General features: G+C 40.3%; 100 protein-coding genes. All 100 read left to right on the top strand.

Annotated features, from left to right (window positions below):
• Positions 1–124: 124 nt before the first annotated feature.
• The 100 genes from FB379_RS08215 to FB379_RS08710 all read left to right on the top strand — a co-directional run bounded on the left by FB379_RS08215 (position 125) and on the right by FB379_RS08710 (position 97,541).
• Positions 125–487, top strand: a complete 363-nt coding sequence (locus tag FB379_RS08215; protein ID WP_063388443.1) for an Asp23/Gls24 family envelope stress response protein — start codon at positions 125–127, stop codon at positions 485–487.
• Positions 488–504: 17 nt separating this feature from the next.
• On the top strand, positions 505–2,172 hold the full coding sequence (locus tag FB379_RS08220; RefSeq protein ID WP_066246543.1) for a DAK2 domain-containing protein: 1,668 nt from the start codon (positions 505–507) through the stop codon (positions 2,170–2,172).
• 127 nt (positions 2,173–2,299) lie between these two features.
• Positions 2,300–4,345 (top strand): ATP-dependent DNA helicase RecG, encoded by a 2,046-nt coding sequence (recG, locus tag FB379_RS08225; protein ID WP_144597736.1) that lies wholly within the window; start codon positions 2,300–2,302, stop codon positions 4,343–4,345.
• A 91-nt stretch (positions 4,346–4,436) separates the two neighbouring features.
• Positions 4,437–5,039 (top strand): transcription factor FapR, encoded by a 603-nt coding sequence (gene fapR / locus FB379_RS08230; protein WP_063388440.1) that lies wholly within the window; start codon positions 4,437–4,439, stop codon positions 5,037–5,039.
• Positions 5,023–6,024 (top strand): phosphate acyltransferase PlsX, encoded by a 1,002-nt coding sequence (plsX, locus tag FB379_RS08235; protein WP_144597737.1) that lies wholly within the window; start codon positions 5,023–5,025, stop codon positions 6,022–6,024. The genes fapR and plsX overlap by 17 nt, the downstream gene beginning before the upstream one ends.
• Before the next feature lie 2 nt (positions 6,025–6,026).
• Positions 6,027–6,968: an ACP S-malonyltransferase gene (gene fabD, locus FB379_RS08240; RefSeq protein ID WP_063388438.1), complete on the top strand. Its 942-nt coding sequence runs from the start codon at positions 6,027–6,029 to the stop codon at positions 6,966–6,968.
• A 2-nt stretch (positions 6,969–6,970) separates the two neighbouring features.
• Positions 6,971–7,714 carry a 3-oxoacyl-[acyl-carrier-protein] reductase gene (fabG, locus tag FB379_RS08245; RefSeq protein WP_063388437.1) on the top strand — a complete coding sequence of 248 codons (744 nt, stop codon included), beginning with the start codon at positions 6,971–6,973 and terminating at the stop codon, positions 7,712–7,714.
• A 63-nt stretch (positions 7,715–7,777) separates the two neighbouring features.
• The gene (locus FB379_RS08250; RefSeq protein WP_063388436.1) at positions 7,778–8,011 is read left to right on the top strand and encodes an acyl carrier protein; all 234 of its coding nucleotides are present in this window, start codon (positions 7,778–7,780) and stop codon (positions 8,009–8,011) included.
• Positions 8,012–8,124: 113 nt separating this feature from the next.
• Positions 8,125–8,865: a ribonuclease III gene (gene rnc, locus FB379_RS08255; protein WP_063388435.1), complete on the top strand. Its 741-nt coding sequence runs from the start codon at positions 8,125–8,127 to the stop codon at positions 8,863–8,865.
• Between the two features lie 86 nt (positions 8,866–8,951).
• Positions 8,952–12,518, top strand: coding sequence for a chromosome segregation protein SMC (gene smc, locus FB379_RS08260; protein WP_144597738.1), 3,567 nt, complete (start codon positions 8,952–8,954; stop codon positions 12,516–12,518).
• Between the two features lie 16 nt (positions 12,519–12,534).
• Entirely contained in the window at positions 12,535–13,518 is a 984-nt protein-coding gene (gene ftsY, locus FB379_RS08265) for a signal recognition particle-docking protein FtsY (protein ID WP_144597739.1), read from the top strand.
• Between the two features lie 94 nt (positions 13,519–13,612).
• Entirely contained in the window at positions 13,613–13,945 is a 333-nt protein-coding gene (locus FB379_RS08270; protein WP_063388432.1) for a putative DNA-binding protein, read from the top strand.
• Between the two features lie 11 nt (positions 13,946–13,956).
• Positions 13,957–15,297 (top strand): signal recognition particle protein, encoded by a 1,341-nt coding sequence (gene ffh / locus FB379_RS08275; RefSeq protein WP_066246533.1) that lies wholly within the window; start codon positions 13,957–13,959, stop codon positions 15,295–15,297.
• A 96-nt stretch (positions 15,298–15,393) separates the two neighbouring features.
• The gene (gene rpsP, locus FB379_RS08280) at positions 15,394–15,666 is read left to right on the top strand and encodes a 30S ribosomal protein S16 (RefSeq protein WP_063388430.1); all 273 of its coding nucleotides are present in this window, start codon (positions 15,394–15,396) and stop codon (positions 15,664–15,666) included.
• A 12-nt stretch (positions 15,667–15,678) separates the two neighbouring features.
• Positions 15,679–15,909, top strand: a complete 231-nt coding sequence (locus FB379_RS08285) for a KH domain-containing protein (RefSeq protein ID WP_063388429.1) — start codon at positions 15,679–15,681, stop codon at positions 15,907–15,909.
• Positions 15,910–16,093: 184 nt separating this feature from the next.
• A complete protein-coding gene (locus tag FB379_RS08290; protein WP_063388427.1) occupies positions 16,094–16,474 on the top strand; it encodes a YlqD family protein in 381 nt (126 codons plus the stop codon).
• A gap of 10 nt (positions 16,475–16,484) precedes the next feature.
• Positions 16,485–17,006, top strand: coding sequence for a ribosome maturation factor RimM (gene rimM, locus FB379_RS08295; protein ID WP_066246531.1), 522 nt, complete (start codon positions 16,485–16,487; stop codon positions 17,004–17,006).
• A complete protein-coding gene (gene trmD, locus FB379_RS08300; RefSeq protein WP_063388425.1) occupies positions 17,003–17,737 on the top strand; it encodes a tRNA (guanosine(37)-N1)-methyltransferase TrmD in 735 nt (244 codons plus the stop codon). Before rimM ends, trmD begins: the two co-directional genes overlap by 4 nt.
• A 129-nt stretch (positions 17,738–17,866) precedes the next feature.
• Complete coding sequence (rplS, locus tag FB379_RS08305) at positions 17,867–18,208, top strand: 50S ribosomal protein L19 (protein WP_063388424.1); 342 nt, start codon at positions 17,867–17,869, stop codon at positions 18,206–18,208.
• 211 nt (positions 18,209–18,419) lie between these two features.
• Positions 18,420–18,971 carry a signal peptidase I gene (gene lepB / locus FB379_RS08310; protein ID WP_063388423.1) on the top strand — a complete coding sequence of 184 codons (552 nt, stop codon included), beginning with the start codon at positions 18,420–18,422 and terminating at the stop codon, positions 18,969–18,971.
• 9 nt (positions 18,972–18,980) lie between these two features.
• Complete coding sequence (gene ylqF, locus FB379_RS08315) at positions 18,981–19,835, top strand: ribosome biogenesis GTPase YlqF (RefSeq protein ID WP_063388422.1); 855 nt, start codon at positions 18,981–18,983, stop codon at positions 19,833–19,835.
• A 265-nt stretch (positions 19,836–20,100) separates the two neighbouring features.
• Positions 20,101–20,883, top strand: coding sequence for a ribonuclease HII (locus FB379_RS08320; protein ID WP_094246058.1), 783 nt, complete (start codon positions 20,101–20,103; stop codon positions 20,881–20,883).
• Positions 20,884–20,888: 5 nt separating this feature from the next.
• Positions 20,889–22,376 (top strand): hypothetical protein, encoded by a 1,488-nt coding sequence (locus FB379_RS08325; RefSeq protein WP_144597740.1) that lies wholly within the window; start codon positions 20,889–20,891, stop codon positions 22,374–22,376.
• Positions 22,373–22,642 (top strand): EscU/YscU/HrcU family type III secretion system export apparatus switch protein, encoded by a 270-nt coding sequence (locus FB379_RS08330; protein ID WP_063388419.1) that lies wholly within the window; start codon positions 22,373–22,375, stop codon positions 22,640–22,642. The genes FB379_RS08325 and FB379_RS08330 overlap by 4 nt, the downstream gene beginning before the upstream one ends.
• A 118-nt stretch (positions 22,643–22,760) precedes the next feature.
• Positions 22,761–23,921: an ADP-forming succinate--CoA ligase subunit beta gene (gene sucC / locus FB379_RS08335; protein WP_063388418.1), complete on the top strand. Its 1,161-nt coding sequence runs from the start codon at positions 22,761–22,763 to the stop codon at positions 23,919–23,921.
• Between the two features lie 17 nt (positions 23,922–23,938).
• A complete protein-coding gene (gene sucD, locus FB379_RS08340; RefSeq protein ID WP_066246522.1) occupies positions 23,939–24,841 on the top strand; it encodes a succinate--CoA ligase subunit alpha in 903 nt (300 codons plus the stop codon).
• On the top strand, positions 24,819–25,784 hold the full coding sequence (gene dprA, locus FB379_RS08345) for a DNA-processing protein DprA (RefSeq protein WP_082830336.1): 966 nt from the start codon (positions 24,819–24,821) through the stop codon (positions 25,782–25,784). The genes sucD and dprA overlap by 23 nt, the downstream gene beginning before the upstream one ends.
• A gap of 160 nt (positions 25,785–25,944) precedes the next feature.
• Positions 25,945–28,023 (top strand): type I DNA topoisomerase, encoded by a 2,079-nt coding sequence (gene topA, locus FB379_RS08350; protein WP_063388416.1) that lies wholly within the window; start codon positions 25,945–25,947, stop codon positions 28,021–28,023.
• Positions 28,024–28,141: 118 nt separating this feature from the next.
• Positions 28,142–29,449, top strand: a complete 1,308-nt coding sequence (trmFO, locus tag FB379_RS08355; protein WP_066246520.1) for an FADH(2)-oxidizing methylenetetrahydrofolate--tRNA-(uracil(54)-C(5))-methyltransferase TrmFO — start codon at positions 28,142–28,144, stop codon at positions 29,447–29,449.
• Positions 29,450–29,512: 63 nt separating this feature from the next.
• Entirely contained in the window at positions 29,513–30,424 is a 912-nt protein-coding gene (xerC, locus tag FB379_RS08360) for a tyrosine recombinase XerC (RefSeq protein ID WP_144597741.1), read from the top strand.
• 14 nt (positions 30,425–30,438) lie between these two features.
• Positions 30,439–30,981, top strand: coding sequence for an ATP-dependent protease subunit HslV (hslV, locus tag FB379_RS08365; RefSeq protein WP_082829323.1), 543 nt, complete (start codon positions 30,439–30,441; stop codon positions 30,979–30,981).
• Positions 30,982–30,996: 15 nt separating this feature from the next.
• The gene (gene hslU, locus FB379_RS08370; protein ID WP_063388413.1) at positions 30,997–32,400 is read left to right on the top strand and encodes an HslU--HslV peptidase ATPase subunit; all 1,404 of its coding nucleotides are present in this window, start codon (positions 30,997–30,999) and stop codon (positions 32,398–32,400) included.
• A gap of 32 nt (positions 32,401–32,432) precedes the next feature.
• Positions 32,433–33,212, top strand: a complete 780-nt coding sequence (gene codY / locus FB379_RS08375) for a GTP-sensing pleiotropic transcriptional regulator CodY (RefSeq protein ID WP_066246516.1) — start codon at positions 32,433–32,435, stop codon at positions 33,210–33,212.
• A gap of 348 nt (positions 33,213–33,560) precedes the next feature.
• The gene (gene flgB / locus FB379_RS08380; RefSeq protein ID WP_063386658.1) at positions 33,561–33,950 is read left to right on the top strand and encodes a flagellar basal body rod protein FlgB; all 390 of its coding nucleotides are present in this window, start codon (positions 33,561–33,563) and stop codon (positions 33,948–33,950) included.
• Complete coding sequence (gene flgC / locus FB379_RS08385) at positions 33,950–34,393, top strand: flagellar basal body rod protein FlgC (protein ID WP_066246514.1); 444 nt, start codon at positions 33,950–33,952, stop codon at positions 34,391–34,393. Before flgB ends, flgC begins: the two co-directional genes overlap by 1 nt.
• Before the next feature lie 16 nt (positions 34,394–34,409).
• Positions 34,410–34,706 (top strand): flagellar hook-basal body complex protein FliE, encoded by a 297-nt coding sequence (gene fliE, locus FB379_RS08390; protein WP_066246512.1) that lies wholly within the window; start codon positions 34,410–34,412, stop codon positions 34,704–34,706.
• A 46-nt stretch (positions 34,707–34,752) separates the two neighbouring features.
• A complete protein-coding gene (gene fliF, locus FB379_RS08395; protein WP_144597742.1) occupies positions 34,753–36,357 on the top strand; it encodes a flagellar basal-body MS-ring/collar protein FliF in 1,605 nt (534 codons plus the stop codon).
• 13 nt (positions 36,358–36,370) lie between these two features.
• Complete coding sequence (gene fliG, locus FB379_RS08400) at positions 36,371–37,372, top strand: flagellar motor switch protein FliG (RefSeq protein ID WP_063386662.1); 1,002 nt, start codon at positions 36,371–36,373, stop codon at positions 37,370–37,372.
• Entirely contained in the window at positions 37,365–38,117 is a 753-nt protein-coding gene (gene fliH, locus FB379_RS08405; protein WP_158640176.1) for a flagellar assembly protein FliH, read from the top strand. The genes fliG and fliH overlap by 8 nt, the downstream gene beginning before the upstream one ends.
• A gap of 5 nt (positions 38,118–38,122) precedes the next feature.
• A complete protein-coding gene (fliI, locus tag FB379_RS08410) occupies positions 38,123–39,439 on the top strand; it encodes a flagellar protein export ATPase FliI (RefSeq protein ID WP_063386664.1) in 1,317 nt (438 codons plus the stop codon).
• Positions 39,436–39,879, top strand: coding sequence for a flagellar export protein FliJ (gene fliJ / locus FB379_RS08415; RefSeq protein ID WP_063386665.1), 444 nt, complete (start codon positions 39,436–39,438; stop codon positions 39,877–39,879). Before fliI ends, fliJ begins: the two co-directional genes overlap by 4 nt.
• Before the next feature lie 9 nt (positions 39,880–39,888).
• Positions 39,889–40,509: a MotE family protein gene (locus FB379_RS08420; RefSeq protein ID WP_158640177.1), complete on the top strand. Its 621-nt coding sequence runs from the start codon at positions 39,889–39,891 to the stop codon at positions 40,507–40,509.
• Between the two features lie 44 nt (positions 40,510–40,553).
• Positions 40,554–41,825 (top strand): flagellar hook-length control protein FliK, encoded by a 1,272-nt coding sequence (locus tag FB379_RS08425; RefSeq protein ID WP_144597743.1) that lies wholly within the window; start codon positions 40,554–40,556, stop codon positions 41,823–41,825.
• Positions 41,826–41,834: 9 nt separating this feature from the next.
• Positions 41,835–42,278 carry a flagellar hook assembly protein FlgD gene (flgD, locus tag FB379_RS08430; protein WP_063386668.1) on the top strand — a complete coding sequence of 148 codons (444 nt, stop codon included), beginning with the start codon at positions 41,835–41,837 and terminating at the stop codon, positions 42,276–42,278.
• 35 nt (positions 42,279–42,313) lie between these two features.
• Complete coding sequence (locus FB379_RS08435; RefSeq protein WP_144597744.1) at positions 42,314–43,843, top strand: flagellar hook protein FlgE; 1,530 nt, start codon at positions 42,314–42,316, stop codon at positions 43,841–43,843.
• 25 nt (positions 43,844–43,868) lie between these two features.
• Positions 43,869–44,087: a flagellar FlbD family protein gene (locus FB379_RS08440; RefSeq protein ID WP_063386670.1), complete on the top strand. Its 219-nt coding sequence runs from the start codon at positions 43,869–43,871 to the stop codon at positions 44,085–44,087.
• On the top strand, positions 44,080–44,508 hold the full coding sequence (gene fliL, locus FB379_RS08445; RefSeq protein ID WP_066246495.1) for a flagellar basal body-associated protein FliL: 429 nt from the start codon (positions 44,080–44,082) through the stop codon (positions 44,506–44,508). Before FB379_RS08440 ends, fliL begins: the two co-directional genes overlap by 8 nt.
• A gap of 33 nt (positions 44,509–44,541) precedes the next feature.
• The gene (fliM, locus tag FB379_RS08450) at positions 44,542–45,540 is read left to right on the top strand and encodes a flagellar motor switch protein FliM (protein ID WP_063386672.1); all 999 of its coding nucleotides are present in this window, start codon (positions 44,542–44,544) and stop codon (positions 45,538–45,540) included.
• On the top strand, positions 45,533–46,612 hold the full coding sequence (gene fliY, locus FB379_RS08455) for a flagellar motor switch phosphatase FliY (RefSeq protein WP_063386673.1): 1,080 nt from the start codon (positions 45,533–45,535) through the stop codon (positions 46,610–46,612). The genes fliM and fliY overlap by 8 nt, the downstream gene beginning before the upstream one ends.
• 21 nt (positions 46,613–46,633) lie before the next feature.
• Complete coding sequence (locus tag FB379_RS08460; protein ID WP_144597745.1) at positions 46,634–46,996, top strand: response regulator; 363 nt, start codon at positions 46,634–46,636, stop codon at positions 46,994–46,996.
• Between the two features lie 12 nt (positions 46,997–47,008).
• On the top strand, positions 47,009–47,650 hold the full coding sequence (locus FB379_RS08465; RefSeq protein ID WP_144597746.1) for a flagellar biosynthetic protein FliO: 642 nt from the start codon (positions 47,009–47,011) through the stop codon (positions 47,648–47,650).
• The gene (gene fliP, locus FB379_RS08470) at positions 47,647–48,312 is read left to right on the top strand and encodes a flagellar type III secretion system pore protein FliP (RefSeq protein ID WP_063386676.1); all 666 of its coding nucleotides are present in this window, start codon (positions 47,647–47,649) and stop codon (positions 48,310–48,312) included. Before FB379_RS08465 ends, fliP begins: the two co-directional genes overlap by 4 nt.
• A 17-nt stretch (positions 48,313–48,329) precedes the next feature.
• A complete protein-coding gene (fliQ, locus tag FB379_RS08475) occupies positions 48,330–48,599 on the top strand; it encodes a flagellar biosynthesis protein FliQ (protein ID WP_063386677.1) in 270 nt (89 codons plus the stop codon).
• A 5-nt stretch (positions 48,600–48,604) separates the two neighbouring features.
• Positions 48,605–49,381, top strand: coding sequence for a flagellar biosynthetic protein FliR (gene fliR, locus FB379_RS08480; protein ID WP_066246491.1), 777 nt, complete (start codon positions 48,605–48,607; stop codon positions 49,379–49,381).
• Positions 49,378–50,460, top strand: coding sequence for a flagellar biosynthesis protein FlhB (gene flhB / locus FB379_RS08485; RefSeq protein ID WP_063386679.1), 1,083 nt, complete (start codon positions 49,378–49,380; stop codon positions 50,458–50,460). Before fliR ends, flhB begins: the two co-directional genes overlap by 4 nt.
• Positions 50,461–50,483: 23 nt before the next feature.
• Positions 50,484–52,517: a flagellar biosynthesis protein FlhA gene (gene flhA / locus FB379_RS08490; RefSeq protein WP_066246489.1), complete on the top strand. Its 2,034-nt coding sequence runs from the start codon at positions 50,484–50,486 to the stop codon at positions 52,515–52,517.
• Complete coding sequence (flhF, locus tag FB379_RS08495) at positions 52,517–53,605, top strand: flagellar biosynthesis GTPase FlhF (RefSeq protein WP_144597747.1); 1,089 nt, start codon at positions 52,517–52,519, stop codon at positions 53,603–53,605. Before flhA ends, flhF begins: the two co-directional genes overlap by 1 nt.
• Positions 53,606–53,611: 6 nt before the next feature.
• Complete coding sequence (locus FB379_RS08500; RefSeq protein WP_066246485.1) at positions 53,612–54,487, top strand: MinD/ParA family protein; 876 nt, start codon at positions 53,612–53,614, stop codon at positions 54,485–54,487.
• 5 nt (positions 54,488–54,492) lie between these two features.
• Positions 54,493–55,545, top strand: coding sequence for a protein-glutamate methylesterase/protein-glutamine glutaminase (locus tag FB379_RS08505; RefSeq protein ID WP_063386683.1), 1,053 nt, complete (start codon positions 54,493–54,495; stop codon positions 55,543–55,545).
• 19 nt (positions 55,546–55,564) lie between these two features.
• Complete coding sequence (locus FB379_RS08510; RefSeq protein ID WP_144597748.1) at positions 55,565–57,625, top strand: chemotaxis protein CheA; 2,061 nt, start codon at positions 55,565–55,567, stop codon at positions 57,623–57,625.
• Positions 57,626–57,650: 25 nt separating this feature from the next.
• Positions 57,651–58,124, top strand: a complete 474-nt coding sequence (locus tag FB379_RS08515) for a chemotaxis protein CheW (RefSeq protein ID WP_063386685.1) — start codon at positions 57,651–57,653, stop codon at positions 58,122–58,124.
• Positions 58,108–58,734, top strand: coding sequence for a chemotaxis protein CheC (locus tag FB379_RS08520; protein WP_066246481.1), 627 nt, complete (start codon positions 58,108–58,110; stop codon positions 58,732–58,734). The genes FB379_RS08515 and FB379_RS08520 overlap by 17 nt, the downstream gene beginning before the upstream one ends.
• A gap of 4 nt (positions 58,735–58,738) precedes the next feature.
• Positions 58,739–59,236: a chemotaxis protein CheD gene (locus FB379_RS08525; protein WP_063386687.1), complete on the top strand. Its 498-nt coding sequence runs from the start codon at positions 58,739–58,741 to the stop codon at positions 59,234–59,236.
• A 35-nt stretch (positions 59,237–59,271) separates the two neighbouring features.
• Complete coding sequence (locus tag FB379_RS08530) at positions 59,272–60,042, top strand: FliA/WhiG family RNA polymerase sigma factor (protein WP_063386688.1); 771 nt, start codon at positions 59,272–59,274, stop codon at positions 60,040–60,042.
• A gap of 28 nt (positions 60,043–60,070) precedes the next feature.
• Positions 60,071–60,550 (top strand): DUF6115 domain-containing protein, encoded by a 480-nt coding sequence (locus tag FB379_RS08535; protein WP_144597749.1) that lies wholly within the window; start codon positions 60,071–60,073, stop codon positions 60,548–60,550.
• A gap of 149 nt (positions 60,551–60,699) precedes the next feature.
• On the top strand, positions 60,700–61,401 hold the full coding sequence (gene rpsB / locus FB379_RS08540; RefSeq protein ID WP_063386690.1) for a 30S ribosomal protein S2: 702 nt from the start codon (positions 60,700–60,702) through the stop codon (positions 61,399–61,401).
• Between the two features lie 76 nt (positions 61,402–61,477).
• Positions 61,478–62,359 carry a translation elongation factor Ts gene (gene tsf, locus FB379_RS08545; RefSeq protein ID WP_063386691.1) on the top strand — a complete coding sequence of 294 codons (882 nt, stop codon included), beginning with the start codon at positions 61,478–61,480 and terminating at the stop codon, positions 62,357–62,359.
• 109 nt (positions 62,360–62,468) lie between these two features.
• Entirely contained in the window at positions 62,469–63,191 is a 723-nt protein-coding gene (gene pyrH, locus FB379_RS08550; protein ID WP_063386692.1) for a UMP kinase, read from the top strand.
• A gap of 2 nt (positions 63,192–63,193) precedes the next feature.
• Positions 63,194–63,751, top strand: coding sequence for a ribosome recycling factor (gene frr, locus FB379_RS08555; RefSeq protein WP_063386693.1), 558 nt, complete (start codon positions 63,194–63,196; stop codon positions 63,749–63,751).
• 118 nt (positions 63,752–63,869) lie between these two features.
• Complete coding sequence (locus tag FB379_RS08560; protein WP_063386694.1) at positions 63,870–64,643, top strand: isoprenyl transferase; 774 nt, start codon at positions 63,870–63,872, stop codon at positions 64,641–64,643.
• Between the two features lie 15 nt (positions 64,644–64,658).
• Positions 64,659–65,471 (top strand): phosphatidate cytidylyltransferase, encoded by an 813-nt coding sequence (locus tag FB379_RS08565; protein WP_063386695.1) that lies wholly within the window; start codon positions 64,659–64,661, stop codon positions 65,469–65,471.
• Positions 65,468–66,616, top strand: coding sequence for a 1-deoxy-D-xylulose-5-phosphate reductoisomerase (gene dxr, locus FB379_RS08570; protein ID WP_144597750.1), 1,149 nt, complete (start codon positions 65,468–65,470; stop codon positions 66,614–66,616). Before FB379_RS08565 ends, dxr begins: the two co-directional genes overlap by 4 nt.
• Before the next feature lie 14 nt (positions 66,617–66,630).
• Complete coding sequence (gene rseP / locus FB379_RS08575) at positions 66,631–67,890, top strand: RIP metalloprotease RseP (RefSeq protein WP_063386697.1); 1,260 nt, start codon at positions 66,631–66,633, stop codon at positions 67,888–67,890.
• A 35-nt stretch (positions 67,891–67,925) separates the two neighbouring features.
• The gene (locus tag FB379_RS08580; protein ID WP_066246473.1) at positions 67,926–69,626 is read left to right on the top strand and encodes a proline--tRNA ligase; all 1,701 of its coding nucleotides are present in this window, start codon (positions 67,926–67,928) and stop codon (positions 69,624–69,626) included.
• Between the two features lie 118 nt (positions 69,627–69,744).
• Positions 69,745–74,070, top strand: coding sequence for a PolC-type DNA polymerase III (locus tag FB379_RS08585; RefSeq protein ID WP_066246472.1), 4,326 nt, complete (start codon positions 69,745–69,747; stop codon positions 74,068–74,070).
• 173 nt (positions 74,071–74,243) lie between these two features.
• Positions 74,244–74,720 carry a ribosome maturation factor RimP gene (gene rimP / locus FB379_RS08590; RefSeq protein WP_144597751.1) on the top strand — a complete coding sequence of 159 codons (477 nt, stop codon included), beginning with the start codon at positions 74,244–74,246 and terminating at the stop codon, positions 74,718–74,720.
• A 23-nt stretch (positions 74,721–74,743) separates the two neighbouring features.
• Entirely contained in the window at positions 74,744–75,865 is a 1,122-nt protein-coding gene (gene nusA, locus FB379_RS08595; RefSeq protein WP_063386701.1) for a transcription termination factor NusA, read from the top strand.
• Between the two features lie 12 nt (positions 75,866–75,877).
• The gene (gene rnpM / locus FB379_RS08600) at positions 75,878–76,162 is read left to right on the top strand and encodes an RNase P modulator RnpM (protein ID WP_063386702.1); all 285 of its coding nucleotides are present in this window, start codon (positions 75,878–75,880) and stop codon (positions 76,160–76,162) included.
• Positions 76,159–76,458 (top strand): YlxQ family RNA-binding protein, encoded by a 300-nt coding sequence (locus FB379_RS08605; protein ID WP_063386703.1) that lies wholly within the window; start codon positions 76,159–76,161, stop codon positions 76,456–76,458. The genes rnpM and FB379_RS08605 overlap by 4 nt, the downstream gene beginning before the upstream one ends.
• A gap of 19 nt (positions 76,459–76,477) precedes the next feature.
• Positions 76,478–78,640 (top strand): translation initiation factor IF-2, encoded by a 2,163-nt coding sequence (gene infB, locus FB379_RS08610; RefSeq protein WP_144597752.1) that lies wholly within the window; start codon positions 76,478–76,480, stop codon positions 78,638–78,640.
• Positions 78,640–78,918, top strand: a complete 279-nt coding sequence (locus tag FB379_RS08615) for a DUF503 domain-containing protein (protein ID WP_063386705.1) — start codon at positions 78,640–78,642, stop codon at positions 78,916–78,918. The genes infB and FB379_RS08615 overlap by 1 nt, the downstream gene beginning before the upstream one ends.
• A 16-nt stretch (positions 78,919–78,934) precedes the next feature.
• Entirely contained in the window at positions 78,935–79,294 is a 360-nt protein-coding gene (gene rbfA / locus FB379_RS08620) for a 30S ribosome-binding factor RbfA (RefSeq protein ID WP_063386706.1), read from the top strand.
• 71 nt (positions 79,295–79,365) lie between these two features.
• Positions 79,366–80,283 carry a tRNA pseudouridine(55) synthase TruB gene (truB, locus tag FB379_RS08625; RefSeq protein WP_094246022.1) on the top strand — a complete coding sequence of 306 codons (918 nt, stop codon included), beginning with the start codon at positions 79,366–79,368 and terminating at the stop codon, positions 80,281–80,283.
• A gap of 21 nt (positions 80,284–80,304) precedes the next feature.
• Positions 80,305–81,285 carry a bifunctional riboflavin kinase/FAD synthetase gene (gene ribF, locus FB379_RS08630; RefSeq protein WP_144597753.1) on the top strand — a complete coding sequence of 327 codons (981 nt, stop codon included), beginning with the start codon at positions 80,305–80,307 and terminating at the stop codon, positions 81,283–81,285.
• 128 nt (positions 81,286–81,413) lie between these two features.
• Positions 81,414–81,683 carry a 30S ribosomal protein S15 gene (rpsO, locus tag FB379_RS08635; RefSeq protein WP_063386709.1) on the top strand — a complete coding sequence of 90 codons (270 nt, stop codon included), beginning with the start codon at positions 81,414–81,416 and terminating at the stop codon, positions 81,681–81,683.
• A 163-nt stretch (positions 81,684–81,846) separates the two neighbouring features.
• On the top strand, positions 81,847–83,958 hold the full coding sequence (gene pnp, locus FB379_RS08640; protein WP_144597754.1) for a polyribonucleotide nucleotidyltransferase: 2,112 nt from the start codon (positions 81,847–81,849) through the stop codon (positions 83,956–83,958).
• 102 nt (positions 83,959–84,060) lie between these two features.
• Positions 84,061–85,017: a polysaccharide deacetylase family protein gene (locus tag FB379_RS08645; RefSeq protein ID WP_144597755.1), complete on the top strand. Its 957-nt coding sequence runs from the start codon at positions 84,061–84,063 to the stop codon at positions 85,015–85,017.
• Between the two features lie 23 nt (positions 85,018–85,040).
• Positions 85,041–86,297 carry a M16 family metallopeptidase gene (locus FB379_RS08650; protein WP_066246458.1) on the top strand — a complete coding sequence of 419 codons (1,257 nt, stop codon included), beginning with the start codon at positions 85,041–85,043 and terminating at the stop codon, positions 86,295–86,297.
• A gap of 129 nt (positions 86,298–86,426) precedes the next feature.
• Positions 86,427–86,687 carry a YlmC/YmxH family sporulation protein gene (locus FB379_RS08655; protein WP_063386713.1) on the top strand — a complete coding sequence of 87 codons (261 nt, stop codon included), beginning with the start codon at positions 86,427–86,429 and terminating at the stop codon, positions 86,685–86,687.
• 157 nt (positions 86,688–86,844) lie between these two features.
• Complete coding sequence (gene dpaA, locus FB379_RS08660; protein WP_066246456.1) at positions 86,845–87,759, top strand: dipicolinic acid synthetase subunit A; 915 nt, start codon at positions 86,845–86,847, stop codon at positions 87,757–87,759.
• Positions 87,743–88,333 carry a dipicolinate synthase subunit B gene (locus FB379_RS08665; protein WP_063386715.1) on the top strand — a complete coding sequence of 197 codons (591 nt, stop codon included), beginning with the start codon at positions 87,743–87,745 and terminating at the stop codon, positions 88,331–88,333. The genes dpaA and FB379_RS08665 overlap by 17 nt, the downstream gene beginning before the upstream one ends.
• A gap of 127 nt (positions 88,334–88,460) precedes the next feature.
• A complete protein-coding gene (asd, locus tag FB379_RS08670; protein ID WP_144597756.1) occupies positions 88,461–89,504 on the top strand; it encodes an aspartate-semialdehyde dehydrogenase in 1,044 nt (347 codons plus the stop codon).
• Positions 89,505–89,570: 66 nt separating this feature from the next.
• Positions 89,571–90,785 carry an aspartate kinase gene (gene dapG / locus FB379_RS08675; protein WP_063386717.1) on the top strand — a complete coding sequence of 405 codons (1,215 nt, stop codon included), beginning with the start codon at positions 89,571–89,573 and terminating at the stop codon, positions 90,783–90,785.
• A gap of 22 nt (positions 90,786–90,807) precedes the next feature.
• Positions 90,808–91,683: a 4-hydroxy-tetrahydrodipicolinate synthase gene (gene dapA, locus FB379_RS08680; protein WP_117016776.1), complete on the top strand. Its 876-nt coding sequence runs from the start codon at positions 90,808–90,810 to the stop codon at positions 91,681–91,683.
• A 187-nt stretch (positions 91,684–91,870) separates the two neighbouring features.
• Entirely contained in the window at positions 91,871–93,526 is a 1,656-nt protein-coding gene (locus tag FB379_RS08685) for a ribonuclease J (RefSeq protein WP_063386718.1), read from the top strand.
• A 120-nt stretch (positions 93,527–93,646) separates the two neighbouring features.
• Positions 93,647–94,381, top strand: a complete 735-nt coding sequence (locus tag FB379_RS08690; RefSeq protein WP_066246454.1) for a ClpP family protease — start codon at positions 93,647–93,649, stop codon at positions 94,379–94,381.
• Positions 94,378–94,596, top strand: a complete 219-nt coding sequence (locus FB379_RS08695) for a YlzJ-like family protein (RefSeq protein ID WP_066246452.1) — start codon at positions 94,378–94,380, stop codon at positions 94,594–94,596. Before FB379_RS08690 ends, FB379_RS08695 begins: the two co-directional genes overlap by 4 nt.
• A 135-nt stretch (positions 94,597–94,731) precedes the next feature.
• On the top strand, positions 94,732–97,044 hold the full coding sequence (locus FB379_RS08700) for a DNA translocase FtsK (RefSeq protein ID WP_144597757.1): 2,313 nt from the start codon (positions 94,732–94,734) through the stop codon (positions 97,042–97,044).
• A gap of 82 nt (positions 97,045–97,126) precedes the next feature.
• Positions 97,127–97,255: a YfhE family protein gene (locus FB379_RS08705; RefSeq protein ID WP_082829320.1), complete on the top strand. Its 129-nt coding sequence runs from the start codon at positions 97,127–97,129 to the stop codon at positions 97,253–97,255.
• Between the two features lie 103 nt (positions 97,256–97,358).
• The gene (locus FB379_RS08710) at positions 97,359–97,541 is read left to right on the top strand and encodes a YfhD family protein (protein ID WP_063386722.1); all 183 of its coding nucleotides are present in this window, start codon (positions 97,359–97,361) and stop codon (positions 97,539–97,541) included.
• Positions 97,542–97,673: the final 132 nt, after the last annotated feature.

Here is a 97,673-nt window from a genome sequence, read left to right on the forward strand (position 1 = left end):
TTTGGTGACACATCTATTCTAATCAAGGAATCGGGTTCATGTCTCCTTTTTTGTTCGGATGTAAATTTATGTTAGTGAATTTGCTCATCTACAGTAATGAACGTATGCTAAAGGAGGAACTCGAATGTCCATCGAATTAAAAACGAAATATGGCCAGATCGAAATTTCGAATGATGTAGTCGCACAAGTTGCCGGCGGTGCAGCTGTTGATTGTTACGGAATTGTCGGAATGGCTTCCAAAAATCAAATTAAAGACGGACTCTCAGAAATTTTACGGCGAGAAAATTTCAGCCGTGGAGTGATCGTCCGCCAAGAACAAGAGAGCGTTCATATTGATATGTATATTATTGTCAGCTATGGAACAAAAATATCAGAAGTTGCTCATAATGTTCAAACAAAAGTGAAATATACATTAAATCAAATTCTTGGATTATCTGTCGATTCCATTAACATATATGTGCAAGGGGTTCGTGTAACGAATCCGTAGAGAAGGAGGAAACATTTGTGGCCAATACTTTGCTTGATGGGAAGCGCTTTGCGGAAATGGTGATTCAAGGAGCGAATCATCTATCTAATAATGCGAAAGTGGTGGATGCGTTAAACGTTTTTCCTGTTCCGGATGGGGATACGGGAACAAACATGAATTTATCCATCACAGCTGGAGCAAAAGAAGTACAAAAACATGTTTCATCAAATATCGGTTCTGTAGCTGGAGCATTTGCAAAAGGTCTGTTAATGGGCGCGCGTGGAAATTCTGGGGTTATTTTATCCCAGCTTTTTCGTGGGTTTGCAAAAGCGGTTGAAGGAAAAGAATCGATCAATGCGGATGAATTTGCTAAAGCTTTTCAAGCAGGTGTTGATACTGCCTATAAAGCTGTTATGAAGCCTGTTGAAGGGACCATTTTAACGGTTGCAAAAGATGCTGCGAAAAAAGCTGTTAAAACAGCTAAATCAACCGATGATCTGACAATTGTTATGGAAGAAGTGGTAAAAGAAGCAAAGGAGTCATTAAAGAGAACGCCTGAGCTTCTGCCTGTCCTAAAAGAAGTGGGCGTTGTGGACAGCGGTGGACAAGGACTTGTATTTATTTACGAGGGATTTTTGGCAGAATTAAAGGGAGAGAAAATTTCCGAATCCCCTAAGCTTCCTTCGATGGACAAACTGGTAAGTGCAGAGCATCATAAAAATGCACAAAGTCATATTAATACAGAAGATATTAAATATGGATATTGTACAGAATTTATGGTTCGGTTTGAAAAAGAAAAAGAGCCGTTTTCTGAAAAGAAATTTCGCGAAGATTTATCCCGGTTCGGAGATTCGCTTTTAGTAATTGCCGATGATGAACTTGTCAAAGTACATATCCATTCTGAACAGCCTGGCGAGGTATTGACATACGGGCAGCGCTACGGCAGCTTATTGAATATGAAAATTGAAAACATGCGCGAGCAGCATAGTACAATTGTCAATAATCAAACGGAAAATGTATTATCTACTGAACCGGCGGCACCCAAAAATGAAAAGTACGGAATTATCGCGGTTGCCATGGGCTCGGGAATTTCCGATCTTTTTACATCAATTGGTGCAACAAAAATTATTGAAGGCGGCCAGACGATGAATCCAAGTACGGAAGATTTTGTAAAGGCTGTCGAACAGTTGAACGCAGAGAATATTATTATTTTGCCGAACAATTCCAATATCATTATGGCAGCCAATCAAGCAGCACAAATAACTGATAAAAATATAAGAGTCATTGAAACGAAAAGCGTTCCTCAAGGATTATCCGCCCTGCTGGCTTTCAATCCTGAACTCGGTTTAGAGGAAAACGTAAAGGCGATGGAGGAAGCAAGCAGGAATGTGAAAACAGGACAAGTCACATATGCTGTAAGGGATACAAGTATTGACGGACTTGCGATAGAAAAAGGAGACTTCATGGGGATTTACGAGAAAACCATCGTCGCAAAAGATAAAAGCAAGCTTGAAGCTGCCAAAAAGTTGTTGGATCAAATGATCGATGAAGAGGATGAAATATTGACGATTCTCCAAGGAGAAGATGCATCCGAAAACGAAGTAGACCAATTAGTCCAACATGTTGAAAATCATTATGAACATATCGAAATTGAGGTTCATAATGGAAATCAGCCATTATATTCTTATATTTTTTCAGTTGAGTAGAGCAGGAGGGCTTCGGCCTTCCTCTTTTTATTTCACGGTTTAAGTATTTTTGGTAAACTAAATATCGATATTTCAAACGGTTTTAAAGGAGGTTTCCCGCGGCTAAGTTCAAAGCTGCAAACAGAACATGAACCAATTGCTACAACCGGTCACAGCGGTTAAAGGGGTAGGAGAACAAACAGAACGTTTGCTGCATGATATGGGAATACATACTGTTTCTGATTTGCTTTATTATTTTCCTAATCGCTATGAAGACAACCGTTTAAAGGATCTTGCTGAAGTGAAGCATAAAGAAAGGGTGACAGTCGAAGGAAAGGTTTACAGCGAGCCATTGCTGACCTATTACGGAAAGAAGCGGTCGCGTCTTTCCTTTCGCATGCTTGTCGGCCGTTATGTTGTCACTGCAGTTTGTTTTAATAGACCATATTACAAACAGAAGCTTGCTATCAATCAAGTTGTTACCGTCTCTGGCATTTGGGACCGCAATCGGCAAACTGTCAATGTTCAACAGATTCATTTTGGGCCTCATAAGCAAAATCAAGAAGTAGAACCCGTTTATTCAGTCCGCGGAAAGCTGACTGTTTCAGAGCTAAAACGGATTATCAGGACCGCCATCCAGTCGTATTCCAGTTTTATTCCAGAAAATTTGCCGGAAATGCTCAGGAAGCGATATAAATTGCTGATGAAAGAAGAAGCGGTAAGAGCCATGCACCTTCCCAAAAATGCCGATGAACTGAAACAAGCAAGAAGAAGATTTGTTTATGAAGAATTTTTATTATTTCAATTGAAAATGCAGGCGATTAAACATTTTCGCAGGTCTTCCTCAAGAGGAATTTCTCATCATTTTGATCGAAAAGAATTGCAATCCTTTATCGACACGCTTCCTTTTTCATTAACAAACGCACAAAAGCGTGTCGTTTCGGAAATTTTATCCGATATGTCTTCACCCTACAGGATGAACCGCCTTCTTCAAGGAGATGTTGGATCAGGGAAAACCGCAGTTGCTGCCATTGTGATGTATGCCGCTGTGTTAAGCGGCTATCAAGCGGCATTGATGGTTCCGACGGAAATTTTAGCTGAGCAGCATGCGAAATCATTGTCAAATCTTTTTTCGCATACGTCTGTCCGCATCGCTTTATTAACAAGCTCAATCAAAGGGAAAAAACGAAAAGAACTGCTTCTTCAGTTGAAATCCGGGGACATTAACATGATCATAGGGACGCATTCCCTTATTCAGGAGGAAGTGAATTTTTGCCGTTTAGGGCTTGTGATTACGGATGAACAGCATCGGTTCGGCGTCAATCAGCGAAGAATATTGCGGGAAAAAGGAGAATTCCCAGATGTGTTATTTATGACGGCAACTCCTATTCCAAGAACTCTTGCTATAACTGCATTTGGCGAAATGGATGTTTCCATCATTGATGAAATGCCTTCCGGAAGAAAGAAGGTAAAAACATATTGGGTTCGGCCGGAAATGTTAACCCGAATTCTAATATTTATTGAAAAAGAAGTGAAAAAGGGCCATCAAGCGTATGTGATTTGTCCGTTAATTGAAGAATCGGAAAATTTGGATGTTGAAAATGCTGTGACAGTGCACAGTCAATTAACTCAATTTTATCAGGGCAGAATTCAAATCGGCCTTTTGCATGGACGCATGTCACAAGAAGAGAAAAATCAGGTGATGATGGATTTTAGCGAAAATAAAGTGCAAGTTCTTGTCTCCACGACAGTAGTGGAAGTGGGCGTAAACGTACCGAATGCCACGGTCATGTTAGTTTACGATGCGGAGCGGTTTGGTCTTGCCCAGCTCCATCAGCTGAGAGGAAGAGTTGGCCGGGGAAATTTGCAATCCTATTGCATACTGCTTTCAGATCCGAAATCAGAAATAGGAAAAGAAAGAATGAGAATTATGACGGAAACAGATGACGGCTTCCGTTTAGCTGAAAAAGATTTGGAGCTTAGAGGTCCAGGAGATTTTTTCGGCAAAAAACAAAGCGGCATACCAGAGTTTAAAATCGCCGACATGGTCCATGATTACAGAGCGCTTGAAACTGCGAGATCTGACGCTGCCAAACTGATTCAGTCTGATGCTTTTTGGAAAGATGAACAATTTGCGCCGCTCCGCGATGATTTAGAGGCTTCCGGAGTGTTGAGCGGAGAGAAGCTGGATTAGCCAAAAAAGAATTCATGGTTGCAAACTTATTTCTTTGATTATATACTTGTTATTAGTACCTAGTCTTAATACTAGTCGGACGGTGTAAAAAATGAGACGCAGTAAAAAGGAAAGACAGCGTTTATTGTTGGAAACAATTCAAGAAACGCCTTTTATTACAGATGAAGAATTAGCTGAAAAATTTGGCGTCAGCGTCCAAACCATCCGTTTGGACAGACTAGAACTGTCGATCCCGGAATTAAGAGAACGAATCAAGCATGTCGCTGAACGAAAACTTGAAGATGAAGTCAAATCCCTTCCGATTGATGAAGTGATCGGTGAAATTATTGATCTTGAGCTCGATAAATCGGCTATTTCGATTTTTGATGTTAAAAAAGAGCATGTTTTTAGCCGAAATCAAATTGCACGCGGCCATCATCTATTTGCACAAGCGAACTCTCTTGCCGTTGCTTGCATTGATGATGAATTGGCATTAACGGCTAAAGCGACAATCCGTTTCACACGGCAAGTAAAAGAAAATGAGCGCGTTGTCGCAAAAGCAAAAGTCACTCGCATTGACCGAGATAAAGGCCGCACGTTTGTTGAAGTAAACAGCTATGTCGGCAACGAACTCGTTTTTTCAGGTGAATTTGAAATGTTCAGATCTGCGAATCAATCTAAAAAGGAAGGGGCAAAACATGAAGATAGCCATTGATGCAATGGGGGGAGACAACGCGCCTCAAGCGGTTGTAAAAGGAGCATTAAGAGCGCTTGATGAATTTTCTGATTTGGAAATTGAATTAATCGGAAATGAGTCGCTGATCACTCCATTGTTAGAAGGTAGACATACAAACGTTTCTATTTTTCATACAGAAGAAAAAATTGAAAATGACGACGAACCTGTTCGGGCTGTGCGCAGAAAAAAAAATGCGTCGATGGTCATTATGGCTGAAAGAGTTCGCGACAAAAAGGCGGATGCCTGCATTTCAGCTGGGAATACAGGCGCGCTTATGACTGCCGGTCTGTTTATTATCGGCCGTATAAACGGCATCGACCGGCCGGCGCTGGCACCAACGCTGCCGACCCTTGATGGAAAAGGCTTTGTGATGCTCGATGTCGGCGCTAATGCAGATGCGAAAATGGAACATCTGCAGCAGTATGCAATCATGGGCTCCGTTTATGCAGAAAAGGTGAGAGGGATCAAATCTCCGAGAGTTGGCTTGCTCAACATTGGAACGGAGGAGAAAAAGGGGAACGAATTAGCTAAACAGGCTTTTCTACTTCTATCTCAATCGCCGATCAACTTTGTCGGCAATGTAGAAGCGCGCGACCTGCTGTCAGGAGCGGCTGATGTTGTAGTAACGGACGGTTTTTCAGGAAACATTGCTTTGAAAGCCATTGAAGGCACAGCACTTTCGGTATTTGCCATGATGAAAGATGCGTTGACAAGCTCTTTTACAGCGAAAATTGCTGCAGCTGTTTTGAAGCCGAAATTAAAAGGACTAAAGAAAAAAATGGATTATTCAGAGCATGGCGGGGCTTGCTTATTCGGGCTGAAAGCACCGGTGATCAAAGCCCACGGTTCATCCGATGAGCTGGCTATTTTTCATGCTATTCGCCAGGCTCGGGAAATAGTGGCGAACTCCGTATCTTCAACGATAGAAGAAACGATTCAGAACATGCAATTGAAAGGGGATTGACAATGGGGAAAACTGCTCTTCTGTTTCCGGGACAAGGCTCTCAGCAAGTCGGTATGGGAAAAGATTTTTTTGATCAAGTTCCCATTTCCAAGGAAATTTTTCAAAAAGCAAATGAACGTTTAGACTTTGATTTAACTTCTATTATTTTCAACGGTCCGCAAGAAGAATTGACGTTAACATACAATGCACAGCCTGCACTGCTGACGACAAGCGCTGCGATTTTTGAAGCATTGAAACAGTATGAAGTCGTTTTTGATTATGTTGCCGGACACAGCCTGGGTGAATATACAGCATTAGTGGCGGCAAACGTCATGACAGTTGAAGATGCAGTCTATGTTGTAAGAAAGCGCGGTGAACTGATGGAAAAAGCGGTTCCTGCAGGAGAAGGATCCATGGCTGCCGTTTTAGGTATGGTGCAGGAAGAACTTGAAAACATAACAAAACAAATCTCGAATGAAGGCACACTAGTACAACTGGCAAATTTAAATTGTCCCGGGCAAATCGTTATTTCTGGAACAAAAGAAGGAGTACAAAGAGCTGGGGAGCTTGCTAAAGAAAAGGGCGCCAAGCGGGTAATCCCGCTGGAAGTAAGCGGTCCATTTCATTCTGAATTGATGAAGCCGGCTGCCAGCGAGCTGTCAAAAGTGCTTGATGAAGTGACCATTCAAGATGCATCCGTTCCTGTCATCGCAAACGTGACTGCTGCTCCTGTTCAAAATAAAGATGAAATCAAGAGCCTTTTGATTGAGCAGCTTTATTCTCCTGTTCGATGGGAAGAAAGTGTACGGTCGATGATTCAAGCAGGGGTGACAACGTTTATTGAAATCGGTGCTGGAAAAGTTCTGACAGGTCTTGTCAAAAAGGTGGATCGCAGCGTTAAAACATACAATATTTTTGATTTGTCATCATTAGAAGCAGTTGTTCATGACATAAAGGAGGTATGATTATGCTTTCAGGGAAAACGGCCCTTGTAACGGGAGGAAGCCGCGGAATCGGCCGAGCGATTGCTATTGATCTTGCCAAAAATGGCGCGGATGTTGCTGTAAATTACTCTGGTAATGAGGAAAAAGCCAATGAAGTGGTAAAAGAAATTGAATCCTTAGGACGGAAAGCTTTTGCCATTCGCGCTAATGTTGCAAATGCTGATGAAGTAAACAGCATGGTCAATGAAGTAATCGAACGATTCGGCCGTCTCGACATTCTTGTAAATAATGCCGGAATCACGAAAGATAATTTGCTTATGCGAATGAAAGAATCAGAATGGGACGACGTGATCAACATAAATTTAAAAGGTGTTTTCAATTGTACAAAAGCGGTCACAAGACAAATGATGAAGCAGCGTTCCGGCAGGATCATCAACATCGCATCGATCGTCGGTATAGCTGGTAATGCTGGACAGGCAAACTATGTAGCGGCTAAAGCCGGGATTATCGGACTGACGAAGACGACTGCGAAGGAGCTGGCGGGCCGAAATATTACAGTAAATGCTGTAGCGCCAGGTTTTATTTCAACCGATATGACGGATCAGCTCCCTGAACAAATAAGAAATGAAATGCTCAAACAAATTCCGCTCGGACGTTTCGGCGAGCCGAATGATATTGCCAATATGGTAACATTCATAGCTTCTGATAAAAGCTCCTATATGACAGGGCAAACACTTTGTCTCGACGGCGGAATGGTCATGTATTAATTTTGAATTCGTTGTAGTAATATGAAGACAAATCTTCTATAATACTGGAGGGAGGTGAAAGTTATGGCAGATGTATTGGAGCGTGTTACGAAGATCATCGTCGACCGTCTCGGAGTTGATGAATCTGAAGTAAAGCTTGAATCCTCTTTTAAAGACGATCTCGGCGCTGATTCCCTAGACGTTGTTGAACTTGTTATGGAATTAGAAGATGAGTTCGGCATGGAAATTTCCGACGAAGAAGCGGAACAAATTGTGACTGTAGGGGATGCAGTTAATTACATACAGAGTAAACTATAATTGCATGTTTTTAAAAAGTCCCGTATCTTTGCGGGGCTTTCTCCCTTTTCATCCCTTTTTTTGTTAACATAAAGTAGAGGTTGTTTCATTTGTTTAGAAAATGGAGGTAACGTATGCCTAACAAAACAAATTTAAAAAAAAATTTTTTTAAAAAAATAGAAAAGTTTCGTGATTTCCAAGCAAAAATCGGCATTACGTTCACGAATGAAAAGCTCTTATTTCAGGCTTTTACACATTCATCCTATGTGAATGAGCATCGCAAAAAACCGTATGAAGACAATGAACGGCTGGAATATTTAGGTGATGCAGTATTGGAGCTGACGGTTTCGGAGTACTTGTATAAAAAATATCCGACAATGTCTGAAGGCAATTTAACAAAGCTGAGAGCTGCCATTGTTTGCGAGCCATCGCTTGTTACTTTTGCCAACGAGCTTTCTTTTGGCGAACTCGTTTTGCTCGGAAAAGGAGAGGAAATGACTGGGGGGCGCGGTCGTCCAGCTCTTTTAGCTGATGTCTTTGAGGCATTTATCGGCGCTTTGTATTTGGATCAAGGTCTTGAGTCAGTCACTTCTTTTTTAAATAAGGTCGTTTTCCCGAAAATCGACGAAGGTGCTTTTTCTCATGTGATGGATTTTAAAAGCAGATTGCAAGAGCTTATTCAGCGTGACGGAAAAGGTGTTTTGGATTATAAAATTTTGGAAGAAAAAGGCCCCGCTCATAATAAAGAATTTGTTGCAACCGTATCTTTAAACGGAGAGGTGATCGGTTCAGGAGTGGGCCGTTCCAAAAAAGAAGCAGAACAGCATGCAGCTGAACAAGGATTGCAAAAATTAGGCGAATTCCCCCAAAAATAAACGGGGGATTTTTTATTGATATTGCTCCGATCATTTTTTGTTATGGTAAAATAGGAAAGACTTATTTGGAATGAAAGGGGATCACCATGTTCCTCAAACGTTTAGATATCGTAGGATTTAAATCTTTTGCAGATCGGATCAGCGTTGATTTTGCTGGCGGTGTTACCGCTGTTGTCGGCCCAAATGGGAGCGGAAAATCGAATATAACAGAAGCTATTCGATGGGTTCTTGGGGAGCAATCAGCAAAATCATTAAGAGGATCCAAAATGGAGGATATTATTTTTGCTGGAAGCGATACTCGCAAACGTTTAAATATGGCGGAAGTCACTTTAACTCTTGATAACGGCGATCAGTTTTTGCCGATCGATTATCATGAGGTAAGTGTGACAAGAAGAGTTTACCGCTCTGGAGAAAGTGAATTTTTTATAAACAAGCAATCTTGCCGCTTAAAAGATATTATCGACCTGTTCATGGATTCCGGTCTCGGAAAAGAAGCGTTTTCAATTATCAGCCAAGGAAAGGTTGAAGAAATTTTAAGCGCGAAACCGGAAGATCGGCGGACAATTTTTGAAGAAGCGGCTGGTGTGCTAAAATATAAAACCCGAAAAAAGAAAGCTGAAATAAAACTTGCTGAAACTGAAGAAAATTTAAATAGAGTTCAAGACATTTTATATGAACTGAATGCGCAAATTGAGCCCCTTAAAATGCAGGCATCTATTGCAAAGGATTATTTGGATAAAAAGGAAGAACTGAAGCAGCATGAGGTCGCTCTTCTCGCGCATGAAATTGAAGAGCTTCATGATAGATGGGAAGCATTGAAGCGTTCGGTCGAAGAAAATCGCGATCGCGAACTAGAGCTGACATCGCAAATACAAAAAAAAGAAGCGAATCTGGAAGAAATGCGGGATCAAATCAGTGCATTGGATGAATCAATCAATGATTTGCAGCAAGTTCTTCTTTTGGCAAGCGAAGAACTGGAGAAGCTTGAAGGGAAAAAAGAAGTTTTAAAAGAAAGAAAAAAACATGCGGCGCAAAACGAACAGCAGTTGAAAGAGCAAATCGCTGAGCTGACTGAACAAATAAATCAATTATTAAAAGAAAAAGAAGAGCAAAAAAGTGTCTATGAAACATGCGAAAAAGAAGTAAAAGAACTAAAATCCTTCCTGCAAAAAAAAGAAAACGAGCTGCTAAGCCTGGATGGAAACATCGAGGAAAAGCTTGAGCAGCTAAAAAGTGACTATTTTGAAAAATTAAATGAACTGGCAAGCGCTCGAAATGAAATCAATTATATTGAGGAGCAGCTAAGCTTGCGAAAAGTCAAAGCAGACCGCTTAGACGAGGCAAACGAAAAATATATTTCCGAAAGAAAAGAGCTGAAAAAAGAGAAAGGGAAAATAGAAGCACAGCTTTCTAAAATCGGAAAAACATTGCAAAATCAGCTTTCCTCTTATCATACAGGCTTAAAAACGTTGGAAAGCCTAAAACAACAATATGAAAAGAAGGAATCGCTGCTTTATCAAGCATATCAATATTTACAAAAAGCAAAATCAAAAAAAGAAATGCTAGAGGCGATGCAGGAGGATTATACCGGTTTCTTCCAGGGTGTCCGCGAAGTTTTAAAAGCAAAACACAAGCTAAAAGGCATACATGGTGCTGCTATCGAGCTGTTGACAACGAAACATGAATATGAAACAGCCATTGAAATTGCTCTTGGCGCGGCAAGCCAGCATATAGTCGTTGACGATGAAGAATCGGCAAGACAGGCGATTGCGTTTTTGAAGAAAAATGCATTCGGCAGAGCGACGTTCCTTCCTTTATCTGTCATCAAAGGCCGCTCAATCCCGAAATATCAGCTTTCGATTGCAGAAAGCCATCCTGATTTTATCGGGATAGCGTCTCAACTCGTGGAATATGAATCAGCATATAAGCCGATCATAGAAAATCTGTTAGGAAACGTTATTATTGCAAAAACGTTGGAAGGGGCAAATGCGATTGCCAAACAAATTCAGTACTCGCACCGAATTGTTACGCTTGAAGGCGATGTAGTCAATCCAGGCGGATCGATGACAGGAGGAGCGGTGAAGCAGAAATCACCTTCTTTCCTTACCAAAAACCGAGAGCTTGAGTCGATTCGCGACAAAATTGCGGAAATGGAAGAAAAGACAGCTTTGCTCGAAAAAGAAGTAAAAAATCTGAAGCAATCGATTGCCAAAAAAGAGAAAGAGCTTGATGATCTGCGGGAAGAAGGATCTTCTTTGCGAATGGAAGAGCAAGCTTTGAAGGGCAGCTTGAGGGAAATTGAATTAAAAGAGCGAAATATTAATGATCATTTGAAGCTTTACGATGCTGAAAAAATCGCCTATGTAGAAGAACAGGAGAAGTTAGATGAAAGAAAAACAAAATTGCTGTCCTCCATCGAACAAATGGAAGGACAAATACAACAGCTAGATTCAGAGATTCGTCAGCTGGCCGAGAAGAAGGAGAAACAGCAAAAATCAAAGGAAGAATGGATGCAGGAAATAACAGAGCTCAAAATTATTCTTGCAGGAAAAGAGGAATCCTTTAAAAATAGTAAGGAACAATTAGCACGCCTTGAAAAAGAATATCATCTGGCGATTCAAAAAAAGAAAGAGGCGGAAAAAGATTTACAACTATTATTGGATGAAATCGACCGCGATCACTCCGGTGAAATCCAATTGGAAGAAATAAAAAAGGAGAAGCTTGAGGACAAAAATAAAACAATTGAATTGATCGCATCCCGCAGACGCCAGCGAATGAGCATGCAAGAAGAGCTGGAACGAGAAGAAAAAGAATGGAAAGAGCTGAAGCGCGCTCATAAACAACTGACGGACGTTCTAAAAGATGAGGAAGTAAAATTAAACAGGCTGGATGTGGAGCTTGATCAGCTCTTGAATTATTTGCAAAATGAGTATAAGCTAACTTTTGAAGCAGCAAAGGCCCGCTTTCCTTTACAGATGGAGAAAGAAGAGGCGAAGAAAAAAGTAAAGCTGATTAAACTGGCATTAGAAGAGCTTGGAACCGTAAACTTAGGGGCAATTGATGAGTACGAGCGGGTGCGTGAACGGCATGAGTTTTTAACTGAACAGAGGGACGATTTATTGAATGCAAAAGAAACTCTTTTTAAAGTCATCGCCGAAATGGATGAAGAAATGAAAAAGCAGTTTTCCCAAATGTTTGCCAAAATACGTTCTCAATTCGATATCGTTTTTAAAGAACTGTTCGGAGGCGGAAAAGCGGATTTAATTTTGACAAATCCCGACGATCTGTTAAACACCGGAGTGGACATTATTGCTCAGCCTCCAGGGAAAAAACTGCAATATTTAAGCCTGCTGTCCGGAGGCGAACGCGCTTTGACTGCAATTGCCCTTCTATTTTCCATATTAAAGGTACGTCCTGTTCCGTTTTGTGTTCTCGATGAAGTAGAGGCGGCATTGGATGAAGCAAACGTTCAAAGATTTTCTAAATTTTTGAAGCGTTTCAGTGAGAATACTCAATTTATTGTCATCACCCACCGGAAAGGGACGATGGAAGAAGCGGATGCTTTATATGGTGTGACAATGCAAGAATCGGGAGTGTCAAAAGTTGTATCCGTCCGCTTGGAAGATACAGTTAGATATGTGAAATCGTCGTGAAAGGAAGAAAAAATAAATGAGTTTTTTTAAGAAATTAAAAGAAAAAATTTCAAAGCAGAAGGATTCAGTAACGGCAAAATTTAAAGAAGGGCTTGAAAAAACGAGAAGCTCTTTTACAGAAAGCTTAAATGAACTTGTTTCGCGCTATCGAAAGGTTGATGAAGAATTTTTCGAGGAATTAGAGGAAATTTTGATTACTGCCGATGTCGGCGTTCAAACGGTCATGGACTTGATCGATGAATTGAAAAAGGAAGTGAAAAGGCGAAACATTCAAGAACCGAAGGAAGTGCGCGCTGCCATTTCCGAAAAGCTTGTTGAAATTTACCAAGGAGAAGACGGCGCTCCTACCGATTTAAACATTGAAGACGGCCGGTTAAACATCGTATTGTTTGTTGGCGTCAATGGTGTTGGAAAAACGACGACGATCGGAAAGCTTGCACATCGATTAAAAGAAGAAGGAAAATCTGTCCTTCTTGCTGCCGGCGACACGTTCCGAGCAGGCGCCATCGAACAGCTGGAAGTTTGGGGGGATCGGGTTGGCGTAGATGTGATTAAACAATCGGCAGGCTCTGATCCTGCTGCCGTCGTGTATGACGCCATTCAGGCCGCTCGCTCTCGCAAAGTAGACGTCTTATTATGTGATACTGCTGGACGGCTTCAAAATAAGATGAATTTAATGAAAGAGCTTGAGAAAGTAAAGCGGGTTATCGAACGGGAAATTCCAGGTGCTCCGCATGAAGTGCTGCTTGTCCTTGATGCAACAACAGGACAAAATGCAATGAGCCAGGCAAGACAGTTTTCGGAGGCGACAAATGTCACTGGAATTGCCTTGACAAAATTGGATGGCACTGCGAAGGGAGGAATTGTTCTAGCCATTCGAAATGAGCTGAACATTCCTGTAAAACTGGTGGGGCTTGGCGAAAAAATGGACGATCTTGAGAAATTTGATGCAGAGAAATATGTTTATGGGCTGTTTGCCGATTTAGTAGATGAAGCGTAACGTAATTGTGTTAAGAAAAAAACTTGACATCTACAGTTAGAATCGATACACTAAAAACATGTAAAGGCAATTCACTTAACAACAGGGGGTGTTGATGTTGCTTGAAAAAACAACGAGGATGAATTATTTATTTGATTTTTATCAGTCGTTGTTGACGCCAAAGCAAAAAAGCTACATGTCTCTGTACTACTTGGATGATTACTCCCTAGGTGAAATTGCTGAAGAATACAACGTCAGCCGCCAGGCAGTGTACGACAACATAAAACGGACGGAAATGATGCTGGAGGAATACGAGCAGAAGCTTCAGCTGTTCAAGAAATTTCAAGAGCGTAAAAAAATAATTGAAAAGCTGAAAGGTCTGCCTTTCCAATCAGAAATGAAGGAAGAATTTGACCGACTACTTCATCTTTTGGAAAAACTGGATTAGGAGGAGCCGCCATGGCTTTTGAGGGATTAGCCAACCGACTGCAAAACACGATGGCTAAAATCCGCGGCAAAGGAAAGGTTTCTGAAGCGGATGTCAAAGAAATGATGAGGGAAGTTCGTCTTGCTCTTTTGGAAGCGGACGTCAACTATAAAGTCGTCAAAGACTTTATTAAGAAAGTCAGCGAAAGGGCTGTTGGCCAGGAAGTCATGAAAAGCTTGACACCAGGCCAGCAAGTTATCAAAGTAGTGAAAGAAGAGCTGACCGAGCTGATGGGCGGCGAGCAGAGCAAAATTGCCGTAAGCAAACGGCCGCCGACGGTGATTTTGATGGCGGGCCTTCAAGGTGCAGGGAAAACGACTACGACTGGAAAGCTTGCCAACTACTTGCGAAAAAAACATAACCGAAACCCGCTTCTTGTTGCAGCTGATATTTATCGTCCTGCAGCCATTAAACAATTAGAAACATTAGGAAAGCAGCTTGGCATGCCTGTATTTTCACTCGGCGACAAGGTAAGCCCTGTTGAAATAGCCAAACAGGCGCTGGAATACGCCAAAAATGAGCATCATGATTATGTTCTCATTGATACAGCCGGACGCTTGCATATCGATGAAAATCTGATGGATGAATTAAAGCAGGTGAAGGAAGCTGCAAATCCTGATGAGATTTTTCTCGTTGTCGATGCCATGACTGGACAAGATGCCGTCAATGTGGCAAAAAGCTTTCATGATGAGCTTGGCATTACCGGTGTTATTTTGACAAAGCTTGATGGGGATACACGTGGCGGTGCTGCGCTTTCCATTCGTGCGGCAACAGGTGCTCCGATTAAATTTGCCGGGATGGGCGAAAAGCTGGATGCGCTCGAACCGTTTCACCCCGAACGAATGGCATCGCGTATATTAGGAATGGGAGATGTCTTGACCCTGATCGAAAAGGCTCAAGAGAACGTCGATCAGGAGAAAGCGAAGCAGCTGGAAGAAAAAATGAGGACGATGTCTTTTACTTTCGATGATTTTTTAGAGCAGCTTGAACAAGTAAGAAACATGGGTCCTCTTGATGAGTTGATTTCCATGCTGCCTGGTGCAGGGAAAATGAAAGGCTTGAAAAACATTCAAGTTGATGAAAAGCAGCTAAGCCACGTTGAAGCGATCATCCGCTCCATGACAAAAGAAGAAAAAGAGAAGCCGGAAATTATTAATGCAAGCAGAAGAAAACGGATTGCTAAAGGGAGCGGTACTTCTGTCCAGGAAGTAAACAGGCTTTTAAAGCAGTTTGAAGAAATGAAAAAAATGATGAAGCAAATGACTTCAATGACAAAAGGCAAGCGAAAAGGATTTAAATTTCCTTTTATGTAATAAAAATTTATTCTGTTAAGAAAAAACACTTTACAAACTTTTTGATCATTGATAATATTCTATTTTGTTGAAAATATTTCGGAGGTGTAAAAAAATATGGCAGTTAAAATTCGTTTAAAACGCATGGGTGCAAAAAAATCTCCATTTTATCGCATTGTTGTAGCTGATTCCCGTTCTCCTAGAGATGGACGTTTCATTGAAACGATCGGTACGTACAATCCAGTAAAGGATCCTGCTGAAGTGAAAATTGACGAAGAATTGGCTCTTAAGTGGCTTCAAAACGGTGCAAAACCGTCTGACACTGTTCGTAACCTGTTTTCGAAACAAGGGATTATGGAAAAATTCCACAATGCGAAATATAGTAAATAATGTGTGATTATTATGGAACAGTTAATAACAACAATTGCCAAAGCTATTGTTGATCATCCGGATGAAGTCAAGGTGAACAGAGAGGAGAAAAAAGGTGAAATTGTATATACTCTTTCTGTTCACCAAGACGATATTGGCAAAGTGATTGGAAAACAAGGCCGTATTGCAAAAGCGATCAGGACGGTCGTTTATGCAGCGGCTAGCGGCAAATCAATGAGAGTAACGCTTAAAATTAATGATTAAAAGGTGAGGGGATTGCTCCTCGCCTTTTTTACAAAAGAAGAAAAGCTGATTTCGCAGGATCAAAAAATCACATTTGAAATTGCGACGATTCCAGACCTCCCTCTTCTGGCCAGAAGGGAAAAGCCGGGAGGGATCTTCCATGAATATACTCCTCGGAGCAATTTTATGACTGGAGGAGAGAGGAATGAAAATCATTTATCCGATCACAGTAAAGCAAATATTGACGGAAAACAGCAAGGAAAAACTGATTCATAAATGGCAGGCAAAAAAAGAAGAAATGAAACGGGAATGCGATCAATTATATTTTCAGCTGAAAAAAGCTGAAAAAACAACAAAAAACCAGTCCATCATTTCCCAGTACCATCAGGAAATCAACAAAAGAAAGGAAAAAATGAAGTTGATGGAATTTAAGCTTCAGCAAATCGATATGCTCCCTCTAGGCAGCGAATTAAAAGAACGGGAAGTGAACGCAGTAATCGAAGTAAAAGAAGGCGACAACTGGGATCAATTGCTGAATGAAAAAACGATTGTGATCGAAGATGGAGTAGTAAAAGAGATTCGCTAGAGGTGATCATATGGCCGAAAAATGGTTTCAAGTCGGAAAAATTGTCAATACGCACGGAATTCGCGGCGAAGTGCGCGTCGTTTCCGTAACTGATTTTCCTGATGAGCGATATAAACGCGGAAACCGTTTATACATTTTTCAAAAAGACAAAGAGCCTGTTGAAGTCATTGTCAAATCTCATCGAATTCATAAAAATTTTGATTTATTGTCTTTTGAAGGGTATGATTCGATCAATGAGGTTGAGCCGTTTAAAGGCTCAGACATAAAGGTTCCAGAAAGCCAGCTTGGCAGCCTGGATGAAGGAGAATATTATTTTCATGAAATTATCGGATGCTCCGTGTATACCGAAGACGGCGATGAGCTGGGGATCATAAATGAAATTTTAACGCCCGGTGCTAACGATGTGTGGGTTGTCAAACGAAAAGGCAAAAAAGATTTGTTGATTCCATATATCGAGGATGTTGTGAAACATATTGATGTGAAAGAGAAGCGAGTCATCATTTTTCCTATGGAAGGGTTATTGGACAAATGATTATCGATGTACTGACTTTATTTCCTGATATGTTCGCTGGAGTTTTTAACCAATCGATTTTAAAAAAAGCTCAGGAGAAGGATGCTGTTTCGATTAACGTTATTAATTTTCGAGACTATTCAACAGACAAGCATCAGTCGGTCGATGATTATCCGTACGGTGGCGGTGCCGGCATGGTATTAAAGCCGGAGCCGATCTTTCATTCTGTTGAGGCTGTAAAAGAAAAGCGAAACGCACAGCATTCGAAAGTCATACTTGTTTGTCCGCAAGGAGAACGCTTTACCCAAAAAAAAGCAGAGCAGCTGGCTCAAGCAGATCATCTAATATTTATTTGCGGGCATTATGAAGGCTACGACGAAAGAATCCGTTTTCTTGCGACAGACGAAATTTCAATTGGAGACTTTGTCCTGACAGGTGGCGAGCTTGCCGCGATGGTCATCATTGACTGTGTTGTGCGTCTTCTACCAGGTGTTCTCGGAAATGAAGAATCGCACCAAAATGATTCTTTTTCAACGGGACTGCTTGAACATCCGCATTACACCCGCCCTGCTGAATTCAGGGGGATGAAGGTGCCTGATGTGTTATTGTCAGGCCATCACGAAAAAATAGCCGAATGGCGGGAAAAAGAATCGCTCCGAAGAACATGGGAGCGCAGACCTGACTTATTGGACGGCTATTCTTTAACGGAAAAGCAAAAAAAATGGCTGGAAGAAATAAAAAAGGCGAAATGAATGCTTGCAAATGGTTTGTTTCCTATGATAAGATACGTTTTGTGACATAGACAGCCGGTCTTGTCTTTTTAAAACGATGTTCCGCTGCAAGCATCTTGTATGAGCATCTGTTGGAAGGAGATGATTGCGATGCAAAAATTAATTGAAGAAATTACGAAAGAACAACTTCGCACAGATTTGCCTGAATTTAGACCTGGGGATACCGTCCGTGTTCACGTGAAGGTTGTTGAAGGCTCCCGTGAACGGATTCAGGTTTTTGAAGGAGTTGTGATTAAACGCCGCGGCGGCGGTATTAGCGAAACATTTACCGTTCGTAAAGTTTCTTACGGCGTAGGTGTTGAACGTACATTCCCGCTGCACACTCCAAGAATTGCGAAAATCGAAGTTGTTCGCCGAGGCAAAGTGCGTCGTGCAAAACTTTACTATTTGCGCAATCTACATGGTAAAGCAGCTCGCATTAAAGAAAGATAAACATTCGAACATAAAAAGGGCTTGTATTCAATACAGGCCCTTTTGTCATGTGAGCAGTCATTCACTTATGAATTCATTTAATATTTTTGGAAAAAATTATTTAGCGAAAGCATAATCTGTTTAAAAATAGGTGGACATGTTCTTTTGTTAAGCCAATAATTGTATTAAAATAAATAAAAAACCATTTTAAAAACATAAAGGTGTGAAAGAAATGTCACGTAAAAAAAATGAATTTTTTGAGTGGATGAAAGCTCTAGGTGTCGCCGTCTTGTTGGCGGTCGTCATTCGGACATTTTTCTTTGCTCCGATTGTCGTTGATGGAGTTTCCATGATGCCGACATTACAAGACCAGGACCGAATGATCGTGAATAAAATCGGAACGAAGCTTGGTGAAATAAAACGCTTTGACATTGTCGTCTTTCATGCAACGGAAGAGAAAGACTACATTAAGCGTGTCATCGGTTTGCCTGGCGATCATATAGAATATAAAGATGACACCCTCTACATTAACGGCAAGAAGTATGAAGAGCCATACTTGGAAAAATATAAACAAAACGGCGTGGATGGCCCTTTAACAGAACCATTTAAACTTGAAGACATTATTGGAAGATCAACTGTGCCTGAAGGCGAATTGTTTGTTATGGGTGATAATAGAAGATACAGCAAAGACTCGCGGCATATAGGGACCATTCCGATTGAATCAGTTATGGGGAAAACTAATTTTGTTTATTGGCCGCTTTCTGAATTTGGAGTTGTAAAGTAGGTGAAGTAGATGACGATTCAATGGTTTCCAGGGCATATGGCAAAAGCGAGACGGCAAGTTGTTGAAAAATTGAAACTGATAGATATTGTCTATGAGCTTGTCGATGCCCGAATCCCTCAGTCATCGAGAAATCCGATGATTGATGACATTATTGCCAATAAAAAAAGAATTTTAATTTTAAATAAAAAGGATATGGCAGACGAAAGCATTACGAAAGAATGGATTCAGTACTACAAAGAACAGGGCATTGCATCAATAGCCATCGACTCGCAAACAGGATCAGGACTAAAACAAATCGTGCAGCTTTCAAAAGAACTGCTCGAAAAAGAACGTGAAAAAATGAAAGCAAAAGGGGTAAAACCAAGGGCGATCCGCGCATTAATTGTTGGAATTCCGAATGTCGGCAAATCAACGCTGATCAATCGCCTTGCAGGAAGAAACATTGCCAAAACCGGCGATCGTCCAGGCATAACGAAACAGCAAAGCTGGATCAAGACAGGAAAAGAATTGGAGCTGCTCGATACCCCAGGCATTCTTTGGCCGAAATTTGAAGATGAAGAAGTCGGGCTGAAGCTGGCTGCGACAGGCGCCATTAAGGATGAGATTTTAAATTTGCAGGATGTAGCAGCTTATGCGATGCGATACTTGATCAAGCATTATCCAGATCGTTTAATGGATCGCTATCAAATCGACAATCTATCAAATGAAAATGAAATCGTCGACTTATTTGATCATATTGGAAAAAAAAGAGGCTGTTTATCAGCTGGCGGCCTGATAGACTATGACAAGACGGCGGAAGTGTTCATAAGGGATGTTCGGACATTGAAGCTGGGGAAAATAAGTTTTGACCGGCCAAATGAATAAAGGCACGCATTCCGCGTGTCTATATTTTATTTTTAACAAAACTCGTTCACTTGAGAGAAGCGGTGCAATCGGCGCTTAACCGGTTAATCGGTTTTCCTTTCTTGACGGGTAAAGAGCTTTCGGGAAATAGTAAAAAAGTCTTGAAAGTCATTTGAGCATGTGAAAAATAGACGCTTAATCAAATTGCAGCCGAGGAAGCCGTTCATGTACAAACTATTCGAACGAAATTTACAAATGCAAATATTAAGGGAGAGGTTGAAGAAAGTTGAATTTAACGGCGAAGGAAATTGAAGAAAAGCTCAGTGCCATCCATGATATAAACGACCCTTTTTTTCTTGCCTGCCAAAAAGATGAGCGGAAAACCGTCCAAAAATTAGTAAAAAAATGGCTGAAGCAATATGAAAAAGAGCAGCAATTGAGACAGCAGTTTCAAAACATGTGCAAATACGAAAGAGAATTGAAAGAAAAGGGATTTCGAATGCTGGCAGGCATTGATGAAGTGGGAAGAGGGTGTCTTGCAGGTCCGGTCGTTGCTGCTTGCGTGATTTTGCCTGATGAATTTTATTTGCCGGGGCTGACGGACTCGAAAAAAATTTCGAAGCAAAAACGGGAAGAGTTTTTTCAATACATAATGGATCTGGCAGTAGATGTCGGGATTGGGTTTGTGTCGGCAAAAGAAATTGATGAACTAAACATTTACAATGCGACAAAAAAAGCAATGCTTTTAGCCATTGATCAATTAAAGCAGGGAAAGCCGGATCATTTATTGATTGATGCTCTTGAATTACCAATTAATATTCCGCAGCTTTCCATCATTAAGGGTGATGAAAAAAGCATTACGATTGCAGCAAGCTCCTGCGTCGCAAAAGTTGTGAGAGACAGGTACATGGAAGAGCTGGGAAAGCAATTTCCGGAATACGGCTTTGAACGTCATGTGGGCTACGGTACAAAGCAGCATTTGGAAGCGATCGAGAAGCACGGTGTGACGGAGCATCATCGGAAAAGCTTTGCTCCGGTACAAGATGCGTTAAACTTTTTTAACGGGTGATAAGAATGAATGAAATATCTGCTCTTCTTAGGAAGATAAGTCTTCAATCTCTTTTTGATCCCGCGGCCAAAACATTTCAAGATCAAGAGATTGTGAAAGGAAAAGTGTTGAAAATTTATCCTAATTCTCATGCATTGCTTGCAATTGGAAAAATGAAATTAACCGCTGCTGTTGAGGCGGATATTCAAGCAATGAAAACTTATTGGTTTCAGACTGAAGTAACGGAAAGCGGAATCAGACTGAAGCTTTTGTTTCCGGAAAAAGATGAAGGTCATACAGGCCGGGCTATTCTTGAACATTTCCGCCTGCCTGCTGACAATGCGGCCTCGCAGCTTATTGATTTGCTGCTGGAAAATGAAATTCCTTTTTCCAAAAAAGACTTGGCTCTTGCCATCAACATTTTGCAGTCCTTTAAGGGAAAAGCTCCTCGTGAAAGTTTATTTCAGGCGCTTCTCATCGCTTTTGAAAAAAAACTGCCAATTGCGGAGCATGTCATCCGTCCTTTGCTGGCTGTTCTAGACGAGAAGAAGCTGTCTCAGCTCCTTTTTCAATTAGACGAAATGTTAAACAATAGCGGAAGAGCCGAGGACATGAAAGATCTAAACCGAAACCTGTTTCAGCTTACAAACCTTCGTTTTCTTTATAAAGCCGAAGAAGTGAACCAAATATTGCGAGAAAGAAATGACACCTTTTCCAAGCAATTGTTGAATAAGCTTGAATTTTGGATGAAAGAAAATCCGCTAGCCATTAAGCAGCTTATACTGAATGAAAACAGTGAGCAAGCATTGCTTCAACCATTCACAAAAGACAAGGCGAACGGAAGTAGAATTGGACAAATGCTGAACGCGGAAGAAAAAAATACGCTGAAAGCGATGTTTCAGCAAAGCATCCACAACGTTTCCGCTCAAGAAGTGAAACAATTGTTAAAAACAGCGATAGCCAAAATCGGCTTATTTGAACATGCTGAAAGCAGTAGCGGTCAGAGTGAATGGCCATTAAAGACACTGCTTATAAAATATTTGCAAAATATGGAACATTCAAGTTTAAGAGGGGCGATGGAGCGCGCTTTAGATTACATAAACGGACAGCATTTTATGCGGGAACAAAAAGGACCTGTTGAACAATTTTTTATTCATGTCCCGATTCAGTTAGGAGAGCAATGGACGGATATTACAATCCAAATCAACGGAAAAAAAGACGAAACAGAAAAAATAAATCCTAATTTTTGCCGAATCATTTTTTCATTGTATTTAAAAGAAATAAAAGAAACAGTAGTGGACGTATTCATTCAAAATCGCGCTGTAAAAGTTACGATTTACAACGACATTCTTGAAGAAAGCGATATTGTTCAGCATTTGGGAAGCCTTCAGGAAAATTTAAAACAAATCAATTATGTTTTAACAGGAGTTTCTATCCAAAAAGGAAAAACGGATGAACAAACTCAAAAGGTCATTTCCGGACAACCTTACCAGAAGGTGGACATCAAAATATGAAAAAAGAAACAAAAGATTTAAAAGCTGTTGCCCTCAGCTATAACGATGAAAAGGACGCCGCGCCAAAAGTATCGGCAAAAGGTAAAGGGTATGTCGCTGAAAAAATCATTGAAAAAGCGAGAGAAAACAATGTTCCGATTCAAGAAGATCCCTCGCTTATTGAACTTTTGTCAGAAGTGGAAATAAATGAGCAAATTCCCGAGGAGCTTTATGAAGTGGTAGCTGAGCTTTTAAGCTTTATATACCGCTTAGACCAGCAAAGATGAAATAAACGACGTCTTTTTATAAAGAATGGTAGACAATGATGAAACATTTTTATACAATGAAAGCGCAGTCTAAAATTGCCTCGAAAAGGCTAAGATACATAAGTTAGGAGGATGGGATATGAATATCCATGAGTACCAGGGGAAAGAAATCCTCAGAAAATACGGCGTCACGGTACCGAACGGCAAAGTTGCGTTTTCCGTTGAGGAAGCGGTTGAAGCGGCAAAAGAGCTGGGTACTGACGTAGTGGTAGTCAAAGCGCAAATTCATGCTGGCGGCCGCGGGAAAGCTGGCGGAGTAAAAGTAGCGAAAAGTTTAGAAGAGGTTCGCGAGTATGCTAGTGAATTGTTAGGAAAAACGCTCGTTACACATCAAACAGGACCAGAAGGAAAAGAAGTCAAACGTCTTTTAATTGAAGAAGGCTGTGACATTAAAAAAGAATATTATGTTGGTTTTGTTGTTGATCGCGCAACCTCCCGCGTTGTTTTGATGGCGTCTGAGGAAGGCGGCACCGAAATTGAAGAAGTGGCAGCGAAAACACCGGAAAAAATCTTCAAAGAATATATTGATCCGGCAGTAGGACTTCAACCTTTCCAAGCTCGCCGAATCGCATTTAACATTAACATTCCGAAAGAATTAGTCGGACAAGCTGTTAAATTTATGTTGGGACTTTATCAAGTATTTGTCGAAAAGGATTGCTCTATTGCGGAAATTAACCCGCTTGTCGTTACAGGCGACGGAAAGGTTATGGCTTTGGATGCTAAACTAAACTTTGACTCCAATGCATTATACCGTCAAAAAGATGTGTTGGAATATCGTGATTTAGATGAGGAAAATCCGAAAGAAATTGAAGCTTCAAAATATGATTTAAGCTACATAGCTCTTGATGGCAATATCGGGTGTATGGTAAACGGAGCAGGTCTTGCCATGGCAACGATGGATATTATTAAATATTACGGCGGTGAGCCAGCAAACTTCCTAGATGTCGGCGGCGGCGCAACGGCAGAAAAGGTTACGGAAGCGTTTAAAATTATTTTGTCGGATGAAAACGTAAAAGGGATTTTCGTCAATATCTTTGGAGGCATTATGAAATGCGATGTCATCGCACAAGGTGTCGTTGAAGCGACAAAACAAGTTGGCTTGACGATCCCGCTAGTCGTTCGTCTTGAGGGAACGAATGTTGAGCTTGGTAAAAAAATACTAGAAGAGTCAGGCCTAAATATTACATCTGCAGAGTCTATGGCAGACGGGGCGCAAAAAATCGTTTCATTAGTGAAATAGGAAAGCGAGGGAGAAGAATGAGCGTATTTATTAATAAAGATACAAAAGTAATCGTTCAGGGGATTACTGGATCTACTGCGTTATTCCATACGAAACAAATGCTTGAATACGGAACGAAGATTGTCGGCGGGACATCCCCAGGCAAAGGCGGTCAGGAAGTCGAAGGAGTTCCGGTTTTCAACACGGTTGAAGAAGCGGTGAAACAAACCGGTGCCAATGCTTCCGTTATTTATGTCCCAGCTCCTTTTGCAGCGGATGCCATTATGGAAGCGGTTGATGCGGAGCTTGACCTAGTCATCTGTATTACAGAACATATCCCGGTTTTAGACATGGTCAAAGTAAAAAGATACATGGAAGGAAAGAAAACTCGATTAATCGGACCGAACTGCCCGGGAGTCATCACACCTGGCGAATGTAAAATCGGCATTATGCCTGGATATATCCACACTAAGGGACATGTCGGAGTCGTTTCCCGTTCAGGTACTTTGACATATGAAGCGGTTCATCAGCTATCGCAAGCAGGCATTGGTCAGTCAACGGCTGTTGGAATTGGCGGGGACCCTGTAAACGGCACAAACTTCATTGACGTGCTAAAAGCATTTAACGAAGATCCGGAAACATATGCCGTCATTATGATTGGTGAAATCGGGGGTACAGCGGAAGAAGAAGCAGCTGAGTGGATTAAAGCAAACATGACAAAACCAGTCGTAGGATTTATCGGCGGACAAACAGCACCTCCAGGAAAACGCATGGGACATGCGGGCGCAATTATTTCCGGAGGTAAAGGAACAGCAGCGGAAAAAATTAAGAAAATGAATGAATGTGGTATTAAAGTCGCAGATACTCCTTCCGTTATTGGCGAGACGTTAATCTCAGTTTTAAAAGAAAAAGGTTTATATGAAAAATGCAAAACTCATTAAAACAAAAGGAGTAGCCACAAGGCTATTCCTTCTTTATAGAATTGAGGTGAGGGCTATTAATCCTAGAAATTTATTAATAAAACTCGCTCATTGCAAAGGTGCGGCAAAGAGAAGAATCGTTCAGCTTTTTGAACAGGAAGGCATGTATGAAGAAGCTCTGCATCTAACGCCTCAAACATTAGCCACCCGTCTGTTTATTCCTCCTAAAAACTATTCAACGTTTATAGAAGATTACCAATCCATTTCAACGGAGAGCCTGCTAAACTATTATAAAAACAGGAATATCCACCTGATTACGATCATTGATTCCCATTATCCAACGTATTTAAAGCATATTTTTGATCCGCCTCCCGTTTTATTTTGCCAAGGGGATATTAGTCTATTAAAAAATATCCGAAATTTAAGCGTTGTCGGAACTCGTCATGCATCGAAATATGGCTGCGACCTTGTTCAATATTTTGTTACGCATTTGGCGAAGCAAAAATTTACGATAATCAGCGGGCTTGCCCTCGGTATTGATGCGAAAGCCCATTGGACGGCCATTGAGGAGAATTCGAAAACAATTGCCGTAATCGCTGGCGGATTTGATCATATTTATCCGAAGGAAAACATGGAGCTGGCTAAAATCATCCAAAAGGAGCATCTTCTCCTCTCTGAGCATCCTCCATATAAAAGACCGGAAAAATGGATGTTTCCAATGCGAAATAGAATTATTAGCGGATTAAGCTTAGGAACCTTTGTTGCTCAAGCTTCCAAACGAAGCGGTTCTCTTATCACTGCCCAGCATGCTTTGGAACAAGGGAGAATCGTTTTTTCACCCCCGGTGCCATTATTTGATCCATTATTTCAAGGGAATATACAATTGTTAAAGGAAGGGGCAGCGCTTGCCCTGTCACCTGATGAGATTATAGAAGAATTAAAGCCGATGTATGAAGAAAAATAATTTTTTTGCGTCTAAAGGCGGAAGCTGATGAATACTGTTTGACAAAATGCATTGGAATATTTAATAATAGTGAAGATTATTTTAACAGTTGAATGATCAACAATCATTTTCATAAACTGATGCATAAAAAGAGAGAAAACCTCTTAAGGAGGAAAAATGAATGTCGGACTACTTAGTCATTGTGGAGTCGCCAGCAAAGGCGAAAACAATTGAAAAGTATTTAGGAAAAAAATATACCGTGAAGGCTTCAATGGGCCATGTTCGGGACTTGCCTAAAAGTCAAATGGGAGTTGACATAGAGCACAATTTTCAACCAAAATACATCACGATAAGAGGGAAAGGGCCGGTTCTGAAAGAGCTCAAGAACGCTGCCAAAAAGGCGAAAAAAGTTTTTCTTGCAGCCGACCCGGACAGAGAGGGAGAGGCGATTGCGTGGCATTTAGCGCAAAGCTTAGATATTGATATCCAATCCGATTGCCGCGTTGTGTTCAATGAAATTACAAAAGATGCGATCAAAGATTCTTTTAAATCGCCAAGAGCTATTAACATGGATTTAGTTGATGCCCAGCAGGCAAGAAGGGTATTAGACAGGCTGGTCGGCTACAATATCAGCCCGATCCTTTGGAAAAAGGTAAAGAAGGGTTTAAGTGCCGGGAGAGTTCAATCTGTTGCTGTCCGTCTAATTATCGATCGTGAAAATGAAATTAAACATTTCAAGCCTGAGGAATATTGGACGATTAACGGAGACTTTCTTAAAGGAACGGAGTCGTTTGAAGCTGCTTTTTGGGGTGTTGAAGGCAAAAAAAAGGATTTGAAAACCGAAGAAGATGTAAAACAGGTGCTCCAAAAAGTTATTGGAAATGAGTTTACTGTAACGAAAGTAACAAAAAAAGAACGGAGAAGAAATCCTGCACCTCCATTTACAACTTCCTCTTTACAGCAGGAAGCTGCAAGGAAACTCAATTTCCGTGCGAAGAAAACGATGATGGTAGCACAACAGCTGTATGAAGGAATAGACCTCGGCAAGGAAGGCACTGTCGGATTGATTACTTATATGCGTACCGATTCCACGCGAATTTCAGACACAGCGAAATCGGAGGCAATCAGTTATATTGAAAAGATGTTTGGCAGTGAATATGCGCAAGCCAAAACGAGAGGAAGTCAGAAATCAGGCAATGTTCAGGATGCTCACGAAGCGATACGGCCGACCAGCGCTTTTCGAAATCCGGATGGAATAAAAGACTTTTTAACAAAAGACCAATATAAATTATACAAACTGATTTGGGAACGATTTATCGCGAGCCAAATGTCGCCGGCTGTCATGGATACGATGAGCGTTGATTTGGAGAACAATGGTGTTATGTTCCGTGCAAACGGTTCAAAAATCAAATTCCATGGTTTTATGAAAGTATATGTAGAAGGGACGGACGATCAAGAAGAAGATAAAAGCAATCGTCTTTTGCCTGATCTTCAGGAAGGGGATAAAATCTTTTCAAAAGATTTAAAACCGGAGCAGCACTTTACACAGCCGCCTCCAAGGTATACGGAAGCGAGGCTTGTCAAAACGCTGGAGGAATTAGGCATAGGACGTCCTTCTACATATGCACCGACGCTCGATACCATTCAAAGAAGAGGGTATGTTGCGCTTGAAAACAAACGATTTGTCCCAACAGAACTTGGCCAAATTGTCCACGAGCTGATGATGGAATTTTTCCCTGAAATTTTGGATGTGGAATTTACTGCGAAAATGGAGCATGATTTAGATGATATTGAAGAAGGAAAAGTAAATTGGGTAAAAATTATTGATGAATTTTATCATGATTTTTCAAAGAATGTTAAAAAAGCCGAAAATGAAATGGAAAAGGTAGAAATAAAAGATGAATATGCCGGTGTAAAGTGTGAAAAATGCGGAAGCGAAATGGTTTACAAAATGGGAAGGTACGGAAAATTTTTGGCTTGCTCCAATTTTCCAGACTGCCGCAATACAAAACCAATTTTAAAAGAAATCGGTTTGAAATGTCCGAAATGCCATGAGGGAAATATTGTGGAGAGAAAGTCGAAGAGACGCCGCGTATTTTATGGATGTGACCGTTACCCAGAGTGCGATTTTATTTCTTGGGAAAAGCCGGTTGAAAGAAAATGTCCGAAATGTGGAGAAATTTTGGTAGAAAAACGTTTGAAAAAAGGTGTTCAAGTGCAATGTTCTTCTTGCGACTATAAAGAAGAACCGCAGCGTTAACAAATATCTTCTCTTTGGTGAGCAATGTAAAGCTCACCTTCTTCATGGAGATATTTCGGCAGTTTTTTACGAAAACACAACAAGAAGAGAGCTTTTATAAAGACGGAGGAGTGCTAAAATGAACAATCAAGTTGTCAACGTTATCGGTGCTGGGCTAGCTGGAAGCGAAGCGGCATGGCAAATTGCCAAAAGAGGAATTCAAGTTCGCTTGTACGAAATGCGTCCAAAAAAGCAAACTCCGGCCCATCATACGGATAAATTTGCTGAACTGGTCTGCTCTAATTCGTTGAGAGCCAATTCTTTGACAAATGCAGTCGGAGTATTGAAAGAAGAAATGAGAATGTGTGACTCCGTAATTATTTCGGCTGCTGATCAATGTTCCGTTCCGGCTGGGGGTGCACTTGCCGTTGATCGCCACGAATTTGCGGATATCGTCACTAAACGGGTGAAAGAACATCCCAATATTACCGTCTTTCACGAAGAAGTGACGGACATTCCAGAAGGGCCGACGGTAATAGCAACAGGACCTTTAACTTCAGAAGCATTATCGGAAGCATTAAAAAAGCTTACTGGCGAGGAATATTTATATTTTTACGACGCAGCCGCACCGATAATTGAAAAAGACAGCATTGATATGGAAAAAGTATATTTGAAATCAAGATACGACAAAGGGGAGGCTGCATATTTAAACTGTCCGATGACAGAGGAAGAGTTCGATCGCTTTTATGAGGCATTAATCAGCGCGGAAACTGTTCCTCTAAAAGAATTTGAGAAAGAAATCTTTTTTGAAGGATGCATGCCGATTGAAGTCATGGCAAAGAGAGGAAAGAAAACGCTTCTTTTCGGACCGATGAAGCCTGTCGGCTTGGAGCATCCCGAAACAGGAAAGCGTCCTTTTGCCGTCGTCCAGCTGCGGCAGGATAATGCGGCAGGGACTTTGTATAATATCGTCGGCTTCCAAACTCATCTAAAATGGGGTCCGCAAAAGGAAATCATTCAGATGATTCCGGGGCTTGAAAAGGCGGAAATTGTCAGATATGGAGTGATGCATCGAAATACGTTTATCAATTCCCCGAAACTGCTTAGACCAACTTATCAATATAAAGGGCGCGAGGATTTGTTTTTCGCCGGACAAATGACTGGCGTAGAAGGCTATGTTGAGTCAGCTGCTTCCGGATTAATAGCAGGCATTAATGCGGCATGCCTCGTTTTGGGAAAGGAATTGATTGAATTTCCTGATGAAACAGCAATGGGAAGCATGGCAAAGTATATTACAACGGCAGATCCGAATAATTTTCAGCCGATGAATGCGAATTTTGGTCTTTTTAAACCGCTTGACACCCACATTAAAGTGAAAAAAGAAAGAAATGAACAATTGGCAAAAAGAGCACTTCAAACTATTCAAAAAATTTCGAAAAAATTATAAAATGGATTGAAAGGGCTACTGCAAATGTGATACGATTTAGTAGCCCTTTGTGAGGTGCTAAGAGTGGAAAATGTTAAGAATTATTTAAATTTATTCATTGAATATTTACAAATTGAAAAAAATTATTCACAATATACAATTGTGAATTATCTGCATGACTTGAATGATTTTTTTTCTTTTATGGAAAAAGAAGGGTTAGAAAGGCTGGATGACGTTCAATATTCAGATATACGTATTTTTTTGACGGATTTAAGCAAAAAGTATTCCAAAACATCCATTTCCCGTAAAATTTCAAGCATTAGAACTTTTTATTATTTTCTTTTGCGGGAAAAATATGTAACGGACAATCCTTTTTCTTTAGTGTCACTTCCGAAGCAAAAAAAAGCGATCCCTAGATTTTTATTTGATGAGGAGCTGGAAATGCTGTTTTCCATTTCCGACCTGAATGATCCGCTCGGGCAGCGGAATCAATTGATTTTGGAATTTTTATATGGAACGGGAATCCGTGTGAGTGAATTATGCCAAATTCGCCTTGAAGACCTGGATTTTTCCATTGAGACCATTTTAGTAAATGGAAAAGGAAACAAACAGCGCTATGTGCCTTTCGGAAGCTATGCACGTCAGGCAGCGGAACGATATATCCATGATGGCAGAAGCAAGCTGATGAAAAATCAGTCCGGACAGGATCATCGCTTTTTGTTTGTAAACCATCGGGGAAAGCCTTTAACAGCAAGGGGAGTTCGGTATATCTTAAAACAGCTGATAGATAATTCAGCAAAAAATCTGCATCTTCATCCGCATATGTTTAGGCATACTTTTGCGACTCACCTCTTAAATGCTGGAGCTGACTTAAGAAGTGTTCAAGAACTTTTGGGCCATGTTCATTTATCATCAACGCAAATTTATACCCATGTGTCAAAAGACCATTTAAAAAATGTTTATATGGCCTACCATCCACGGGCAAAAGATTCTTAAAGGGAGGCTTGCAATTGTCAACATTTCATGCGACAACGATTTTTGCCATTCGCCATAAAGGACAATGCGCGATGGCAGGTGATGGACAAGTAACACTTGGCAATCAAGTTGTGATGAAGCATACAGCACGAAAGGTCCGAAAAATTTATAATGGAAAAGTGCTTGCTGGATTTGCGGGATCTGTTGCTGATGCGTTTACGCTGTTTGAAAAGTTTGAAGGCAGTCTGGAAGAGTATAACGGCAATTTGGCAAGAGCGGCTGTGGAAATGGCAAAAGAGTGGCGAAGCGACAAAGTATTAAGACAATTAGAAGCAATGTTAATTGTGATGGATGCCCAAAAGCTTCTGCTCCTTTCTGGGACGGGTGAAGTAATCGAACCGGATGATGGCATTTTAGCTATCGGCTCAGGGGGAAATTATGCCCTTGCTGCAGGCCGTGCATTGAAACAATATGCCGGTGAACAAATGTCTGCCAAAGAAATCGCTAAATCCGCTCTAGAAATAGCAGCAAATATTTGCGTTTTTACGAACAATAACATTATCGTTGAGGAACTTTAGAAAGGAGGGAGGCGAATGAAAAAAATGCAATTATCTCCGAAACAAATTGTTGAACGATTAGACCAATACATAGTCGGTCAGGAAGAAGCGAAAAAAGCGGTTGCTGTTGCGTTAAGAAATCGATACCGGAGAAGCTTATTGGATGAAAAAATTCGCGATGAAGTGGTTCCGAAAAACATTTTAATGATTGGTCCGACTGGGGTTGGAAAAACTGAAATTGCTAGGAGAATTGCAAAGCTCGTCGGCGCGCCCTTTGTAAAGGTGGAGGCAACAAAATTTACAGAAGTAGGGTATGTCGGGCGAGATGTGGAATCGATGGTCCGCGATTTAGTGGAAACTTCCGTCCGGCTTGTGAAGGAAGAAAAAATGCAGGAAGTAAGAGCACAAGCGGAAGAAAACGCCAATCGCAGGCTGATCGAGCTCCTCGTTCCGAGTAAGAAAAAACAGGCTGCTTACAAAAATCCTTTAGAAATGCTTTTCGGAGGAAATCAACAAACAAATTCGTTCGAAACGCAGGGAGAAAATGAACAGGATCTAAAGGAGAAGCGGAGAGAAATCGCCCGCAAATTAGCAGCAGGCGAACTAGAAGACCATTTTGTTACGGTTGAAATTGAGGAACAGCAGCCCTCTATGTTCGATCTCCTGCAAGGGACAGGGATGGAGCAGATGGGCTTTAATATGCAGGATGCTTTGAACAGTCTTCTTCCAAAAAGGAAGAAAAAAAGAAAGCTTACTGTGAAAAACGCCCGAAAGGTTTTGACGAATGAAGAAGCAGCAAAACTGATTGATATGGACGAAGTGACACAGCTTGCCATTGAACGCGCGGAACAATCAGGCATCATTTTTATCGATGAAATCGACAAAATTGCCAAAAACGGCCACAACAGTTCTGGTGCTGATGTTTCCCGCGAAGGTGTGCAAAGAGATATACTTCCAATCGTGGAAGGATCTGCAGTTGTAACAAAATATGGCACCGTAAAAACCGACCATATACTCTTTATTGCAGCTGGCGCTTTTCACATGGCGAAGCCATCGGATTTAATCCCTGAATTGCAAGGACGTTTTCCGATTCGCGTGGAATTGAAAAAGCTAACGGCAGATGATTTTGTCCGAATTTTAATTGAACCGGATAATGCTTTATTAAAACAATATGAAGCATTATTGGAGACGGAAGGTATAAAATTAGAATTTTCTGACGAAGCTATTCGTAAAATTGCTGAAATTGCTTACCAAGTGAACCAAGATACAGATAATATTGGGGCAAGAAGGCTTCATACCATTTTAGAAAAACTGCTGGAAGACTTGTTGTTTGAAGCGCCGGATATAAATTTAGAAAAGGTTGTGATTACACCGAACTATGTGGAAGAAAAATTAAATAAAATTGTTCAAAACAAAGATTTAAGTCAATTTATTTTATAAAAAGATGAAATTTTTTAGGAGGATTTGAGATCATGGAGTTATTAGAAAAAACAAGAAAAATTAATGCGATGCTGCAAAAGGCGGCAGGAAAACCTGTTAATTTTAAAGAAATGGCGGAAACATTAAGTGAAGTCATTGAGGCAAATATTTTTGTGCTCAGCCGCCGAGGAAAAGTATTAGGCTTCGGCTTGAACAAGCAAATAGATAATGACCGCATGAAAAAAATGCTGGAGGAAAGAAAATTTCCTGAAGAGTATACGAAAAGTTTATTTAATATTACCGAAACGTCACCAAATTTAGATGTATATAGCGAATATACTGCATTTCCTGTTGAGAACCGCGAGCTCTTTAAAAACGGATATACGACCATTGTTCCGATCATCGGAGGAGGAGACCGCTTAGGAACCCTTATATTATCTAGACTGGGAACTCAATTTAATGATGATGACCTAATATTGGCTGAATACGGGGCAACTGTTGTTGGAATGGAGATTTTAAGAGAAAAAGCCGAGGAAATTGAAGAGGAAGCGAGAAGCAAAGCGGTTGTCCAAATGGCAATCAGCTCTTTATCATACAGCGAACTCGAAGCGATCGAACACATTTTTGAAGAATTAAGCGGCACAGAGGGATTGCTAGTTGCAAGCAAAATTGCTGACCGCGTCGGCATTACCAGATCTGTGATCGTCAATGCGCTTCGCAAATTAGAAAGCGCTGGAGTCATTGAATCTCGTTCTCTTGGTATGAAAGGCACATATATTAAAGTGTTAAACAACAAATTTTTAGTTGAACTAGAAAAATTAAAAAACCATTAAAAGAAAGCTGCTCTAAAGGTTTGTTTATCAAACCTTTTGAATCAGCTTTTTATAAATGTTTTCTACAAATTTCTTATTGAAAATCGGCTGATTTGTCTAATTTCAATAAGTTCTAACCTCCTACTCATCCCTCTGAAAAAGCTGCAGAATCAAATTCCAATGTTAAAAAAGTGATAGTCATTTAGAACTAGAAAAAAAATAATCGCAATGTACGACGATTTTTTACAAATTATACATAGACTTTAAGCTGTTTCTTTTTTAAAATAATATTTATAAATTAGCAAAATTCGACATTTTTACTTCTTATTTCTTTTGCAATACAAGATCATCATACTTTTGGAGGGAGCAATGAAAATATTTTCTAATTCAATAGCCAATTTGGAGCAGGCAATTCGAATTTCTTCCTTAAACGGAAAAGTTATAGCCAATAATATTGCAAATGTGGACACTCCAGGGTATAAAGCGAAAACAGTTAATTTTAAAAACGTTTTGGATCAACAAATAAAACTGGATGCATATCGGACCAATCCGCGTCATCTTCCTTTTGTGGGCAGCGAAAGCACATCGATTGTGGAAACGAGGACAAACAGTGCTTATCAGCATAATGGGAATAATGTCGACATTGATCAAGAAATGGCAAAGCTTGCGGAAAATCAAATTTTCTACAATGCATTGATTGACAGATTGAATGGCAAATTTAATTCATTAAAAACAGTAATAAAAGGTGGTCGTACATAATGGGGATTTTTCAGTCTTTAAACATTTCCGCATCAGCTTTAACAGCTCAGCGGCTGAGAATGGATGTCATTTCATCGAATATGGCAAACATGGAGACGACTAGAGCTGAATATGTGGACGGGCAATGGCAGCCTTACCGCCGGAAAATGGTTGTAACAGCAGAGGATACAAAACCTTTCTCAGCTTTTCTGAATCAAGAGCTGAACGGCGTTGGAAACGGCGTGAGAGTTCAAGCCATTGTTGAGGACGAGACGCCTTTTAAAATCGTTTATGATCCCGACCATCCTGATGCAGACGAAAATGGCTATGTTTCTTTGCCAAATGTAGATCCTTTAAAAGAAATGGTCGACTTAATCAGCAGCACGCGCTCATATGAAGCAAATGTTACAAGCTTTAATGCATCGAAAAACATGCTGCTGAAAGCATTGGAAATAGGGAAATAGAATAGGAGTGATGTAAATGATTGAGCAAATTTCTTTTCCGACTCAATCGATCCAGCTCGAAAACCGAGCACAAAGTGCGGAAAATTCTGGGAAATCATCCTTTTCAGATATGTTGAAAAAATCGCTGGAAGCTGTCAATGAAGCTCAATTAAATTCCGATCGGCTGACAAATGCTCTTGCAGCAGGACAAAATGTAGAGCTTCATGATGTCATGATCGCAGCACAAAAAGCGAGCATTTTACTTGAAGCAACTGTTGAATTCAGGAATAAAGTCATTGAAGCTTATCAAGAAGTGATGAGAATGCAAATATAATTAGTCTATTTAGAAATGGAATGTCATTATCGGGGGATCAGAAAGAATGAATCAAAAACTACTGCAAATAAAGGATACAATTTTGTCATTTTGGAGGCAAAGGACAAAATGGCAAAAAGCCCTCATCATCGGAGGCGCATCGCTCATCATCATTGCCATTATCGTTTCGTCAATAGTTTTGTCAAAACCGAAAATGATACCGCTATATACGAATTTATCATTGGAAGAAGCTGGCCGAATCAAAGAAACCCTCGATAACAAAGGGATTCAATCGGAAATAGCCGATAACGGAACAACTATTAAAGTGCCGGAAAGCGAAGCAAATGCACTGAAAGTGGAGCTTGCTGCTGAAGGTATTCCTGAAAGCGGAAATATCGATTATTCGTATTTTGGACAAAATATCGGTTTTGGCATGACAGATAATGAATTTGATGTATTAAAATTAAAAGCTACACAAACAGAACTGGCCAATTTAATTAAAGAAATCGAAGGCGTAAAAAACGCTAAAGTGATGGTCAATTTACCTAAAGAAACGGTATTCGTCGGCGAGGACGCAGGAGAAGCATCAGCTTCCATTGTTTTAAATTTGGAGCCGGGTTACAAGCTTGACCAATCGCAAGTGAATGCACTCTATCACCTTGTTTCCAAGAGCGTGCCGAATTTACCTGTTGAAAACATTGTTATAATGGACCAAAATTTTGATTATTATGATTTGAAACAAGAGGATACACCTGGCACTAATTTTGCTTCCCAGCTTGAAATCAAATCGGAAATTGAAAAAAATATTCAACGGCAAGTGCAAAGAATGCTGGGTACGATGATGGGCCAAGACAAAGTGGTTGTCAACGTATCAGCTGATATTGATTTTACCCAGGAAAAGCGGGAAGAAAACTTAGTCGAGCCAGTTGATGAGGAGAACAATGAAGGAATTGCCATCAGTGCAGAACGGATTACGGAAACATACACAGGTACTGGGGCGCAAGCTGCCGGCGTTGCTGGAACAGGTCAAACAGATGTCCCGAATACATATCAACAGGCTGCCGGTGCAAACGGAGAAGGAGAATATGAAAAAATTGAAGACCGAATTAATTATGAGGTAAACCGGATCAAACGGGAAATTGTTGAAAGTCCATATAAAATTAGAGATCTGGGCATTCAAGTCATGGTTGAGCCCCCGAATCCGGAAAATCCAAATTCGTTGCCGCAGCAGAGTGTAGATGATATTGAACAAATTTTATCAACAATTGTTCGGACAAGCATCAATGAAGATCCGGAGGCCGAGCCGTTAACGGATCAAGACATTGAGGATAAAATCGTAGTTTCTGTTCAGCCGTTTTCAGGCAAAATAAATGCGGATGATTTGGAGGAGCCATCATCATTCCCAATTTGGGGCTATGTGTTAATTGGAGCAGGCATTCTGCTTCTTGGCTTGTTATTCCTATGGTGGTGGAAAAGACGGAGAGACGAAGAAGATGAGTATGAAGATGATGAATTTGACGAAATAGAAGAAGTGGTGCCGCAGCCTGTGCAAGAAGAAGAATCTGTCGAGCAAACGAAAGCAAATGAGCAGCGTAGAAAGCTTGAGGAGCTTGCCAAAGAGAAGCCTGACGAATTCGCTAAACTATTGCGCACTTGGCTCTATGAAGACTAGGGGGAAATGACATATGAAAAAGTTAAACGGTAGGCAAAAGGCTGCTATTTTATTGATCTCCTTAGGTCCGGAAGCTTCTGCTTCCGTTTATAAACACCTCACGGAAGAAGAAATTGAAAAGCTTACATTAGAAATATCGAGTGTACGGAAAGTGGATTCGCAAAAAAAAGAAGAAGTGATTGAAGAGTTTCATCAAATCGCCCTTGCGCAAGATTATATTGCCCAAGGGGGGATCCAATATGCGAAAGAGGTGCTTGAGAAAGCATTAGGAGGGGAAAAGGCAAGTGAAATAATCAGAAGGCTGACATCTTCTCTTCAAGTACGGCCGTTTGATTTTGTTAGAAAAGCAGATCCGGCTCAAATTTTAAACTTTATACAAAACGAGCATCCGCAAACGATCGCTTTAGTTTTGTCCTATCTGGATGCCAAGCAGTCGGGACAAATTTTATCGAGCTTGCCTCAGGAAGTTCAAGCGGATATTGCAAGAAGAATCGCCATTATGGACCGCACATCCCCTGAAGTAATTAATGAAGTTGAACAAGTTTTAGAGAAGAAGCTTTCTTCTACTGTAACGGAAGATTTCACAGAAACGGGTGGAATCGAAACAGTAGTGGAAGTGTTAAACGGTGTCGACCGCTCGACAGAACGAACGATACTGGAAGCACTAGAAGTGCAGGACCCCGAGCTGGCCGAAGAAATCAAAAAGCGGATGTTTGTATTTGAAGATATTGTTACCTTGGATAACCGCGCCATTCAGCGCGTCATTCGCGAAGTGGATAATAATGATCTCATGCTGGCGTTAAAGGTTGCGTCGGATGAAGTGAAAGAAATTGTCTTTAAAAATATGTCAACTAGAATGGCGGAAACATTCAAGGAGGAAATGAATTACATGGGTCCTGTTCGGCTTCGTGATGTAGAAGAAGCGCAATCAAGAATTGTTGAAGTGATAAGAAGATTAGAGGATGCTGGCGAAATTGTGATCGCTCGAGGACAAGGAGATGAAATCATTGTCTAGAGTCATAAAATCCGGCCATGCTTGGTCATTGCACAAGCCGCACAAATTGGCGATCAGAACGATCCAAATTCAGGAAGAGTTCGCCGCTTCCGATCAAGAAGAGAACACACAGCGCTCACAGTTCCTTGAGGCAGCCCATTTGGAAGCAGAGAAAATTTTAGAAAAAGCTGAAGAAGAAAAAACGCGATTGCTTAAGGAGATCGAAAAAGAAAGGGAAGCTTGGCAGGAAGAAAAAGCGCGCCTAATAGAAGAAGCAAGAAAAGAAGGGTATCAAGCCGGTTTTGAAAAAGGGAAAAAAGATGGACTTCAAGAGTATGAAAATGTGATTGAATCTGCCAGACAGGTAGTCCAGCTTTCCAAAAAAGATTATGAGAAAAAAATAGAAGCTTCCGAGGAAACCATTATTGAAATTGCTGTAAAAGTAGCGGAAAAAATTATTGCAGCCAACCTAAAGCGAGAGCCTGAACTGTTTACTGGATTGGTTCGCGAAGTGATTTGTGAAGTAAAGGAATATCCAGAAGTCAAAATATACGTTCACCCTGACAAATATGAATTTATGCTTGAACAAAAAGAAGAATTAATGGAACTATTTACAACTAAAACGGAGCTCTATATTTTTCCGGATATAAATTTGCCTGAAAACGGAATTTGTGTGGAATCGCCATTTGGAAAAATTGATGCGAGCATTGATACACAGCTGGAGCAATTAAAAAGCAAGCTGTTAAATCTTGTCAGGGAGGATTGAAGCGATTGAAACTAGCTCAATTGATCGACCATATAGATCGGCTGGACTCTTATAAGAGATATGGAAAAGTGAAAAAAGTAGTCGGACTCATGATTGAATCACGCGGACCTGAATGTTCCATCGGCGATGTTTGCTATGTACATGTAGGAAAAAATGAAAAAACGCTGGCAGAAGTTGTCGGATTCAAAGAAGAAAATATTCTATTAATGCCGTTTACAAAGGTCAACCAAATTGCACCTGGCTGTGTCGTGGAAGCAACAGGCTCGCCCCTGAAAATAAAATCGGGAATCAGCCTGATCGGAAAAGTATTAGATGCATTTGGTCATCCAATGGACGGATCCAATCTTCCAAAAGGTTTAACGACTATTCTGTCTGAAAATGAGCCGCCGAACCCGTTAACCCGGCCGCCGATCACCAAAAAAATTGAAGTGGGTGTGAAAGCAATTGACGGTTTTTTAACGATTGGGAAAGGTCAGCGGGTAGGTATTTTTGCAGGAAGCGGCGTTGGAAAAAGTACTTTGCTCGGAATGATCGCAAGAAGCTCAGGAGCAGATATAAATGTGATTGCCTTAATAGGTGAAAGGGGAAGAGAAGTTCGAGAATTTATTGAGAGAGATTTAGGGGAAGAAGGGCTAAAGCGGACGATTATTGTGGCGGCAACCTCCGATCAGCCGGCTTTAATGAGAATTAAAGCTGCCTATTCTGCAACGGCGATTGCAGAATATTTTCGAGATAAAGGATATAATGTCATGTTTATGATGGATTCAGTCACGAGAGTAGCGATTGCGCAAAGGGAAATTGGACTGGCTGTTGGGGAACCACCGACGACAAAAGGATACACCCCTTCAGTGTTCGCCATGCTTCCTCGACTTTTAGAAAGAACAGGAAATAATGAAAAGGGTTCGATCACAGCCATTTATACTGTCTTAGTTGATGGCGATGATATGAACGAACCGATAGCGGATACTGTGAGAGGAATTTTGGACGGGCACATTGTGCTCGATCGCGAGTTGGCGAATAGAGGACATTTTCCTGCAATTAATATTTTAAAAAGCGTCAGCCGCCTTATGAACCATATTGTCGAACCGGCGCATCTGGAAGCTGCGAACAAACTGAAAGCATTGTACTCTACATATACCGAGTCAGAAGATTTAATTAAGATCGGCGCATATAAAAGAGGCTCTTCAAAAGAAATGGATCAAGCAATGGATTATTATCCGAAAATAAACGGATTTCTTCAGCAGCATATGAATGAAAAAATAACATTTGAGGAAAGCGTACAGCAATTAATTTCGCTACTTGAAGAAGGTGACAAGACATGACATACCATTTCCGCTACCAAAAAATATTGGATGTAAAGGAAAATGAGAAACGAAAATCATCAAAAGAATATGAAGATTCCGTTGAAAATTTTAAAAAAGTTGCAACAAAGCTGTATACATTTTTAAAGCAAAAAGAGGAGTTCGTAAAGCTTCAAGAAGAAAAATTGAACAAAGGGATGTCCGTTCAAGAAATTAAGCAGTATCAACAGTTTGTTCAAAATTTGGAAAAAACAATTGAGCATTACCAGCAGCTTGTCATTTATTCTCGTAATGCAATGAATGAAAAACAGTCGATTTTGATGCAAAAACATATAGAAGTAAAGCAATATGAAAAAATAAAAGAAAAAGATTACAAGAAATTTATGGAGCTAAGGAAACGAGAAGAAGGAAAAATGATGGATGAAATATCAATCATTACATATTCGTTTCATAGAAATTAGGTGGAAATGATGGCGAAAAAAGAAAAGAAACGAGGCGGTTTAAAAACTTTCTTGACCATATTTTTATCACTTTTTAGTCTTGGGCTTGTCGCCGTAATCGTCATGTTTTTTCTCGGCATTCTGCCGGCCCAAAATATTCCGATTATTTCGGACTTAGCGCAAGGAAGTCAGAAGCAAGAAAATCTTGAAAGGCTGAACGAGCAGCTGGAAAAAGAGCAAGAAGAGCTCAAGCAAAAGATTGAAGAGCAGGAAAGCACAATCAATCAGCTGCAAGAACAGCTGAAAAGCAAGGATGAAGAAATACAAGAGCTGACACAGCAAATCAACTCATTGGAAAACGCAGCTCAAACCAATCCGCAAAAAAATCAACAAGCCGTTGATATTGCGAAAGTATATGGGGAAATGTCAAGTAAAAAAGCAGCTGCCATCATTACAGAGCTTTCTGATGATGAAGCAGTCAGCATACTATCATCTTTAAAAAAAGCCGTGCTTGCTAGAATTTTAGAAAAAATGACTCCCCAAGACGCTGCCAAATATACGAAGCTGTTATCCGAGCAATCAGCAGCTCAATCTGAACAACCAGCAGCCGAATCTGCACCATCAGCAACTGAAGAGGCAGCTGCTCAATAAATAACTTACATGAACATTCTGATCATATTACAGGAGGTGAACAAATGGATGCCATTAAATTGCAGTTTTTCCAATTGAACACGCGAAACATACAATCAACAAACGGAGAAGAAAAAAAGGAAGAGTCAACTTTTCAAACGTTTTTTGATCAGCTTGTGAACATGAAGCCAGCCGATCAGGTGAAAGGAAATGAACCGCAAAAATTAGAAATCGAAACAACTATCTTAGAAGAGTTGCAAGATGCGATCAAAAATTGGCTCTCTCTTGACATTTTGCACGATCAGGAAACAGACGCTCAAGACAAACAGGAGAGAGAAGACAGCAGTTTATCTTCTGTCAGCCAACCTTCTTCTGAAAAGTTGGAATTGACATTTGCGAGCAATATGGAACTGAATGTTGATCATACGGAGCAAAGTCCGGAAAAAACTGTACTTTTTCAGCAAATCACTGCTATTTTAGCTTATTTGCAACGAAATGAGCCGAACGAGTTTATTCGAATGCTCGAAGTTTTTGAAACCATTACTAGAAAGTATGGAGATCTAGGCAGCACGATGCTTCAAAATATTTTAACAGCTGTTCGGATTGGACGATATGAGAATCACAGTACTACCATAGCTGACATATTGCCTAATGATCTAGAAACATCAGAGCCGCTTCATTTTATACAACAAATGGACACGAATAAGAAACCATTTGTGCAGCGTGAGGAAATATTGGCAAGAACGCATCCTCTAATGGAGTTTGTTCAACAAGAGAGCCGTGCTGAACAAAAAAGTGTTGGAAATTTCCTAACGGGCCAAACGAAGGATACGTTTGAGTTGACTCTTACATCATACATAAACAAATTTGGCTCAGAAAATCCGGCTTCGCAAATTGATTCTGAACTGAGTATAGACGTCCAAGAGGAATTTTTTCAAAAGTTAAATGACGTAATAAAAACAAGTCGATTTGGCCAGCTTCCCAATGGCGCACAAAAATTGACGATACGGCTCACTCCGGAGCATTTAGGGACCATTACCATTCAATTAATAAAAGATGGCGACCAAATGAGCGCCAAAATTAAGACATCGACTCAATCAGCGAAAGAATTGTTAGAGCATAGTATTCAGCAGTTAAAGCATTCACTGCCGAATGTAACATTGCAAATTGACCGCTTTGATATTTTTGACGAAGAGCATTATTTCTTTCAAGAAAAAAGAGGACGTGGCAATTCGCAGCAACATAACGGGGAAGATCAAGAAAAGCATCAAAATGAACAGCAGAACGACCAAACTTTTATGGAAAAATTAAAAGAGTATGTAAATGCCATTATATAGGAGGTTCTTATGAGCGGAATTTCCATCGACAGCTATTTGTTATCGACCTATACAGAAAACAAAGCAAGGGAAGCTAAGTCAACTCTTGGAAAAGATGATTTTTTGAAGTTATTGATTACCCAATTGCAATATCAGGATCCGCTAAATCCAATGGAAGATAAAGAGTTTATTGCTCAAATGGCGAATTTCTCAACATTGGAACAAATAACAAACATGAATAAATCGCTTGAAGCCTTTTTAAAATCGGATGCACTCATCAAATATTCGCAGCTCATCGGCAAATCGGTAGAATACTCAAAAGAAGGTGAGCAAAAGCAGAGCATTGTCAAAAGCGTGCGGATGAATGGAGATACAGTCATCATTGCGCTTGCCAACGGCGATGAAGTGGAAAGCTCAAGTATTACGAAAGTATCCGAAGCTGGAGAAAACGATTCATCTGATCAGGAAGGATAATAATATTAAAATTTTAAAGAAAGGGAGAGGTTCATATGTTGCGTTCCATGTATTCAGGTATTAGCGGAATGAAAAATTTCCAATTAAAATTGGATGTCATTGGCAACAATATCGCGAATGTCAACACGTACGGCTTCAAAAAAGGACGTGTCACTTTTAAAGAATTAGTCAACCAGCAAATTTCAGGCGCTAGCGCCGCTGTAAATGGACGAGGAGGTATAAATCCAGCACAGGTAGGTTTGGGTGCGGCAATCGGAACAATCGACACTGTTCATACATCTGGACCAACTCAATCAACGGGAAGACTTCTTGATGTAGCGATCAGCGGAGACGGTTTTTTTCCTGTCGGAGTGATTACCGATTTAACGAGAGTCAACATTGATTATGCAGGACAATTTGGAGACAATAAAATTTTGGGCGCCATTGATAGAGCTATTGATTTAGCATACACCCGCGCTGGAAACTTTTATTTGGATGCAAACGGATATTTAGTAACTGGCGAAGGGCTTTACTTAATTGGCGAAACAGGTGAAAAAATTCCTCCGACAGATCAAGGAATTCAAAAAGCAAATGCAGCGCTTCAGCAAATCACGTCTTTCAATACACCTTATAAAAATATGTATGAATCGTTGAGAGACATTTCAAAAAGAGCGAATGCATTGATGGAAGCTTATGAAGCATATAATGATGCGGTGGAATTATGGGAAAAAGATGGACAACAAAACCCATCACCTTTATACACCTCTATGCAAAATGCATATAATGCTTTAATTGATATATGGACAGAGTTTAATGCAGCCATTACAAACCCAACGTCAGGGTTTGGGAATATTCGAGACCAGTTTGAAACTGCAATCGGACAATTAAATAATTCTATTAATAATTTTAACAATACACCGCCATATACTGACGTCATTACAACAATCACGAATCCGATTCTGCCGATTACAGCTGGGGATTACCCGCAAAATCCGTCAACAGCTATCCCGTTAGGCTCAAGTGCTGACACGAATACGCTTGATTTAATGACGAAGTTGATCGGGACAATTGAGAATTATAAAGTTGCCCTTAACAATGTTGGGCAAGCAGTCATTAAATACGAAGATATTGCCGAAAGTTTAAAAGAGGCGCAATGGACGGATTCGTTGAGCGGAGAAGCCGGTCTCATCCAAATTCCGCTTTCGGCTAAAAGCTTTAGCATCGGGCCTGATGGAAAGGTTACGTTTATTGATCGAAACGGTCAGTTAAAAGTCGCTGGACAAATCCGGCTTGCGAACTTTCCAAATCCAGAAGGATTAGAAAAAATCGGAAGCAATCTTTTTAGAGAAACGCCTAACTCTGGTTCTATCGACAAAAATGGCAATGGGCTGCAGCTTAACGAACTTTCCGTTCCAGGAGAGGATGGAGCAGGCTCATTGATTAATAGTTCACTAGAAATGTCCAATGTGGACTTGGCGGAAGAATTTACGGAAATGATTGTGGCACAAAGAGGTTTTCAATCAAATACGAAAATCATCACAACTTCTGACGAAATTTTGCAGGAGCTCCTTGGCTTAAAACGTTAATAGGAAGAACGGGGGAGCTTGAAACGTGATCAAATTAACAAAACTGAATGGCGAAGCTTTTTATCTGAATGTGTTGTTAATCGAACGGATTGAATCGTTTCCTGATACGACTATTACGTTAATATCCGGCAAAAAATATATAGTAAAAGATTCACAGACGGAAGTAGTAACAAAAATCAATGAGCTTTATAAACAATTTGGTTTTGGGAAAGCTTTCTATTTCGGGGGACAAGAAAATGAGTAAAAAATTTATAACTGCATTATTAATCGTCATTTCAACCGTTGGAATTGCTGCACTGACTACGTTTGTCGTCATGGAATTTTTTACGAAGGATCCGGTAGAAGCGAAAAACCGCTCCATCGACGAGGTGGTGGAATCGTCATTTGATGTTCCTGAAATTACGACAAACTTAAAAAGTAAAAATATTGTAAGACTTTCTTTCAAAATTGAAGCATCTGACAAAAAAGCGAGAGAAGAATTAGAAAAGAGAGAATTTCAAATAAAAGATATTATTATAACCGAACTGGCAAATATGGAAGCAAAAGATTTGGAAGGGCAAGCTGGAATGGACCGCTTTAAAGATACGATTAAAAAGAAGGTCGATGCGCTTTTACAAGAAGGAGAAGTGAAACAAGTGTACACGACTTCCTTTATCCTTCAATAGACAAAAAAGGGATAAGGAGGTGATGTTCTCATTATGTCAAATGAAATTTTATCGCAAAGTGAAATTGATGCGCTATTATCTGCATTAACGACCGGTGAAATGAATGTTGATGAATTAAAGAAAGAAGAAGAAGCAAAGAAAATAAAAGTTTACGATTTTAAACGTGCTCTTCGTTTTTCAAAAGATCAAATTCGCAGCATTACTCGAGTGCATGAAAATTTCGCAAGGCTTTTAACGACGTATTTTGCTGCGCAATTGCGGACATATGTCCAAATAACCGTCACGTCTGTAGACCAGCTGCCCTATGAAGAGTTTGTCCGTTCCATTCCGAAAATGACGGTTTTAAATGTTTTTGAACTTGGGACACTTGATGGAAGAATTATTATGGAAGTGAACCCAAATATTGCGTACGCAATGATGGATCGGTTAATGGGCGGTTTCGGGGCTTCCATGAATAAGATTGAACAATTAACAGAAATTGAAATGAAAATTATTGCATCCATTTTCGAAAAAACTTTGGAGCACTACCGTGAAGCTTGGAGTACCATTTTGGACATTGAGCCTTGCATGCAGGAATTTGAGGTAAATCCGCAATTTTTGCAAATGGTATCTCCAAATGACACAGTTGTTGTTATTTCCCTTAATACACAAGTGGGAGAAGCGAGCGGAATGATAAACCTTTGTATTCCCCATGTTGTGTTGGAACCAATTATTCCAAAGCTTTCCGTCCATTATTGGATGCAATCAGAAAGGAAAGCCCAAAACTCTGTGGAAACGGAAGTAATCAAAAACCGGATAAAGCTTGCAGAAGTTCCGGTGGTTGCGGAATTAGGGACGTCCGTTGTGACAGTTCAAGAGTTTCTTGAAATGCGAGTGGGGGATATGATCCGTCTTGATCAATCGACCAGCGACCCGTTGGTGATTAAAGTAGGTGACGTCCCTAAATTTTTTGGACAGCCTGGCAAAAAGAACAAGAAGCTGGCCGTTCAAATATTAGGCCACATAGAGAGAGGTGACGAAGCTGATGACTGATAACATGTTGTCACAAGAGGAAATCGATTCTCTATTAAAAGGGGGAAATCAAGAATCAACTGAAACTGACAATCTATTGAATGATATTGAAAAAGATACGATTGGGGAGATAGGAAATATTTCTTTTGGCAGTTCTGCTACCGCTTTATCATCCTTGCTTAATCAAAAAGTAGAAATCACTACTCCGAGCGTGTCAATTATTAATAAGCAAGAACTGGCAAAGGAGTTTCCACATCCATACGTAGCAATAGAAGTAGTTTTTACAGAAGGGCTGTCCGGCAGCAATCTGCTTGTAATTAAACAAAGCGATGCTGCTGTCATTGCTGATTTAATGATTGGCGGGGATGGTTCCAACCCGGACGAATTGGGGGAAATTCAATTAAGTGCTGTCCAGGAAGCGATGAATCAAATGATGGGATCTGCTTCCACATCAATGTCAACCGTTTTAAATAAAAAAATAGATATTTCACCGCCTCGCCTCGAATTATTGAATGTTAAAGAAGGGGAAGGAACCGATGCTATTCCTGATGATGAACTGCTTGTGAAGGTATCCTTCCGATTAACTGTCGGCAATTTAATTGATTCGAATATTATGCAGCTCTTACCCCTTGATTTTGCTAAACAGCTCGTTGTTGAATTAATGAATAAAGCGAGTAAAGAGGCATCAAATAACGTGCAAACAGAACCTGAAGAAGCGCGAGAAAATCAACAGCTGCATATAGAAAAAAGCGAGAAGGAAAAAGCTCAGCCTGTTGAAGTTAAACCTGTTGAATTTGCGACATTTGATGAACAAACGAATCAATCTGTAGACACGCACAATTTGGAGCTGCTGCTCGACATTCCTTTAAATGTAACGGTTGAGCTTGGAAGAACAAAAAGATCCATCAAACAAATTTTGGAATTGTCTAAAGGATCCATTATCGAGCTTGATAAGCTGGCCGGGGAGCCAGTCGACATATTCATAAACAGCAAAAAGGTAGCAAAAGGTGAAGTAGTTGTCATCGACGAAAATTTCGGTGTTCGCGTAACGGATATCATGAGTCAAGCAGATCGGATAATGAATCTAAAATAGTTGATAGGAGTGAGGAGCAAAATGTCAAAAAGGATTTTAGTCGTTGATGATGCAGCATTTATGAGAATGATGATCAAAGATATATTGACAAAAAATGGATATGAAGTAGTAGGAGAGGCTGCAGATGGTGCGCAGGCAGTCGAAAAATTTAAAGAATTGCAGCCTGATTTAGTCACGATGGATATTACAATGCCTGAAATGGATGGCATCACTGCTTTAAGGGAAATACGCAAAATTAATCCAAATGCAAAAGTTGTCATGTGTTCAGCGATGGGACAGCAGGCAATGGTAATCGATGCTATTCAAGCTGGTGCCAAAGATTTTATTGTGAAACCTTTTCAGGCCGATCGTGTACTGGAAGCTATTCAAAAGACATTGGGATAAGGAGCATTTGCATTGAAACGACGTATTACATATTTGTGCTGTTTATGGCTGTTGTTTTTTTATGTTCCAATAAACGCCGATTTCGTGCATGCAGCCGCGAAAAATCCCACCGTAGAGGAATATTTAAAACAGCAGACATCCGATCAACAGGATGAAAAAAAAGAAGAGAAAGCGACGAACGAATTGGTTGAAGATGGTGGCAACAGCACCTCCTTATCAGTATTCGATGTTTTGAAAATGATTTTTACACTTATTCTTGTTTTAGGTCTCTTAATCTTTTTATTAAAATTTTTAAACAAAAAAATGAAGCTTCCGCAAGAAACTAAATACTTACAAAATCTCGGCGGCATTTCCTTAGGACAAAACAAGTCCATCCAGCTGGTGAAGGTGGGGAATCGCATTCTAATCGTTGGCGTCGGGGATACGATTGAACTATTACAAGAAATTAATGATGAAGAGGAATATAAGAAAATTATCGACATGCAGAAAGAGCCCGGCAACAATGCTTTTGAACAAAATATGATGCGCTTCATTCTAAATAATCATAAACAAAAGGGTAGCGAGAAGACTTCCTTCAAAAAAGAGCTGGAATCACTATTAAAAGAAAGACGTGAACAGATGCAGCGTCTTCGGCAGAAAGGATCAAAAAAATGAGTGAGTTCTTTAGCTATTTTAATCAAAATGATCCGGAAAATGTTGCGACGACTGTGAAGCTTTTGCTTCTGCTCACCGTTTTGTCAATTGCACCAGGGATATTGATTTTAATGACTTGCTTTACGCGCATCGTCATCGTGTTATCGTTTGTGCGAACTTCGCTTGCTACCCAGCAAATGCCGCCCAACCAAGTGCTCATCGGCCTTGCACTTTTTTTAACCTTTTTTATAATGGGACCGACTTTTCAAGAAATACATGAAAAAGCTTTGAATCCTTTGTTCAACAATGAAATAACCATTGAGGAAGCGTATGAACAGGCGGAAAAGCCGATAAAGGAATTTATGAGCAAACATACGAGACAAAAAGATTTAGCTTTGTTTTTGAATTACGCCAATATTGAAAATCCTGAGACGATTGACGATATTCCGCTCGTGGCTTTAGTGCCTGCATTTGCCATCAGCGAATTAAAAACAGCGTTTCAAATAGGTTTTATGATCTTTATTCCTTTTTTAATCATTGACATGGTTGTATCAAGTGTCCTCATGTCAATGGGAATGATGATGCTTCCTCCTGTCATGATATCATTGCCTTTTAAAATATTGCTGTTTGTGCTCGTGGACGGCTGGTACTTAGTTGTCAAATCATTGCTGCAAAGTTTTTAAAATAAGTAGGTGAGCCAATGAGTACCGAAATGATCCTTTCCATAGCAGAAAAAGCGGTTTATACAACTTTAATGATCAGTGGGCCACTTCTTTTAATATCGCTTGTTGTCGGCTTAATTGTCAGCATCTTTCAAGCAACGACACAAATACAGGAACAGACATTGGCGTTCATACCAAAAATTGTGGCTGTTTTGGTCGGATTGATTATTTTTGGCCCATGGATGCTATCTGTCATTTTGTCGTATACACATAATATTTTCAGCAATCTCAATCAATTTGTTGGATGAGTTGAATGATGATGCTGGAGTATTATCCGCTTTTTTTGCTTGTGTTTACAAGAATAACAGCTTTTATTGCAACACTTCCATTATTTTCATATCGGAATATTCCGATGCGGTTTAAAATTGGCATGTCTTTTTTCCTTTCCCTTATCATCGTCATGACGATCGATGAGGGAAAGGTTGACTTAGATGCGAATTTCTACCCGCTGATAATAAAAGAAGTTTTAATCGGACTATTCATTGGTCTGATCGCATATATCATCATGTCAGCTGTCCACATTGCAGGAAGCTTAATCGATTTTCAAATGGGGTTTATCATCGCGAATATTATTGATCCGCAGACAGGAGTTCAAACGCCGTTAATTGGACAATTTCTTTATTCTTTTGCCCTATTGCTCATGCTGAGCCTAAACGGGCACCATATGCTGATTAACGGGATTGTATACAGTTTTCAAGTAATCCCTCCGGATCAATATTTTATTCCGATTTCTGATGGAGCTGTTGCCGAACAAGTTTTGAAGGCGTTCAGCAAAATGTTTCTCGTAGCATTTCAAATGGCGCTTCCGATAGTCGCTTCGCTCTTTTTAGTTGACCTTGCTCTAGGGATTGTTGCCCGGACAGTTCCGCAAATGAATGTATTTGTCATTGGGTTTGCCATTAAAATTGGCGTCAGCTTTCTGATGATGGTGCTCGTTTTAGGCATTATATTTATGCTGATTCAGGGGCTTTTCCAATACATGTTCGATGTGATGAGAACCTTAATGAATTTATTAGGTGATGGCGCATGAATTATTTACCGTTAGATTTGCAATATTTTGCCGGAGAAAAAACGGAAAAAGCGACTCCGAGAAAGCGGCAGGATGTCAGGAAAAAAGGGCAGGTTGCCAAGAGTCCCGATTTGAACACAGCCATCACCATGTTTTTAGTTTTTCTGTCATTGCTGTTTTTCGGGAAAACGGTGATTGATAATATTTTAAACATGTTCCATTCTACTTTTGAAGATTATTTGTTGACGGATATCACAGAAGAAAATGTGCATTCAATCTTTAATAAATATGTATTGGAAGGCGCTCAAATTACCGCTCCATTCATGATAGCAGCCTTCGTTGCTGGAGTTTTCAGTAATTATATTCAAGTTGGATTTCTTTTTACAACTGAACCGTTGAAAATGAAATTAAATAAACTGAATCCGATTGAAGGATTTAAACGCATATATTCCATTCGGGCAATTGTCGAGCTTTTGAAATCGATCTTAAAAGTTTTCTTTATCGGCGGGGTAACCTTTGCGTATATTTATTTCAATTGGCAGGAGATTTTGCGACTTCCGCAAATGCCGCTTGAACGAGCTTTTGCTTCAATTTCAAAGCTGGCGGTGCAGATAGGACTATATGCTTCAGGTGCGCTTTTGTTCATCGCATTGCTAGATTACTTGTATCAAAGATGGGATTTCGAAAAAAACATTCGCATGTCTAAGCAGGAAGTAAAAGATGAGTACAAAAAAATGGAAGGCGACCCGTTAATTAGATCGAGAATTAAACAGAAACAAAGGGAAATGGCGATGAGAAGGATGATGCAGGAAATTCCGAAAGCTGATGTCGTCATTACGAACCCTACTCATTATGCAGTTGCCTTAAAGTATGATGAAAAGGAACACGATGCACCTGTCGTAGTTGCAAAAGGAACAGATTTTGTCGCGCAAAAGATCAAGCAAATTGCCAAAGCCCATGAAATCATAACAGTCGAAAACAGGCAGCTCGCTCGTTCCTTGTATGACCAAGTGGAAATTGGCGAGATGATTCCTGAACAATTTTTTAAGGCTGTGGCTGAAATTTTAGCTTATGTTTATCGTCAAAAACAAAAAGTGTAACAATTTTGCTAGGAGGAAGTATCATGTCAGCAAGAGATTTATCGGTTATAGTAGCTGTCATTTTAATTGTTGCCATGCTTATCATCCCGCTGCCTTCATGGCTGCTGAGCATATTGATTATCATTAATATATCTCTTGCCTTGCTCGTCCTCCTTACATCCATGAACATTGAAAAGCCTTTACAATTTTCAATCTTTCCTTCTCTTTTGCTTTTGTTAACGTTATATCGACTCGGCTTAAACGTTTCCACAACGCGTTCGATTTTAGCTAATGGAGAAGCGGGAACAGTCGTGGAAACGTTTGGAACTTTTGTTGTCGGTGGAAATATCCTTGTTGGTTTTGTCGTATTTATCATTTTAGTTATTATTCAATTTGTTGTCATTACAAAAGGATCTGAACGGGTAGCAGAAGTGGCAGCCCGCTTTACGCTTGATGCCATGCCCGGTAAGCAGATGAGTATTGATGCAGACTTGAATGCGGGAATCATCTCGGAAGACGAGGCAAAAAAACGGAGAGAAACGATTGCAAGAGAAGCAGATTTTTATGGCGCAATGGACGGAGCAAGCAAATTTGTAAAAGGAGATGCGATTGCTGGTGTCATAATTGTGCTGATCAATATTATTTTCGGAATTATCATCGGCATGATCCAGCAGGGGCTTTCTTTTCAAGAAGCTGTTTCAAAATTCACGCTTCTTACAGTTGGAGATGGATTAGTCAGCCAAATTCCAGCTTTATTAATCTCAACGGCAACAGGGATTGTTGTCACGAGAGCTGCTTCTGACGGAAATTTAGGACAAGACATTACGAACCAGCTTTTAGCATTTCCAAAGCTGCTGTATGTTACCGCAGGAATCATCTTTATTTTAGGTATTGTTACTCCGATTGGTCCGATCGTAACAACTCCGATCGCTCTCATGTTTGCTTTCTTAGCATTTGCGATGAATCGTACGAAGAAACAAATTGAAAAAGACGAAGAGATTGTTGAAGAAGAAGTGGAAATGAACGAAGCGAAAAGTCCGGAGCAAGTGATGAATCTGTTATCGATGGATCCAATTGAATTTGAATTCGGATATGGTTTAATTCCTCTTGCTGATAGCGGACAAGGGGGAGACCTGTTGGATCGGATCGTAATGATCAGAAGGCAGCTTGCCGTAGAATTGGGCCTTGTCATTCCTGTCGTCCGAATACGGGATAATATCCAATTAAAGCCGAATGAATACAGATTAAAAATTAAAGGAAACGAAGCGGCGAAAGGTGAAATTATGCTCGATCATTATTTGGCGATGGCGCCAGGAATGGATAATGATTCGATTGAAGGGATTGACACAATTGAGCCTTCGTTTGGACTTCCTGCAAAATGGATCAGCGAACATTTAAAAGAACAAGCTGAATTGGCAGGATATACGGTCGTCGATCCTCCTAGCGTTGTTTCTACTCACATTACGGAAACGATCCGGAGGCATGCTCATGAATTGCTTGGACGACACGAAACAAAACAGCTTGTCGATCATTTAAAAGAAACATACCCGATATTAGTGGAAGAAGTTACGCCGAATCCACTTTCTATAGGAGATATTCAAAAAGTTTTGGCGAAACTGCTTAAAGAAAAAATTTCTATTCGAAATTTGCCGGTTATTTTTGAAACATTAGCTGACTATGCCAAATTTACAACAGATCCGGAAATTTTAGCTGAATATGTAAGACAGTCGCTGGCAAAACAAATTACAAGCCAGTATGCAAAAGAAGGGGAGACATTGAAAGTCATTACTCTCTCCGCTCAAGTAGAAAAAGCCATTGCCGATGGCGTGCAGCAAACGGAACGAGGAACCTTTTTGTCATTGGAGCCGCATGTATCACAAAGGATTGTCGAAGCCATTGCAAAAAATGTGGAACAGCTGGCAATGGAAGAGCAAACGCCAATCTTGCTCTGCTCGCCTTCTGTTAGAATGTATGCACGGCAGCTGATCGAGCGATATTTGCCTGATGTACCCGTATTGTCATACAACGAACTTGAATCAAACATTGAAGTACAAAGTGTCGGAGTGGTGAATATTTAATGAAGATTAAAAAATTCAAAGCCCATACTATGCAAGAGGCGATGAAGACGATTCGCAGCCAACTCGGTCAAAATGCTGTCATCCTCAATTCGAAAGTCGTCTATACTGGTGGATTTCTAGGAATGTTTAAGAAAAAAATGATTGAAGTGGTGGCGGGCATTGACGAAGAAGATGAAATGATCAGCGGGTTCCAAAAAGAAAAAATAGAACATCAAACGGACCAACAATTAGAGATGTCTCCTGTACTGAATGAAATAAAAAAACTGAAGGATCTCGTTCAATCCATGTCCGTAAACAGTACTGTTATTCATCCTGACCTAAAAGAGATCGAACAAAAAATTGATTCGTTAGGTTTGCTGCAGCCGATTAAACAGGATGTGATCGCATCTATACTGGAAACGTATTTGATTCATCAAAAAAAGCTGACAAACGAACAGCTGGAATTTCAATTGAAGAAAGAGTTAAAAAAGAGAATTTCGGACATTCCTTTTCACGGCATTACTTTTTCAAAAAAATTTGTGAATGTTGTAGGACCAACCGGTGTTGGAAAAACGACGACATTGGCAAAGCTTGCCGCAATCTGCAAAATAAATTACAAGAAAAAAATCGGATTTCTTACGACGGACACTTATCGAATTGCTGCGATCGATCAATTAAAAACATATGCCGAAATTTTAAATGCCCCGCTTGAAGTTTGTTATAACTCATTTGATTTTCAGGAAGGGAAAAAGAAGCTGAATGACTGCGACATCGTTTTTATTGACACAGCGGGCCGGAACTTCCTTGAACAGCAATATGTGCAAGATTTAAGCGAAACCATTGACTTTCAGGATGAAATGGAAACATTTTTAGTATTTTCTTTAACTTCAAAATTTGAAGATATGGAAAAAGTTTATAACCAATTTTCTCATTTGCCGATTCATCAATTTATTTTTACTAAACATGACGAAACCTCCTCTTATGGAGCTATGTATAACATCGTCTACAAAACAAAGATTGGTGCCGGATATATGACTGACGGTCAAGATGTTCCAGACGACATTCATAAGCTGGATCATGAAACTTTTATTCAATATTTAATGGGGTAGCAGGATATGGATCAAGCAGAACAACTCAGAAAGATTATTCAACAAAACAAATATGCGGTGATAAAAGACTCTCCGCCTAACCGTCATGCAAAAACAGTGGCTGTGATTAGCGGAAAAGGGGGAGTCGGCAAATCGAATTTCGTTTTAAATTTCGCTTTAAACTTGATCAAAAAACGAAACGACCGTGTGCTGCTGGTAGATTGCGATATTGGGATGGCAAACATCGATCTTTTGCTGGGACAGCAGTATCAAGAAAGATCAATTGTCGATTTGCTGAAAAACCGCATTGGAATTGAACAAATTATCAAAAAAGGTCCTTTAAATTTGCAGTATTTGTCAGGAGGAATGAGCCTTTCCAATATTGTCACAATCGATGAAGCAGAGTTTCAATTTTTTCTTTACGAGCTTGAAAGAATAATAGAGAAATACGACACCATCTTATTTGATATGGGGGCAGGAATTTCGAAAGACAGCTTGAAATTTTTGCTTGCAGTGGACGAAATTATCGTCATTACGACGCCTGAACCGACATCGATTATGGACGCCTACAGTGCGATAAAGCTCATTCACCAGTTCGATCAAGAAAAGGTGATGAAAGTAGTTGTCAATCGATTCAAGAAAAACATTGAAGCGAAAGAAACATGGGAAAAAATTAGAACCACTGCAGAGCGTTTTTTACATAAAACAATTGATTTGCTCGGCAGTTTGCCGGAGGATGATCATGTGCAGAAATCAGTCATGGAACAAATTCCGTTTATTTTGCGTTTTCCGAATGCTCCTATATCGAAAGCACTAGAAAATATAACAGAGATGTACTTAAATGGTAAAATAAAAAGAAAAGGATTTATTCATTCTCTTAGATCTTTGTTTTCAAGTAGGTGATGTTTTTGAGTCGTGTAAAGGTTTTGGTTATTGATGATTCGGCATTTATGAGAAAGTTGATTTCCGATTTGCTTTTAGAGAGTCCTTCCATCGATGTGATTGGCACAGCTAAAAATGGAAAAGAAGGAATTGAAAAGATCGCAGAGCTTGATCCTGATGTTGTGACGCTAGATATTGAAATGCCGGTTTTAAACGGGCTTGATACTTTGCAGATTATCATGGACAAGTTTCCAAGGCCAGTCATTATGCTTTCAAGTTCGACGAAAGAAGGAGCCGAAAACACGATAAAATCTTTAGCTTTCGGAGCGTTTGATTTTATCCCGAAACCTTCCGGCTCCATATCTCTTGACATATTTAAAGTGAAAGAAGAATTAATTGCAAAAGTTCTAGCAGCAAAACGGGCAAAAGAAAAAGTTCAGATGTTAAAAAAAGAGATCGACACATTTCCTCGAAAGGAGATGATGAAAGAAAAGAGCCATCGACAGCGAAAAAAATCTTTAATTGCCATTGGAACTTCTACTGGCGGACCGAGCACCCTTCAAAAAATCGTTCCATGCTTCCCGAAAAACCTGAATTCGCCGATTTTCATCGTACAGCATATGCCGCCAGGATTTACAAAATCGTTGGCTGAACGATTAAATGAAATGTCAAACATCGAAGTAAAAGAAGGCGAGCATCAAGAAATCGTCAGAAATGGGGTAGCATACATAGCGCCTGGAGGCAGCCATATGAAAGTAATAGAAAAACAAGGGAATTTATTCATTGAACTGGATCAATCGGAAAAAAAGAGAGGGCACAGACCTTCAGTAGATGTACTGTTTGAATCTTTATCGAATTTAAAATATTATCAAACGATTGCTTGTATTTTAACGGGAATGGGTTCTGACGGGACAAAAGGATTGAAAGCATTAAAAGAAAGGACAGATGCGACAGGGATCGCACAGTCCGAAAAAACCTCCATTATATTTGGGATGCCAAAATCCGCCATCCAAGCGAATGTGGTTGATTACGTGGAAGATTTAATGGAAATTCCGTATTTAATTCAAAAGCTGATCTAAATCCAAGGAGTGTGCTGCCATGGAAATGAATCAATATTTGGACATTTTTATTGAAGAAAGTAAAGAACATTTGCAGTCGTGCAACGAAAAGCTTTTGGAGCTTGAACAAAATCCGGATGATTTAGGAATTGTGAACGAAATTTTTCGCTCCGCCCATACATTAAAAGGAATGGGCGCAACGATGGGGTTTGAAGATTTAGCCGATTTAACACATAAAATAGAAAATGTGTTTGACGCCATTCGCAATCAAAAATTAGAAGTAACGCCTGAAATTATGGATGTCCTTTTTGAAGCATTGGAGAATTTGGAGGAAATTGTTTTATCGATTGCGGATGGAGGAGACGGCAAAAAAGATGTTTCGGCCATTGTGAAAAAACTGCAAGCGATTGAAAGCGGAGAACAAATTGAAGATGAGACAGCTGAAAATGAAACATCAAGAGAACAAGTGCAGGATGTGAAAAAACTGAAGTTTGATGAATATGACAGGACGGTCATTCTTCAATCAATTGAACAAGGATTTCAAGTATACGAAATCAACATTCGGCTTCGAGAAGACTGCATCTTAAAAGCAGCGAGAGCATTTATGGTTTTTGAATTGCTTGAGAAGCACGGGGAAGTGGTCAAATCATCGCCTTCTGTTGATTTACTCGAAGAAGAAAAGTTTGACAACAATTTTTCGGTTGCCTACATTACGAAGGAAGATAAGGACTTTATCCGGAACAGCCTATTGAAAATTTCAGAGGTTGAAGAAGTACTAGTTGAAAAAGTGAATGTAGAAAAGCCAAGTACTGAAAGAGTACAGCAGTCTGTTTCCAGCATACAATCTAATTCCAGCCAACAAACTGCTGCTAGCAAACAAACTACTGTTTCCAGCAAGCAAAGCCGTCAGCAGAAGGACAGCTCGAAAGACACTAGCCAAAAACAGAAGAAAAACCAGCAAAAGACGATCCGCGTCAACATTGAGCGCCTCGATATTTTAATGAACTTGTTTGAAGAATTAGTCATCGACAAAGGGCGTTTAGAGCAAATATCAAAAGAATTAAATCACTCGGAGCTGAAAGAAACGGTTGAGAAAATGTCCAGAGTTTCAGCTGATTTGCAAAACATTATTTTAAATATGCGCATGATTCCAATCGAAACCGTTTTTAACCGCTTCCCGAGAATGGTGAGAAATCTCGCCCGCGATTTAAATAAAAAAATCAATTTAGTTGTCACTGGCGCTGAAACCGAATTGGATCGGACCGTCATTGATGAAATTGGCGATCCGCTTGTGCATCTAATCCGAAATGCGATCGACCATGGGATTGAAACGCCTGAAACCCGCCTGAAATATGGCAAAAAAGAAGAAGGAACGCTGCGGCTCAGCGCATATCACAGCGGAAATCATGTCTTTATCGAAATCGAAGACGACGGTGCAGGAATCAATCAGAAAAAGGTATTGCAAAAAGCTATTGAGCGGGGAATCGTTACAAAAGAGGCAAGCGAAACATTAACGGAAAAACAAATTCATGAACTCATTTTCGCATCAGGCTTTTCAACGGCTGAAAAAATTTCAGATGTCTCTGGACGGGGTGTAGGGCTTGATGTAGTGAAAAATACAATCGAATCGCTCGGAGGAAGCATCACCATCGAGTCGGAAGAAGGAAAAGGATCTTTATTCTCGATCCAGCTCCCGCTGACATTAACGATTATTTCCGCCATGCTCATTGAAGTTGGAAATGAAAAATACGGTATTCCGATTTCGTCTATCATTGAATCCCTTGTTATTAAAAAAGAAGATATTTTACAGACACATCAAAACAAGGTGATTGATTATCGCGGAAAAATTGTACCTCTAGTGTTTTTAAAAGAAATTTTTGAAGTGGACGCCGAGGATGACCAAGATTATGTTTCAATCGTCGTTGTCAAAAAAGGAGATAAAATGGCTGGTTTAGTTGTCGATTCCTTCATCGGTCAGCAAGAGATTGTTTTGAAATCGTTAGGACAATATTTGACAAATGTATTCGCCATCTCAGGTGCCACAATTTTAGGAGACGGTCAAGTTGCATTGATCGTTGATTGTAATGCATTAATCCAGTAATGCTTGATGGAAGGGGAAGATGAGAATGGCAAATAGTGTATTTAATGAACAGAAGGTCATAGTTTTTCAGCTGCAAGACAAAGAATACGGGGTTTTTGTACAAAATGTGAAATCGATTGAAAAAGTTGACCATATCACCCGCGTTCCGAAAACAGCTGACTATATAAAAGGAGTCATCAATTTGCGCGGTGTTGTCACTCCGATCATAGATTTAAGAAAAAGATTGAATATGCCGGAAAAAGAAATAACAGATCAGACGAGAGTGATTATAGCTGTTCAAAATGAAATGGAAGTTGGATTGATTGTTGATTCTGCCAATGATGTCGTCGATATATCTGAAGACAGTATTGAACCTGCTCCAAGCGTCATCGAACAAGTAGAAACCGAGTTTATAAAAGGAATTACAAAATTGGATAAACGGCTGATTATGCTCCTTGACCTTGAAAAAGTGCTGAGCAAAGAAAATCAGAGGGTAATAGAGCATGAGCAAGTTGTTTGATTTATCAAACAAAAGGATCGATATATTAAAGGAAATTGCCAATATCGGAGCGGGAAATGCCGCAACGAGTCTGTCCCAACTTCTTAATAAAAAAATTGAAATGAAAGTTCCGAACGTTTATGTCGCCTCTTTTAACGATGTGATGGATTTAGCAGGCGGTGCGGAAACAGAGGTTACGGCTGTATACATCCGCATTCAAGAGGATATAACTGGATCGATGTTTTTCATTTTGCCGATCCCGCAGGCTAAAAAATATGCAAAAGCATTAATGAATGATTATGTTCTTCAGGATGCTTCAACTATGAAAGAAATGGAATGCTCTGTTTTGCAGGAGCTCGGCAACATCCTGATTGGATCCTATTTATCTGTTTTATCGAACATGACCAATTTGATGGTTAATCCGTCCGTTCCTGCCATCCAATGTGATATGTTCGGCGCGATTATCAGTCATGCTCTGATCGAGCTTTCGCTTGAAAGTGATGAAGCACTTGTCATCGATGCTGTTATAAAAGAAGAAGGGCATCAAGATTCCGAATTAATAAGAGGGCATATTTTCTTTCTGCCCGACTCACAGTCATATAAAAAAATTTTTGACATATTAGAGGTTTAGTGAAATGGGGCATTTTGAAAATGTTGTAAAAGTCGGTATTTCGGAAATGAATGTTGTGAAAGCTCCGTGGAAAATTCGAACAACTGGATTAGGATCTTGCGTCGGACTCGTCATCTATGATGATGTAAATAAATTGGCAGGACTTGCTCATATAATGCTGCCTGATTCTTCGCTTTCAAACAAGGAGCCTTTAAATTGTGCAAAATATGCGGATACGGCTGTAACAGAATTAATTCGTCTTTTAAAAAACTATGGAGGAAACATCATGTTTTTTAAAGCGAAAATAGCTGGAGGAGCTGAAATGTTTCCGCATCGGCCATCTTCCAAAATCATGCGAATAGGTCCGAGAAATGTTGAAGCGGTCAAACAGCATTTGTTGAGCAGTAATATCCCTATCGTTAGCGAAGATGTTGGCGGTAAAAATGGAAGAACCATTGAATTTGATACGAATTCATTCATTTTGACGATTCGCACCGTCAATCTTGGAGTGAAGCAAATATAGCCGGAGATTGACATTTTAGAAGGAGGAAAAAGGCAATGGTCCAATCGATGACACTGAATGATGAAAGGGTGTACTGGGACAAGTGGTTTCGTCACCGTGATCAAGATGCGGGCAACATGCTCGTCAAAAAATATATGCCGCTTGTCCGCTATCATGTCAGTCGTATTTCAGTGGGTCTTCCAAAAAATGTCGATAAAGATGATTTAATAAGTTTTGGATTGATGGGATTATATGATGCACTGGAAAAATTTGACCCTACACGAGATTTAAAATTCGATACGTATGCATCCTTCCGCATACGCGGAGCCATTCTTGACGGACTAAGGAAAGAAGATTGGCTTCCAAGAAGTTTTCGGGAAAAAGCAAAAAAAGTGGAAGCAGCCATTGAGCGGTTGGAGCAAAAATATCATCGCAATGTGACGCCTAATGAAGTTGCAGAAGAGTTGGGTATGACACCCGAAGAAGTCGTTCATGTCGTCAATGAAAACTTTTTTGCCAATGTCTTGTCAATTGATGAACAATTGCATGACCAAGAAGAAGGGGAACAGATGAACATTGTCCTTAAGGATGATAAAACATTAACTCCGGAAGAGCATCTGTTAAAAGAGGAATTATTTGAGCATTTAACAAAATTGATCTCACAATTAAACGATAAGGAGCAGCTCGTATTAAGCTTGTTTTATAAAGAAGAGCTGACATTAACAGAGATAGGAAACGTGCTGAATTTGTCCACTTCGAGAATTTCGCAAATTCATTCGAAAGCATTATATAAATTAAAAGGAACGCTCGTTAAGCTTTTATCTTAAAAAGAATACAATTAAATGAGGTTGAAACATGGCGGTATTTCTTTTACTGAGCTTTGTTTTGCACATCGTTTCGTTTTACTTTATCATTCTCCTTTATACACGCTATCAAAATGTAAAAAAAATAGAAGAAAAGCAGGAACAATTATTAAAAGAAGCAGAAGATTCGCTCGCGATGTTTTTATTGGAATTAAAAGAAGAAAACAAACAATTTCTTGAACAGCTCGAGCAAAACAGCGCCAAGCCCGGTTCTTTTGATCTCGAAAAATTAGTTGCGCAGCTGGAAGACAAGGTGGAAGTGAGCACAATCCAGAAAGATGCGAGCGCGGATGCAGAGCCTATCGACAAGGATGCAGAGCTTATAGAAGAGCCTAAAGATAAAAGAAAAAATTTGCATAAACAAGTATTCCAATTATTAGAGAAAGGATATACTATAGACGAAATCGCACAAACATTACATGTCGGCAAAACAGAAATTGAACTCGTCATGAAATTTCAACAAAACGATTGAATTCTTTCTTGATTGCCAAACTTCCATATGTTATATTTGTTTTTGGTGCTAATACACACGTCTGTTGATTTAAGCATCGGTGCTGTTTTGTGCAGTCATGCTTAAAAATGAAGCGGGCGGAGGATGAAAAACCATTAGGAGGAATGAAAATGTCAGTTATTTCAATGAAACAATTATTAGAAGCTGGTGTTCATTTCGGTCATCAAACACGCCGTTGGAATCCGAAAATGAAACGCTATATTTTCACTGAACGGAACGGAATTTACATCATTGACCTTCAAAAAACAGTAAAAAAAGTTGAGGAAGCGTATCAATTTGCAAGAGAGTTAGCTGCAAATGGAGGCAACATTTTATTCGTTGGTACGAAGAAGCAGGCGCAGGAATCTGTTAAAGAAGAAGCAGAACGCGCAGGAATGTTTTACGTCAATCAGCGCTGGCTGGGAGGAACATTAACGAACTTTGCTACAATTCAAAAACGAATTGCTCGTTTAAAAGAAATTGAAAAAATGCAAGAAGACGGCACATTTGATGTATTGCCGAAAAAAGAAGTAGTTCGTTTGAAAAAAGAATTGGAACGCCTTGAGAAATTTTTAGGCGGCATTAAGGAAATGAAACAGCTGCCTGATGCTGTTTATATTATCGATCCTCGCAAAGAGCGCATCGCTGTATCGGAAGCTCGCAAATTAAATATTCCGATTATCGGCATCGTTGACACAAACTGCGATCCGGATGAGATCGATTATGTAATCCCTGCAAATGATGATGCAATCCGCGCCGTCAAATTGTTAACTTCCAAAATAGCAGATGCTGTTTTAGAAGGCAAACAAGGCGAAGAAACTACAACTGCCTAAATGACAAAAGGTGATAAGAGGGGATTTTAGCCTTTTATCACCTTTTTTAAGCATACGAATTGAAGGAGGAACTTTTATGGCAATTACTGCTCAAATGGTAAAAGAGCTTCGGGAAAAAACCGGTGCAGGCATGATGGACTGCAAAAAGGCATTGACTGAAACAAATGGTGATATGGACAAAGCAATAGATTATCTTCGTGAAAAAGGCATAGCGAAAGCTGCGAAAAAAGCTGACCGAATCGCTGCAGAAGGCTTGACATTAATCAAAACTGACGGCAATACAGCTGTTATTTTGGAAGTGAATTCCGAAACAGACTTCGTTGCCAAAAATGATTCTTTTAAACAATTAATTGAAGATTTGGCTAAACACTTGCTGGCAAGCAAACCAGCTGATTTAAAAGACGCATTGGCTTCCAAAATGGAAAACGGTTCAACAGTGGAAGAATACATCCATGCTGCTATTGCTAAAATTGGCGAAAACATTACATTACGCCGTTTTGAAGTTGTCGAGAAAAATGATCAAGATGTCTTCGGCGCTTACTTGCACATGGGCGGACGCATTGCAGTATTAACGGTGCTTGAAGGCACAAATGATGAATCTGCTGCAAAAGATGTAGCAATGCATATTGCAGCGGTTAATCCGCGTTATATTTCTCGTGAAGATGTTCCTCAGGCTGAAGTGGAGCACGAACGCGAAGTTCTTAAAAAACAAGCTCTTCAAGAAGGAAAACCTGCAAACATTGTAGAAAAAATGGTTGAAGGCCGCCTCGGCAAATTTTTTGAGGAAATTTGCCTTTTAGAGCAAAATTTTGTAAAAAATCCTGATCAAAAAGTACGCGATTTCGTCAAAGCACAAAACGCAAACGTAAAAGCGTTTGTTCGCTATGAAGTTGGAGAAGGAATTGAAAAGCGTCAAGAAAATTTTGCTGAAGAAGTTATGAATCAAATTAAGAAATAAAAGTCATGAAAATGTTAAGAAGGGAACACAAGCGAGTGTTCCCTCTTTTTGAAAACCCTTTGTTTCAACTTTTCTATATATAGCGTCAAGAAATAGCTTGGAGGTTAATATGAGTACGCCAAAATATCATCGTATCGTGCTGAAATTAAGTGGAGAGGCGCTTGCTGGAGCTCAAGGCTTTGGAATTAATCCTTCCGTCATACAGTCAATTGCCAGACAAGTAAAGGAAATTGCTGAAATGGGTGTAGAAGTCGCAGTAGTTGTTGGCGGCGGAAACATTTGGAGAGGCAAAATCGGCAGCGAGATGGGGATGGATCGGGCAACAGCAGACTATATGGGAATGCTGGCGACTGTTATGAATTCTTTAGCTTTACAAGATAGTTTGGAAGGACTCGGCATTCCTACCCGAGTGCAAACTTCAATTGAAATGCGACAAGTCGCAGAACCGTACATAAGAAGAAAAGCCATTCGCCATTTGGAGAAGAAAAGGGTAGTCATTTTCGCAGCAGGAACAGGAAATCCTTATTTCTCAACAGACACAACGGCTGCGTTAAGAGCCGCTGAAATCGAAGCAGATGTCATTTTAATGGCGAAAAATAATGTAGATGGTGTATATAGCGCAGATCCAAAAAAGGATGCCTCAGCGGTAAAATATGATGAGTTATCTTATTTAGATTTATTAAAAGACGGGTTGGCTGTCATGGATTCAACAGCTTCTTCATTATGCATGGACAATAATATTCCTTTAATTGTTTTCTCGATTATGGAAGAAGGCAACATTAAACGTGCTGTTTTAGGAGAAAATATTGGAACAATTGTAAGGGGGAAATAAACATGTCTAAACAAGTTCTTTCACAAGCGAAAGAAAAAATGGAAAAAGCTTTATCAGCTTTCAAACGTGAATTAGCAGGTGTTCGTGCAGGCCGGGCAAACGCGTCTTTGCTTGATAAAATTCAGGTCGACTATTACGGAGTTCCAACTCCTGTAAATCAATTGGCATCGATTTCCACGCCAGAAGCACGTTTGCTTGTTGTTCAGCCTTATGACAAATCGACAATCGGTGAGGTTGAAAAAGCGATTTTAAAATCTGATCTTGGATTAACGCCGACATCGGACGGATCCGTCATCCGCATTGCCATTCCTCCATTGACGGAAGAGCGAAGAAAAGAACTGACAAAAGTAGTTCGCAAATATTCAGAGGATGCAAAAGTCGCTGTGCGAAACATTCGCAGAGATGCAAATGATGAATTAAAAAAATTAGAAAAAGCGGGCGACATTACAGAAGATGAACTGCGCGGTTTTCAAGATGATGTACAAAAACTGACGGACGAATACATTAAAAAAATTGATTCCGCAACAAAAGAAAAAGAAAAAGAAATCATGGAAGTTTAAACAAAATGAATGTACAATAGAAATGTGCTAAAAACCCTCTTTTCTCACAGGGGGTTTTTTTGTTCAAGAGGATTTGCTACATTTTTTAATGTCATATTATTCTCGGTGGAGGATTCTTATGTTTAATTTTCCTTATAAAAAAAAGAGCAGCAAAGGTTCCAAAAACTTGGTGGCGAAAGAAAACATTTTAGTAAATGAAATACCGGAACATGTGGCCATCATCATGGACGGAAACGGAAGATGGGCGAAAAAAAGATCGCTGCCTAGGATGGCCGGCCATCGGGAAGGAATGAAAGTAGTTAAAAAAATTACGAAATTAGCGAGCGATATCGGCATCAAAGTTTTGACCTTATATGCGTTTTCAACAGAAAATTGGAAAAGGCCAAAAGATGAGGTTAATTATTTAATGCGCCTTCCGGTCGAATTTTTATCGACTTTTTTGCCGGAATTAATACAGGAAAACGTGCAAGTTCGGGTTATCGGCGATCAATCTATGCTCCCCGATTATACGGTAAATGCTGTGAAGAAAGCTGTGAATGAAACGAAGCAAAACACCGGGCTGATTTTAAATTTTGCGTTGAACTATGGCAGCAGAACAGAAATTGTTGAAGCAGTAAAAAAAATATTAAGAGACCGCGAAGATGGAAAACTACATATAGATGACATAGATGAACAATTGTTTTCCAACTATTTAATGACGAAAAAGCTCAAAGATCCTGACCTGTTAATTCGGACAAGCGGAGAAATTCGGCTAAGCAACTTTATGCTCTGGCAGCTGGCTTATACTGAATTTTGGTTTACGGATGTGCTCTGGCCGGATTTTAATGAACACCATTTTTTGGAGGCAATCCGCGAATATCAGCAGAGAATCCGCAGATTCGGCGGCGTATAGAAGGAGCTAAAAAAAATGAAAACACGAATCATTACAGCAATTTGTGCTTTAGCCTTATTTGTACCAATTGTCATTATTGGCGGACTTCCGCTGACAATTGCTATTTATGTGCTCGCATCAGTTGGATTGTTTGAATTATTTAGAATGAAACGATTTCATTTATTTTCATTTCCAGTTTTGTTCAGCTTTATCCTTTTATGGATTTTAATTTTCCCAAACCGTTATATTGATTTGCTTCATCAAATACATATAAGTAAAACTGGCTTTCTTTTTTTTGGCGCGATCCTGTTATTGATCTATACAGTGTTTTCAAAAAACCAATTTTCTTTTGATGACGTTGGATTTGCGCTCATTGCGATCATATATGTGGGAGTCGGATTTTATTTTTTTATTGAAATGAGAGTGTTAGGTCTAGACAAGCTTTTGTTTGCTCTGCTAACGATTTGGGCGACTGATTCAGGCGCTTACTTTATCGGCCGAGCCTTCGGAAAGAAAAAACTATCAGCTGAAATTAGCCCTAATAAAACAGTCGAAGGATTTTTCGGAGGGATTTTCTCGGCAATTTTGGTTGGATTAATTTTCCACTATTTTGCAAATTTTTTACCGACATATGTTCAAACCGTTTTTGTGTCCGTCATTGTTTCTATTGTTGGACAAATGGGGGATTTAGTACAGTCCGCTTTTAAACGCCATTACGGCACAAAGGATTCCGGAACGATTTTTCCAGGCCACGGGGGAGTTCTTGACCGTTTTGACAGCTTGATTTTTATTATGCCGATTTTATATTTCTTCATCCAATTGATCAGTAGACAAGGGGTGACAATGTGAAAAAAATTATTTTGCTGGGTGCGACAGGATCTATTGGGCAGCAAACTCTCGATGTGATTCGAGCAAATCCGGATTCATTCAGGCTAGTTGCGATGTCATTTGGAGAAAATATCGAACTTGGATTGAAGGCTGTTCATGAATTTAAACCAGAGCTTGTTGCTGTCAAAAATCGTGAAATTTATGATCAAATTCGTTTGAACATCCCTTCTAACTGTCAGCTTACATACGGACATGACGGGCTGTGTGAAACGGCTGCTTATCATAAAGGCGAGATAGTAGTGAATGCGGTCATTGGGAGCGTCGGGCTTATTCCAACACTAAAAGCGATCGAAGCGAAAAAAACGGTCGCTTTAGCGAATAAGGAAACACTTGTTACAGCTGGACAAATTGTGACCGACTATGCTCGAAAACACAATGTGCAAATTCTTCCTGTGGACAGTGAACATTCCGCGATTTTCCAATGCTTGAACAGGGAAAAAAAGGAAAGCGTCGAACGGCTTATTTTAACGGCTTCAGGAGGAAGCTTTCGGGATAAATCGCGAAATGAATTAAAGCATGTTACAGTTAAGGAAGCGTTAAACCATCCGAACTGGTCAATGGGCGCAAAAATAACGATCGATTCTGCGACGATGATGAACAAAGGGCTTGAAGTCATTGAAGCACATTGGCTCTTTTCTGTTTCATACGACCAAATTGATGTGCTGCTGCATAAAGAAAGTGTCATTCACTCGATGGTCGAATTTCATGATGGCAGCATCATAGCGCAGCTTGGAACTCCTGATATGAAAATACCGATTCAATATGCGCTTACATATCCAAATAGAATTCCTTCTTATGAAAGCGAAAGATTGGATTTAACAAAATATGGACAGCTTCATTTTGAAAAAATTGATTTTGATCGATACCGTTGCTTAAAATTTGCTTTTGATTCGGGTAAAATAGGAGGTACAATGCCTGCTGTTTTAAACGCAGCGAACGAAGTGGCAGTCAATGCTTTTTTGGAAGATAAAATTCCGTTTTTAAAGATAGAAGAACTTGTGGAAAGGGCATTAGAAGAACATGCTCCGCTTTTCAATCCGACCTTGGAGGATATACAAGAAGCGGATGGAAGGACAAGACAGTTTGTTCAATCTTTAATTAATTAGAGGTGGTAAAATAAGTGAACACGGTGATCGCATTTGTCGTTATTTTTGGCGTATTGGTGTTTTTCCACGAATTAGGGCACTTAGTTATGGCGAAAAGGGCAGGCATTTTATGCCGTGAATTTGCAATCGGCTTCGGGCCGAAAATTTTGTCGTTTAAACGAAAAGAAACGGTCTATACGATCAGGCTTTTGCCTATCGGCGGCTTCGTGCGCATGGCGGGGGAAGACCCGGAGATGATTGAGGTCAAACCTGGCTATCAGGTTGGACTATTGTTTAATCAGAAAGGACAAGTTGAAAAAATTATTTTAAACAGAAAAGAAAAGTATCCTAATGCAAAAGTGATTGAAGTTGAACAAGCAGATTTGGAACATGGAATGTTTATCACAGGCTATGAAGATGGAGAAGACAGCGGTCTAAAAAGGTTTGAAGTAAGCGAAACATCCTTTTATGTAGTTGACGGTGAAGAAATTCAAATTGCACCTTATAACAGGCAATTTGCTTCAAAAACGCTCGTTCAAAGAACGCTCGCCATTGCTGCCGGACCTTTTATGAATTTTCTATTAGGGTTTTTAGTTTTGTTTTACCTCGGCTTAAGCCAAGGAGTGCCCGTGAATGAACCGGTTTTAGGAGAAATCGTCCCTGACAGCGCGGCTGAACAAGCAGGATTACGGGAAGGCGATGTTGTAAAAGAAATAGAAGGAACGCCGATGAATTCGTGGAAAGATGTCGTTGAAATGATCAGAGCAAATCCGGAGAATGAGCTTCTTTTTTCAATTGAACGTTCCGGAGAAGAATTGGAAATGACGGTAACGCCGGATTCTGTGAAATCCGAAAACAAAACGATCGGCCAAATAGGAGTTTATTCCCCGGTTGAAAAAACATTTTTCGGTTCTTTGAAATATGGCTTAGTTGAGACCTATACATGGTCGAAAGAAATAATATTTGCGGTTGGGAAGCTGATAACCGGACAATTTTCAATTGATATGCTCTCTGGACCTGTCGGCATATATGATATGACAGGAAAAGTTGCAGAAACAGGCTTGACAAGCCTATTGAGCTGGACGGCTCTCTTAAGCATTAACCTTGGCATTATGAACTTGCTTCCAATTCCAGCTCTAGATGGAGGACGCTTATTGTTTTTTGCCATTGAAGCGGTCCGGGGAAAACCGATTGATCGACAAAAAGAAGGGATCGTCCACTTTATCGGATTTGCACTTCTAATGCTGTTAATGCTCGTTGTGACATGGAATGACATCCAAAAGTTTTTCCTTTAAAAAATAATATAGAAATCAAATTCGAGGTGCTTTAAATGAAACAGAGTCAGTCATTTATACCCACAATGAGAGAAAATCCAGCAGATGCGGAAGTTAAAAGCCACCAGCTGCTGTTGCGTGCCGGATACATTCGGCAGACAGCTAGCGGTGTTTATTCGTATCTGCCTCTTGCTCATAGAGTGTTAACCAAAATTGAAAATATTATCAGAGAGGAAATGAACCGGATCGGAGCGGTGGAGTTGCTAATGCCGGCTTTGCAGCAAGCAGAACTTTGGCAGGAGTCTGGCCGCTGGTATTCATACGGATCAGAATTAATGAGATTGAAAGACCGTCATGAACGTGATTTTGCTTTAGGTCCGACTCATGAAGAAGTTATAACAAGTTTGGTAAAAGATGAGATCAAATCTTATAAGCGTCTGCCGCTCACCCTTTATCAAATTCAAACGAAGTTCCGGGATGAAAAGCGTCCGCGGTTCGGTCTTTTGCGGGGACGAGAGTTCATTATGAAAGATGCTTACTCTTTTCATGCTACACAGGAAAGCTTAGATGAAGTGTACGAACAGGTTCGAGAAGCATACAGCCGCATCTTTACTCGATGTGGGTTGAACTTTCGCGCAGTCATCGCTGATTCGGGAGCAATGGGCGGTAAAGATACTCATGAATTTATGGTGCTTTCGGAAATCGGAGAAGATACGATCGCATATTCTGATTCGTCCGATTATGCAGCAAATATTGAAATGGCTCCGGTAGTTGCATCTTATGAAAAGGTTGACGAACCGCTCATGGAGCTTGAAAAAAAAGAAACGCCAAACAAAAAATCCATTGAAGAAGTGGCGCAGTTTTTCCAAGTTCCGAAGGAAAAATTAATAAAATCCGTTTTATTTAAAGTAGATGAAAAGTTCGTTCTTGTTCTTGTCCGCGGTGATCATGAGGTCAATGACGTGAAACTGAAAAACCTTTATCAGGCATCAGTTGTTGAACTTGCTTCAGCTGAAGAAACAGAGCAGGTAATGGGAGTTTCACCCGGATTTTTAGGACCGATCGGCGCATCCGACAAAGTGGAAATTGTCGCAGATTATGCAGTTCAAGCAGTCGTAAATGGAATATGCGGGGCAAATGAAAACGATTTGCACTATATCGGAGTAAACCCTGATCGGGATTTTACCGTTACCAAGTATGAAGATATAAGATTTATTCAGGAAGGGGACCCTTCGCCGGACGGAAAGGGACGGATCAAGTTCGCGAAAGGCATTGAAGTCGGCCACGTCTTTAAGCTTGGCACAAGATACAGTGAAGCGATGAAGGCAGAATTTTTAGATGAAAAGGGAAAAACAAACCCTATCATCATGGGATGCTATGGTATCGGTGTTTCACGCTTACTGTCTGCGGTGGTCGAGCAATTTCATGATGAAAATGGAATTATTTGGCCTAATAAATTAGCTCCGTTTGAAGTCCACCTTATTCCGGTTAATATGAAAAACGAAGAACAAGTCAAGGTTGCAGAGCAAATTTATCACGATTTGCAGGCGAAAGGATACGAAGTCCTTTATGATGATCGTGCTGAACGGCCGGGTGTGAAATTTGCTGACAGTGATTTAATTGGCATTCCTGTCAGAATAACGGTCGGAAAAAGAGCTGGTGAAGGGATTGTAGAAGTGAAAGAAAGAAAAAGCGGAAATAGTATAGAAGTTTCTGTTGATCAGCTAAAAGAGCAGCTTGCCAAACTTCTCCGCTAATGAAGCTGGATGCCGTAGATGAAGCTGGCATAGGTGAAGAGTAGGGGGTCTTGCCTTTATGATAATTTGTCAAACGGGTCAAGCCCCCTATTAACTTTTTGGGAAAGAGGGGAAACCAATGGATGATAAAGACTTGCAGCAGCAAAAAGAACGGTTTCAGATTTTGTTGAAACAGCTTGAAATGACGGATGATCAAATCTACCCTTATTTCCAAAACGGAGCGATCTTAAAATTAACAGTTCATAAAAAATCTAAATTATGGGATTTCTCTTTTCGGCTTGAAAACATTCTTCCATTTCGTATCCTGCAATTGTTTGATAGAAGATTGAACAAAACATTTTCTCATTTAGCCAATGTTACGTTTCACATTACAACTGTGAAACAAGAATATGATGAACAGCTCGTTCAAGACTACTGGGAGTTTTGCCTCCAAGAAATGGAGGGGGTTTCTCCGCCGATATTATCACTGTTAAAAGAACAAATGCCGAAGCTGGAAAAGCAAAAATTAATGATTCGCACGAGAAATGAGACGGAAAATGAAACGATCAAGAAAAAATACGGCCCCATCATCCAGCAGGCGTACGAGAAGTACGGCTTTCCAAAGCTGACTATCGACACGGTGATCGATGCATCTAACGAAGAATGGGAAAAATTTTTGGAGCAGAAGCAAAAAGAAGACGAAGAGCGGATTTTACAAGCAATGATGGAAATGAAGCAAAATGGAAAGGAAAATCAAACTCAGGAGCCTAAAAAGCAGGAAGGTCCTCTTATTATCGGATACAAAATAAAAGATGACGAAGAAATTCGCACTCTTGATAACATTTTTGATGAAGAGCGGAGAGTCGTCATTCAAGGATATGTTTTTGAGGCGGAAACAAAGGAATTAAAAAGCGGAAGAACGTTATGCACGTTTAAAATTACCGATTATACCAATTCCATTTTAGTCAAAATGTTCGGCCGCGATAAAGAAGATAATGCATTGCTTGCATCGATCAAAAAAGGAATGTGGCTGAAAGTTCGCGGAAGCATTCAAAACGATACATTTGTTCGTGATCTTGTCATGATTGCCAATGACATTAATGAAATCAACCCGAAAAAACGGCTCGATACCGCACCTGAAGGAGAGAAAAGGGTGGAATTGCACCTTCATTCGCAGATGAGCCAAATGGATGCCGTCACATCGATCACAGATCTTGTTGAACAAGCTAAAATGTGGGGCCATGAAGCGATTGCATTGACAGATCACGCAGTTGTCCAATCTTTTCCAGAGGCATATGCTGCAAGCAAAAAGTTTGGCGTTAAAATGATTTACGGTCTTGAAGCAAATATTGTTGATGACGGTGTACCGATTGCTTATAACGAATCGCACAGACTTTTAAGCGAAGATACCTTTGTTGTGTTTGACGTTGAAACAACAGGGCTTTCGGCTGTATACGACACGATCATTGAACTTGCAGCGGTGAAAATAAAAAACGGGGAAATTATCGACCGATTTGAATCGTTTGCCAACCCTCACCATCCGCTTTCAGCAACAACGATAGAACTGACGGGAATTACCGATGATATGGTTCAAAATGCTCCCAACGTCGATGAAGTATTGTACAAATTTAAAGAATGGGCAGCCGACAGCATTTTAGTTGCCCACAATGCAAGCTTTGACATGGGCTTTATTAATGCAGGCTACAAAAAATATTTGCAGGTTAAAAAGGCGGACAACCCTGTCATTGATACTCTTGAACTTGCAAGATATTTATATCCTAATTTAAAAAACCACCGCCTGAATACATTGTGCAAAAAGTTTGATATAGAGCTTGTACAGCATCATAGAGCCATTTATGATGCGGAAGCAACCGGCTATTTGCTTGTAAAATTGCTGCAAGAGGTAAATGAACGAGGAATTCTTTATCATGATGAGCTGAATGAGCGGACTGGGGATTCAAAAGCGTATGAGCGGGCAAGACCGTTTCACGCGACGCTTCTTGTGCAAAATGAAACAGGGCTGAAAAATTTATTTAAGCTTGTATCTCTTTCCCATGTTCAATATTTTTATCGCGTTCCGCGCATTCCCCGTTCTGTATTGTTAAAGCATAGGGAAGGCATTTTAATTGGTTCAGGCTGCGACAAGGGAGAAATTTTCGAAGCAATGATGCAAAAAGGTCCAGAAGAAGTTGAAGAGATGGCTTCATTTTATGATTTTCTCGAAGTGCATCCGCCGGAAGTATATTACCCTCTAATTGAGACGGAGCAGGTTCGAAATGAACAAGCGATCAAAGAAATCATTGCAAACATAGTCAAACTAGGGGAAAAGCTGTCGATTCCGGTTGTGGCAACAGGCAATGTCCATTATTTAAACAAGGAAGATAAAATTTACCGGAAAATCTTAATTTCTTCGCAAGGGGGAGCGAATCCTTTAAACCGCCATACATTGCCTGATGTGCATTTCCGTACAACAAATGAAATGCTGGATGCTTTTCGTTTTTTAGGCGATGAAAAAGCGAAAGAAATTGTTGTGACAAACAGCCAGTACATCGCCTCTCTCATAGGTGATGTAAAACCGATTAAAGATGATCTGTATACACCGAAAATAGACGGTGCCGAAGAAGAAATTCGGGAAATGAGCTACAATCGTGCCAAAGAAATATACGGAGACCCATTGCCGGAAATCGTTCAAGCAAGGCTTGAAAAAGAGTTGAAAAGCATTATCGGCCACGGATTTGCCGTCATTTATTTGATATCTCACAAACTAGTAAAAAAATCTTTGGATGACGGGTACTTGGTCGGTTCAAGGGGATCAGTCGGCTCATCCTTTGTTGCCACGATGACGGAAATTACTGAGGTGAACCCTCTTCCGCCTCATTACGTTTGTCCAAAATGCAAGCATTCCGAATTTTTCAATGACGGCTCTGTAGGATCCGGATACGATCTTCCTGATAAAAATTGTCCGCAATGCGGAGCGCCATATAAAAAGGACGGGCATGACATACCGTTTGAAACGTTTCTAGGATTTAAAGGAGACAAGGTGCCTGATATTGATTTGAATTTTTCAGGTGAATATCAGCCGAGAGCACACAATTATACGAAAGTGCTGTTTGGTGAAGATAAAGTGTACCGTGCAGGAACAATTGGCACCGTTGCCGAAAAGACAGCTTTCGGATTTGTCCGCGGCTACATGAACGATCATAATCTGCATTTCCGCAGTGCAGAAGTCGATCGGCTTGTGAAAGGATGTACGGGGGTCAAGCGGACGACAGGACAGCATCCCGGAGGAATCATCGTTGTTCCCGATTATATGGATATATATGATTTTACTCCAATTCAATATCCGGCAGATGATACAAGCGCTGATTGGAAAACGACACATTTTGATTTCCACTCCATTCACGATAACTTATTAAAGCTTGATATACTAGGGCACGATGATCCGACGGTCATCAGAATGCTTCAAGATTTAAGCGGAATCGATCCGAAGACCATTCCAACAGATGATCCGGAAGTAATGAAAATCTTTTCCTCAACCGAATCACTTGGCGTGACAGAGGAGCAGATTGGCTGTAAAACGGGCACTCTGGGGATTCCAGAGTTCGGCACGCGATTTGTCCGCCAAATGTTGGAGGAAACAAGACCGACGACATTTTCAGAGCTTGTCCAAATATCAGGATTGTCCCATGGGACAGATGTTTGGCTAGGAAACGCACAAGAGCTGATTCAAAGTGGCACATGTACATTAAGTGAGGTCATTGGCTGCCGTGACGATATTATGGTTTATTTAATCTATCAAGGATTGGAGCCGTCGTTAGCCTTTAAAATTATGGAGTCGGTTCGGAAAGGAAAAGGCTTGATTCCCGAATGGGAAGAAGAGATGAAAAAGAACGGCGTTCCAGACTGGTATATTGAATCTTGCAAAAAAATCAAATATATGTTTCCAAAAGCTCACGCGACAGCTTATGTATTAATGGCTGTGCGGATTGCATATTTTAAAGTGCATTTTCCTCTGCTATTCTATGCAACTTATTTTACAGTCAGAGCGGACGATTTTGACATCGAAACGATGATCAAAGGAAGCACCGCAATCAGAGCGAAAATTGAAGAGATCAGTGCAAAAGGGCTCGATGCTTCTCCAAAAGAGAAGAGCTTGCTGACCGTATTGGAGATGGCACTTGAAATGACGGAGCGTGGATTTTCATTCCAAAAAGTAGATTTATACCGCTCTCAAGCCAAAGAATTCATTATTGACGGCGACAGCCTGATACCACCGTTTAATTCGATACCAGGGCTTGGTACGAACGCGGCTATCAATATTGTTAAAGCGAGAGAAGAAGGAGAATTTTTATCCAAAGAGGATCTGCAGGAGCGGACAAAAATTTCAAAAACGATTATGGAATATCTTGAAAATCATGGCTGTTTGGCATCGCTGCCTGAGCAAAATCAGCTCTCCCTTTTCTGATTTGCGATTCAATTTGCAAACCTGATTAGGTTATGTTATATTCATTTATGGAAATGCTAAAAAAAGCCTAACGAAAGAGTGGGGAAAAAACCCACTCTTTCCTATTGGAACTAGTTTTTTATGACGATTAAATAGATGTCCCTTTCTGAAACGCTGAAATTAAGGAGGAAAATATGAGCCAATCTATAACAGATCTCGTCAAAGAACTAGCATCGCCAATTCTTGAAAATTTGCAGCTGGAACTAGTAGATATTGAATATGTAAAAGAGGGGAAAAATTGGTATTTACGGCTTTTTATTGATTCTGAAGATGGTGTCGATATTGAAGAGTGCGGTATGGTAAGCGAACATTTGAGCGAAAAGCTGGATGAAATCGATCCGATTCCTCACAACTATTTCTTGGAGGTATCTTCTCCAGGCGCTGAACGTCCTTTAAAAACAAAGGCCGATTTTGAAAAGGCTGTCGGGAAAAATGTCGCACTCAAAACTTACGAGCCGATCAACGGGGAAAAACATTTTGAAGGGGTTTTAACGGATTTTGACGGCGAGATTGCCACACTCGAAATAAGAGTGAAAACAAAAACTAAACAAGTGGAAATTCCTTGGGGAAAAATTGCAAAAGCTAGACTTGCCGTTTCATTTAATATTTAAGTGATGAGGAGGAACATCATTTTATGAACAGCCAACTTTTAGATGCCTTGACAGTATTAGAAAAAGAAAAAGGCATTAGTAAAGATGTCATTATAGATGCGATTGAAGCTGCCCTCATTTCTGCATACAAACGCAACTTTAACCAAGCGCAAAACGTGCGTGTCGATATTAATCGCGAAACAGGTACGATGCAGGTGTTTGCGAGAAAAGAAGTGGTGGAAGAAGTAACGGATCCCCGTTTGGAAATTTCCATCCATGATGCGATGAACATCAATCCCCAATATGAAATCGGCGATGTCGTTGAAATTGAGGTGACACCGAAAGAATTTGGACGAATAGCAGCACAAACTGCGAAACAAGTCGTTACGCAGCGAGTTCGTGAAGCCGAAAGAGGAGTCATTTATTCGGAATTTATTGATCGTGAAGAAGATATCATGACCGGAATCGTCCAAAGAACTGATCCCAAATATATATACGTAAGTCTAGGGAAAATAGAGGCTCTCCTCCCACAATCGGAACAGATGCCGAATGAAAAATACGAACCTCATGACCGAATTAAAGTATTCATTACAAAAGTAGAAAAAACAACAAAAGGACCACAAATTTTTGTTTCCAGAACACACCCGGGGCTGTTGAAGCGTTTATTCGAATTGGAAGTTCCGGAAATATATGACGGGACAGTGGAAATTAAATCAGTCGCCCGGGAGGCAGGTGACAGATCAAAGATTTCGGTTCATTCCGACAATCCTGAAGTTGACCCGGTCGGATCATGCGTTGGACCAAAAGGCCAGCGTGTTCAAGCAATTGTAAACGAGTTGAATGGCGAAAAAATTGATATCGTTCGCTGGTCTAAAAATCCTGTTGAATTTGTTGCAAATGCTTTAAGTCCTTCAAAAGTTTTGGACGTTATTGTCGATGAAGAGGAAAAAGCTACAACCGTCATCGTTCCTGATTATCAATTATCCCTTGCGATTGGCAAAAGAGGGCAAAACGCGCGCCTCGCTGCCAAATTAACCGGATGGAAAATTGATATTAAAAGCGAATCGGAAGCGAGAGAGCTGAACATCTATCCTCGCGAAGAGCATGATAGTTTATTCCAATTTGACAATACGGATGATGAACACGGAGAAGAACAAGACGAATAGAGGTGGTTACCAGTGGCAAAGCAAAAGAAAATTCCGATGAGAAAATGTGTGGCGACTGGCGAAATGAGACCCAAAAAGGAGCTTGTTCGAATCGTTCGTTCGAAAGAAGGAGAAGTTTCGGTTGATTTAACAGGAAAGAAAAATGGACGCGGTGCTTATATCACTCTTGATAAAGACTGCATTTTAAAGGCGAAAAAGAAAAATGTGCTATCCGTCCATTTAGATGCGCCTGTTCCGGAATCTATATATGATGAATTAATTCAGCTAGCTGAGAAGGAGAAACCTTCATTGCCATGAATGGACAATGGAAATCTTTATTAGGCCTTGCCTATCGGGCAAGAAAAGTGATTTCAGGAGAAGAACTTGTTTTGAAAGAGGTTCGAAATAAGCGTGCAAAACTCGTTTTATTGGCAGACGATGCTTCTTCTAACACGAAGAAAAAAATTACGGATAAATGTTCGTTTTATAAAGTTCCGCTCGTGATTGCCCCAAACCGATACGAACTTGGGCAATCGATCGGTAAGGAAGAAAGAGTAGTTGTTGCCGTGACGGAAGAAGGTTTTGCCAAGAAGTTGAAGCTTCTACTTGAATAACTACTTTGGGGGTGAACGTATGGGTAAAATGCGAGTATATGAATATGCAAAACAACAAAATATAACGAGCAAAGAAGTAATCCATACATTAAAAGAAATGAATATAAATGTTGCAAACCACATGTCAATGATCGACAGCAATACAATTGAAAAACTCAATGGACGATATCAAAAGGAACAACCTAAGAAAAACGTTCAAAAAGATCATCAACCAAAACAAAAGGCAGAAAAGCATGCAGCATATGATGACATTCCATTTGATGACGATGAGGATATCGTATTGAACAAGAAAAAATCAGGCAAAAAACCTTCTCCAAAACGCGAGGAACGCAAACAAAACGTTCCGATTCAACAAACGAAACATAAAAACAAAAAAAATGGAAAGAAAAACAAAAAAGCGGTTCAAAATGAAGCTCCAAGCAAAAAAGAATTGCCGTCCAAAATTACGTATCAAGGCTCTTTAACAGTCGCTGAGCTTGCCAACAAACTCCATAAAGAACCGTCAGAGATCATTAAGAAGCTCATGATGCTCGGCGTCATGGCAACAATCAACCAAGAGCTGGAGAAGGACATTATCGAACTGATCGCTTCTGAATACGGCGTTGAAGTGGAAGAAGAAATTGTTTTCGATGAAACAGAATTTGAAAAGTATGAAATCGAAGACAAGGAAGAAGATCTTGTCAGCCGTCCTCCTGTTGTGACAATTATGGGGCATGTTGACCATGGGAAAACGACTCTTTTAGATTCCATTCGAAAAACAAAAGTGGCTGAAGGCGAAGCTGGAGGCATTACGCAGCATATCGGCGCTTACCAGGTTGAAGTGGAAGGGAAAAAGATCACATTTTTAGATACACCTGGCCATGCAGCGTTTACAACAATGAGAGCCCGCGGTGCTCAATTAACAGATATTACTGTTTTAGTCGTTGCTGCAGATGATGGTGTTATGCCGCAGACAGTTGAGGCAATTAACCATGCAAAAGCTGCGAATGTGCCGATTATTGTAGCGGTCAACAAAATGGATAAGCCGACGGCAAATCCTGACCGTGTGATGCAGGAATTAACGGAACATGGCCTTGTACCGGAAGATTGGGGCGGCGACACGATATTTGTGCCAATTTCGGCATTAAAAGGTGACGGAATTCCTGAACTATTGGAAATGATCTTGCTCGTTGCGGAAATGGAAGAGTTAAAAGCGAATCCGAATCGTCTTGCAACCGGTACGGTTGTTGAAGCAAAGCTTGATAAAGGCAGAGGTTCAGTTGCAACATTGCTTGTTCAAAACGGAACGCTTCGTGTCGGTGATCCAATTGTTGTCGGAAACACATATGGACGGGTGCGTGCGATGGTGAATGATGTCGGAAAACGTGTAAAAGAAGCTTTACCGTCCACTCCGGTTGAAATCACCGGTCTTCATGAAGTTCCATTAGCCGGCGACAGATTTATGGTATTTGAAGATGAGAAAAAAGCGCGTCAAATCGGTGAAGCCCGTGCGAAAAAACAGCTGGAAGAGCAGCGCAGCGAAAAGACAAAGCTAAGCCTTGATGATTTATTTGAACAAATTAAGCAAAATGATATAAAAGAAATTAATTTAATCGTCAAAGCAGATGTGCAAGGTTCCGTTGAAGCTCTTTCATCAGCTCTTCAAAAAATCGATGTTGAAGGAGTAAAAGTAAAAATTATTCACACCGGTGTCGGTGCCATTACGGAATATGACATCATGCTTGCCTCTGCTTCCAACGCTATTGTGATCGGCTTTAATGTTCGCCCGGATGTGAATGCGAAGAGAACAGCGGAAGCGGAAAACGTCGACATTCGCCTTCACCGCATCATTTATAAAGTGATCGAAGAAATCGAAGCGGCTATGAAAGGTATGCTTGATCCTGAATACGAAGAAAAAGTGATCGGTACCCTTGAAGTGCGGCAAACATTCAAAGTTTCTAAAATCGGTACAATTGCCGGCTGCTACGTCACAGATGGTTCTGTTACACGCGACAGCGGCGTTCGCTTAATTCGGGACGGAGTCGTGATTTTTGAAGGTGAAATTGACACTTTAAAACGTTTTAAAGATGATGTAAAAGAAGTTGCTCAAGGATATGAGTGCGGACTTACGATTAAAAACTTTAACGATATTAAAGAAGGCGACACGATTGAAGCGTTCATCATGGAGGAAGTTAAAAAATAATGCTCGGAATGGTATCATGTGAATGCATGATTTTTGAAGCTTCTTCTTTAAAAGAAAAACGTGCAGTAGTGCAACGAATTATAAAAAGACTGCAAAACAAATTTAATGTCAGTGTTGCAGAAATCGGCTTTCAGGATGCATGGCAGCGGACCGAAATCGGCATTGCCTGCCTTGCATCGAGCCGCGCCATCGCGGAAAAAGAACTGAACCAGGCATTGAAGTTGATCGATTCTTTTCCTGAAATTGAACGAACCATTACAACATTTGACTGGTTTTAGCAAATGAGGTGATGAAATGAGCCTAAGAGCAAACAGAGTAGCTGAACAGATGAAAAAAGAGCTAAGCGATATTATTGGCAGAAAAATTAAAGACCCGAGAATTGGATTTGTAACTGTAACGGACGTTCGCTTAACAGGGGATTTGCAAATCGCTAAAGTATATATTTCTGTATTGGGAAATGAGGAACAGAAGGAAAACACGATGAAGGCGCTGGCGAAAGCCAAAGGATTTATCCGCTCTGAAATCGGGTCGCGGATTCGGCTGCGGAAAACTCCGGAAATTCATTTTGAATTTGACGAGACAATTGATTATGGCAATCGAATCGAATCATTAATCCATGAATTGAAAAAAGAAGAAAGAGATCATGAAAGCTGAGGAATCCCGTTTCACAATTGTGTAACGGGTTCTTTTTTCATGATTGCAGCTGGCAAAAGGAAGGTGTGACTGTGGACGGCGTTCTTCTCTTACATAAACCTAGAGGAATGACTTCAAATGATTGTGTCCAAAAAGTGCGCAAATTGTTTCGAACGAAAAAAGCGGGGCATACTGGTACATTAGATCCGGATGTCTCAGGCGTGCTCCCTATTTGCATCGGCAAGGCAACAAAAATTTCGTCATATTTAATGGCTGAGAATAAGGAATACATCGCTGAAGTAACATTAGGAGCTGCCACTGAAACAGAGGATGCTTCTGGAAGCATTATTGCTGTAAAAGAAGTAAAGCTCCCGCCATCAAAAGAGGAAATTGAACGAGTGCTGGAAAGCTTTCGCGGAGAAATTGAACAAATTCCGCCAATGTATTCTGCAGTAAAAGTAAATGGAAAAAAATTATACGAATACGCGCGTGAAGGGAAAGTAGTCGAAAGGCCGAAAAGAAGGGTTGTCATTCATGCCATGCACCTTTTAAGCGATATAAAACAACATGACAAAACGGCTTCCTTTTCCATTCAAGTCTCTTGCTCAAAAGGGACATATATTCGAACTCTCGCGGTCATGATTGGAGAAAAATTAGGGTATCCTGCTCACATGTCTGAATTGGTGCGAATAAGATCCGGCCGTTTTCATTTACATGACTGCGTCACGTTTTCTGCGGTCGAGCAATGTTTAAAAACGGGAGATTTGCCAAACGGTTTTCTTACCATAGAGGAAGCATTAAATCAATTGCCGAAAATTAAAATAAATGATACATTAGCAAAGAAAGTAAAAAACGGAGCGATGTTGGAAATGAACGAGGATTTCCAGCATATTGGACAAAATGATGTTGTAGCAATATGGAATAATCGAGAAATTATTGCCATATATAAAAAGCATTCAGAAAAAAACAATGTGCTTAAACCCGTCAAGGTGTTAAAAACGAATGAATAGGTAAGAAAAGGGGAACTTTCGGTGAAAATGATAAAAATAACACATCCACACCATTTGGCAAAACAAAATGTGCCGAAATCGGTAATGGCGCTCGGATTTTTTGATGGAGTCCATAAAGGGCATCAAAAAGTCATTCAAACAGCTAAACAGAAGGCTGAAGAATTAAATGTTGAATGTGCGGTGATGACATTTGATCCGCACCCATCCATCGTCTTAAAAAAAAATATTCAACAAATAGAATATATTACTCCTTTACAAGAGAAACTGAAGTTTATTGAAGATCTTGGAATTGATCGATTGTATTTAGTCGAATTTACAGAAAGCTTTAGCTCGCTTCAGCCTCAACAATTTGTCGATCAATATATTATCGGATTAAATGCCATTCACGTTGTGGCCGGTTTTGATTTTACATTCGGCCGGTTTGGAAAAGGGACAATGGAAACTTTGCCTTTCTATTCAAGAGGAGCCTTTACGCATACGACGGTCGAAAAGCTGACAGACGGTGAAAGAAAAATCAGCTCTTCCCTCGTTCGAAACGCTATTAAAAATGGTGATGTTTCTTATGCATGCTCTCTTCTAGGGCGGCCTCATCAAGTATCCGGAAAGGTAATCCATGGAGAAAAGCGAGGGCGGACAATCGGCTTTCCAACCGCAAATATTGAACTAAGCGAATCCTACATTACTCCTCCGACAGGGGTATATGCGGTCAAAATCAGCATGAATGGGAAGGAATATGCGGGCATATGCAATATCGGTTATAAGCCGACATTTCATGAAAAAAGACCGGACAAGCCGAGCATAGAAGTTCATATTTTTGATTTTCATGAAGAAATTTATGATATAGATGTGACCGTAAAATGGTTCAAACGAATACGAAGTGAACAAAAGTTTTCTGGTGTGGAAGAATTAATTGCCCAAATCAAACGGGATATCAAGGAAGCTAAAGATTTTTTTCAGCGGCTGGCAGAATCGGATAAAATCACGGCTGAAAAAAATTTTTAATGGAACCTCCTTGCTTTTTCTTGGGAAAAATAGTATTCTTATTCTTGTAACTTTTAACCGCTGCGTGGCAACGCGAGTCACCGACGCTTGCTAGGTAGCCGGGGATTATATTTAGGAGGTGGACAAGGATGGCTTTAACGCAAGAACGGAAAAATGAAGTGATTGAGCAATTTAAAACACATGAATCAGATACTGGTTCTCCTGAAGTGCAAATTGCTATCCTAACTGAAAAAATCAACATTTTAAATGAGCATTTGCGCGTTCACAAAAAAGACCACCATTCACGCAGAGGTCTTTTGAAAATGGTTGGGAAACGCCGTAATTTGTTGACGTATTTGCGCAATAAAGATGTTGCACGGTACCGTCAACTCATCAATAAACTCGGTTTGCGTCGTTAAGTTGTATGGAAGCGGGAGATTTCCCGCTTTTTTACTGTATTCAAAAAAGTTTATGACAGATTACATAAAAACGATATAGATTGAAAAGTTTAAAAATAACATTTTTGTACAATCTTATGTGCGAAGATAGACTTTGTCAATGAAAGAGGGGTTCAAAACAAGTATGGATCAAGAGAAACATGTTTTTTCCATAGATTGGTCCGGACGGAAGCTGACTGTTGAAATCGGCCAGCTGGCGAAGCAAGCGAACGGCGCCGTTTTAGTCCGCTATGGAGATACGGTCGTTTTATGTACGGCAACCGCTTCGAAGGAAGCAAAAGGAGTGGATTTCTTTCCCCTAACGGTCAATTATGAAGAAAGGCTTTATGCTGTCGGTAAAATCCCGGGAGGGTTTATTAAACGAGAGGGTAGACCGAGTGAAAAAGCTATTTTAGCGAGCCGTTTAATCGATAGACCGATTCGCCCGCTGTTTCCAGAAGGGTTTCGCAATGAGGTTCAAGTAGTCAGCATGGTGATGAGCGTCGACCAAGATTGTTCTTCCGAAATGGCGGCTATGTTTGGATCTTCGCTCGCGCTGTCAATATCGGACATTCCGTTTGAAGGTCCGATTGCCGGTGTCATGGTCGGCCGCCTTGATGACCAGTTTATCATTAATCCAACTGTCGAACAGCTTGAGAAAAGCGATATCCATTTAATCGTAGCCGGCACGAAAGATGCCATCAACATGGTGGAAGCAGGAGCCAATGAAGTGCCTGAAGAAACGATTTTAGAAGCAATCATGTTTGGCCATGAAGAAATCAAACGTTTGATTGCATTCCAAGAAGAGATTGTAGAAAAAATCGGAAAAGAAAAAATGGAAGTCGAATTATATAAAATCGATGAGGAGCTTGAAAAAAGAGTTCGTGAAATGGCTCTTGCCGACTTATTGCAAGCTATCCAAGTGCCTGAAAAACACGCCCGCGAAGATGCTATTAATGAAGTGAAAGAGAAAACTGTCGCAATATTTGAGGAAGAAGAAGCAGATGAAGAAACGATTAAGCAAGTAAAAGAAATTTTGCACAAGCTCGTGAAAGAGGAAGTGCGCCGTCTCATTACAGAAGAAAAAGTGAGACCTGACGGACGAAAAATTGACGAAATCCGTCCATTATCGTCTTCCGTCGGAATTTTGCCGCGCACGCACGGTTCAGGTCTTTTCACCCGCGGCCAAACACAAGCCCTGTCTATTTGTACGCTCGGAGCTTTAGGAGACGTACAAATACTTGACGGACTCGGCGTGGAAGAATCAAAGCGGTTCATGCATCACTACAACTTCCCGCCATTTAGTGTCGGGGAAACCGGTCCGATGAGGGGGCCTGGCAGACGGGAAATTGGTCATGGAGCGTTGGGAGAAAGAGCGCTTGAGCCAGTCATACCTTCCGAGCGCGATTTTCCGTACACAATTCGTCTCGTTTCAGAAGTGCTTGAATCAAATGGTTCAACTTCACAAGCGAGCATTTGTGCAAGCACCTTAGCGATGATGGATGCCGGCGTGCCGATTAAGTCGCCTGTTGCTGGAATTGCAATGGGACTTGTAAAATCTGGTGACAACTATACGGTTTTAACAGATATTCAAGGCATGGAAGATGCGCTTGGTGATATGGACTTTAAAGTCGCTGGTACAGAAAAAGGCGTCACCGCGCTGCAAATGGACATTAAAATTAAAGGCTTGTCCCGTGAAATTTTAGAAGAAGCGTTAAAACAAGCTCGCAAAGGCCGCCTTGAAATTTTGAAATCGATGCTGGCGACAATCTCTGAACCGAGAAAGCAATTATCGCCATATGCTCCAAAAATTTTAACCATGGTCATCAATCCGGATAAAATTCGTGACGTGATTGGACCTAGCGGAAAACAAATTAACAAAATCATTGAAGAAACAGGAGTAAAAATCGATATTGAACAAGATGGCACAATCTACATTTCTTCCGTAGACGAAGGAATGAATAAAAAAGCGAAGAAAATTATTGAAGATATTGTAAGAGAAATTGAAGTCGGACAAATGTATTTAGGAAAAGTTAAACGGATCGAGAAATTCGGCGCATTCGTGGAACTGTTTAACGGAAAAGATGGTCTTGTCCACATTTCTGAGCTTGCAGAAGAGCGGGTAGGAAAAGTGGAGGATGTTGTGTCAGTCGGTGATGAAATTTTAGTCAAAGTGATGGAAATCGATAAACAAGGTCGTGTCAATTTATCAAGAAAGGCCGTTTTAAGGGACCAAAAAGAGCAGCAAAAGTCTTGACCGGAGCCAGGGAAAACCCGGCTTCTTTTCCATTTTTGCGGTTGGCAGTTCTATCTTGTCCCCTTTTTTCATAGTTTTATAAGTGAAAAAGGGGATGTTGCGATGAAGCGAAAAAAAGGGAAAATAGCCATTTTTATATTGATCATACTTTTTTCTTATGTCATATTGGATAATCGTTATACATTGATCTTTCTTCAGCAATTAAAAGCAAAGCATGAATTGGCTGTATCTGGCGAAAATTCGTTGTATCAAGAAATCGTTGCCAAAGCAAAAGAGTATGAAATTCCTCCGGAAAATGCTGAAATACATAGAGTTTGGAAAAAAACGCCCGGTTATAATGGGCGATCAGTCGACATTGACGCATCGTATAAAAGAATGAAGAAAAAGGGTTCTTTTGATCCGAAGCTTCTTGTATTCAAGCAAATTCCGCCTTCTGTTCATTTAAGCGATTTGCCGAACGAAGCGATCTACCGTGGACATCCGGATAAGCCAATGGTATCCTTTTTAATAAATGTTGCATGGGGAAATGAGTATCTTCCTAAAATGTTGGCCGTGCTAAAAAAGCACCATGTCAAAGCGACGTTTTTTTTAGAAGGAAGATGGGTAAAAGAAAATCCTGAACTGGCTAAAATGATTGTAGAAAGCGGCCATGAAATTGGAAATCATTCATACTCGCATCCAGATATGGCCCGCCTGCCGTCTGCAAGAATTAGACAAGAGATGGAAGAGACGAACAAAATCATCAAAGCGACGACAGGAAAAAACGTGAAATGGTTTGCGCCTCCAAGCGGCAGCTTTCGCAAGGAGGTCGTAGATATAGCGGCAGATATGAACATGGAAACGATCATGTGGTCTGTTGACACGATTGATTGGCAAAAGCCGCGGCCTGAAACGTTAATCAATCGAGTGATGTCAAAAATTCATAACGGCGCCATGATCTTAATGCATCCGACGTCATCGACCGCAGAGAGTCTAGATTCATTAATTAAAAAGATTAAAGAAAAAAATCTTTCCATCGGTTCACTTTCTAGTCTGCTGGATGAAAAACGTCTTGACTGATTGGAAGAACAGGGGGTTACAATTTGATCAAGAAATATACATGCCAAAATGGTGTTAGAATCATTTTAGAATCCATTCCGACTGTTCGCTCCGTTGCTATCGGAGTTTGGATTGGCACAGGTTCTAGAAACGAGACGAAAGAAACAAACGGCATTTCTCATTTTTTAGAGCATATGTTTTTTAAAGGAACAGAAAAAAGAACAGCTAGAGAAATTGCAGAAGCTTTTGACAAAATTGGCGGTCAGGTGAATGCCTTCACCTCAAAAGAATACACCTGCTATTATGCAAAAGTGCTCGATGAACATGCAAATTATGCACTTGAAGTGCTGGCTGATATGTTTTTCAACTCAGTATTTGAAGAAGAAGAATTAAACAAAGAACGAAATGTTGTTTTAGAAGAGATCAAAATGTATGAAGATACTCCAGACGATATTGTGCACGATCTGTTAAGCCAGGCTGCGTTTGGCGATCATCCGCTTGGCTATCCGATTTTAGGCACAGAAAAAACTTTATCTAGTTTTACCGGCGATGCGTTGAAAAGCTATATGGAAAAATACTATACTCCTGACAATATCGTCATTTCAGTAGCTGGAAACGTTCAAGAAAGCTTTATTCAAGAGGTTGAGAAATGGTTCGGCAATTTTAAGTCGTCTCATAAAAAAGAAAAATATAAGGAACCGGTTTTTTTGGACCAAAAAATCGCCAAGAAAAAAGAGACGGAGCAAGCGCATCTCTGCATTGGGTTTAAAGGGTTGAGAGTCGGTCATGACGACATTTACAGCTTAATTGTGTTAAACAATATTTTGGGCGGGAGCATGTCAAGCCGCTTATTCCAAGAGGTGAGGGAAGAAAAAGGGCTTGCTTATTCTATTTTCTCTTACCACACTTCATATGAAGACAGTGGAGTGCTCACAATATATGGTGGGACTGGAAGAAACCAGCTGAATATTTTATTTGAAACGATTTTTCAAACAATTGAAAAATTGAAAAAAAGCGGTATTACTGAAAAAGAATTAATGCATTCAAAAGAACAAATTAAAGGGAATTTAATGCTTAGTCTTGAAAGTACAAATGCAAGAATGAGCAGAAACGGCAAAAATGAGCTGCTCTTAGGCAAACATCGATCTTTGGATGAAATTATCGAAACGGTTAACCGTGTTGATATCATGAGCGTCAATGAACTTATTCAACATATTTTTACAGATGAATATGCTGTATCTTTAATTAGTCCGGAAGAGAATCTTTCTTCTGCAATTCCAGAATTAAAATGCCTGCTATGATGGATTGGCGGGCATTTTTTATTTGTCAAAAACGTATACATGTATGGAAAGCTATGTTCATCAGTTTCGAATCAATCTCTGCCTGTGAATATGTTCGTATATTTAAAATGAAAGAGGGGAGCCAATACTATGCGTTTATCCGAGTTAAGCGGAAAAGAAATCGTCGATGTAAAACGAGCGGAACGTCTAGGCGTGCTCGGTCAAACAGACTTTGAAATCAATGCGGAAACTGGACAAATCACGGCGCTTATTATTCCTTCTTTAAAGTGGTTCGGTTTAAGGAAACAAGGACATGATATTCGAGTACCGTGGGAGCATATCAAAAAAATTGGTCAAGATATGATCATTATTGACGTACCGGAAAATTCCTTAAATAAAATTGATGACTAATGAAGATCCGCCGGCTAAAGAAGCCGGCTTTATTTTTTTGGCAATTTTTCGATGCGATTCACCTATCGGCTGCCGCCTACATAATATGCTTAAAACAGGGAGCTAATTATGGTTTTCGAAACTGAACTGAATTGCCATAAAGAAGGTGAAAAAAAGGATGTTAACTGGCTTAAACGTTGCTGTAATTGGCGGTGACGCCCGGCAGCTAGAGGTGATCCGAAGGCTATCAGAGCACGATGCCAATCTATTTTTAATCGGATTTGATCAGCTTGAACATGGGTATACAGGATCAGTAAAAATAAACAGCCATAATATTAGTCTGGAAGGAATGGATGCAGTAATATTGCCTGTTTCAGGAACCGGAAGCGAAGGACAGGTCGAAGCAGTTTTTTCCGCTGAAGAAATCGTACTGACAAGAGAAATGGTGGCCTCCACTCCTGAGCATTGCATCTTTTATTCTGGGATACGCACAAAATATTTAGAAGAGTTAATGGAAAAAGAAAAACGAAAGCTTGTACCGATACTGGACCGTGATGATGTAGCGATATATAATTCCATTCCGACAGTAGAAGGGACCATAATGCTCGTTATTCAACATACTGATTTTACCATTCATGGTTCCAACATTGCCGTTATCGGATTTGGACGGACAGGAATGAGTGTTGCCCGCACTTTTGCAGCATTAGGAGCTAATGTGAAGGTAGGCGCTCGCAAACAGAAAGATTTGGCCAGGATCACGGAAATGGGAATGAAGCCGTTTCATTTGAGTGAACTGAAGGACGAATTGTCGTCGATCGATATTTGCATAAATACAGTTCCAGCGTTGGTGTTGTCTTCTAATGTTTTGGCAGCTATGCCTGTCCACGCTCTTATTATCGATTTAGCATCAAAGCCGGGAGGAACCGATTTCCACTATGCTGAAAAAAGAGGTATGAAAGCCATTTTAGCACCTGGTCTTCCAGGAATTGTTGCACCGAGGACAGCAGGCCAAATTTTGGCGAATGCGTTGACAATCCTTTTAACTGAACAGCATCAGCTTGAAAGGAGTATGGATAATGGAAGTGAAAGGTAAACGGATCGGATTTGGTTTAACAGGCTCTCATTGTACTTATGATGCGGTATTTCCGCAAATTCAAAAGCTCGTTGAAAAAGGAGCAAACGTTTTGCCAATTGTCACCTCGACCGTAAAGACGACAACAACTAGATTCGGGGAAGGAGAAGAATGGGTCAAAAGAATTGAAGAAGCGACTGGAAATCAAGTAATTGATTCGATCGTGGATGCCGAGCCTTTAGGTCCGAAAATTCCTCTTGATTGCATGGTCATTGCGCCGATGACCGGCAATTCGATGAGCAAACTGGCGAATGCCTTGACGGACTCTCCTGTATTGATGGCTGCAAAAGCGACTATGAGAAACCATCGCCCCGTTGTACTAGCCATTTCTACAAACGATGCTCTCGGGTTAAATGGCGTAAATTTAATGAAGCTAATGGCGGCAAAAAATATTTTCTTTGTTCCGTTCGGCCAAGATGCACCCCACCAAAAACCGAATTCAATGGTGGCGAATATGGATCGGTTAGTGGAAACAGTTGAACATGCGCTTGAACATAGACAGCTTCAGCCGGTTATTATTGAACATAAAAAATAATCAAACAAATAAAACGCTTTCATGAAAAATCGCTCATCACTTTTTTTGGCTACTGTGATACAATTAAACGTAATACGAATACATGATTATTCGACTCTGATGCATTTTGGAAGGAGATAGATAGAAAATGGCTCAAAAAGGTTTTCATGTAGCAGTTGTCGGAGCAACTGGAGCAGTAGGAACACGAATGATCGAAACATTGGAAAAAAGAAACTTTCCTGTGGAAACTTTAACGCTGTTATCATCCGAACGATCTGCAGGAAAGACAGCTACATTTAAAGGAAAACCAATCACAGTACAAAAAGCGGAACCGGAGAGCTTTGAAGGGGTTGATATCGCTCTTTTCAGCGCTGGAGGAAGCGTGTCGAAGCAGCTTGCACCGGAAGCAGCCAAAAGAGGCGCGGTCGTGATCGACAATACGAGCGCATTTAGAATGGATGAAAACGTTCCTCTCGTAGTACCGGAAGTGAACGAAGAGGATATAAAATGGCATAACGGTATTATTGCCAACCCGAATTGTTCGACGATCCAAATGGTTGTTGCATTGCAGCCGATCCGTAAAGCGTTCGGGCTGAAAAAAGTCATTGTTTCCACTTATCAAGCAGTATCAGGTGCGGGGGCACAATCGATCCAGGAATTGAAAGAACAGTCTAAAGCGATTTTAGAAGGAAAGCCGTTTGTACCTGAAATTTTACCTGTTAAAAGTGACGAAAAACATTATCAAATTGCGTTTAATGCAATTCCGCAAATTGATAAGTTCCAGGAAAATGGATTTACATTTGAAGAAATGAAAATGATCAATGAAACAAAAAAAATTATGCATATGAAGGATCTGGAAGTTGCAGCGACCTGCGTCCGCTTGCCGGTCGTCATCGGGCATTCAGAATCAGTCTACATTGAAATCGACAGGGACGATGTTACTGTAAATGATATTCGCAATGTATTAAGAGATGCGCCTGGCGTTACGCTTGAAGATGATCCGGCAAATCAAATTTATCCAATGCCTGCTTTTGCAGAAGGCAAATACGATACATTTGTAGGCCGAATTCGCAAAGATTTAGATCGGCCAAACGGCTTCCACCTTTGGGTTGTATCCGACAATTTATTAAAAGGGGCAGCGTTAAACTCTGTACAAATTGCCGAAAGTTTAATTAAACTGAAATTAGTATAAGGTGAAAAGAAGAGAGTTGAAGCCATCAGCTCTCTTCTGTTTAGTTATTTTATAGAGGTGAACATCATGAGCATTGTTGTTCAAAAGTTTGGAGGAACGTCTGTCCGTGATGAACAAGGCAGAAGACATGCGTACGAACATATAAAGGAAGCCTTGTCTGAGAAAAAAAAAGTGGTCGTCGTCGTATCAGCGATGGGGAGAAAAGGAGATCCGTACGCAACAGATACGCTGATCAGCCTTGTGGAAGGCGGGATCGACACCATTTCCAAACGTGAACAGGATATGTTGCTGTCCTGCGGAGAAATCATCTCTTCTGTCGTATTTACTAGCATGCTAAAAGGAAAAGGAATAAAAGCGGCAGCTTTAAGCGGAGCGCAGGCAGGTTTTTTGACGACAAATGAACATACAAATGCTAAAATATTAGAATTGAAATGTGATCGCCTGCTCGGGCTTCTAGAAACAAATGATGTCGTTGTTGTCGCAGGCTTTCAAGGAGCACAAGCAAATGGAGATGTGACGACAATTGGGCGCGGCGGCAGTGACACTTCAGCAACAGCACTTGGAGCAGCTTTAAAAGCAGAATATGTAGACATTTTTACAGATGTGGAAGGAGTTATGACAGCGGATCCTCGTATTGTTAAGGATGCAAAGCCCCTTTCATTTGTGACGTATACGGAAATTTGCAATTTGGCCTATCAAGGAGCAAAGGTGATTCATCCGCGTGCGGTTGAAATCGCTATGCAAGCCAAAATCCCGATTCGCATTCGTTCCACTTATTCTAAATCGAAAGGAACGATCATCACTTCTCACCATCAGGATAAACTAGGTGCGGACATAAAAGAACGTTTAATTACTGGAATTGCTCATGTTTCCGATGTCACGCAAATTAAAGTAGATGCAAAAGAAGGGAATTTCCGTTTTCATCAAGAAATTTTTAAAGCGATGGCTACAAGCGGAATTAGCGTCGATTTCTTTAATATTACCCCTAAGAGTGTCATATATACTGTTCATGGGGATGTAACGGATCTTGCTGTTGGAATTTTGAAAGAGATCGGATATGATCCGATGATCACGCGGCATTGTGCAAAAGTCTCAATTGTAGGAGCAGGCATTCAAGGAGTCCCTGGAGTCGCTTCCAAAATCGTTGCTGCTTTATCGGAGGAAGGGATACAAATTTTGCAATCGGCAGACAGCCATACAACAATTTGGGTGCTTGTGAAGGAAAGTGAAATGATTCAAGCAGTTAATGCACTTCATAAAGCGTTTGATCTTGGAAAATAATCGATAAAGGTGTGAGGAACAAGTGGGTATGTTTGGAAGAATTTCAACTGCAATGGTTACCCCGTTTGACAATAACGGGAATATTGATTTCCAAAAAACAGAAAAATTAGTAGAATATTTAATCCATCATGGAACAGATTCAATTGTTGTGGCTGGAACAACGGGTGAATCTCCAACTTTAACAACGGAAGAAAAGCTCGCTTTATTTAAACATGTCGTTTCTGTTGTCAATAAAAGAGTTCCAGTGATTGCAGGGACAGGTACAAACAATACAAGAGCTTCCATAGAACTGACAAAAAAGGCGGAACAAACCGGCGTCGATGCGATTATGCTTGTCACTCCATACTACAACAAACCGAATCAGGAAGGGATTTATCAGCACTTTAAAGCGATAGCAGAAAGCACGCATCTTCCTGTGATGCTTTACAATGTGCCTGGCAGAACATCGTCCTCGATCGCGCCTGAAACGGTTATTCGTCTATCGGAAATTGACAATATCGTTGCGATTAAAGAAGCTAGCGGAGATCTTGATAATATGGCCAAAATTATCGAGAAAACGCCAGATGATTTTGCTTTATACACTGGGGACGACAGCTTAACGCTGCCGACATTATCAATAGGCGGTGATGGCGTCATATCTGTAGCCTCCCATGTTGTAGGAGATGAAATGCAAGAAATGATTCAAGCCTTTTTGTCAGGTGATGTGAAAAAAGCCGGAAGCCTTCATCGAAGACTTCTCCCATTAATGAAAGAACTGTTTAAGGCGCCAAACCCTGTTCCAGTGAAAGCAGCGCTGCAAATAAAAGGTCTGGATGTTGGTCCGGTGCGCTTGCCGTTAGTTCCGTTAACAACAGATGAGCGAACATCATTAGCCGCTGTGATCCATGAATTAGGCTGATCATCGTGATTAGCCTTTTTTTATTTTAAAAATTCCACTCTGCCCCATTCAAAACAGCTGTGTCTAGCGGCTTAATTTTTCGGATAAGTGTGCCTGATATAAATTAACTTGTATTCCATTTCTTTCATCAGGTATAATATTGCTAAGTGCTTTGGACGGGGATATTTAGGGAGGATCACTAACACTTATGAAAAAAGCTGAAAAAATTCAACTTATTGCTTTAGGAGGGGTTGGGGAAGTCGGAAAAAACCTGTACATCGTCGAAATCGACTCGGATATTTTTATTGTGGATGCCGGCTTGAAATATCCTGAAAACGAGATGCTCGGAATTGATGTGGTGATACCGGATATTACATATTTGCTTGAACGTAAAGATAGGGTTCGGGCCATCTTCTTAACAAATGGCAGATTGGATCGGATCGGTGCGATTTTCTACATTTTAAAACATATCAATGCGCCAGTTTACGGAACGAAATGGACAATTGCCTTGACAAAAGAAAGAATGAAGCAATATTCTGTTACCGCTGATTTTCGCGAAGTGAATATGCGCAAGCCTGTACATTTTCCTCAAGTGACTGTTTCTTTTTTTCGCACATTCTCAAATATTCCTGATTCTATGGGAGTTTGTTTCCATACGTCAATGGGAGCGATCGTGCATACAGGCGATTTTAAATTAGAGCAATCCTCGATCGGAAGTCATTTTCTTGATTTTGGTAAAATGGCGGAAATCGGTAATAGCGGTGTTCTTTGTTTGCTTTCCGACAGTATCAATGCAGAAAGACCCGGCTTTTCTGGTTCCGAAGCTCTTGCTGGAGAAATGATCAACGATGTTATGTATAATTCGCCTGGAAGAGTTGTTGTATCTGTAGCAGAGACGAATATTTACCGAATTCAGCAAATTTTCAATGCCGCAGTTGAGACTGGAAGAAAAATAGCAATTATAGGGAAATCGTTTGCCAAAATTATTGAGCTTGCAAGACAATTACGGTATTTAAAGGCTGACGATGATTTGTTTATTCCGGTGTCGCATTTAAAAAAGCTTGAAAAACAAAACTCTGTTCTACTATGTGCAAGCGATTCATTCGATCCGCTTGCGGAAATTTCAAAAATGGCCAAAGGCATTCACAAGCAACATCATATAACTTCCGATGATACGGTTTTAATTGCTCAGACCCCAACACCCGGACAAGAACTTATTTATTCGAAAACGATTGATTTGCTGTTTCGAGCAGGAGCCAATGTTGTTTCGATTGATAAAAAAGCGTTTTTTTCTGGTCATGGCTGCCAAGAAGAGCTGAAGCTTATGCTACATTTAATGAAACCAAAATACTTTATTCCCGTTCATGGTGAATTTAAAATGCAAATAGCGCATGCTAAAATTGCGCAATCGATCGGAATACGCGAAGAAAACATTTTTTTGCTCGATCAAGGAGATGTGGTTGAATTCACCCCTAAATCTGCCAAAACGGTTACAAAAGTACCTTCTGGAAATGTACTCATTGACGGGCTTGGTGTAGGAGATGTTGGAAATATCGTGCTAAGAGACCGGCGTTTGTTATCTCAGGACGGCATTTTAATTGTTGTTGTTACGTTAAACAAAGAGATGAAAAAAATTGTCGCTGGTCCTGAAATTATATCAAGAGGGTTTGTGTATGTCCGTGAGTCTGAAAGCTTAATTTCCAAAGCTACGAAAATGGTGCATGACACACTGTCGTCTTGTATGGAAGATGTCTCAATGGACTGGTCAACAATGAAACAAAACATTCGCGACGTCTTGAATCAATTTTTATATGAGCAAACGAAGCGCCGCCCGATGATTTTGCCAATTATTATGGAGGTTTAGACAAAAAGCAGGCCGACGAAGCCTGCTTTTTTCTCATTTTTAAAACGGTTTCCTAGCCGTATGAAAAAATGGATTCCGTTCATACTAACATCATAACGGTAAGAAGAAAGGATGATTGGGATGAACGGAAATGCTGATCAACCGACTGTTCAGCCAGTGGAAAAGGGAAGCGAAAATGTAGTTGACAAAATTCAGCAGTTAGGACAAACAAACATTCCGCAAATGGATCAGGAAACAAACATTCATTGTTTGACCATTATCGGTCAAATTGAAGGACATATACAGCTCCCTGCTCAAAATAAAACAACAAAATATGAACATATCATTCCGCAAATTGTGGCGATTGAACAAAATATGAAAATAGAAGGACTGCTCGTCATTTTAAATACTGTCGGCGGCGATGTTGAAGCAGGACTTGCGATCGCTGAAATGCTTGCTTCGCTTACGAAACCGACTGTATCCATCGTTCTTGGCGGCGGACATTCTATCGGTGTGCCCATCGCTGTGTCATGCGATTATTCATTTATTGCGGAAACGGCTACGATGACGATTCACCCGATAAGGTTAACCGGTTTGGTCATTGGTGTTCCGCAAACGTTTGAATATCTTGATAAAATGCAGGAGCGGGTTATTAGTTTTGTAACAAAGCATTCCAATATTACAGAAGATAAATTTAAAGAGCTGATGTTTTCAAAAGGAAATTTAACAAGGGATATTGGAACAAATGTTATCGGTCAAGATGCGGTTAAGTACGGCTTGATCGATGAAATAGGCGGTGTAGGAAGCGCGATGAAAAAATTGAACGAGCTTATTTTGGAAAGAAAGAATGGAAAAGGAGGGGACATCCTTCAATGATTTTATACACGACTGTTCCTGAAGAGCTCATTTTTCCATCAGATCAAGAAGCTTTTCAAAAAAGGCACATTATTGAGATGAACGGCATTTCATTATTAATAGAAGAAACGGGAGAAAATCAATGCCAAATCGTCAGAGTGCTTTCAACCAATCCAAACCATTATTTATTGGAATCTGTTTTCCCCGGTCAAAAAGTACCTTTTTTTCGAAGCTAACATTCCTTTTAAAGACAACATCGTTGCTAGCATACCTAAATTCAAGTTTGTATGATATAATATGGACACAAACAGTCGTTCGCAGCCAAATAGTGGCTGCGTTCTTGTTTTACATAATACATAGGTGGGATTAAAGTGGCAAAAGTGAAAAGGAAACGAAAAAAGAGAAAAACGGATTGGCAAAATAAACTAAAATTTGAAATAGCGGGGCTTCTGCTATTATCATTGTCGATAATCGCTTTAAGCGAATTTGGATTTGCTGGCAAAGCGCTTGTCGCCTTTTTTCGGTTCTTCGCTGGAGAATGGTTTATTATCTTTTTGCTAGGATTATTATGGTTTTCCATATATATATTTTGGAAAAAGACATTCCCTCATTTTTTAACGAGAAGATGGCTCGGGATCTATCTTATAGTTGGCTCAATTTTAATTCTCAGCCATATGAAGCTGTTTGAAAATTTGTCAAAGGGAGGAGTTTTTGCTTCTCCAAGCGTTATATTGAATACTTGGGAGATGTATTTAAAGGAATTAAACGGGGAGGCAAGCGCTCAAGATCTTGGAGGAGGAATGATCGGCGCCGTTTTTTTTGCTGCATCATACTATTTATTTTCTTCAGGGGGCACCCGAATTATTTCCATTGTCTTGATCATAATTGGTTGCATCTTAATTTCCGGAAAATCACTCGGAAACAGCCTCTCCAAAATTGTTGAGTCTATCGGCCGGATTTTCAAAAAACAATTTTTTGCCTTTGTGGATGATATGAAGAACTTATTTTCCTTAGTAAAAAAACAAAAGAAAAAGCAAAAGAAGCATCGCTCCAATAAGGTTCAGGCTGAAGACGATCAAGAACAAGAAGATGAACATTTAGAAGAAAATACATCTGAACCGATTATTTCCAGTTTTACAGACCATCCAGAAATCGTGACAAATGATAAAAAAGAGCCCGAAAATAATTTAAAGCAGGAACAAATTACGCTTGAAGAAAAGGATGAGCCGATCGCCTTTCAGGAGATAGAAAACAAAGATTATAAATTGCCTCCGATTGATTTGCTGTCTCTTCCAAAATACAGCGGTCAGCATGCCGATAAGCGGAATATTTACGATAATGCGAGAAAACTAGAGCGCACTTTCCAAAGCTTTGGAGTGAAGGCAAAGGTTACCCAAGTACATTTAGGGCCTGCTGTAACAAAATATGAAGTGTACCCGGATGTCGGGGTGAAGGTAAGCAAAATTGTCAGTTTAAGCGATGACCTGGCGCTGGCTTTAGCAGCAAAAGATATTCGGATTGAAGCGCCGATTCCGGGAAAGTCTGCAATTGGAATTGAGGTGCCGAATTCAGAAATTGCGATGGTGTCATTGCGCGAGGTGCTGGAATCCAAAATGAACGATCGCCCTGATTCCAAGCTGCTGATCGGTTTAGGACGTGATATAACTGGAGAAGCGGTGCTGGCTGAACTGAACAAAATGCCGCATCTGCTTGTCGCAGGTGCAACAGGCAGCGGAAAAAGCGTCTGCATTAACGGGATTATTACAAGCATTTTGATGAGGGCGAAGCCTCATGAAGTGAAAATGATGATGATCGATCCAAAAATGGTCGAATTAAGTGTTTACAATGGGATTCCGCATCTATTGGCTCCTGTTGTGACAAATCCGAAAAAAGCGTCGCTCGCATTGCAAAAAGTAGTAAATGAAATGGAAAGAAGATACGAGCTTTTTTCACATACTGGAACGCGCAATATTGAAGGTTATAATGAAATGATCAGAAGGCAAAATTCGCTTTCAAAAGAGAAGCAGCCTGAGCTTCCTTTTATTGTCGTCATCGTGGATGAGCTCGCTGATTTAATGATGGTGGCTTCTTCTGATGTAGAAGATTCGATTACACGCTTGTCACAAATGGCCCGTGCTGCTGGCATTCATTTAATTATTGCGACTCAACGTCCGTCTGTTGATGTAATTACAGGAGTCATAAAAGCCAATATTCCATCGAGAATTGCCTTTAGTGTGTCCTCCCAAACCGATTCACGCACTATTTTGGATATGGGGGGAGCTGAGAAGCTGCTCGGAAGAGGAGATATGCTGTTTTTGCCAGTCGGATCATCAAAGCCGATTCGTGTTCAAGGAGCGTTTTTATCAGATGAAGAAGTGGAAAAAGTCGTGAATTACGTCATTTCACAACAAAAGGCGCAATATCAAGAAGAAATGATTCCGAACGAAGATTCCGAGGATCATGGAGATGTTGATGATGAATTATATAATGAAGCGGTTCAACTAGTTGTGGACATGCAAAGTGCAAGTGTATCCATGCTGCAAAGAAGATTTAGAATCGGCTACTCAAGAGCTGCGAGATTAATTGACGCCATGGAAGAGAGAGGGGTAGTCGGACCTTATGAGGGAAGCAAGCCGCGCCAAGTGTTGATTTCTAAAGAAGAGCTGGAGGAACGTTTGTCATAAAAATTTTCGTGTTTTTCATGCAAAAATATTTTAATAACGGGCATACTAAAACTACATTTACTAGAAAGTGAGAGATCGATGGATGGCAAAAGATGCGAAACGTAAAAAAACAAAAAGCAGTTTGAGCAGCGCCCAAGAAGTCACTTATTCGAGAGCGTTTAAAATGGCTGACAGAGCGGGAGGCTTTTCAGAAAAACATGAAAGCCATTAAAGCATAAAAATGCCAATTATAAAATGCTCCGAACATGTCACCCTAATGGATAGGACATGTTGTGAAAGCAACTGTCTACACCCTCTTTGCGGAGGTGCGCAAAATGGGAAGAGCACATAAGCAAAAAGCGCGTGATAAAAACAAAGCTAAGCTGCCGCAAGTGCCAAAAAATTTGAAGTCAGACGGCAAAAGTATTGAATTTTCAAGAGAGCTTGCCGACAAGGACGATCTTCAAGCATTGGCTCGCTCTGCTGCAGCGGACAAAAGGCAACAGAAAAGAACATAAAGGTTGTTTCAAAAGCTGTGCCTGAAAAATAATGATGAAAGGGGCTGTCCAAAAAGTCAGGGTAACTGACTTTTTGGAGCCCCTCATTTTTTCACTTTTTAAAAAAAATGCACAAAAAAATCGTCCTTTCTA

The organism is Aeribacillus composti (genome assembly GCF_007827555.1).
Lineage (GTDB): Bacteria > Bacillota > Bacilli > Bacillales > Aeribacillaceae > Aeribacillus > Aeribacillus composti.

Coding starts and splice junctions, on each gene's coding strand:
- FB379_RS08215 (WP_063388443.1), top strand. CDS start 125: ATGTCCATCGAATTAAAAACGAAATATGGCCAGATCGAAATTTCGAAT.
- recG (WP_144597736.1), top strand. CDS start 2,300: ATGAACCAATTGCTACAACCGGTCACAGCGGTTAAAGGGGTAGGAGAA.
- fapR (WP_063388440.1), top strand. CDS start 4,437: ATGAGACGCAGTAAAAAGGAAAGACAGCGTTTATTGTTGGAAACAATT.
- plsX (WP_144597737.1), top strand. CDS start 5,023: ATGAAGATAGCCATTGATGCAATGGGGGGAGACAACGCGCCTCAAGCG.
- fabD (WP_063388438.1), top strand. CDS start 6,027: ATGGGGAAAACTGCTCTTCTGTTTCCGGGACAAGGCTCTCAGCAAGTC.
- fabG (WP_063388437.1), top strand. CDS start 6,971: ATGCTTTCAGGGAAAACGGCCCTTGTAACGGGAGGAAGCCGCGGAATC.
- FB379_RS08250 (WP_063388436.1), top strand. CDS start 7,778: ATGGCAGATGTATTGGAGCGTGTTACGAAGATCATCGTCGACCGTCTC.
- rnc (WP_063388435.1), top strand. CDS start 8,125: ATGCCTAACAAAACAAATTTAAAAAAAAATTTTTTTAAAAAAATAGAA.
- smc (WP_144597738.1), top strand. CDS start 8,952: ATGTTCCTCAAACGTTTAGATATCGTAGGATTTAAATCTTTTGCAGAT.
- ftsY (WP_144597739.1), top strand. CDS start 12,535: ATGAGTTTTTTTAAGAAATTAAAAGAAAAAATTTCAAAGCAGAAGGAT.
- FB379_RS08270 (WP_063388432.1), top strand. CDS start 13,613: ATGTTGCTTGAAAAAACAACGAGGATGAATTATTTATTTGATTTTTAT.
- ffh (WP_066246533.1), top strand. CDS start 13,957: ATGGCTTTTGAGGGATTAGCCAACCGACTGCAAAACACGATGGCTAAA.
- rpsP (WP_063388430.1), top strand. CDS start 15,394: ATGGCAGTTAAAATTCGTTTAAAACGCATGGGTGCAAAAAAATCTCCA.
- FB379_RS08285 (WP_063388429.1), top strand. CDS start 15,679: ATGGAACAGTTAATAACAACAATTGCCAAAGCTATTGTTGATCATCCG.
- FB379_RS08290 (WP_063388427.1), top strand. CDS start 16,094: ATGAAAATCATTTATCCGATCACAGTAAAGCAAATATTGACGGAAAAC.
- rimM (WP_066246531.1), top strand. CDS start 16,485: ATGGCCGAAAAATGGTTTCAAGTCGGAAAAATTGTCAATACGCACGGA.
- trmD (WP_063388425.1), top strand. CDS start 17,003: ATGATTATCGATGTACTGACTTTATTTCCTGATATGTTCGCTGGAGTT.
- rplS (WP_063388424.1), top strand. CDS start 17,867: ATGCAAAAATTAATTGAAGAAATTACGAAAGAACAACTTCGCACAGAT.
- lepB (WP_063388423.1), top strand. CDS start 18,420: ATGTCACGTAAAAAAAATGAATTTTTTGAGTGGATGAAAGCTCTAGGT.
- ylqF (WP_063388422.1), top strand. CDS start 18,981: ATGACGATTCAATGGTTTCCAGGGCATATGGCAAAAGCGAGACGGCAA.
- FB379_RS08325 (WP_144597740.1), top strand. CDS start 20,889: ATGAATGAAATATCTGCTCTTCTTAGGAAGATAAGTCTTCAATCTCTT.
- FB379_RS08330 (WP_063388419.1), top strand. CDS start 22,373: ATGAAAAAAGAAACAAAAGATTTAAAAGCTGTTGCCCTCAGCTATAAC.
- sucC (WP_063388418.1), top strand. CDS start 22,761: ATGAATATCCATGAGTACCAGGGGAAAGAAATCCTCAGAAAATACGGC.
- sucD (WP_066246522.1), top strand. CDS start 23,939: ATGAGCGTATTTATTAATAAAGATACAAAAGTAATCGTTCAGGGGATT.
- dprA (WP_082830336.1), top strand. CDS start 24,819: ATGAAAAATGCAAAACTCATTAAAACAAAAGGAGTAGCCACAAGGCTA.
- topA (WP_063388416.1), top strand. CDS start 25,945: ATGTCGGACTACTTAGTCATTGTGGAGTCGCCAGCAAAGGCGAAAACA.
- trmFO (WP_066246520.1), top strand. CDS start 28,142: ATGAACAATCAAGTTGTCAACGTTATCGGTGCTGGGCTAGCTGGAAGC.
- hslU (WP_063388413.1), top strand. CDS start 30,997: ATGAAAAAAATGCAATTATCTCCGAAACAAATTGTTGAACGATTAGAC.
- codY (WP_066246516.1), top strand. CDS start 32,433: ATGGAGTTATTAGAAAAAACAAGAAAAATTAATGCGATGCTGCAAAAG.
- flgB (WP_063386658.1), top strand. CDS start 33,561: ATGAAAATATTTTCTAATTCAATAGCCAATTTGGAGCAGGCAATTCGA.
- flgC (WP_066246514.1), top strand. CDS start 33,950: ATGGGGATTTTTCAGTCTTTAAACATTTCCGCATCAGCTTTAACAGCT.
- fliE (WP_066246512.1), top strand. CDS start 34,410: ATGATTGAGCAAATTTCTTTTCCGACTCAATCGATCCAGCTCGAAAAC.
- fliF (WP_144597742.1), top strand. CDS start 34,753: ATGAATCAAAAACTACTGCAAATAAAGGATACAATTTTGTCATTTTGG.
- fliG (WP_063386662.1), top strand. CDS start 36,371: ATGAAAAAGTTAAACGGTAGGCAAAAGGCTGCTATTTTATTGATCTCC.
- fliJ (WP_063386665.1), top strand. CDS start 39,436: ATGACATACCATTTCCGCTACCAAAAAATATTGGATGTAAAGGAAAAT.
- FB379_RS08420 (WP_158640177.1), top strand. CDS start 39,889: ATGGCGAAAAAAGAAAAGAAACGAGGCGGTTTAAAAACTTTCTTGACC.
- FB379_RS08425 (WP_144597743.1), top strand. CDS start 40,554: ATGGATGCCATTAAATTGCAGTTTTTCCAATTGAACACGCGAAACATA.
- flgD (WP_063386668.1), top strand. CDS start 41,835: ATGAGCGGAATTTCCATCGACAGCTATTTGTTATCGACCTATACAGAA.
- FB379_RS08435 (WP_144597744.1), top strand. CDS start 42,314: ATGTTGCGTTCCATGTATTCAGGTATTAGCGGAATGAAAAATTTCCAA.
- fliL (WP_066246495.1), top strand. CDS start 44,080: ATGAGTAAAAAATTTATAACTGCATTATTAATCGTCATTTCAACCGTT.
- fliM (WP_063386672.1), top strand. CDS start 44,542: ATGTCAAATGAAATTTTATCGCAAAGTGAAATTGATGCGCTATTATCT.
- fliY (WP_063386673.1), top strand. CDS start 45,533: ATGACTGATAACATGTTGTCACAAGAGGAAATCGATTCTCTATTAAAA.
- FB379_RS08460 (WP_144597745.1), top strand. CDS start 46,634: ATGTCAAAAAGGATTTTAGTCGTTGATGATGCAGCATTTATGAGAATG.
- fliP (WP_063386676.1), top strand. CDS start 47,647: ATGAGTGAGTTCTTTAGCTATTTTAATCAAAATGATCCGGAAAATGTT.
- fliQ (WP_063386677.1), top strand. CDS start 48,330: ATGAGTACCGAAATGATCCTTTCCATAGCAGAAAAAGCGGTTTATACA.
- fliR (WP_066246491.1), top strand. CDS start 48,605: ATGATGATGCTGGAGTATTATCCGCTTTTTTTGCTTGTGTTTACAAGA.
- flhB (WP_063386679.1), top strand. CDS start 49,378: ATGAATTATTTACCGTTAGATTTGCAATATTTTGCCGGAGAAAAAACG.
- flhA (WP_066246489.1), top strand. CDS start 50,484: ATGTCAGCAAGAGATTTATCGGTTATAGTAGCTGTCATTTTAATTGTT.
- flhF (WP_144597747.1), top strand. CDS start 52,517: ATGAAGATTAAAAAATTCAAAGCCCATACTATGCAAGAGGCGATGAAG.
- FB379_RS08500 (WP_066246485.1), top strand. CDS start 53,612: ATGGATCAAGCAGAACAACTCAGAAAGATTATTCAACAAAACAAATAT.
- FB379_RS08510 (WP_144597748.1), top strand. CDS start 55,565: ATGGAAATGAATCAATATTTGGACATTTTTATTGAAGAAAGTAAAGAA.
- FB379_RS08515 (WP_063386685.1), top strand. CDS start 57,651: ATGGCAAATAGTGTATTTAATGAACAGAAGGTCATAGTTTTTCAGCTG.
- FB379_RS08520 (WP_066246481.1), top strand. CDS start 58,108: ATGAGCAAGTTGTTTGATTTATCAAACAAAAGGATCGATATATTAAAG.
- FB379_RS08525 (WP_063386687.1), top strand. CDS start 58,739: ATGGGGCATTTTGAAAATGTTGTAAAAGTCGGTATTTCGGAAATGAAT.
- FB379_RS08530 (WP_063386688.1), top strand. CDS start 59,272: ATGGTCCAATCGATGACACTGAATGATGAAAGGGTGTACTGGGACAAG.
- FB379_RS08535 (WP_144597749.1), top strand. CDS start 60,071: ATGGCGGTATTTCTTTTACTGAGCTTTGTTTTGCACATCGTTTCGTTT.
- rpsB (WP_063386690.1), top strand. CDS start 60,700: ATGTCAGTTATTTCAATGAAACAATTATTAGAAGCTGGTGTTCATTTC.
- tsf (WP_063386691.1), top strand. CDS start 61,478: ATGGCAATTACTGCTCAAATGGTAAAAGAGCTTCGGGAAAAAACCGGT.
- pyrH (WP_063386692.1), top strand. CDS start 62,469: ATGAGTACGCCAAAATATCATCGTATCGTGCTGAAATTAAGTGGAGAG.
- frr (WP_063386693.1), top strand. CDS start 63,194: ATGTCTAAACAAGTTCTTTCACAAGCGAAAGAAAAAATGGAAAAAGCT.
- FB379_RS08560 (WP_063386694.1), top strand. CDS start 63,870: ATGTTTAATTTTCCTTATAAAAAAAAGAGCAGCAAAGGTTCCAAAAAC.
- FB379_RS08565 (WP_063386695.1), top strand. CDS start 64,659: ATGAAAACACGAATCATTACAGCAATTTGTGCTTTAGCCTTATTTGTA.
- FB379_RS08580 (WP_066246473.1), top strand. CDS start 67,926: ATGAAACAGAGTCAGTCATTTATACCCACAATGAGAGAAAATCCAGCA.
- FB379_RS08585 (WP_066246472.1), top strand. CDS start 69,745: ATGGATGATAAAGACTTGCAGCAGCAAAAAGAACGGTTTCAGATTTTG.
- rimP (WP_144597751.1), top strand. CDS start 74,244: ATGAGCCAATCTATAACAGATCTCGTCAAAGAACTAGCATCGCCAATT.
- nusA (WP_063386701.1), top strand. CDS start 74,744: ATGAACAGCCAACTTTTAGATGCCTTGACAGTATTAGAAAAAGAAAAA.
- FB379_RS08605 (WP_063386703.1), top strand. CDS start 76,159: ATGAATGGACAATGGAAATCTTTATTAGGCCTTGCCTATCGGGCAAGA.
- infB (WP_144597752.1), top strand. CDS start 76,478: ATGGGTAAAATGCGAGTATATGAATATGCAAAACAACAAAATATAACG.
- FB379_RS08615 (WP_063386705.1), top strand. CDS start 78,640: ATGCTCGGAATGGTATCATGTGAATGCATGATTTTTGAAGCTTCTTCT.
- rbfA (WP_063386706.1), top strand. CDS start 78,935: ATGAGCCTAAGAGCAAACAGAGTAGCTGAACAGATGAAAAAAGAGCTA.
- rpsO (WP_063386709.1), top strand. CDS start 81,414: ATGGCTTTAACGCAAGAACGGAAAAATGAAGTGATTGAGCAATTTAAA.
- pnp (WP_144597754.1), top strand. CDS start 81,847: ATGGATCAAGAGAAACATGTTTTTTCCATAGATTGGTCCGGACGGAAG.
- FB379_RS08645 (WP_144597755.1), top strand. CDS start 84,061: ATGAAGCGAAAAAAAGGGAAAATAGCCATTTTTATATTGATCATACTT.
- FB379_RS08655 (WP_063386713.1), top strand. CDS start 86,427: ATGCGTTTATCCGAGTTAAGCGGAAAAGAAATCGTCGATGTAAAACGA.
- dpaA (WP_066246456.1), top strand. CDS start 86,845: ATGTTAACTGGCTTAAACGTTGCTGTAATTGGCGGTGACGCCCGGCAG.
- FB379_RS08665 (WP_063386715.1), top strand. CDS start 87,743: ATGGAAGTGAAAGGTAAACGGATCGGATTTGGTTTAACAGGCTCTCAT.
- asd (WP_144597756.1), top strand. CDS start 88,461: ATGGCTCAAAAAGGTTTTCATGTAGCAGTTGTCGGAGCAACTGGAGCA.
- dapG (WP_063386717.1), top strand. CDS start 89,571: ATGAGCATTGTTGTTCAAAAGTTTGGAGGAACGTCTGTCCGTGATGAA.
- FB379_RS08685 (WP_063386718.1), top strand. CDS start 91,871: ATGAAAAAAGCTGAAAAAATTCAACTTATTGCTTTAGGAGGGGTTGGG.
- FB379_RS08690 (WP_066246454.1), top strand. CDS start 93,647: ATGAACGGAAATGCTGATCAACCGACTGTTCAGCCAGTGGAAAAGGGA.
- FB379_RS08695 (WP_066246452.1), top strand. CDS start 94,378: ATGATTTTATACACGACTGTTCCTGAAGAGCTCATTTTTCCATCAGAT.
- FB379_RS08705 (WP_082829320.1), top strand. CDS start 97,127: ATGGCAAAAGATGCGAAACGTAAAAAAACAAAAAGCAGTTTGAGCAGC.
- FB379_RS08710 (WP_063386722.1), top strand. CDS start 97,359: ATGGGAAGAGCACATAAGCAAAAAGCGCGTGATAAAAACAAAGCTAAG.